Source organism: Halobacillus litoralis (assembly GCF_020171725.1).
Classification (GTDB): domain Bacteria; phylum Bacillota; class Bacilli; order Bacillales; family Halobacillaceae; genus Halobacillus; species Halobacillus litoralis_F.
On the sequence record NZ_JAIVAJ010000005.1, the window covers coordinates 57,672 to 173,014 of the forward strand.

Here is a 115,343-nt window from a genome sequence, read left to right on the forward strand (position 1 = left end):
ATATAGGTTGGACTGAACATTTTACCATCTTCGTTGATATCTAGTCTGGCAATCAGTATTTCTTTAGAATCACTGTATAGTTCAATCGTCGCTCTGAACGGCCTTGAGGAAGGGATAACTGCCGTGATCAGAATGTCATCCCAGTACATGTCCAAGATGGTACGGGTTTTCATTTCTACGACTTCGTTTATATGGAGATCAAAGCGGATGGATCGTTTATTTTTGGTGACTTGCTTCATTTTTCTAATGGAGTGGAAATCTATGAATTGCTGGTACTCGGAAAGGTAGGGAAAGAATGTTTTTTCAAGGTTTTTTAGTGTGGTTGAGTAGAGGTCTTCCATGGTTCTTCAGCCCCTTTATGGTATTTCACTAATACTTTTGTTCAATATATTATATGTTTCTAGAATACCATATACGTAGTTGTGAAGCGAAGGAGAGAGGATTCTAGTGTAATTTGATCCAACAGACGCGGTTTTACAAATTTTAAAATTATTCATCAGTGTTGTAAGAATACCATAAATTCAAAAAAACTACTTAAAAAGGAGATTACTAAAACAATTTTTCTGAGAATGGCACACCATCACCTTTGTACTTATGTCCGCATTATATAACCATCAATAATCCTCTCTCCAAACATTCTTTAGGGGTAGAAATCAATTAAAATTACTTTTAAAAAAAGTCAAACTCCAAAGAGAATGACTTCTAATGCCTACGATTAATTATAAATTAGCGGAAGTTTTTCTAGATGCCTCATCTTTTTTATTAGTGTATTTCCCTTCAGCTTTAGTTTTATCTAATACTACCGCAATAGTTTTTAAGATAATGCTGATATCTAATAAAAGCGAATAACTCCGAATGTACAAGAGGTCAAATCTCAACTTGTCTTCTACATCTGTTGTGTACTTTCCCATAACTTGTGCATAGCCTGTAATTCCAGGTTTAACAGTGCTTCTGTAATTGTAATCCTTGTGATTTTTAATGAATTCCTGCATAAAAGCTAATCGTTCTGGCCTTGGACCAACTATTGACATATCGCCTTTTAATACATTAACCAATTGAGGCAATTCATCAATCCTAGTTCTTCTTATCAATTTTCCAATTTTAGTGATTCTTTCATCCTCTGAAGATGAGAGTACCGGTCCCGTATCCTTCTCGGCATTACAAACCATGGAACGAAACTTATATATCGTAAATTCACAGTTATTCTTTCCTAGTCTTTTTTGTGAATAAAAGACGGGAGCCTTAGGTTCTTGTAACTTAATTAATGTCCCTGTAATGAAGAAAATTGGTGACAATATAATAAGGGAAATAAAAGAAAATCCGATATCAATCACCCTCTTGATAATCAATTGGTCCGAAGACAAACCAAAAGAACTAACTCCTAACAGCATAGTATCATGACTATGGGTAACGATAGACTTAGACAATAATAATTCATATAAGGCTGGAACTATAAATACATTTTTATTTAGTTTCATAGCATGATACATGATTTGACTTTTCTTTTGATCATCAAGGTTCGATCCAAGTACAACAAGGTCAAACTTTCCCAGTTTCTCTTTTATTAAATTTAATTCTGTCGAAGAACGGAGAAACCTAACTTGGTTGTAACTATCACTTTGTTTTTGAAGCACATTCATTAATTTAGTAGATTCATTCTCATCACCAACCAAAAGCACATGCTGCACTTTTTTGGAGTTATACAGATTTTTAAATGATACTTTCCAAAATATCAATGATGATGTACGAATAATAAGTGCTAAAAGTATTATTGAACGTGGTAGGGCAAATTCCCTGAGAAGAAAAGATGCCCCCATAGTAATCACTACAAGTGTAAGTTCTGTAACAATAATACTACTTATTACTTTAGAAGAGGTTTTCTTCATAAAATTATAATAATCATAGATGAAATACATCATTAAACTCGCTAATAAAATCCACGGAAGCAATGACAAAAAAGCCTCCCAATTACGTGGATCGATTTGAACATAACGAAATCTAAAAGCAAAGTAGTATGATAAAAAAACAATAGCTAAATCAATCGAAAGAATTAAATATGCATTTAGCTTATTACTCGTCATTAAAATACTCCTATCTTGTGGTTCACTAGCGATAGTATAACACAGTATTATATACAAGGGTATAACCTACTAAGCTAAGAGTTGAATTCTACTATCGTTTTATTGATCTCATTAAGATAGTTACTAGAGACCCTCTTATCTGACATATTCTGTGCTGTTTTTACTCCGTTCGCTACAATCCTCTTTTTCAGATTATTGTCTAGAGTGAATATTTCACTTAATTTAGTTCTAATTCCTTGAATATCACCTGGTTTACAAAGAAATCCATTTATTTCATCTTCAATAACGCCATCAATTCCTTCTCCTTTGGAACCGATTGTTAAACAACCTTTAGCCATAGCTTCTAGATATACTACACCAAAAGTTTCTGGGGAGCTTATCATGATAAATATATGGGATACTTCCATTAATTTCAGAACTTCTGAACGGGGGATAAAGCCTTTGAAGTCCACCTCTTCTTCTAAACCACACTTTCTTACAAGCTTTTTCAGCCTATTTAGTTCAGGCCCATCCCCTGCAATAGTTAGCTGAAAGTTTTGTAAGTTTTTTAAAGAAGATAGAGCTTCAATGACATTATCCACTTTCTTTTGGCGAATTAACTTACATGCAATTAAAATTTTCACTCTACTCGCATTCTGGTTTTTTGTAACAAGAGTAGTGGGTTCAATGATATCCTCGTCATTTATTCCTGACGGTATTACTACCATGTCCTGTTCACTTCTAAATTTTAGAGGTAATTTTGAATATTGATGTTCTAATTTTTCTGACCTGAAAGCCAATTTTTCAACATATTTTTCAACTCGCTTATACAGTGAAAATCTGAGTTTACTTCTTGTTAACTCTAGAAGATCTGAATAATGGAAACCATGGATATGTGGCGCCTCAACACATTGCGATACATGGTGAGCAATATAGATTGAAGGCGATATCATATGTGAAATAACCACATCAGGCTTTTTATTATTAATAATTTCAAGAACCTTTTTACTGAAACTACGAATTTCATAGCTTGAATAATAAAATTTCGGAACCTTACCGATTGGAAGCCTTACAACTTTAACCCCATCAAGCTCAAATTCGCCGCTTTTGACCTTTGTAAATTTGTTCTTGATTTGCTTGGTTAGTAAATTGATGGGGAAATAATAATATGGCCAGACTCTTACTACTGTAACTTCTACCCCCGATTCAACCCAGTTTTTTGTGAATTGATGCAAGGCATAAGATACTTCCTGGTTTGTTTCTGTCTCATAGCCGGGATATAAAGTCGTAATTAATAAAATTCTTATATCAGATCCCACACTTTCTTATAACAACACATAACATTGATGTCAACGACTTAACAAAGCATTAATTTTTCTCTTCAAAATGCCTGAATACGAATTGTTTTTTTGTTTTAATTGCAAATTAAGATCATCGAGTTTATTGCTAATAACATTTAACTGGTTAGAAATCTCTTTTTGATTCTGATTTAAATTTGATAATTCTTTTACAATCATTTTCGTATCATTACTAGAAGAATTTTTTAAAGGTTGACTTATCTTATGCTTACTGCTTGCTTGATGATCGGATAACATATCACCTAGCTCTTTAGTAAGTTTAATTGTATTAGAATCATTAACATGAGATTTCATATCCCAATTTTTCACTTGGTTCAATTCGCTCTCGGTCATTACCTGCAAATGTCCTTTTATGCTTTCCAAAATTTCATCTCGATACCTTGAAAATATCAAGGAATTCGAAGGAGAGTACCATTTCTCTAACCATTCCATACTCTCTTTGTCCCCTCTTGCTTTTTTCTTTAAAGTAGTCATCATTTTATTTTCCCCTGTATAATGCGAGGTTATATAAGTAATGACATTCTCATGTTTGATCGGGTTCTTTATCAGATGATTCCTCGCCTCTTTGATTGAGAAAAGCTTATGAAAATCTAGGGAGTTATCAGTCAATTTACCATTTTCGAGAACATTCTCTAGTAGTAATTTCCTGAAACATTTCCAGCAATTATAGCACGGTTTCCCAACCTCACCTCTTATACAGGATTGAGCAATCTCACTATACTTGGACTGTAAGACTACCTTTGAAGTTCCGACCTCACTGATCCCCGCTACCACTAAATTAAATGGCATTCCTACTTTAGAAAATAAGGATCCCCATCTTTTATAGTGAGTTCTTTCAGGGTAATTTTCAAAGTTATTATGTCCAACCTTATAACTGGACTCTAGTACTGTACCAAATGCAATGCTATCTAAATTATAAAAATCAGATAGCAAAAGAGCTGGAATTGAATTCGACACATCGACAGGAAAGCCGACTGGTTTCCTTATATATTCAAAATCACTTACAGTTTTTGTTATGAACTTACCTCTTTTTTCAATATAATTGCATGCGTAATGAGCTGCTTCACTTTTATATAATGATTTTGTTCCCTCGCTCATGTACCGATCCAAGAAAAAAGACTTAGTTTGGTTTGGCATTAACTCTAAAGCTGCAGTAGAATCTACTCCACCACTGAAAGCGAGAGCTGGCACACCTTGATTGGGAATGCTTCTAGTACTTAAATTTTTATCGACACTATGAATTACTTTTTTGGTAGTTTCATAAACTTTATCAGCAAAAGGTTGACTTACCTCAAAATTAAACTTGATGGTATTTCCTAAGAAAGGATACGTCATTAAAAGTGAGGCTAAACCCAAGATGTCCGGATGGACATCTTCCAATGACCAAGAATCAGGCATTTCAAAAAAACAGGTTGGTTGATTAAACTCAACCTTACCATAATTTCTACTATCTCCTTCTTCTAATTCAAAGCTAAAGATTACTCTACTGCCCTCAGATGAAACCGATATTATCATTCAAACACCTTACCTTCTTTTAATTTGTTCTATTAAATATGATGCGATTTCGTCTGCCCCGTTTTCTACAACAAGTTTTTTAGCGTTTCTTCTCATTTTCTCATTCAATGTTGGATCCATGACTGACAAAACACGTTCTCGCAGAACAGACTCTTCAATAGGTTCTCGAACCACAATACCCGCTTCAGCTGCTTCCGCTTTTTTAGCTCTAGATAATTGATCATCAGTCTTGGTATCCTCATTTGGTATAAAAATTGAAGGAACGCCAAAATACATTAATTCATGATAGGTGTTATAACCTGCGGCAGTAATCGCTAGGTCAAAAGCTTCATAAAATCTTGAATTAGGATAGTCCCTTATGACAAATAACCTATCACGGAAAATGTTTTTACGTTTACCAATTACTGACTCACCCAAAACGATATAAATATCATCTCGTAGGCTAAGTAAGTTTAAAACTTTATTCAGAGTAGAGTTAATATCATTAATATTACCCGCACCTAATTGGACATAAATTATAAAGCCATCATCCGGGATACCCCACATTTTGCGAACATCTTTTTTAGACAATGTTTCATTTTTATCTAAATATATAACTGGGTTGCAGTGTAGTTTATTACTATCTAGTTCTTCACTTAGTTCTCCTGCTTCCCCAGGAACTATTACTTTATGGAAGTTTCTTTCTTTATCCCCTGAAACTTCTTTTTTACCTTTTTTATGTTGACCTCTTCGAACCCAAACTCTCTCTAAATCATCAGCTTGTTTCATCGATGAGATTAATCCAGCATAAGGAAACGCACCGTCGAACACTAGCGTATTTGGGCGATGCAACTCCAAAGCGGTCCCAAGTTGATCTTTAAGAAGGTTGTTCCACTGTGTGGATGAAACATCTTTTGGGAACAACATCTTTGAAGGTAAGTGATATCCCAGAAAACCTTCTTGCAATATTAAATGCATTGCAGAGCTAGTAGCAAAAAATATAATCTCCCTCTCCGGATCAATTTGTCTCACCCGGCGTGCAATTGCCAAAAGTCTTGTCAAATGGCCAAGCCCTGCTCCATTAGTAGGAACAAAAATTATCCCTTCTCCACTAGAAGGTATCGGTTGTATATTAGAAGAGTCACTAGATGTGTTTGATGTCTTCGGTTTGGTTATCAAATCTCCACTTTTAGCTTTATTGTATAATTTAAACAATCTGAACGGAAGTTTAATTACATCTTTCAATGACCTTCTCGATCTAATTATCGCATCCCCTATATGAAAACGTACATTGTTGTTTGAAGACAAGTTATGTACAGTCTGACGTGCATTTTTCAAGCTCTTATCTTTTTTACGTATTAAATCTTTTTGTTTCTTAATTTCATTTTTGTACTTTTTAATATCGTCTGAACTAACGCTTTGATTTTCACTTCTTCGATTCAATAATATATTTTGGATATTGTCCATCTTTTTCTTCTGTTCTACTGCTACCTCAACTAACGGTTGTAAGGAATCAGTATTAGAAAGATTTGTTTGTTCATCTTCTAACTCTTTAAAATAGTCCTCATATTTCTTTAACATTTTCTCAAGTTCGTTCATGTGTTTTACAGAGGGACTCTCTATAAGCTCCTTTTTCAACTTACGGATTTCCTCTTTTCTTTTATCCAACAATTCTTTTCTATTTTTTTGTTTTTGGAAACTATCTTTCTCAATTTGAAGGAAATACGTCTCTTCTAACTCTAACCACGAAGATAAGGTCTCTACGGAAGCGACTTCACTAATATTAAATTCAACTTTTTGTTCTCTCTTATTGCCTACAAAATAAATATATTTATCTTGGATTGACAATTCTATTTCCGCAAAATATGGAAGGACCGTCTGCATAAAATTATAAACATAGAAAGTTTGTTTATGATCATGAAACCTCAAATAGCCAAAAGGAACTGTTATTACAATCACTCCATCTTGGTTAAGCATTTCATAAAGTGGTGTTAGAAGTTTTTCAGGGTTTGAAAAATGTTCTAATACTTCTCCTAATATTATAGTGTCGTACTTCTTATTCAAACTATTGTGTTCAAGAACACTTTGCAGAGAAAAGTTCACATTCTTTTTTACTGTTTCCGATTCTTTGCTTAGCTCTTGAAGTGCATAGTCAATACTTTCTTGCTCTATATCAATTCCTGTAACTTCAAATCCTTCTCGTCCTAATAAAATGGAGGTAATACCTTGACTACAACCTACGTCAAGAATTTTATTTCCCTTAGCTTGTTTACACATCCAATGAACTCGATTCTGTGCCGCTATGTGCGAAGCTTCTGCATTGATATTACCGTAATATCTTTCGTTAATTTTGTCATTATTCGGTGCCATACTTAGCTCCCCTTACTATAAAGTGTTCAAAACGTATAAATACTTTTTAATCAATCGATCCCACGAATATTCTTCCTCGAATTCATGGCTGCTACATTCTATATCATTCCTATTTTTCATAATTAAATCTATCATTTTATTGATATCTCTTGAGTTAGCATTTGCAGATACCCCTAAGTTGTACTTCTCGATTAAAGATTTAATTTCACCATCACCAATTAATAGAATAGGGATCTTAAAGCCTGCATATTCAAACAGTTTGCTTGGTATTACATATTTAAATAGTTCCGAACCTTTCAAACTAATAACTCCGATATCAGCTTTGGCATACCAAGATGCCAATTTATTTTTATCAGAAATACCATTAATAAAGTGAACATTAGACAAATTTTTCTCTTCAGAATACTTGACTAATTTCTCTTTCTCAGATCCCTCACCTACAAAATATAAATTGTAATTTTGATCATCCTTAGAGGAAGCTGCATCTATCAAATGACTCAAACCTTGTGCATAACCAAGATTTCCAATATACATAATATTCACATGGTTTTCATCTGTTGTTCTTGTCTTAACATGATTGTTGATCCAATCTGGAATTCCATTCGTTATAATTGTGAGCTTATCCGGCTCAATTCCTCTACTAACTAGTAACTTTTTAGTTCTAGGGGTAACTACTATTATCTGATTACATCTCTCATAGCAATAGTGCTCAAACCACTTCAAATATTTAAATAGCATACTTTTCTCATCTAATGCATTTACAGCAACGGCTGAGTCTGGCCATAAGTCCCTTATTTCCATTATCCATTTTTTCCTAAACGTAGTTAAGTAAACCCCAACTAAATTCACAATGAAAGGTGGGGATGTTGTAATGAATTTAGCTATTTTATGACGAGTCATAACAAATGGAGCCATGAAGATACAGAAGAATATAAATATAATTTGATTTAACAAGCGAACTATTGTTGAAGTTGATTTAAAGGTTATTGAAGGGCTCCTGTGTACTTTTTTGCAGTATTTCTCATACTTCACATAGTCATTTATTTCTTTATATAAATCACTTGAAGGGTAATTGGGATGGCTTGTTATTACGTGTATATCTTTGTGCAAAGATAATTTCCTAGTTAGATGTTCGGCTCTATTGCTAGCTGCTCCAATTTCCGGTGGGAAATGATGAGAAATCAATAAGATCGACTCTTTTTCCATTAGAAATCACTCTCTATTTTATTATACAGTTTTACTAACTTCTTAGATTCGCTTAACCAAGTAACTTCATCTGATGCAGTAATACAATTCTGCTTGTAGTATTCATAGTCATTTTCTATAGTAATTATAGATTTAGCAATGTCTTTCGGTGTCTCTTCACTGCATACTCCCGTCTGATAATTTTTTACTACAGAACATTTTCCAGGATGGTTTGAAGAAACTGTTGGTAGGTATGCCTGCATATACTCATATACCTTATTAGGTGTAGACAAATAATTATTCTTACATGTATTCTCATACATCACTAACCCTATGTGAGCCAATTTTGTATAAGCAGATAAATCTTGTGATGAAACCTGTGGATGGAAAAATACCCTCTTTTTATATATTCCATCTCTTTGAACTTTCGTTTCAAGTTCTCGCTTCAACCTACCATCTCCAAGTAAAATCAATATATAATTTGAGGGAAGATATTCTAAAGCTTTTATACAGTCATCTAATCCTCTCTCAGGATTTATCCCACCTTGGTAATATAGAATTCGATCAGAATTGTTTAATTTGAATAAATTATGGAAATAATCGTCACTCAGTGTTTTGCCATTCGCTTTTTCAGGGATATTTTGAATGATAGTAAATGATCTGTTTACTAGAGAATAGCTTTTTTGTAAGAAATCCTTCAATAAACTGTTTACAGTAATAATGTGGTCTACTTTTTTTAACAACTGCTTTTCTATCGCTCGTCCTATTATTTTCTCTAATACATGTTTACTAGCCATCTCGTTAAATATTTCATGAGCATCATACACCAAAATAGACTTAAATTTCTTTTTTAATTTTGTTCCAAACTGAAGGGTATTTAGATCATGACAATGAATTACATGTATATCAAGATCCCTGGTAAGTAAGTCCTTTTGAAGATAATTATAAAACTGTTTAGTAGCTAACAGATCCTTGTATAACTTCACTCCACTATTTAAGTACCGAATAACAGGTTTTTTTCTGCCATTCAATCTTCGCATCCTCTTTATTTGTAGAGGAATTCTTATTATATTTATATTGTCATGTAATCTAGGAGTAGGAATGTTAAAGTCTACAAATAAGCAGTAGATATACACTTTGTGTCCTGCTTCAGCAATTGCTCTCGCTTCCCTTTTTACCCTTGCATCATAAGTAATATCTTTAAATAAAACCATTACTACATCCATTATTTACTCCTCATATATTCTGCATATCTTGGCATGATTTCCGATACTTTACCAAATGCCTCTTGCTTTCCGTTATTTATCCACAACACTCTATCGCATATGGACTTTATAAGTGATGCAGAGTGAGACACTATTATGACCGTTGAGTTACCCTCGATTTTTTCCAGAATCACTTTCTTACTCTTTTCTTTAAAGTTCTGATCCCCCACACCTAGTACCTCATCTATAAGAATGACATCTGAATTTAACGTAACAGCTATAGAAAAAGCCAACCTAGACTTCATTCCTGATGAATAAGTTCGAATTGGCTCATTAATAAAGTCCCCGAGTTCTGAAAATTCAACGATATCTTCATAATTTCTGTCAACTTCTACTTTCTTGTGACCTAACATTAACCCATTCAAATAAATATTTTCTTTTCCACTTAATTCAGGGTTAAAACCTGTCCCCAAGGAAAGCAATGTTGGCAACCCACTATGGTACTCAATTTCTCCTATATCTGGCTCGAGTACGCCACCTAACATTTTTAATAGAGTACTCTTGCCAGATCCGTTCCTACCTAATACACCTAAAACCTCACCTTTTTTTACGGTAAAATTAATCTCCTTTAATGCCCAATATACATTATCTCTTTTTCTTCGGAAGGAATATTTTCTCTTTTTTGATAATGGATAGGATATTCCAATATCTTTCACTTCAATTACTGTATCCATTAAATCACCTTCACGTATTTTTTATCGTATTTATAGATTAAATGTAGACCAACCAACGTAAATATAATTGATGCAATCAGTAAAATTCCAAGTTCTAAAGTTAGAGGGGAATCTTGATACATCAATATGTTCCGATATGACACTATTAATAGCGTCAAAGGATTTATATATAAGTATTTAACTATCTCTTCGGGTACAGTAGATAATGAATATAAGACAGGAGATACATATAATAGAACTCTCGTAACATATTGCATTAGATTCTTAATATCTTTGAAATACACACCGATGTGTGCGAGTATCAGCATCATAGGAAATAACCAACATAGATGCAAAAGTAATATGAAGGGTAATAATAAAGAGAAGATTGATAATGAATCTCCATATACTACTAAAAAGATCAATAAAACCGTCAAACTTATAAGAAACTTAATAGTGTTTATTGATAACTTAACTAGAACAAAAACAACCTTAGGAACGTATATTTGCTTTATAATATTCCCTTTTGATTGTATAGAGTTAGTAGCATCCACCAAGCAAGAAGTAGTCCATTTTAATGGGATTAAAGCAATGAATAAGAACACGGGATAGTCCGGACCTCCACGATCTAAAATAACATGGACAAGAAAATAAAAGATACACATATACAAAAGCGGATCTAATATCCACCAGAAGAATCCCATATAAGTCCTTGCTACGTTTGACTTTAGTTCCGATTTAGTCAAATGCCATATTAAATCTTTATATCGACTTATTGTTTTGAATAAATTACCTATTATCACTTTTACACCTTCAAACCCTAGTATTATACACAATTAATGGTTAACCTATAGTTAAGGTTAACCATTAAATTTTAATTAACTTTTACTATTAAGAAAATACTATTTCAGAGTTATTATTTAAAGTATCACCGATCTTATATATTTTCTCATCTGAAAAGTCTTTAAATGCATTCCTTGTATCGATGATTATCTTGGATTCATTAAAAACTTCTGTAAGGTTATAGAAACTGTGATTTGTCACCATAATTACTGCATCAAAACTCAACAAAGATTCACTATCGTAATCAATAGAGTTTACTTTCTCATTATTATTATCAAGAAAACTTTGTGCATGCGGATCATGATAGAATACCTTAGCACCTTTCTTTTTCAAAAGCTCATATATCTCTAAACCTGGAGATTCACGCAAATCGTTTATGTTTGGTTTATATGCCATTCCTAAGATCAAAACTTTTGAACCATTTATGGGTTTCGTGTGAGCATTTAGTGCCTCAGCTACTTTACCAATAACATAATTAGGCATGCTTTTATTTATTTCTTGAGCTAAGTCAATATATCGACTATAGAAGTTTTCTCCTTTTGCTTTCCAAGCCAAATACATAGGATCGAGCGGGATACAGTGGCCACCTATACCTGGTCCAGGTGTGAAAGGCATATACCCAAACGGCTTAGTACTAGCTGCTTCTATAGTCTCCCATACATCAATTCCAAGTTTATCGCATAACATAGCCATTTCATTAATGAAAGCGATGTTTACACTTCTAAAAGTGTTTTCTAGTAGCTTAGACATTTCTGCTACTTTCGGAGAAGATACGGGTACCATCCTGTCTATGATTTGCTCATAGAGCATAGTTCCAATATTGGTACATTGCTTTGTAACTCCACCGATTACTTTAGGTGTATTTTTAGTATTGAACTTTTTGTTTCCTGGATCGACTCGCTCAGGTGAAAAACACAAGAAGTAATTCTCGCCTGCATAATACCCTTCATTTTCTAACTCTGCTTGAATAATCTCTTCTGTAGTGCCAGGATAAGTAGTACTTTCCAGTGTAATTAAAATACCAGGATGTACATATTTTTTGATTTGTTCTAAAGCTGAGAGTATAAAGGACATGTCGGGTTCCTGTGATTTTGTCAATGGTGTGGGCACACAAATACTGATACAATCTAGTTCTTGAATGTATGAATATTCAGTGGTTGGGTAAAAGTTTTTACCTACAAATCTTACTAGTTCCTCTTTATGAACATCTGAAATGTAAGAGTTAAACTGTTTCAATTGGCTGATTTTATCCTCATTTAGATCTATCCCATAAACATCATAACCTGATTTTGCAAACTCTAGTGCTAATGGAAGACCTACGTAACCAAGTCCTATCACACCAACACGAGCACTTCTGTCATTTATTTTTCTACTCAAATTCTGAAATTGATTTTCATGCATTGTATCAACCCTTCCATTGTTTTCTTCTAATTTTTCTATACAATTGTGAAAATGTAATAAGGTGTTTATTTTACTTCATCCACCAATTTGTTGAAGAAACTAATATAAGTATTCACAAGCTCATTCTCATTTTGTTCAGAGTCCTCAGCATACAGAATGTTTTTCAATGCAAAGTATCTTGCCTTTATTTGTTCGTCTTGCGCTTCTTCATATCTGCTCAACGCTTTTTTGGATTCTTCAATTTCTCCTAGTAACAAATATGATTCAGCTGCGAAAACATGTGCTTTTGATGGTAACATAACATTCACCTTATCTGGGATATTCTCCGAAGAATATTCCATCTGATGCTCCATTTGTTCTTCATACTCTTGCACTGCCATTTCTAAGTTAGACTGTCTATTTGAGGGGTTTTCCTCAGCATAAACAATATTTTGTGCTATATATGGATATGCATACTGCACACTAAATTCATTTAGGCTTGTTGCCCTCTTGAGGTACATTATAGAGCTTTGCTTTTCCCCCAAATCGTTATACAAGTTAGCGGTATCATAGAGGGTCTTGTGATATTGTGGGTTCATACTTACAGCTTTCTCCAGGTTTCTTATTGCAGCTTTCTTAACCTCTTCACTTTGTTCTTTTTCATATGAAGTGACATAAACTTCAGCTAGCTTCAACCGATATTCGGGGTTCCATGGGTTGTATCTTATTGCGTTTATATAAAGCTCTTCAGCTGCCCCAAGTGAAATATCCTTACTCGAGGCATCTGACTCAATAGTTGTGGCAGCATAGAACCTTATATTGAAAAACAGAGAAATAGCTACAAATGTGACAACAGGAATTAACAATAATACCCATTTTTTATTAATATAAAATTCGGCCAGACTATTCGGATTAATCGATAAAAGAATCATTATTAACAACACCATTACAAAGGAACCATATCTCATATTGAAATCCAGCATTGAATGCATAAGCAAAACCGATGATGCCAATAACGCTGCCAAATGTGTAACATGTGGGAATGCAAATTGATTCTTAGAAACCTTAAAAAGCCAACAGCCTAATAAAATCATAATAATCGTGAAACCACTCCACCCAATTTTCAGTAACTGGTCTAAAAAGAAACTATGTGTTTCTGTAGCCCAAAAAGGAAGATTTTGATGTGACGGAAACAATATACTCCATGCATCTCCGCCATTTCCTATTAAGGGGGAAATCAAGCTCATTTCTAGAGCTAAAGAGTAAATATTAAGTCGGCCCGCGACACTATTACTTTCTAAACTAATAGATTTAACCTTCTCGATTAATTGCTCGGGTACAAGTCCAGAAACATACATAATCGCTCCCATAGTTGTGATAGCCAAGAAAGCAATTAATATAAAAGCTATAGAATTCTTCTTTTTTAAGAATACCAGGCGATTGCATTTTTCAAAAATGTTATTCTTATCCTCAACAAAAAGTACCAGGACAGTAACCGCCATCACTATTAAGAAAGCAATCAAATTTGTAGAAAAGGAATAAATGAACATCCCCGATACAATACTCAATAGAGAAAGACCAAAATAATTTACTAACTTATTGTTAGACACCAATAAAATACCTGTTAGCCATATGAATAGTAATACAATGGTGGCTGCACGTGATTCAGACATTAAGAATGCGCCGGCTAGTAAAGGCAGACATATATTCAATAGTTGATTAGTTTTATTACTTAAGTCTGTGGATGTCTTTAAAACAATGGTGTAGATTAATCCTGCAGCAACTATAGCACCATACGTATTGGGATATTGAAAAAATCCGGAAAACCGTCCTGTATAGATTGCATCTTCATACTGAATAATCCCCCATTGCACTAAAAAAGGGAAGATAGCAATAAACAGAAAATAACAGGTCATGAGAGTAGGTGATATTTTCCTTATATTGTTATTTAGTAAGAGTAAATAACACGTTCCAAAAAATGAAGCATAGGTGCTCCACCTTATGTATTCCTGTATGGTTGCAAAAAATGATAAGGAATCGATCATAGACAAAAGATATAGTACTGGGAAACAAAACAGAATCATTGCTCTAATATCTAGAGTTTTACGGGCTATTGTCCTTGCTATTAAATAAATCAGAAAAACGAGCTGAATGAGCAATTCCCAAATATATAATTGCTCATCAAAAAATAAGCCCTTTGAAAAAGGACTTATAATTAATATCATGGTCATGATGCCTAAAGTCATGTAGTCAAGTATATTCTTGATTCCCATATGGTTTATTTCTCCTCAACAACGAATTCTCCACTGGCAATTTTTTCATCATTTTCGCTAGCCACCAATTGATACGCTCCCGCTCCTGTTTGTTCGAAAATGGATGCTGAAAGACCATTTGTAATTTCAACCGATCCTGAATCAACTGGTAGTTCTGACTCAGATAAGGTATTCCAATCCTCATCATTAAGCTTGTTTAGTGAGATTGTGATTTGGTCAGATTGAACTGGCTCGGTTAGCAATATAACAAACTGTGGATCGGACCCTAGTGAGAATGTATTCTTTAAGCTCACCTTACCATCTTCTACTCTGTCGCCGAATACAATCTGGCTTTGTTTTAAATCTATTTCTTCATCATTAAGCAAAGTTTCTGAAGTATTACTTTGGGAGCAACCTGTAATTACGGCTAATAGCATTCCCAAGATTAAAATTGATATCAAATTCTTCATTATGTATTTCCCTCCATAACTACATTATATTTAAGGGATGAAGTTTCATCAACCATATTCCTACAAATTCCTACGATTCTCTCAATAAAATAGCAGTAATAAATTTATAAGAAGAGAATCCATCACATTTCGTTCCATAGATTCTAGTACATGAAGGATATCACCGTTAGCACTTGGGTTTACAGTATGTACATATACCTTTAATACTTTTTGAGTATAAAAAAGAAGCTCCTAGAAAGGAGCTTCTTTAAATCGAAGATATTACTCTTCTTCCTCAGGTACTGTGATTGTATCTGGGAATACTGCATCGTTTCCTTGCTCGTCTTCAAGGAAGCGGCTAGGATCAAGGTCGATTGTGAAGTCGTTGTTTTCTGCATCATATACATAAACAGTAACTGTTGCACTGTCACCTGAAATTGATGCAATTGTGAATTCGTCTTCATCAAGTTCACTTAGATCATCTACAGTCACGAAAGTATAGCCTTCAACATCTAGGTAGTTACCTAGAGCATCAGCATTTCCTTCTACATCTTCAGTGAAAGTAAGCTCTACAGACTGAACGTTAGTAACGTCTGTATCTTCACGACTGATTTCATCGTCGTCGTTAGCATTACCAAGCTCAGGGCTAACTCCGTCAGCGATTGTTACTTCACCAGAAGCAATCTGAAGGTCGTATGAGTTAGTTGTATCTGGGTCTGCTACGATGGATAGAGTTACGTTATCTACTTCGTGATTGAATTCGTCTTCAAGAACGAAAGTAGCTACTGTATCACCATCATCAAGCTCAGTAGATACTTCTTCAATATCTACATCAACGCCACCGATTTCGAAGTCGAAATCATCAGCTTCAAGATCAACGCGATCGTTGATAGTAACTTCTACAGTATCTGTAGATGTAGCTTCAGCGTCTAGAGAAATATCAGTTGCGTCTGCGATATCTACATCAAACGAGAATTCGTTAGTTGGGTTACCTGCAGCGTCAGCAACACGTGCTACTTCTAGTGTGTCCTCTGAATCAACAGTTAGTCCTTCCTCGTTGTCTGTAGGAATTGTAATTTCAACAGCCTGACGGTTGTCAATTACTTCGATAGATGCTTCAACATCAGACTCATCTAGGTTCACATCATTGATTTGGTACTTATCAAGATCTGCAACACTATATTGTCCTTCTGTAGCCATTTCTTCTGGGAAGTTAACTACAAGTGTGTAAACATCTTCATCATCTGTGTAAAGAGTAGATGTTACATCATCTACATCGATTGCAGTACTATCATCAACGAAGAACTCTTTTGTAGTCTCTTCGATTTCATTACCTGCAAGGTCTTCGATGTCGCTTACTACTACAGCTTTATCTCCAGATAGTTCTTCAGAGAATGTAAGTGTGATTTCGTCACCATCTACAGTTACGTCGTCAACGATATCCTCTTCCTCTTCACCGTCAGCGTCAAGGATTTGGAAATCATCTTCGTCAACGGAATCTGCATCGATATCTTCAGAGAAAGTAAGAGTAGCTTCTGTTTCAGAGTCAGACTCTACTTCTAGAAGTTCAGGAGCAGTTTCATCCACTGTAACTTGTACTTCTTGACGAATAGTAGATTCGTTTAGGTTATCCCATTTGTCAAGGATTGCTTCACCATCAACATACACGTAAGCAGTACCTTCTGGAAGTTCGTTGTCACCAAAGTCAAGAGTAAGCTCGTTACCGTCGACAGTAGCACCGATTTGGTTTCCAGCTTTATCTTCGTCAGTGTCTTCTACAACAGTGTTGCTAGTGTTAGTGTGGTAGAAAGATTCGAAAGTTGCATCATCAGCAATTTCGATATCTTCGTTGAATACTAGAGTTACACTGTTACGTGTAGCATCTTTGTACTCTACTACTTCTGGAGCTTCGTTGTCTTCTTCAACTTCTAGCTCGTAGTCACCGCCGATTAGGCTGAATCCAGCGTAATCTTCAAGTTCGTTATCGATGCTGAAATCAACTGTACCTTCTTCAAAAGTAGAGTAAACTTCAACGTTTGCTTCAGTGTTGTTCTTGACGAATTCTACGTTACGTACGAATAGCGTGTCGTTACCTTGAGAAAGTTCGAAGGAATCTTCAACACTGTCTCCGCCTTCTACAGTAACCCACTCATCGTCTTCATTTTTCTCTACAGCAAGTGGCTCAGAGAATGAAACTTTAACTGTATCGTTACCAATTACAGCAGCTTCATTTACTTCTGGAACTGTTGTATCGAAGAATGAAAGATCTTCTGTTACTGTTTCGCCAAGTACTACATCATCCATTTCAAATGTAGCATCAGTTTGGTTAGGAACATGCTCTTCAAGAGTTAATGTAACTGTGTCACCATCAACAGTAACATCTTCGAAAGAGTAATCTTCGTCATCTTCGTCTTCAAGAGAGTAGTTGTCTGTGTTTGTTAGCTCATCAGTTTCTTCAACTTCAGAAGACAATGTTACTTGAATCTGTTTAAGGTTAAGTACCTCTACAGAATCAACCATAACTTCGCCTGTAGAATCGCTTGGAGCTTCGTACTCGTCCCAAGAATCAACAGTGTCTTCGTCTACTAGGTTATCTTCGTCAGCTGCAAGATCTTCTAGTAGTTCAAGAGTGCTAGTTTCAGGGTTATCTAGTTTAGCAGTAGCTAGAGCGTTGTATGTTACATACACGCCATCACCGATACCTACTGCAGCTACAGAGAAGCTGTCAGAAGTGATTTTGTCGTAAAGATCGCCTTCGCCGTCAAGTAGAGCGCTAGCGTAGTCAGCGTAGCTTACTGTGTAACCTTCGCCGTCGTATGAAAATGCAATTGTTTCAATGTTTTCTGCTGCATCAACAGTTTGTGGTGCAACACCTGCTACTGCTGGTACCGCTAGAGCAGATGCTAGAGCTGCTGATGAAAGAACTTTAAGATTCTTTTTCATTAGTAAATTTCCTCCCTATTTTCAGGTAAATAAGTACTTAATTTATGCCTAAACCATCTCTACTTAATAGAGATAACTTCAGGAACAATTTCGTTACCGGTTTCCCCACCGATAATTGGTTCTCCGCCACCTGTGAATCCTTCTAGAGCCTGGTAGTCCTCTACCGTGCTGTCATCGATAGGATCTTCAGAAAGGTCTGCAAGGATTTCAGTTACTTCATCTCCATCTAAGACGGCTGAAGCGTAATCCATGTAGGTGATGTACTCACCGTTTGAAAGACCTAAAGCGGAAATTTGATTACTTGTAACAAAGTCGTACATATCTCCGTCACCATCCAACATTGCGCTGGAAAGATCAGAGAAACCGACAGCAGCTTGTGTGCCATCGTAGTCGTAAACGACTTCGGTAAATGTGAGTGTCTCCGCTGCATCTACTTGCGTAACTGCAACGGAACCCACAGATGCCAAGGCGGCCATTGGAGCTAGAGTCAAAGCCAATGCTGCACGTTTGTTCATCTGTAAACCACCTTACTATTTATTACTGAACGACTACAGTCGCAGCTTCAAGTTCAGACTGATCGTAGCCAGAAACTTGTAGGTTACGGTAAGAACCTTCGCCTTCTTCGTCTGTTAGTTCGAACATTTCGCCTTGAACGTCAAGCATTACAGAAGCGTCAGAATCCAAGTCTTCACCTGAAAGATCAACTTCTACTGCGAATACGCCAGGTACGATTGTTTGTACTTGGTACTCATCGAAATCAGATAGAGTTCCTAGTTCCATTGTGTCAGCAGGAGGCTCAACAGTACCGCCTACTTGATCACCATCAACCCAAACACCAGCATTGTTAAGCTCTTCTAGTGTATAGCCTGATACTTGAAGGTTAACGAATGCTTCGCGCTCTTCGTCATACTCAAGATCGATTGTATCTTCGCCTACAGAAAGTTGCACTTCAGAATCAGCGTCTGCGCCGATTGCTTCTGGAGAAATTTCTACAGCGTTAATTCCTGGAAGGATTTCTTGTGCAACACCACCAAGAGATTCGAATGTTTCGCCTTCTTGGCCATCTTGCCAGATCATCCATGCTTCATAAAGCATTTTAGAGAAGTCGCCACGCTTGATTTCGTCGCCTACACCGAATGAACCGTCTTCGTAACCGCTAGCGATACCTAGGTCAGCTACTACGTCGATGTATGGGTAAAGAGAAGTTTCACTACGGTCAGTGAAGTCAGACTCTTCAACGCCTTCAGTTTCGAAATCGAAAGCTTCAACGATGATCTTCGCCATTTGCTCACGAGTTAGGTTAAGGTTTGGACCGAATTGTGTCTCAGAATAACCGCTGATTACACCTTCTTCTACAAGTGCGTCAACGAATTGCTCAGCACGTGCAGGTACGTCTGTGAAGTCAAAGTCAACGTCGCCGTCGAATGAGAATTCAGCAGCACCGTAGATCATCTTAGCAGCGTCAACACGCTTAAGAGAATCGCCCGGGCGGAATGTGTCATCCGGGAAGCCACCAATTACGCCCATATCATAAAGAGCGTTGATCGCTTCGTAGTGACGTGTGTCTTCAGAAACGTCTGTGAAGTCGTCTGCAGCTGCAGCGCTTACGGCAGCAGGAGCTAGAGCACCAGCTACTACAGCAGCACCAGCAGATGTTGCAAGAATCTTGTTTAAAGATTTAGGTTGTTTTGCCATTAACCTATTTCCTCCCTTTTTATGTACTTACTTGAAGCACATGATTATATTTAAAGAATCCCCATTATTATCCACAGAAGTGCATGTGCAGAAATATTCTGAGAATAAAGTCTGGGAATCTTCTTTACGTGGGTTAGAAGATTCATAGATTATGAAGTTGTCGTAGTTGTATGTAGTCATGGATGTCCAACGTAATCTATGTCTTAATCTTACAAATTACATTCTACCAAAGTTGAGAACATTTTCAACAAATTTCTCAGTTAAATGACACTACTTTGCACCGTTTTTACGAATTGTAACGAGAATGTAACATGGAAATGCGAAATGCAACAATCTTTTCAGTGTATTCCGCATTTCCGTAATTATTAAACTAACATTGTTACTTTTTTTTTACAACAGATATGGTGCTGAATGAATATTTTGGCATGAGTGCCATCTATGACTTTGGTTCCCTCGTTGTGGCATAACTGAGAATTAATGCTGATATCAGCCAGAACATGATGTTCAACTGAGGAATGAAGATCAGGTTGTTCGCCATATTCTGTCCCAGGTACGTACCGCTTCCGATGAACAATCCGATCAAAAGCACCTGCTTCAGCTGATTGCCACGGTTACGGAAGAACTGTTTACCAAGGTAGATGTAAAAATATAGGTAGATTGCCAAAAAACTCACAATCCCTAGTGTACCTGTTTCGGACGCGACTTTCAAATAGGAATTGTGTACCGAATATAAATCGTGCCCGACATTCAGTTCGGGATACTTTGTTACAAACTCTTTATAATTCTCGTTGTAGTTCCCGATTCCGAGACCGAGGACTGGGTTGTCTCTATACATGTACCACCCTGTTTGCCAAAGAACGGTTCTTGAGACGACCGCTCGGTTTGTTCTGTCCTGGTTCTCTTTTAACGATTGACCTTCTTCAGGTTCTTCTTCAGAAGGTTCTTCCCCTGCTTTAGGAGCATCTGTACTTATAATTTCAAATGGAAGGAACGACTGGATGACGAATACAGCAGATACGGAACGGTTCTGTACGTCCGGCATGCTGAATACGGCTGCGATCAGGATGGCACTTGCAATCAGCATGTGCGGCTTGAATAATTTCTTATAGAACGTTTTCGGAATCATGAAGCTTGCCATGATGATGGCCATTGCCATGATGACCCATGCAGATCGTGTGAACGTCAGGATCTGGTTGAGGACGAAGATTCCGAAAAGCGTAAAGAATAAGATTTGCGTCCAGCGGTTCTTAAAGTAGACGACGGCCAGTAATAATAGTCCTGGTATTAGCATGTTGACGAATCCGCCGTAATAGTTCGGGTTGATCATCGTGGATGGGACGCGTCCCCACGCTTCCGTCAGGGCGTATAGTCCGGCTTTGTTCAAGTTGTAGTCCATGGCGAACTGGAACAGGCCGTAGACTCCCATGATGGTGATGACGGTGGCGAAGGTGAAGCCGAACGCTTTATATTCGCCTTTTGTGAACTTCACTTTAAAGATGATCAGGAACAGGATGGCGTAGGATAGGTACCTGGCCATTTCCATTAAGCCCGGCATAATCGCGACGGCCTGTGTCAGGGAAATGATCATTGCTAAGAAGTGGACGGCGAACAGGATGGCGAACCACCTCGACTTCGCTTCGTTCAGTTCTATTTTTCGTGTAATGAATTCGTACGCGGCAACGACCGTAATGAGCGGGATCAGGAAGATTTCCGCTGATAAGGGGATGGGGCCTATGTACGTTTTAAACGGGACTAACGGGATGATGATCAAATGTAGCAGGACAAGGTAAAAGGTCCAGCTATGGTTTCGTGTCATATTACATACGCTCCTCTTACGTGATTCTATCTGTTGTTCTTCATTAGCTGTTCGTACGTTTCACGGTAAGACGCAGCCAGCTGGGTGAGGGAGAATTTCTCGCTTGCGTGTTTATACAGGCGTTCTCCTTTTTCCTTCAATTCCTGTGGAGACTGTCTCTTCATCTCGACGGCTTCGGTGAAGGCTTCTGCCAACTCGTTTGAATCTTTCGGTCTTACGATCCAGCCGTACATCGGATTCGGGACGAGCTGATCGACTCCCCCGACTTCGGTCGAGATGATTGAACGGTGTTCCTTCGCCGCTTCAAGAAGAGCGAGTGGAAAGCTTTCGCTGAGTGATGCTAAGAGACCGAGGTCTGAGATCTGATAAATTTCATTGATATCGCTGCGGAACCCGAGGAAATGAACGGATGAGTCCAGATCGAGTTTGTTGACTTGATCCATCAATTCCTGTTTGTAAGGACCGTCTCCGACTAACAACACCTTCACATTCGGATGATCGATCTGCTTCAATGCATCGAATACATATTGATGTCCTTTAACCGGATGAAGACGAGCGACCATGGAAATGACGAGCTCATCTTCCGTCAGCCCGAGGTCTGCGCGTGTCAGGGTCTTAGTTTTTGAAGATGGCGTGAAGTCGATGCCGTTGTAAATCGTCGTAATATCGATGGAATGAACACCAAGCTGAACGAGGTGACTTTTGAACCGTTCGGATACGGCAAAGAAATGATCCATTCGTTTATATGTCCATAGGTTGAGCTTTGTGAAAAGTTTGCCCTTGATTCCGCCTTTCATGAAATCAAGTGTCGGGTCAGAGTGCATCGTCGTCACCAGTGGACGTTTAAACGAACGTTTGATTAGGGATGTGAAAAGGTTCGCGCGCGGCCCGTGACTGTGCACGATATCAGCTTTTTCTTCTTTTATAATCTGGGTGAGCTTCTTCGATGCCTGGATATCATAACGACTCTTCTGTTCAAGGAGTCGGACGTCGAGGTTCTGTTTGGCGGCTTCTTCGTACAACTCGCCCTTCTGCATGCAGATCAGAACCATTTCTTCTTTCGGAAACTGAGACAGTAGAGTGATCACATGGTTTTTCGACCCTCCGGTTTCGCCGCCGGAGATGACGTGAATGACTTTCATAGTTTCTCTCTCCCTATTGGTTATTCGTATACCTACCGCTCCCCACCATAAAAAGCACAAAAGACTTGACTTGTGGTCAAGTCTTGAAAGTGTTGAGGTCAGCCATAAGCTTTGAACTCCAGACTATGCGGCCTGTCTTATAAACCTGCGCACAAGTGTGAATCTAGAGCTCTTAGGAGTATGGTTCTGTAACACCGATTGTCGTAAAGTGGGGTGGGAAATGGCGAGACTCCTGTGGGATCAATAGGTCAGGTGAGACCCCGGAATGACCGAAGGGAATGAGGAGGCTCAGCGCCGCCCACGGAAAGCGAGTTATTTCCCACCCCACTTTCCACTCCATATCATACAGAACCTTTACAACACCAAGTCTTACTTGGATTTCATGATGGCGTATAAGAATTTCGGCAGAGCCAGCTGGCGTTTGAAGCGTTTCGGCTCTTTTGCCAGGCGGTAGAGCCACTCTAAACCATTGTTGCGGAAAAACTCTGGTGCGCGCTCGACGTTGCCTGCCCATACGTCGAAGCTTCCGCCGACGCCTTGGAACACTTTTACAGGTAGCTCGTCTTTATGCTCGCGGATCCACAGCTCCTGCTTCGGGCTGCCGAGGGCGACGAAGAGCATGTCCGCTTCCGTGTCCTGGATGTGTTTCACGATTTTTTCGTTGTCCTGTTCGTAGCCGTTTTCGTAGCCGGCGACAATCAGGTTCGGGTGTTCGATTTTCATATTGTCAATCGCTTTTGAAACGACTTCTTCTTTTGCTCCGTAGAAAAAGACGCGAAGTCCTTTCTGTTCGGCAAGGTGAAGCAGGTAGCCCATCATCTCGACGCCAGTGACGCGGGATGTGATGTGACCGCCTTTCAGCTTGGAGGCGAGAAGGACGCCGACGCCGTCCGGGATTTGGAAGGTGGAGCCGTTGATGAGGCCTCTCAGGGTCTCATCGCTTTGGCTCTTCATGATCTTCTCAGGGTTGACGGCGATGACGGTCGACTGCTCGCCTTCTTCTATGCGCTGAGTGATTTCTTTGACGACTTGTTTATACGTTAAAGGCGCCACGTCGACGCCTAGATAGGTTTCTTTCCTCATCGTTCGATCGCCTTCAGTCCGCTCAAGTTGCCGATCGGATAGATGGTTGTGCCGCCTTTCGCTTCAGGCAGGCAGTTGCGTGTATCGAAGACGATTGGTGTTTTCATATATTCTTCGAAAAGCGCCGTGTCCATTTCCTTGTAATGGTTGTGGTCAGCAAGCACAAGCGCAACGTCTGCGTTGTCCAAGGCCTCTTCAAGGCTGTTCAGCTTAAGAGGAACCTGTTTTTCTTTTACATAAGGATCCTGACAGAACACTTGATAGTCCTTGTTACTGTTGATCAGTTGGAAGACGATGTCGATCGCCGGGCTTTCGCGCACGTCGTCTACGTTTCCTTTGTAAGTCAGTCCGAGAACAGCGACTTTCGGGTTGGAGATGTTTTCGGTCAGCTTGTCCACCTGTTCGACCACGAAGTCGGGCATGGAATCGTTGATTTCACGTGCGGCCTGCATAAGTGGCGTGACGTCCTTCGCTTTTTCAATGATGAAGTAAGGATCGACTGCGATGCAGTGACCGCCGACGCCTGGTCCCGGGTGGTGAAGGTTCACACGCGGGTGCATGTTCGCCAGATGAATGACGTCGTGTGCATTGACATCAAGCTTCTCTGCGATTTTAGCCAGTTCGTTGGCAAGCGCGATGTTAACGTCGCGGAACGTGTTCTCCATCAGTTTCGCCATTTCTGCTGTCAGGGCCGTCGTTTCGTGGATGTCACCTTTGACGACGAGACGGTAGACGTCTGCCGCTTTCGCTGCTGCCGTTTCTGTGTATCCACCGACGATTCTCGTGTTTTCGATCAGCTCTGTCATGATCTTTCCTGGGATTACACGCTCCGGGCAGTGGGAAAGATAAAGATCATCGTTCTCAAGGTCCCATCCTGCTTTGGTTAGAATGGGCGCCACGTTGTCATAGATCGTACGTGGTGGGATGGTCGATTCGACGATGATGGTATCGCCTTTTTTCACATACGGAAGAATGCTTTCTGTCGCTTGTTCAACGTAGGTTACGTTCGCTGAGTGGTCTTCATAGACGGGCGTCGGCACCGCAATGATGAACACATCCGCTTCTACAGGCTTCGTGTCCGCTTTGATCTTGCCGGCCTGCACCGCCTGCTTCACGACTTCCGGTAAGCCAGGCTCTTCAATATGAATCTCACCTTTGTTCAATGTTTCGACGACATCAGGGTTCACGTCGACGCCGTGAACGTCGTATCCGGCTTGAGCGAAAATACCGGATGTCGGGAGTCCGATGTATCCGAGTCCGATCACACAAATTTTGGTCATATTTATCCTACTTTCTCTACTGTAGTTAATCTATTCTCTTTGTCAGAGTAAGGGAATCTGCTTTGTTAGTAAGTATTACAATCTTTCCTTGAAAGTCAGCTGTTTAAGCTATGACGTTGATACGATCGTGGGAATTTCATTATAGTAAAATGAAATAAGATGCACGACGTTTTTCATTATAATATAAGTCATTTGGTAAATCCATGTATTCTATCGGTCGTTTTTTGAATGGTTCTGTCGTTCAAATACTTGTTCTGACGAATGGTCAGGTTTATGGGGGTCTTTGGTAACGGGAAAATTCACCAGGTGTCTCTTTTCCTTAGTATTCTACATTGGCTCCTGGGCATTCGGGAATAGTAGGCTTGTTTTATTACAAGAATGAGACAACTCTAGGGGATGGATTCCTTTTTAAAGTGTGTAATGCTATGATGAATTTTGAATGATTTTTTACAGATAAGGAAGATGTATATGAAGATTGTCGTTTCCGGCTTCTATGGACTTGGGAATACTGGTGATGAGGCCATTTTAGATTCGATTATTGATAATTTACGATCAGAGCTTGATGACCCTGAGATTACGGTCTTCTCCCTTTCGCCGGAGGAAACGGCGAAGCAGCACGGGGTGAAGAGCGTGTACCGGGGCTGGCGTCAGCAGTTCAAAGAGAAGGTGCGTGCCTTGAAAGAAGCGGACCTGCTTGTCAGTGGCGGAGGCGGATTGTTGCAGGATACATATCCGACGCGCATTATATTCGGTCCGCTTCCCTACTATTTATTGATTGTGTTCCTGGCGAAGCTTGTCGGGACAAAAGTCATGTTTTTTTCACAAGGAATCGGTCCGGTCAATACGAAGTACGGGAAGTTCCTGATGAAGGTGTTTGCGAATATGGCGGATTATGTGACGGTCCGTGATCAGTATTCGCTAGATCTGTTAAGAAAATTGGGTGTAAAGCGTCCGGGCGGCGAGGTGACGGCGGATATTGTGTTCGGTTACCAGCCGAAGGACGATGATACGGCGATCCAATCACTTGATCTGACGGGTGAGGAGAAGCTTGTCGGGGTCAGTGTCCGTCCTTGGTTCGGATCTCAACAGTACAAACAGGAAATGGCCAAGCTGTTGGATGAACTGATCGAAGCGCGCGGCGTAACGCCTGTGTTTGTTCCGATGGAAGGCCATCATGACGAAACGGTTTCCATCGAAGTGCGCGACTTGATGAAGCACGGCGATAAGACGAAGCTACTCGCGAAGGACCTGACGCCGAACCAGTATCTTCAATTCATGAAGCACTGCGACATGGTCATCGGCATGCGCCTCCACTCGCTCATCTTCTCCTCCATCATGGGCACGCCATTCTGCGCGATCAGCTATGATAAAAAGGTCGAGAACTTAGCCAAAATGACCGGCATGTGGAACTACTCCACCGTCCTCGAAAACTTCACAGCCGAAACCCTGAAAGACTCCGCCCTCGAAGTCCTTGACCAACGCGATGAATTAACAGTCGGTCTCGTGAAAGCCCAAGGCGAATTAAGAAAAGAAGCGATTCGTAATGTGGAGATTTTGAAGGAGAAGTTTGTGAAGTGATTTTGAGTGGTTCGTTTTTAGTAGAAAAGATTGATGATTCCCCTTTAAAGCAGTGGGGGTCAGGCAAAATAAAACACATAGATTGATCGTTTCCTAAAGGTGAAGCCTGGACGGCATTCTATTTGAAATTGGGTGGTTCCGTTCCTCCACCTATAGATAAGGTGGGAAGGGGAACGGTGAGACTCCTGCGGGATGCACGGACCTCGGTGAGATCCCCGAAGACGAAGTCTGAGGTAGCTCACCGTCCGCCGCGGAAAGCGATCCGTTCCCCTTCCCGCCTTTCTCTCATTTGAGTGAACGGAATCTCCCTATTTAATGTTAAGGAGTGACGATTATGCGAATTATGATAACAACCATTTTCGACTACCCACACACTGGTGGGCTGTCGACGCACGTAGCAACATTAAAAGCAGGTCTTGAGGAGCGCGGCCATGAAGTCGACGTCGTTTCCTTCAGCGACCTGCCGAAAGTAAAACGCGACATGTCACGCGCACCAAGTTTCCTCATTAATAAACTGTCTCAAGGAAAAGGCATCCTCGTTGGACACAAGCTCCGCCAGGAATTCATGGCCGACTTGATCCAGCAGAAGGCACGCGAGAAAGCGTATGACATCATCAACGCGCAAGACGTCTACGCCTCCCTCGCTTCCTTCCCTTGCAAGCTGCCGGTCGTTTCAACGGTTCATGGCTACCTTGCTTACGAGGCGATCAGCCGCGGAGCTGTGAAGCCTGAGAGCAGTGAAGCGAAGAAGATGCAGGCGCTTGAGAAGCAAGTCTATAAGACGACGCGACGCGCGATTACGGTCGATCAGCGCATCAAGGATTACATCCGCGACCTTGCAGGTGTCGAGGGCGAGCGCATTTACAACTTCATCAACGTTGACCAGTTCCAGCCTCAAGTGGACCGCCGTGCCGAGCTTCGTGCTCAGTACGCATTCAACGAAGACGATGTGCTGTTGTTCATCCCACGCCGCATGACGCGTAAGAACGGGGTTATTTTCCCAGCGAAGGCCCTTCCGTTGATTCGGGAAAAATATCCGAACACCCGCCTTGTGTATGCGGGCTCCGGTGAGGAGGAGCAGCATATCAAGGATATTGCGAGGGAGCACGGTGTCGAGGATCATGTTCACCTGCTCGGTAACATCCCGCACGATGTGATGAAGGATTACTACGCCATGAGTAATATGACGTTGATTCCGTCGATCCACTCTGAGGGGGTTGAGGAAGCGACTTCGATTTCTGCGCTTGAGGGCATGGGCGCCGGGGTTCCGGTTGTGGCGAGTGCTGTCGGTGGCTTGAAGGAGATCATCATTCCGGAGAAGACGGGTATGCTTGTTGAGGAGCAGAGTCCCGAGGCGATCCGTGATGCGGTCGTTCATATTATCGAGAATCCGGAGCGCGGTGAAGCCATGGCGCACCAAGCTCGTGAATTGATCGAGGAGAACTACTCCCACCATGCGGCTGCGGAGAAGTTCGAGGCGATTTATAAGGATGCATTGACGAACTTTTAATTAGGAAGCCTGACTCTTCGTGGGTCAGGCTTTGTGCATGGGGTGTTTTGAATGGGACGTTTGAAACAGGCGGCGATATGGATTACGTTGTTGTCGCTATTGTTAAAGATCATGGGGTTTCTGCGTGAGAGTGCTGTTGCGTGGAAATTCGGGGCAAGTGAGATTACGGACGGCTTCTTCCTGGCGTTTGCGTTTGTAACGCTGACGGTCACGATGGTGGCGAACGGCTTTAATGCGGTCTTCCTTCCGGAGTACTTGAAGCACAGGCGCGCAAATGAAGAAAATACGGACAAGGCCGAGCGCGATGCATCGGGTGTCTTGAACTATACGTTCCTGCTGTTCGTGACGCTGTCGATTGTGCTTTATGTGACGGCGGACTGGTTTGTGCCGCTCATTTACCCAGGTATGTCAGCGGCGACGGCGGATGTCGCGGTTGAAATTACGAAAGTGTTCTTCTTATTTATGTCGGTGATTGCATTAAGCGGCATGCTGGAGTCTTATTTGCAGGCGCTCCGGATTTTTGTGCCGACGCAGGTGTCGAAGCTGAGTGGAACATTGTTTGCTGTTATTTTTATTTTCTTATTCGGAGATGCGTGGGGCATTTACAGTGTCGCTTACGGATTTGTGTTCGGGACGTTCCTCGGGGCATGTATCCAGTTCTACTACTTAGTGCGAGGCGGATTCCGCTGGCGTCCGACGTTGAATATGGACAAGCGGTTCTTGAAGACGTTCCTGCTGCTTCTGGCACCGGCACTGCTTCACTCGTCGGTCGGGCACGTGAATGTGTTCGTCGACAAGGCGTTTGCGGCCGGGTTATCCGGAGCTGCGGTCACGTATTTGAATAACGCCTCCCTCTTGATGAGTATTCCGAGTACGATTTTTGCGACGACGTTTGTGGCGATCATCTTCACGCTGTTATCGGAGCGCGCGGATGATCAAAAGCAGTTCCAAAATACGTTGTTCCTCGGCTATCAAATGGGCGTCATGGTGCTTCTGCCGATTGCGGTCGGCGTGTTCTTAGTCGGAGAATCGATTCTTTCATTTATATATGAGCGCGGCGAATTCACCGCGGCCGACACATCCGCCGTCTATGATGCGCTGAAGTTCTACGTCCCGATCATCGTGACGCAGGGACTTTTAACGATTTCGGTAAAAGCGATGTACGCAAACGGCAATGCGAAGAAGATTCTGATGGTCAGCTCGACGACGATCATCGTGAACGTCGTCCTGAACTGGCTGCTGATCGACCCGCTCGGTTACCCGGGTCTCGCGCTTTCCAGTGCGCTCGTGTCGGTCTACTACTTCACAGGCATTACGCTCGTTCTGTACCGCGGCTATGAAAAATCAGAGTTCATCAAGCTTGTGGCGATGTTCGGCCGCGTCCTGCTTCCGACCGCCTTGATGGGTATCGTCGTCTGGCTTCTCCAGCAGTGGAACGTGATCGACTCGCTCTACTCGCTTTGGAAGCTCGCGATTATCGTACCGATTGCAGGAATCGTCTACGCAGGCGCCACGTTTGTGTTCTACCGTGAAGGATTCAGACGTATGGTTGATCTGCTGATGAAAAAAGGATCGGCGAATTCTTGATTTTTGGTGGTTAGTGATTAGTCATCGTATGGGGTAAGGGAGGGCGTAGTCAGTTTTATGAATTCTCACTACATCTATAAGGTAGACCTGCCCCCTTTCGATTACTTCTTTATCGTAAAATAAGGTGGCAATGAACAGTTGAATTTGTGAGATAGGAAACTCTTTTACTTCTTACATGATAAGAGGTTCAGCCTTGTGCTCGTAGAGGTGTTGGAGAAACGGGGAGACTCCTGCGGGATTAAACGGACAATGGTGAGATCCCCGAAGACGAAGTCGAGATAGCTCGCCGTCCGCCGTGGAAAGCGAGTCGTTTCTCCAACACCTCTTCTCTCAACTTGAAGAACCGATTAGTTTTTTGTACACCTAAAAAGGCGACAGGAGAACCTGCCGCCTTTTTTATATAAGTTAAGTCTGAAGATGTTGAATCATCCGATCGATGACATCTTGAGATGATAATAATTCTGATCGTTCAGTCTGCGAAATAATCGACTCCATTAACTCCTTCAACTGTTCTTGTTTATCCATGTACCCACCTTTTCTTTTTTATAGATTATTTACTATCAATTTTCGATAAAATACGAAATTTTGCGACGGTGTTATATGTAATGTTGGTCGTGTCATGTGCAGAGATCGAGAATTGTGTACTAAATTGAATCTATTCTACCATATAATTTCAAATATTGTTAAGGTTTTTTCATATTTTATGTCAATTCATGGCATGTCCGTGCATGATTGTGACTAACGAGAAGCGCACATTTTGTGGTAAACTGGAAAAAGATGATGTTGTGAGGAGGAAAGGCTTTGAAACAGCGATTGATTGCGCTCGGCATTGTAATCACCATTATAGGTATCGGGGTCTTCAGTTTCTGGTCATTCCTCGATGCACAGCAGTTTGAAGAGAATACGGAACGAACCATCGAATCCGAAGCCTACACCCTTTCCGGGGATGGTCTCCGATTTGCGAAGATCGATGAAAAAGAGAAGGGTTGGACGGCAGCGACGGACATCGTCCGCTCGTATGATGTGTACATAACGAACGACAAGGCGGGCGTGTTGACGGTGACGGAACGGACGCTGGCCAACGAGGCGGAGCTGATTTTCGCCGAATGGAACAATCCGACGCAGGGGGCTGCGAAGGTCCAAATCGAACTCGCCACCCGTCCTCATTCCAGGACGAGCGTTCAATCGTTCGATACGCTCGATATTGAGCGCGAGCACGACGGTACATATGGTGTGGATCCTACCACACAGCCAGAGGGCATCGTTCGACTTTTTCAAGAAAAAGAGTTGGTGCAGTCGTATTATGTCGGGAAGTCGTATCGTTCGGAGGTGCTGACGTCGGGCGATAGTGTGCTTCGTCGGTTCCTGGATGAGTACGAGCAGGCGGGACTGACGCTCGGGCTTGTGAGTCGCGGCGAGGATGTCGCGGAGTCGTGGGCGCTGACGGATGATGTGCTGATGCGGAATCCGGCTGAGCTTGAGAGCTGGTCTGAGTACGTGCAGCAGAATTATTTGATGTCGCAAAAGTGGCTGACGCCGGCGGGAGCTTATGTGAAGCTGCCGTGGTCGATTGAGCCCGGGACGAAGATGGGCTACGGACGGAATGTCGGCTTGATCCGCAATGAGGAAGCGCTCGAGCGTTACCGCAGGACGGAGGAGCCTTTGTTTGAGGCGCTTGTGCTGAATTCGGTGACAATGGCGGAGGCGTATCAAGATGAAAAAGGAACGGAGCTTTGGCCGACGGAATATACGAGTACGTGGCTGAAGAAGCCTTACGGGGTGACGGCTCCTTACGTGGATACGCGTCACAATGAGAAGCTCGGATTGTTCTTGCGTGAAGCGGCCGAGGTATTCGACCTGCCTGAGGTGAAGGAACTGAATGTCGGCTATGCCGAGTATTTGGTCAAGCAGATGGCTGAGGGGAATACAATCGAGGTCGGCGAGCATCAGCTCATATCGGATTACCCTGGTATCGAAGGGAAAAAGAAGCCGCACACGTCGTTGAATCATGCCCTTGGCGAAGCGTATTATCTGCTGTCGGTGTATGAGCAGACGGGTCGTGAGGAGTTTTTGGAGACGGCCTATGAAATTCGACAGGCGATTGAGGCGATCGGGACGGACTGGATCCGCGACAACGGAGACTTGTGGTATCAGGTAAACGAGGATCTGACGTTCAGCGGGAATGATTATCCGCGTCTTACGTATGTGGACTTGGTTATGAACCAGAATGCCTGGTCACGGACGGAATATGGTCGGAGCGATGTGTTTGCTGAGTTGTTGGATAGTAAGAAAGAGTATATGGAGCGTTGATCACTGTCTTATGGGCAGTGGTCTTTTTTTGTTGAGTTAGGGGTTGAGCGGGGATTCTGTGGTTTGGGCGCGATTTCTCTGTCTCGGGCGCGATTTTACCGGTTCGAGCGCGACTTTCTCAATTCGGGCGCGACTTTCTCGGTTCGAGCGCGGTTTTCCCAGTACGGGCGCGATTTTCTCGGTTCGGGCGCGACTTTCCCGCTTCGAGCGCGACTTTCTCGATTCGAGCGCGATTTTACCGGTTCGAGCGCGACTGGGCTCTAGCTGATCGCGCATAGACCCCCTCAATCAGTAAAGGCGAAGCCCATGTGCTGGACTCCGCCTCTAAAGACATTCTACTCTTTCCCCTGTCTCCATTTTTCAAATTGTATATAATCACGCAGCCAGTCTTTCGAAATCCCTGCTTCTTTCGCGGACCTTGCGAGTTCGATCCATTCTTCGTCGGTTTCTCCGTACAGGAGAGTGAGGATGGAGACGTCGAGTTCGCTTGCGATCTTTTCGAGGAACTGGATCGATGGGTTGGTTTTGACGTTTCGTTCGATCGAGCTGAGGTAGGATTTGGCGACTTCCGCTCTTGATGCAAGTTCTGATAGCGATAATTGTCGTTCTTGTCTATATTGTTTGATGCGTGTTCCGAGCATGCGATCACCTTCTTTCCTTACAAGTGTAGCATATTGATGTGTAGCACGGCACAAGTCAGATATAATAAGAAGAAAAGGAGTGAAGCTTATGGCTGATGTTGTAGAACGGTTCGAGGTGGCGTTCAACCAAATTCACCAGCACTTGAAAGAATTGAATGGATTTCCGAAGAACGATAACTTCGTCGAGCTGTTGCAGCATTCGAAGAACAAGCACAGCGTCATTCGGGTCTATTTTGACAAGTTGAAGCAGTATGCGAAGCTCAGGAATGCGATTGTTCATGAGCGGATTGATGAGGAGTACTACATTGCGACGCCTCACCTCGATGTCGTGGAGGATTTGGAGCGTATTAAACGAACGCTTGACCAACCGCCGAAAGCGCTCGATTTCGCGACGAGGCCTGTTTTATTTTTCAAAAGTGACACGGATCTTGCCCACATTATCGAGGCGTTCGACAAGCATCCAGTTTCCCAGTTTCCGATTTACGGGGATCAGTTCGAGTTCAAAGGGCTCCTGACCAACGACGTCATCGTCAGCTGGATGTCGCGGACGCATCAGGATGGAGCGGTTCAGATCGACGGGATGAAAAGTATGGACGTGCTTCAGGAGGACCGGAATCCGAACATCCAGTTTCTGAAGGCGGACCGGACGGTATATGATCTCGAGGAGCGTTTCGAGCATAGTCTTGAAAAAAATGAGAAGCTGAAAGCCGTCATTTTGACTGAGTCCGGGGATGCGAATGAAGCGCCCGTCGGCATCGTAACGACATGGGATTTGATCAAAGTGGACAGGAGGGATCCGGATGAGTGATGAAAAGCGTAATGTGCGGCAGTTCCTCTCCTTCATCAAAGGAGGCATGCCTGCCAAGTGGCTGATTGCCGTCGCGCTCGTTTTAAGCCTGATCGAGACGGCGACTGCCCTCGTCATCCCCCTTTTCACACGGGACCTTGTCGATCAGCTGTCGAGCGGCGGCTTGAGTGGAGGAGTCATCGTCTTCCTCGCCGCGACCTTCATTGTCCAGACGGTGTCGAGCGGCTTCTCCTACTACATCCTCGCCTACATCGGCGAATCAATTGTCGCGTTCATCCGCCGGCAGCTGTGGGAGAACATTCTCCGCCTGCCTGTTCATTACTTCGATGAGCACGAATCCGGCGAAACGATGAGCCGCATTACGCAGGACACTAATACGGTAAAAGCACTGCTGTCGAATCACCTCGTCTCTTTTTTAACCGGAATCATATCCATCGTCGGGGCGATCGTCATCCTGCTTACGATCGACTGGCAGATGACCGTGATCATGCTTGTCGCCGTGCCGGTTTCGTTCCTGATCGCGATTCCGCTCGGACGCATCATGTACCGCATCTCGAAGAAAATGCAGGATGAAATGGCTGGATTCAGCGCCAACTTAGGGCGCGTCCTATCCGAGATCCGCCTCGTCAAAGCATCAAACGCCGAGGCCGCAGAAGAACGGAAAGGATCGCACGGCATACGCGAACTCTTTACATACGGACTGAAGGAAGCCAGAATCCAAGCCATCATCTCGCCACTCATGACGACCCTGATCATGCTCGTACTCGTCGTCCTGATCGGCTACGGCGGCGTCCGCGTCGCATCCGGCGCCCTATCAGCCGGATCGCTCGTCGCCATCATCATCTACATGTTCCAAATCGTCGTCCCGTTCAGCCAGATGGCCACCTTCATGACCGCCTTCCAGAAAGCTATGGGCGCAACCGAACGCATCCAGTACCTGCTCGACCGCGACACCGAAGCCAATGACCAACCCCATTCTTTTGAAAAAGGAGGACTCCGCTTCGACGACGTGTCCTTCGGTTATCAGGCAGACGCACCGATTCTGCACAGTGTGTCGTTTGACGTGAACCCGGGCGAGACCGTTGCCTTCGTCGGACCAAGCGGCGCCGGCAAGACGACGATCTTCTCCCTGATTGAACGGTTCTACTCGCCCTCTGGCGGAAGCATCACAGCAGCGGGTAAGCCGCTTGAGGAGATCAGCCTGAGAGAATGGCGGCAGTCAATCGGCTATGTGTCGCAGGAAAGCCCCGTCATGGCCGGCAGCATCCGCGAGAACATCGTCTACGGCCTCGATCAGGACATTTCCGAACTCCAGATGGAAGCCGCCTTGAAGCAAGCGAACGCCCATGAATTCGTCATGGCCCTGTCGGACGGACTCGATACGACCGTCGGAGAGCGCGGAGTGAAATTATCCGGCGGACAGCGCCAGCGCATTGCCATCGCCCGCGCGTTGCTTCGAGACCCGGCCATCCTTTTATTAGATGAAGCGACGTCGAACTTGGATTCCGAATCCGAAGCCGCCGTCCAGGACGCACTACGGACGCTGATGCAAGGCCGCACCACCTTCATCATCGCCCACCGTCTATCGACGGTCGTCGAAGCCGACAAAATGATCGTCATCGAAAAAGGCCGCGTCACAGGCCAAGGCCCCCACGCCGAACTCTATCAAACGAATCCGACGTATCAACAACTCGTGAACCAGCAGATGATTTCCTAAAACGGTCGAGAGCACAGTGCTCTCGACTACTTTTTTGCTTTTCAAGAATCGAAAGTGTTGTGAGAACCTTATCTCAACCTTTTTGATGTCATTTCATTCTCAAAAAGGTTGAGAGAGAGCGTATCAAGTCTGTTTTGCTGCTTCCTCATGTTATATACGACGGGTTCTGTCTCCTCTTTCGGGCGTGCATCGGGGTGGAAAACTGCGAGACTCCCGCGGGATTAAACGGACCACGGCGAGATCCACTCAGGCATAGCCTGAGTTAGCTCGGCGTCCGCCGCCGGAAAGCGAGTTGTTTTCCACCCCGATGCTCTCTAACTATATGACAGAACCTTTCACTTTCCACTGCATGAAAAAAGCAGCCATAGCGGCTGCTTTTTTCATCTATTTCAACCCACCAGAAATGGGGGATGGCGTGGATTCTTGACCGTCTTTATTGACCGTCGTCACATAATACTGATACTCACTCGCCTTAGGGTCCGAGTAGGCTTTTCGCTCGTGCTGGGAGACGCTGGCGACTTTTTCAAACGTTTCGCCACCATCCCGGCTTTCATAGACACGATAGCCTGCAATGTTTTCCTCCCTGACGGCATACCATGTGACAAAGGCGCCGCTCACTTTCACATTCGTCGGAACAGGTACTTCTTCGACCGGTTCCTTCAACGTCGAGTAGACGACGAGACGGTCCTGGTGTCCTCCTTGATTGCGGATGAATTCACCGGTACAGGTGATGAGGTTCAGGCGCTTTTCGTTGGTTGATCCGAAAATGCGTTCAATCGGAGAGTTGTCCTGAGGATAGCTCTCCAGCTTCTGAACGACGTACGTCTTCTCTTCCCCATCTGCTGCCGTTACGGTGATTTCATCGCCTTTTTTCAACTGATCGAGGTTGTAAAAGACGGCAGGGCCTGTGCGACTGTCGACGTGACCCGCGATGACGGAGTTCCCTCGATTGCCAGGCTGGGTTCCGGGTTCGAACCATCCTGCCTTCAATGGATCTTCAGGGACGCCCATCTCCCCATTCTCAAGGACGCCGACTTCCTCGACAGATGCGTCGACGTCGATGGCTGGGATGCGGATTTGTGTCGGGATGATGCCCTCTTCCGCTTGGCGTTCATTTTTTACGACTTTCTCGTCATTCATGTTTTGGTCTTTGTTGATGACGGTGAACTCCCCGTCCAGGATCTCCTTCTTCTTTTCTTCAGGAGCGGCCTGGGACGATGGATTCTCGACCCGCACGACGTCTGTATCTTCCTTGGATAGAAGCGCGAAGGCGTCACTTTCATAGATGATGAGGAAAAGGGCAATGAAGCCCATGACGATAAAGTATGCTCTCCAATTCAGGTTCATTGTCCTTTCCCTCCTTTTCACTCTTTATGAATTAGACTGTTTGCGGTAAACAAACCCAGCGGCTGCTAGAGCAAATACACCAAATGCTGCCCACATCCAAGTGGAAGAGCTGTCACTCATGCCGCCCATTCCAGTGTCCGGCATTTGTTCTGGCATCATGTCATGACCGAACTGTTCAGGCATCTGCTTCACAATCGCATCGCCTAATGTTTCACCGATTCCAAACATGAAGCCGTAACCTTCACGGAATGAATCGTAAGAAGCGGTGTAATCTTCTGCTACATACTCATCGAACGTTTTCAACACTTGTTCTTCGTGCATCCAGACCGCTTCTGTTGCAGCTTCTGCTGGAAGGTTACCTTCTGTCGCTGCTCCAAGGAACGCTCCGAAATCTTCTGCGAACATCATCAGGCTGTCTTCTGCCATTTGACGAGCTTCATCATCTTCTTCAAGTGCTGCGGTTACGATATCAGATTGTGCATTAATGTGATCCTGCTGCCACACTTTTTCAAACTGAGCGGCACCTTCTTCACCATATAGGGAAGCGATAGCTGCTTTGAAATCAGCTGTGTGCTGATTTTCTGCCCATGTTACATAATCATAATCGGCTGCTTGGTCGTAGCCTTTCTGCATTTCAAGTACGGCAAGAGCAAAGTGTTCAGAAGCAAGGGCATTCAAGTTCGAACGAAGGTCTGCAGCTGGTGTATCTGCCATTGTTCCTTCAAATTGATCCGGCATTTGCGTTACGATCGCAGAAGATAATGCTTTACTGATGTCGAACATGCGGTTGAATCCTTCGCGGAAGGCTTGGTACGCTTGTTCGTATTCTTCATTCACATAGTGGTCGAAAACTTTCACAACATCTTCTTCATGAGCAGCAAGGACTTGCTTCGCTGCATCTTCCGGAAGGTTGCCTTCTGTTGCGGTCGCTAGGAAACTGCCAAATTCATTGACGAATTCATCGACTTCCTGCTCAGCCATTTGACGGGCTTCCTCGTCTCCGCTTTTCGCTGCTTCTACGAAAGCATCGGAGTAATCGTTATGTCCTCTGAAAATCTCTTCAAACTGCTGGGCCGCTTCCTCTCCGTAAATCGAAGCGATCGCCGGCGTCATGTCTGCCGCGTTCTGATCGAGCTTTTCCCAAACCGCGTCACGGTCAGCGGCTTCATCGTAGGATTTCATCATGTATGTTGTCGCTAACACAAAGTGTTCCGATAAAAGCTGGTCGAGCGTCGCTCTCAAATCAGCGGCCGGTGTTTTCACTGTTGCGTTCGTGTTCGCCATCGCAATCGATGGAACGAGCATCATAAAAGCCATCAAGGTAATAAAAATACGTCTGATGTTTTTCATTTCTCTCTCTCCTTTGTTTGTTGTCTCTTGGTTAGCTATCGAAACAAAAGAGAGATTGGATCACTTTTTTTGAAAGTTTTTTGTGGGATGGGATATTTTTTTCTGGAGTTGGCGAGGAAATGGCTTTGAGAAAAAGGCTCAAAACGGTTGCGACCAACTATATCTAAACAACTTTCATCTATAAAAGCCTAGAAAAGACAGAGGCACCACGCCCCCGGAATCCGAGGGCGTAGTGCCTGCCTTTTATGTTTCTTGTTTATTTTTTCTTCTGAAAAAGCCTGTAATCTTGTTCGATAAGTCGTCAAAGTATGTGTAGACGACCGGAATCAGGACGAGCGTGAAGAAGCTCGAGACCGTCAGGCCAAAGATGATTGTGACGGCGAGTGGCTGCTGGGCTTCGGCTCCCCGGCCGATTCCGATGGCGAGCGGCACCATGCCGAGCACGGTCGTGAGCGTCGTCATCAAGATCGGACGCAGTCGGTTCGGACCGGCTTCTAAGATCGCTTCATAGCGGTCGTACGATTTGCGCCTGAGAATGTTGATGTAGTCGACGAGCACAATCGCGTTGTTTACGACGATTCCGGCGAGCATGATGATCCCGACAAACGCCGGCAGGCTGAATGGCAGTCCTGTCACGAACAGCCCCGCGGTGATGCCGATGATCGTCGCAGGCAGACTGAACATGATGATGAACGGAAACAGGAAATTCTCGAACTGAATCGCCATCACAGCATAGACCAGAAATATGGAAAACGCAAGAGCCAGCGTCAAATCACCGAACGCTTCCTGCATATCCTGAGCCTGTCCGCCAATGTCATAGGTATATCCGTCGGGAAAATTTAAGCGCTCAAGCTCAGAGCGTACAAGTTCCGTTGCGGTACCTAAATCCTGTCCGACGATTTCTGCTTCGACATTTACCTGAGGCTGCTGGTCTTCACGGAGTAACGTGACGGGCCCCTGGACCTGCTCCAAGTTGGCGATGGTGGCGAGTGGAATGAGGCTTCCCGTCGCGGTTTGGACGCTCATCCCCTCTACATCCGCAATCGTGCGGCGCTGGTCTTCTGGAAGAATCAGACGGACATCGATTTCATCTCCGCCTTCCCGATAGCGCGTTGCAATCTGGCCGTTGAAGGCGAGCCGGGTCTGCCCGATGACCTCCTGATAGCTGAGGCCGTACTGCGCTGCTTTCTCTCTGTTGACGTCAATCTTCAGCTCAGGACGCCCTTCGTCTGTCGAAGATGTCGCGTTGTTTACACCATCCACTTCATTCATGACGTAGGCGACCTGTTGGGCGAGCTGGTCGAGGACTTCGTATTCGGTTCCATTCAGCTGCACCTGCAGCGGAGCACCTGTCCCGAGTCCTGCGTCCATCTCACTTACCTGAATGTCCGCTCCTGGAATATCGGAAACGGCTTCCTGGAGCTGTTCGACCATCTGCTGGGTCGTCCGCTCCCGCTCTCCCGGGTCGACGAGCTCGATTGTATAGGAAGCGAAGTCTGACGAACTGGTTCCGACACCTGTCATACCTCCACCGCCGATGGTGGCGTAGCTGACGTCGATCACGTCCCCGAACTGCGCGATTTCTTCATCGACGCGGGTCGTGAGCGCTTCGGTTTCGTCCATCGACGTTCCTTCCGGCATGTTGACTCTCATCGTGATTTGGCCCTGATCAGAAGGTGGAATAAACTCGGTCCCGATCGTCGGAATCAGTGCGGCGCTTCCGGCGATTAATAGTCCGGTCACCAGCACCGTCGACTTCCTCCACTTCAACACAAAACGCAGTAGCGAACGGTAACGCTCGTTTACTTTTTCCATAAAACGATCGAACCAATACCGCCTGCCGCTTGTCTGGAGTGGCTTCGTCAACAGCTTGGATGACAGCATCGGAATCAGCGTGACGGACACGGCGAGGGATGCGATCAGGGCGAACATGATGACGAGGGCGAGCGGCGTGAACAGTTCGGATGCGATACCTTCTACGAAAATGATCGGCAGGAAGACGACGAGCGTGGTCGTGGCGGATGCGATGACGGCGGGGGCGAGTTCGGTGGCCCCTTTCTTCGCGGCTTCGACCATGGAATAGCCTTGCTGCCTGTAGCTGACGATGTTCTCGAGTATGACGATCGAGCTGTCGACCATCATGCCGATGCCGAGCGCGAGTCCACCCATCGTGAGGACGTTGAGCGTCTCTCCTGTGAAGTACATGAGGGTGAAGGTCGAGATGATGGCGATCGGGATTGACAGGCCGATGACGAGGGTCGCGCGGACGCTCTTCAGGAAGAGCAATAGGACGAGTACCGAGAAGACGCCTCCGAGCAGGATGTTCCAGACGACACTGTTGATCGAGATCTTGATGAACTCAGACGTGTCGAGGATGATGCTCGTGCCGACTTCCTCAGGCAAATCTCCGCGCAGTTCTTCGATGGCGGCGCGTACTTCATCGGCCGTCTCGACGGTGTTGGCATCGGTCTTTTTCAATATGGATAACACGACGGAAGGTTCGCCGTTCACTTTCGATATGGTATTCGAGTCTACAAGGGTATCCTTTACTTCTGCAATCTGGCCGAGCTTGACGCGGGCTCCGGTCTGCAATTGCAGAATCGTGTTCTCAACGTCTTCAATTGATTCGAACTCGCCTTCCAATCGCAGCTGCAGATCCTTTTTCCCCTTCTCAACCGCTCCGGCCGACGCTGACTGGTTCGCCGCCGTAATCGTCTGCGCAATCGTCTGGGAGTTGAGGCCGTATTGAGACAGCTGCGCCCTGTCGATCAGCACTTGGACTTCACGAATCTTCCCGCCTTCGATGCCGACAGAAGCGACGCCTCCCTGTCGTTCAAGAAAAGGAACGATGCGGGTTTCAGCAACCTGCTGCAGCTCTTCCGGCGTGTCACCAGAGAGCCCGATGTTCATGATCGGAAGCTGGCCCGGATCGAAGCGAAGCACGCTCGGCTCCCCTGCCCCGTCAGGCAGAAGGCCACGTACCTGGTCGACGTTTTCCCGGACTTCAAGCAGCGTGCTGTCCAAGTTCACGCCCGTATTGAATTGCAAAAGAACAAGAGATGCTCCGGCCTGGGACTGCGATTGCAGCACCTCAAGGCCTTCGATCGAGCTGACCGATGCTTCCACCGGTCGGCTGACGAGCTCCTCGACTTCCTGCGGGGCCGCTCCCTCATAGCTTGTAGATACAACGGCAATCGGCAGTTCGATTTCTGGATAGAGGTCGATCGTCAAGCTTCTCAGTGACACGAATCCGAGCCCTAAGAGCGCCACGACAATCATGATGACGCCGACCGGACGTTTGACCGAAAGATGGACTAAGTTCACGTTACGCGTCCTCCTTCATCAACGTCACGGCGCTGCCATCGGTCAACGTCAACTGACCGGACTTAATCACCTCGGCCGTTTCCGGAAGGTCCGCTTCGATCGCCATTTGATCGGTCTGCGCTTCAAGAACGGTCACATCGACACGCACCGCTTTTCCATCGACAACATGATAGACATACGCCTCATTCCCATTTTCCACAACCGCATCCGTAGGCACGATCAACGCATTCTCCACCACGATTTCAGGCAGCAGGAACGTCGCCATCATCCCAGGCTTCACCGCTTCATTCTCATTCGCAATCCGCGCTTCCACAGGGTAAAGCCCCGTATCATCCGGCACCGAACTCACATACCCGATCGTGGAAGGAATCGTCTGACTGATTGCATCCACCTCGACGTCCAGTTCTTCTCCTTTTGTAAAAAGGCCGAGCTGTTCCGGGGTCAGTGCGGCCGTTATCGTCATCGGATTCAAACTGACAATCGATGCGAACGGCTGCTGATTGGTGACGAGATCCCCCGTGCCGGCGTTCAGTGTCGAGACTTCACCTGATGCCGGCGCGGTAATCGTCCGGTTGGCGGACTGCTCCTCCGCCTGCTGAAGCTGGACCTGTGCCTGCTCCACCTGAAGCTCGGCCTGTTCGACCGCGACCTGCGCCTGTTCACTCTGCTGTCTCGCCTGATCAAGCTGCGCCTCGGCCTGCGAAATCGCAGAAGATGACTGTGGTGCCTGACCTTGAAGCTGCTGAACCTGCGCATGCGCCTGGTCCGCCCTGTTCTGGGCCTGGACGGCGAGCGGTTCCGGAATCACGCCGTCGTCTGCGAGCTGACGAGTCTGGTTCGCCAGCTGCTGCGCCTGCTCATACTGCTGCCTTGCTGCCTGTACAGACTGGCTCGTCTGACTTTGCTCCGCATTCGCCGCCTGCTTGGCCAGCTGCACCTGCTCCGCTGCATTGTCCACGCCTTGAGCCGCCTGCTGCTTCGAGATCTGCGCATTCTCGAGCTGCTTCTCCGCCTGTCTGACCGCAATTTGCTGGAGCTCAATCTGATTCTGACCCGTTCCCGGATCGACGACCGCAAGCGCATCCCCTTTCGCTACACGGTCCCCTTTTTCCACTTCGATCGACACGATCTCACCCGGGACCTCAGAGATGACCGGCGACGTATTTGCGCTGGTCGCCCGTCCGACAATCTCACGATCCACGACGAAATCCCCTTTCGTCACGGGAGCTGTCTCCACCGGCGTCACACGCGGCTCCGCCTCCTCTTCTGTATCAGGATTGGAACAACCTGCGATTCCTATCAACAACACCATCAGTACGACTAAACGTTTCATGATCAGACTTCCTCTCCTTATTGCTCATCCAGCCCCTGAATCACGTACATTTCGCTCTCTCTATCTTCCCCCTTAAGAAGGAAGGCCATTCTTTTTTTAACGAATTGACCAAGTAGTCACAATTTAGAATAATATTACTAAACCGTGAAATCGATTGCAACTTGTAGAACGGTGACAAATTTGTGTCGGAACGAAGGTGAAAAAGGTTCTGGATATAATTGAGTGAGTCGTGGGGTGGAAAATAACTCGCTTTCCGGCGGCGGACGCCGAGCCTCCTCAGACTTCGTCTTCCGGGGTCTCGCCGTTGTCCGTTCATCCCGCTGGAGTCTCGCCATTTTCCACCCCACTTTGCGATAACAGTGGGTCCAGAACTTAACAACAACCAGAGTCTGAAACGATGACCTGTGTGAACACTCAGCATTTGAATATTTTATTTAGCGTGTATAGGAAATTTTCTTCCTGAAAAGATCAATGAATCAAAAAACGCTTGGACGTGGTTGTCCAAGCGTTTTTCTGGATTGTGTATGCTGTTTTCCTTTGGTAAATCAGTGATCTGGATTTTATCGACGTTTTATTGGCTTCTGCTTCTCGAAACGTCGATTATATTCTTTTTATCGACGTTTCATCGGCTTTAGCTTGGCAAATCGTCGATTATTTCTCTTTTACCGACGTTTCTATGGCTCCAGCTTATCAAAACGTCGATTATTTCCTTTTTATCGACGTTTCTCTGACTCCAGCTTGGCAAAACGTCGATTATTTCCTTTTTATCGACGTTTCTCTGACTCCAGCTTGGCAAAACGTCGATTATTTCCTTTTTATCGACGTTGTATCTGCTTAAGCTTCGCAAAACGTCGATTAGAGCTCGGGCTGACCCAAAACAGGCACATCCAAGACTATTGCAGGTTGTTCCCTAGCTGGGCGACGATTAAGTCGAGCTTCTTCGCCTTCGGAAGGTCGTATCCTCGGAATCGTTCATCGAAGTGGTTGAACAAGGGTTCCAGTGACTCTTCCTGCAGCAGTTCGTTGTAGGTGCGGAAGGTGTGCTGATACTGGTCCATGTACCGCTTCATTTTTTTATCGAATCCGGATAGGTGGTACGTGGAGGAGAAGTCGAATGCTTTCACGATATCGCCGTCGTAGGTCGGGAATTCCGGGTTCATGGTGTGAAGCATGGCAGCGGCGAGTGGAAACTGCATCGTCGGGTTGCCTTTGTGGTTCTTGATGTCGTAAAGTCGTTTTGTAATTTGTACGATGTTCGGGCGCTCTTTGCCTCTCTGATCCTCCATCACTTTGAAATATTCGTCTTCAAATTCGCTTGTCAGACTCGGGTTATCCAACCGGAAAAAGTAGCGGAACACGAACCGGAATAGGTGGTCGTCTGGAATATAAGTATCTTGGAACAGTTGGTTCAAATACAAATAGACATCCAGTTTTTCCTGTGGAATCTTATTGACGACAGATTCATGTTCTTCCAATAAGAGATCCCGTAAATCTTCAGCCGTTCGGTATTTCATTTGTCATCACCTCTACTCGCTTATTTTTCCTCTCTATCACGTGCTGAAACTAAAAATGGTTGTTATCTTTCATTTTACAGAACGCGGACTCATATTCCAACAAAAAACAAAATCACGAACTGAGTCTGATCGAGCTTGATAGCTGAGTAAGGGAACCGATACTACTAGTAAGGAGGGGATACGATGGATATCGCAGCGATGTCTATGGCCATGAGTGCCATCGATGTGAAACAGCAGTCCAGCCTTAAAGTAATGGATAAGGCGATGAACGATGCCGAGTCAAACGGCAGTCAAGTGGTCAAAATGATCGAGGAGTCGATTCCTCACCCGAATCTCGGAAATCAGATTGACCTGAAGGGCTGAGTACTTACCGGGGCGGCACTAAGCTGCCCCACCAAAATCTCTTAAGAGAGTAGGAACGCGCGTGAGCCAACCCCTTTCTGTGATCGGACTGGTCATGTTTTTCATTGGAATCGGTCTGTACGTCTTGGAAGCCCTCTGGTTTCTGCACTTCCTCGTGCCGTTTTTTTCGATCGGGGGGATTGTGTTGATTGTGGTCGCCATGTTTCTATCTTTTCGAGAGGAAAAATAAAAAGCCGCTGAAGTCAGCGGCTCGAGAGATTATTGGTTGTTTTCTTCGTCATCCATTTTATCTTCATTTGTCATATCGCCTTCACCGTTCTCATTCATGTCCCCGTTATCACCGTCTGTCATATCTCCCTGGTCCTCACCATTTTCAGCTGCGTCGTCTTCTTCGCCGCCATCCATACCGTCATCCATGTGGTCTTCTCCATCATTCTCGGCATTTTCTTCACCATTTTCCATCGTGTCATTGTCCTCGGCCCCATTGTTGTCGTCCATCGGCTCCTCTTCAGAAGCACAAGCACCAAGAAGAGAGATGGCGAAAAGGGCAGTCAACAGTTTTAAAGATAAGTTTTTCATTCGTAGTTCCTCCTTAAATGTAATTTCTCAAACTAGTCTGCCCTCAAGTTCTTATGTTTATAAGAAATAAAGTTAAAAGGTGGAATGAAAGTTCTAAATAAAGAATGATATTCAGTTTGGCCACATACCCATAAAAAAAGAGCTGAGCAAAAGCGCTCAACTCATTTTAGTGCAAACATGATTTCTGCTTCACATGCCAGTTCGCCGTCCACCGTAGCTTTCGCTTTTCCTTTACCCATCGGGCCTTTGGAACGTACGATCTCGACTTCTAGTCTCAGGCGGTCACCCGGCTTGACTTGGCGCTTGAAGCGGCACTTGTCAATGCCCGTGAAGAAGGCCAGTTTTCCTTGGTTCTCTTCTTTCTTCAGCATCGCCACGGCTCCCATTTGAGCCAGCGCTTCTGTGATCAGCACGCCAGGCATAACCGGGTAGTCAGGAAAGTGTCCTTGGAAAAAAGGTTCGTTCATCGTGACGTTTTTGTAACCGACAGCCTTTTCTCCCTCTACGACTTCCTCGACTTGATCGATCAATAGGAATGGGTAACGGTGTGGGATGATTTCTTTAATTTGTTGAATATCTAACATAACCAGAGCTCCTTTCTTACCTGCTAGTCCTATTATATAGGTCCTGAGGCTTTTGGACAAAATTTCTTTTGTCTGGTTTCAATGTGGTGGTTTTAGGATATTGAAAAACAAGCGTACTTAGGAAGGAGGATGCCGGTCATGTTATATACTATTTTAATTGTGCTGCTCGTTCTTTGGCTGCTTGGTCTCATCGGCGGCGTGGGAGGCAACTTGGTCCACCTGCTGCTCGTGATTGCTCTTATCGTACTTATTGTAAGACTTGTGCAAGGTCGACGGTTATAAATGTACTCCGCCCGGAACACTCTTTGTTCCGGGCGGAGTTTTTTGTTTGATTGAACATACATCAGTTGAAAGGTCGGTTCTGTTACAAATTTAGAGTTAAGAGGGCTGGAAAAAACCTCGCTTTCCGCGGCGGACGGCGAGCTAACCTCAGGCTGCGCCTTCGGGGATCTCGCCGTTGTCCGTGCATCCCGCAGGAGTCTCGGATTTTTCCAGCCCTCTTTTCGGTAGATAGTGGGAACAGAACCTAGACCAAAGACGCAGATTTAACTCTTATGACTGCAAACATAGGAAATCCAGAAAGAGAGTAATTCCCGCGAAGAATGACAAGATCTTTTCCACAAAATAAAAAGCGCCCGAGATGGACGCTTTGTTCTAGGACGTTCTCGTTAGTTCTGCCTGCTCTCTCTTGATCTGCTGTTCCGTTCCCCCAGCCATCGTCGATTGACGCATTTCTTTGATTGGAGAATTCGGGGACAGCCAGAACGTGTACCAAGAGCCTTCTTTAATGATCGGGTCAAGGTCGAACATTTCGAAGTGGCAGTGGTCCGAAATCTTCTGAAGCTCCTGCTTATCCGGCAGCGCAAATAGATTGTCATGCGCGATGAAGAAGCTGTTGAATGCAGACGAGAAGGCGTGTCCGTATTCTTTTTCGCTGATTGGTGTAATAACGGAAATAAGGCCTTTATGTGTCACATAGCTTCTCAGGTGATCCAGCAGGTTATCGCGTTCGTCCGGGTGGATGTAGTGGAAAATGTTGTGCAGTAAGACGACATCGACCTGCTCCTCCGGCTCCCACGTGTTAATATCTCCGACTTCGAAGGAAATGTTCGGATAGCCCTCTGATAGAGACCGTGCGTGATCCACCACCTTCTGGTTGATATCAACGCCGACCAGCTTCAGATCCGGAAACTCTTCTGACAGTTTACGAAGGTAACCTCCGTGCCCGCATCCGAGGTCCACGACCGTCTTCGCTCTTTGATCACGCAGCATTTTAATGATTTTTTTGATGGCAAAATGTTCGAGCAACGCTGAGGTCTCTGCCACGACCTCTCCATGACGCTCATGGTCAAACTGGGCTCTCTCATGGGAACGCATGATATCCGGATATTTCAGCATCGTTGGAATGTGGAGCTCGAGCATCTCCTTCAAGATGGCTTTGATACCTGGAGATACGTTGTCTCCCATCAGGGTCGAGCATCGCTGTTTGGAGGAACGGAATCGCTCATTCGGACGTTTTTTCAAGTGCTTGACCGCTACGCCGACCCTTACCCAGGAAGCGAGCAAGTCCCGTGGGTAGCCTGTTTTCTCACTAACTGTATCAATGTCGGTCGCTCGTTCGAATTGATTGAACAAATCAAGCTCCACCCCGACATATGCGTGCCAAATCGGCAGGAAGGACTCATTCTTCTTCATCCACTTCCGAGCCTGCATCGCCGTAATCCATTCGTTCATTGATCTCATCCCTTCTCTTCGTATCTCCAAGGGTAGTCATCCCGCTCGGAGAACAAATATTTTTGCTGCTTTCTGTCACTCACTTTTTTCCTGCGTGCCGGCAGCATACTTCCCTGGATCGCCCTGTCGATGAGACTGAAATCCCAGCGCCCGAGTCCAGCAATATTGAGCATTTGTTTCACGTGGAGTTGATCATCATCATAGATGCGCTGCACCGCTTTCGTACGAAACTTCCTCCAAAGCTCGAATCGGAAAGAATAAACAAGTGCGGACAAATGGCTTAAGTTAAGGAGGAAAGATACGCGTGGTTTGCGGACATCTTCATAATAATGGAGGTATTGTTCATACGGCTTCCCCTCTTCCTTGCACCAGGCCAGCAGTTCGCCTAGAACGTCTGCATCCTGGACAGCGAGATTCATCCCTTCCCCGGCCATCGGGTGCACGGTGTGCGCGGCATCACCAATGATGGCTAGGTTGCCTGCATAATAGTGGTCGACGTGATAGGTGAACGGAATCATCAGCTGTACCGTCTTCCAATCCGTAATCGCCTTCACACCGTCAGCAAGCTCAGGCTCCAGCTCTCCGTATGCCTGATACAAATATTCAAGCCCCTTTTCCTTAATCGTCTTGTACTCCCCCGCTTTAATGAGAAAAACCGTGCGAACTTCATTGTCCGGCAGCGGAAACAGTCCGAGAAAGCAGGTAGACGTCGTAATGATTTTCCCTTTTGTAAAATCTTCAGGTCTTGGAATGGTGACGGTTAAGAAATGGTGATTGTAATCGGTACGCTCCACCTTTACATTCATCGCATCCCTAGTAGGGGAACTTCGTCCTTCCGCTCCGACATAGACCTGCGCTTCGACGTAGATGATTTCCTTGCCCTGTTTCACTTTGGCGACACCATTTTCGAAGCCTAAGAAGCGTGCTCCTTTCAAATAATGAAAGTACTCCTCATAGGACTTTCCTTTGTTACGTAAAATGGCTTTCGTCTTTTCATGCGGCACCATGAGAGAATGATCATATCTGCTTGCCACCCGTCCGTAATCAAGCTCTGTGAGATTGATTTCAACCGGCGTCTGATGGGGCCTGCGATGGATCTCTTGGAACCTGAGCTGGTCGAGCACGTGTCCACATGCCTCGATTTCATCAATCACACCAAGGTCCTCTAATATGGCAAGTGTCTTAGGCTGCAATAGTTCTCCTTTATAGACCGGTGATTCTTTCGTCAGCTGCTCTGCGATCGTCACGTGAACGCCACGGCTCGCGAGCTTGGCAGCAAGCATCAGGCCTCCGACTCCACCCCCGGCGACAAAGACTTCCGTTTTCACCTCGTATTCCCTCCCCCTCTTACGACATCGATTACTATCTTTACATAATTCCCTGATTTCACAGTTGGAAACATACTGAAGGGGGTTTCAGACATATAAAAAAACACGAGCCGGCGATCGACTCGTGTCATGAAGGACTTCTTTCTCACATAGAGTAGAAGTACAAGCTATTCGGTTTTGGTGACAATGTCAATTATGTGCTGCCACGTTTCCCACTGAAGGGCATCGGTTGGATTGCCATCCCCGATGATGCCATATCCGACCATTGCTCCCAAGATCAAAGCAAGCGCGCTGAGAAGAACAATGATAATGATACGGAGCCAAATCGGAAGAATACGACGACGGCCTTTTCTTGTTTTCTTTTCTTTCTTACCTTTGGCCGGCTTCTTCTCCTTTTTCGCTGCTACCTTCTCTTGCTGCTTACGCTCTTTCTCTTCTCGACGTGTCTTGTTTTTCTCGGATTTAGGATCTGTTGCCATGGTCGTCAAACTCCTTATATTATGATCTCAATTGATTGACAAGCCCCATCATCTGATCACTTGTCGAAATGGATTTCGCGTTGAATTGATAAGCACGCTGGGCCATAAGCAAGTCGGTCAATTCTTTTTGAATCTCTACATTGGAAGCTTCCAGTGTCTGGCTCTGCATTTGCTGGTCATCAAACGCCACATCTGCAAAAATGCCATCGTCCGGAATGTTGTCAGGGATGCGGAACCGGTTCTGCCCCGCTGCCTCAAGAATACGCGGACGGACCGCCTCTACAACATCCAGTTGAGCTTCAATCTCCTGCTGCTCTCCACGCGTAATGGATAGTCCACCATTTTCCGTAATCGAAATGCCATCGAACCCTTCTTCAATCGCAATCGGATCGCCGTCTTCCCCGATGACAGGGTAACCATCCGCATTGGTCAAGAGAAGCTGTCCGTTATCAAGCGGATTCAAATAAAAATTCCCCGCACGCGTGTACTGCGTTTCTGTTCCCTCTTCTGTCGGCACTTGCACTTGGAATAGCTGATTATCCCCAAGAAGCGCGACATCAAGCTCACGCCCGGTGTTTTGAAGGCTTCCCTGGCTGAGGTTCAGGTTCGTATGCCCGAGCTGTGCGCCCGTTCCAATACGGATGCCGTCCGGTGTAATACGATTTCGCTCTGCGCTTTCATCGTCCAGGTTATCAATCTGCTGCACCAGCAGGGAAGAGAAGTTCGAATTCCGGCTCTTGTAACCGGTCGTATTCGTGTTGGCGAGGTTGTTCCCAATCAAATCGAGTTTCTGCTGCAGTTGTCCCATTGTGACAGATGCTTGGATCATAGAAAGATTCATGGTAGGGCCTCCTTATCGAAGTCTTCCGATTTCTGTTACGGTTTTTTGAAGACTTTGGTCATACGCTTTTAACACACGTTGATTCAATTCGAACGTTCTGTATGTATTCATCATTTCGGTCATCGTTCTCGCTGGGTCGACGTTAGAGCCCTCCAACACATTCTGACGGATCGCGAACGCTGTGTCAGGGTTTGCCCGTGCATCGACAAGCGGCGCTGCCTCTTCTCCAGGCTGATACACATCATTTCCCTGCTTCACCATGTCCGGTGCATTCGGTGAATAGGATAGACCAAGTGGAATCTCTTGTCCGTCGATATTCAGCACACCGTCATCTGAAACGTCAAATTCCATGCCCCCAGTATTGACCGGGTTGCCTGCGTCATCCAGCACGTAATACCCCTGGTTTGTCGTCAAGAAGCCTTCGTTATCCACTGTGAAGTTGCCGTTACGCGTATAACGGGCTTCGCCGGCTTCATTTTGAACATCGAAAAAGACAGCACCGGCTTCATCGGGTACTTCGCCTTGAAGAATCGCCATATCGGTGGAAACGCCCGTTTCACGCAGGTCTCCCTGCGTGAAGGACGGTACCGTTTCCTGAAGGTACACACCAGTGTTAAGGGATCCAATTCCGTGTCTGACAGGCAGGTTAAGCCCTTCCTTCGTCGGAATGCGCTTCGACCCCATCTGTTCGATCAACAGCTCGGGAAAAGCACGCATCGTTCCTTGATCCGCTTTGTACCCTGGCGTATAAGCATTCGCCATGTTATTCGACAATGTTTCCTGCATTCGCTGGTTCGCTTTCATCCCTGAAGCTGCGGTATAGAATCCTCGTAACAACGGTGATCGCTCCTTTAGTTATGTATGAAAGGCTGTCCGTTCAAGAACGGCCGCCTTTTTTCCTGTTTATAATGATCTGGAAGAAACTCGCTTATCCAAGTTCTCAAGCATGATGCCTGTTCCTGTCGCGACACAGTCCATCGGAGACTCTGCTACGAGAACAGGGACCTTCAACTCTTCTGCAAGCAGCTGATCGATGCCGTGAAGCAATGCTCCACCGCCGGTCATAATGACACCACGGTCGATGATATCGGCAGAAAGTTCAGGTGGTGTGCGCTCCAGCACCTGCTTCGCTGCTTGAACGATCACCTGTACGGATTCTCTCAATGAACGCTCGACTTCTTCAGAATTCACCGTAATCGTGCGCGGCAATCCTGATACCATGTCACGGCCGCGAATCTCGATCTCTTCCTGACGAGAACCAGGGAAGACCGTCGCCACCTTGATCTTGATGTCTTCTGCCGTACGCTCACCAATGAGGAGCTTATACTCTTTCTTGATGTATTGAAGAATTTCGTGGTCGAACTTATCTCCGGCCATTTTGATCGAAGAAGCGGTTACGATATCACCCATGGAAAGGACCGCAACATCCGTCGTTCCACCACCGATGTCTACGACCATATTCCCGCTCGGCTGGAATATGTCCATGCCCGCGCCGATCGCAGCCACTTTCGGCTCTTCTTCTAAAATGACGTTCTTACCACCTGATTTTTCAGCCGCTTCTTTGATCGCCTTCTGCTCGACCTTCGTAATGTTCGTCGGACAGCAGATCAACATGCGTGGCTTCGACAAAAATCCGCGTACGTTCGTTTTTTGGATGAAGTGCTTCAGCATCGCTTCTGTCACGTCGAAATCGGCAATGACGCCATCTTTCAATGGGCGCATCGCTTCGATGTTTCCAGGCGTACGTCCAACCATACGACGGGCTTCTTCACCTACTTCAAGCACTTTGCCCGTATTACGGTCCATCGCAACGACAGAAGGTTCGTTCAGCACGATCCCTTTTCCTTTTACATGTATCAGTACGTTAGCCGTACCTAAGTCAATTCCGATATCTCTTGCGAACATGTCCTGTAGATCCTCCCTATTGTGAAAACAGTCCTATTGCTATTTATCATTCATCAAATCTTCGTTTTTTAGTCGACTTGCAGCTCAATTCCTCACCTGAGCATACAAACATATCTAATTCTATATTCTATCACAAGATTACGACATTCGTCTTACTTGAAAAGAAAAAAGTTCCTATATATCGAGGATTTGTGACAAAGGAAGGATCGTACAATCAGGCAGTGGGTTCAGCAGCCGGCTCATCTGTCCTGTATTTCTTTCGTGTCGCTTCTCCACCGCGGAGGTGTCGAATTTCTTTGTGGTAATCAAGGATCTTCTTAACTTCCTTCGCAAGCTCAGGATTCACCTCTGGAAGCCGCTCCGTCAAATCCTTGTGTACCGTACTCTTAGATACTCCGAATTCCTTTGCAATCACCCGTACCGTCTTCTTTGTTTCAATCACGTGCTCTCCAATCTTGATGGTCCTCTCTTTGATGTAATCATGCACTCCACTCGCCTCCTGTGATTGACTATCCAAGGGGGTGGGTTCATAAGGGAAAGCGTTTCTGTCATTAAATCTGTGTGGGTTTCTCTTGATGTTTGTCATGGTGAAAGACCCTGGATGCTACCGAGTGCTCGGTTATCTTCATTGTATTAATAAAGATTTGGAGTTATGCCATTTATGTAGAACAGGGGTTTATGCGGGGTCGAGGGACAGGCTTCTCTTTTCAGAAGAGGTGGTCTGTTCGAATTGGGCTTGGGGCTGCTATTGGGACTGATGATCAGAGGCAAAAGGCTTCGCTGTCCCATTAATCTTTTATTGGGACAGCCCCGGCCTTCATGCGGCGGCTCCTTGTCCCATTTATCCTTTTTCGGGACAGCCCCAGACCTCATGCGGCGGCTCCCTGTCTCATTTAGCTTTTATCAGGACAACCCCGACCTTCATCCGGCTGCTCCTTGTCCCATTTATCCTTTATTGGGACAGCCCCAGGTCTCATACCGCGCCCCCTTGTCCCATTTAGCTTTTATCAGGACAACCTCCCCTCCGAGCATCTTCTCCCTGTCCCAATCATCCAGAACCATCAAAAAAAACAAAAAAAATGAGGGTAAAGATACCCTCATTTTAAGCTTGGAATGTTGAGATTGATGATGCGCTGTCTTCTTCTGGAGTTGGCTGCTCTTCTGATTCAGATGGCTCTTCAGATGGTGTGCCTTCTTCGTCTTCATCGACAGCAGGCGTGTTATCCTGAGCATCTTCATCTTCTGCGCCGTCTTCATTCATTGGCGTGTTGTCTTGAGCTCCTTCTTCCTCTTCTCCTTGTTCAGCACCGTCTTTGATTTTGCTGACTGGCTGTCCGAAGAAGTTTTCAGGGTTGACAGGCTCGCCGGCAGCGCGTACTTCAAAGTGTACGTGAACGCCGCTTGCTTGTCCGAAAGAGTTGCTTCCTGCAGTTCCAAGAACATCACCTTGAGTGACTTCTGCTCCTGTTTCTACTTGGACTTGGTCAAGACTTGCATAGACTGTTGAAACTTCACCATCGTGGGAAAGTTCGATTACGTTTCCGTAAAGTGGATCTTCTTTGATCTCCGTAACAGTACCGGACATAGCGGCTGTTACTTCGAAAGCTTCTCCGTCTTCACGTGTGATATCTACGCCTTCACTTTGGTAATACTTATTGTTGTATAGAACCAGTGCACTTTCTTGGTCTGCTTCTGAAGCGTCGTAGTCATAGAATTTCGTTACGATGGAAGCTGCTGCTTCATCTACAACTGGCATTTGCAGGTTCTCTTCCTGCTCCATGACCGGTACCGACTCTTCTTGCGTATTGTTTGTCAGGATTTCGTCTTCAACTTGTGTGTCAGGTTCATCCGCGACTTGGTCTAAGTTATCAGCACCCTGTTGATACCAAAACACTCCGACTAACACCAATGCAGCTACGGACAGATACAAAGCTGGATACAACCACTTCTTGCGCATCAAGCGTTTAAACTTTAATTTAGTCACGCTCTTTTTTTCTTCCTCTCTCATGTTCATCACCTCAAAAATCATTCTGAACACTTTAGAGGGAATCTATACATGAAGTGGAAAATTTTTATAAAAAATGCCGGGTGACTGCTTCTGCACCCGGCATTTCCGTTATTTCAAAGATGCTGTCTGCGTACTGACTGGGGAGATTTCGATCCCTTTGTAATAGTGCTTCACGATATCTTTGTAGCTTTTTCCTGACAGCGCCATTCCGTTCGCCCCATACTGACTCATCCCTACACCATGGCCATAGCCCTTCGTTGTAAAAATGATGTGATCGCCTTTTTGTTGAATGGAGAAATCGCTGGATTTCAGGTCGAATGCTTCACGGATTTCTCGTCCTGTGAACGTCTTGTCTCCGAAGTGCACTTCATCCACCCGGTTCCCCTCTGTTTTCGTAAGGGTCGTATTCGAAATGGAGGAGATGCCGAGAGCCGCCTCTAGCTCGACAGACGTAATGATCTTCTGGTCGTTAAACTTCGGTGAGGTTTCATCCCACGGACTTTCGACGCTTTTCAAATACGGAATTTCACTCTCCCAATAATCTTCTGCGTTTTCAGTGAATCCGTTACTTGTTGAAAAAAAGGCAGCGGTAATCGGCTCAGAGTTGTACGTCATGATCTCTCCTGACGTTTCCTGGACAGCCTGGTTGATTCTTTTCATATTGGATGCGTATTGCTCCTGCCACAATTGTCTGAGTTCTTCATCGTTCTTATAGACCTGATGTTGAACGGTGTCGGTCACGTCTGCTGATTCTGAAATCGATTCGCCGTTGACCAAGTGGCGAATGATGTAGGTTCTGGCAGCCAAGGACTGGGCTTTCAACGCTTCTAACTCGAAGTTCGCCGGCATTTCGGACGCAACGACTCTTGAGACGTACTTCTCGAGCGGTACTTCCTCTACCTTTCCACTCTCTCGTAATACCTTAACGGAAAAAGGAGATAGGTTCGATGGGATGTCTTCCACTTGGAACTCTTGAGGCGTTTCGCGAACTTGAGCCGTATCGCCTGACTCGGTGAATGGTACGACAATTAATGTAGGAATGATGAGTATGGCCATAAACAGGCCACCGACCGCGATGATTCCTATCCAATTTTCTCTTTTCATTCGCATCCTCCCTGGCTAAGAATCGAGGGAACAACCCTCTAGTAAATATATATCCACGAGAGTCGGATGATAGAACCTTCTGAGAGAAAAATGCTTCACGCTTTTCAAGGTCCCTGAGAAAAAATAAAAAAGCCTGCCTATTTCACAATTGCGTGAAATAGACAGGCTCGGATTGAATACATTATAAAGTCGATAGTGATTCGCTAGGCTCAAGTTCTTCTTGATACGATTCGACTTCGCTGACGCGCTCGATGTCGGCACCAAGCTGACGAAGCTTCTCTGTGAAGTTTACATACCCACGATCCAGATGCTTAAGCTCTGTTACGCGCGTATAGCCTTCAGAGACCAGCCCGGCTAAAACGAGGGCGGCTCCTGCACGAAGGTCCGTTGCGGCAACTTCTGCTCCTTGAAGGTCAGAAGGTCCTTCAACGATGACGCTGCGTCCTTCGATCTTCAAGTGTGCATTCATGCGGCGGAATTCCTCCACGTGCATGAAGCGGTTCTCGAATACCGTTTCTGTGATGACGCTCGTGCCTTGTGCACTCAACATAAGAGCCATCATCTGCGACTGCATATCCGTTGGGAATCCAGGGTGCGGCATGGTCTTGATGTCTGTTGCCTTCAACTTCTTCGGTCCGATGACACGAATACCATCGTTCTCTTCAGTGATTTTGACACCCATCTCTTCCATCTTAGAAATGACAGAACGGATGTGTTCAGGCATAGCACCTTCCACGAATACGTTCCCGCCTGTGATCGCTGCAGCAACCATGAAGGTTCCGATCTCAATACGGTCAGGAATAATCGTGTGTTCAGCACCCGTAAGCTTTTCCACACCTTCGATCCGGATCGTTTCCGTTCCAGCTCCAACGATGCGTGCGCCCATCTTGTTCAAGTAGTTGGCAAGATCGACAATCTCAGGCTCTTTGGCACAGTTCTCAAGAATCGTTTTCCCTTCAGCTAGAGCTGCGGCCATCATGACGTTCTCAGTAGCACCTACACTTGGTACGTCAAAATAAACCTTTGCTCCCTGTAAACGACCTTTTACATGCGCTTCGACATATCCATTTCCAACAGTGACTTCTGCGCCCATTGCTTCAAACCCTTTCAGGTGTTGGTCAATCGGGCGGGATCCAATGGCACAACCTCCAGGCATAGCGACCTTTGCATGACCATAGCGGGCCAAAAGCGGTCCCAGTACAAGAACAGAGGCACGCATCTTGCGGACATATTCAATTGGGGCTTCTGTTTCCAACTGGTTAGAAGCATCTACTACAACTGTATTTCCTTCAACATGTACATCTGCATTCATATGTTTAATCACTTGATTAATTGTCGTAACATCTGCTAGTGCAGGTACATCATGCAAAACGCTTTTTCCTTCACTTGCGATTATACTTGCTGCGATGACAGGCAGTACGGCATTTTTGGCACCTTCTGCTTTCACAGAGCCATTCAGCTGCCTCCCACCACGGACGATGATTTTTTCCAAGGTTCATTCTCCTCCGCGTCCTTATTCATTACTATTAATATTCAGCAGTAATTATGGGTGTTCCAATCGTAACGTTTGTCCTCCCGCCCAATATTCTAGATGCAAACTGAACATTCATCTCATCATTAAGTATGGGTAGGGATTGACCCCATTTCTTACTATGTCCGGACCAGCTGGTCCAACCATTGTCAGTGACTTCATTTATCGTTTCAACATTAAACACATCTCTAAACTTTTCATACATTAAAACATCATCAATAATACCATTCTTTTCGGACTTGAGACAAGAGAAAATAGTGACATTTTTTGAGAACAGTCGACTTTTTGCGAGATTTTTCCGTTCTTCTACTTTTTGGCTTAGAGAAGCAGTTCCCTTCCCATTCAGCGCATAAACCCTTTCAACGGAATTGTTGGAATCCACTGGGATAATTAGGCTTAAAGTCTCCGTTACCTGTCCCGATTTATTCTGCCATGTCAGCTTATCGGCATTCGCCATTTTTTCTAATATCGGCTCGGATTTATAAAAAGATGAGGCTTTTGTTACCCATTCTTCACTTTTGGTCTGCTGGATCGATTCTTTCATCGTCACAGTCCATGACGTCACTTCCAGCTGCTCATCCTCAGCAAAGGCTGCGAATTGTTCGAGTTGGCTCTGATCAGCCCTCTCCTGTGGATAAACACCTGTCCCGAAAATCACCAACGCACCAACGACAGCCAATAAAGTTTTCATTTATATATGCCTCCCCAAGCATCAACTTACTATCAGTTTGACCTGAGAAGACACCGTTCATACGATACAATTCCTAACAACTTTAGACAAGCCCATCAGAACAAATAAATCAGGTTATTCGACCACGAAATAAAGTCTAAAAAGAAGTTACTGACCGTTGTACCAAGGGCAATGGTGATGAATACAATAAAGATTCTTGCTTCGAACACTCGATTCTTTCTGAAAAAAGCGTCGAAGTTAACGGCCTGCACGAGCCTCCACGTAATAATGATGAAAATCAAGTGGGAGGTCATACTGAGAAGGGCTTCTTCTGCGAAGTACTGTTCCACCGCTTGAACACCTCGTTTCTCTCTTCTATACCATATTGTGACATCGCTCAAACAGAATCGGACATAATTATTTCATTTCCCGGGTAATAGTAACTGAATACGACATCAATTGAAGTCGAAAGTCAGTTAGTTCGCACCCTTCACATCCTGGATCTGCCAAAGATTATCAAAAAGAACAAAAAACTGCTCTCAAAGATGAAAGCAGTTTAGAAGTTGTTATCATAAACGTCCAAACGATTGACGGCTCGTTTGAGTGCCATTTCAGCCCGTTTGAAATCTATGTCGGATTGCTTATCTTGCAGACGGCGCTCGGCACGCTCTTTCGCCTTTTGGGCACGGTCGATGTCGATATCAGTTGGTTTCTCAGCTGATTGAGCTAAAATCGTCACTTTGTCAGGACGCACTTCCAAGAAGCCACCGCTGACAGCGATACGATCTGATTTTCCTTCGCCTTTAAGACGAACCGCGCTGATTGTCAGAGGAGCGACCATTGGGATGTGTCCTGGCAGAATTCCAAGTTCCCCGCTCTCCGCCTTACAACTAACCATTTCAAATGCATCTTCCAATACCGGGCCATCAGGAGTGACAACACTCACCGTTAGTGTGCTCATAGTAATTCCTCCTTGGGCTTTAGCAAACGGCAAGGCGTTCATGTAGAAGAACGCCTTCCCTTTACATCACCTATGGTTTATTGCATTTGTTCTGCTTTTTCAACGACTTCCTCAATACGTCCGACTAGACGGAACGCATCCTCTGGAATGTCATCGTATTTGCCTTCAAGGATTTCTTTGAAGCCTTTGACAGTTTCAGCAACCGGTACATAAGAACCTGGCTGTCCTGTGAACTGCTCAGCTACGTGGAAGTTCTGAGATAGGAAGAACTGTACGCGACGAGCACGTGATACAGTCAGCTTATCTTCATCAGAAAGTTCATCCATACCTAAGATGGCAATGATGTCCTGAAGCTCTTTGTAACGCTGAAGCGTACGTTGAACTTCACGGGCAATCTCGTAGTGCTCGTCCCCAACGATTTCAGGGTCAAGCGCACGGGAAGTCGAAGCAAGTGGATCCACGGCTGGGTAGATACCTTGCTCAGATAGTTTACGCTCAAGGTTCGTTGTCGCATCCAAGTGGGCGAACGTTGTCGCTGGAGCCGGGTCCGTGTAGTCATCGGCAGGTACATAAATCGCCTGGATCGATGTAACGGAACCTTTGTCCGTAGATGTGATACGTTCCTGAAGCTGACCCATTTCCGTTGCAAGAGTAGGCTGGTAACCTACGGCTGATGGCATACGTCCAAGAAGGGCGGATACCTCAAGACCACCTTGCGTGAAACGGAAGATGTTATCGATGAAGAACAGTACGTCCTGTCCTTCTTCATCACGGAAATACTCGGCCATTGTAAGACCAGACAGGGCAACACGCATACGTGCACCAGGCGGCTCGTTCATCTGACCGAAGACCATGGCTGTTTTCTTGATAACGCCAGAGTCCGTCATTTCATAGTAAAGGTCGTTCCCTTCACGAGTACGCTCACCAACACCAGCGAATACGGAAATACCACCGTGCTCTTGTGCGATGTTGTTGATCAATTCCTGGATCAGTACGGTTTTACCTACTCCGGCACCACCGAACAAACCGATTTTACCACCTTTTACATAAGGGGCAAGCAAGTCTACAACTTTGATTCCTGTTTCAAGAATCTCCGTCTCTGTTGCCAGGTTATCGAATTTCGGAGCTTCGCGGTGAATCGGGTCACGACGGGCATCCGCAGGAAGTGGCTCGTCAAGGTCGATGTTCTTACCTTCTACGTTAAATACTCGACCAAGTGTTACTTCACCTACAGGTACAGAGATCGGCTCACCTGTATCTGTAACAGAAGTACCACGCATTACACCATCAGTTGATGACATAGCTACCGTACGAACGGTGTTGTCACCAAGGTGAAGGGCAACTTCTAATGTAAGGTCGACGCTTTTTTCGTCTTCATTTTTCGCTTCGTAACTTACGTGTAGGGCGTTGTTAATATCAGGGAGATGTCCATCATCGAACGTGACATCGACAACGGGTCCCATGATTTGGGTCACGCGTCCATTACTCATCGATTTCCCTCCTAACTTTACTGTAAAAAAATCAGAGACTTTCTACTCGAGGGCAGCGGCTCCGCCGACAATCTCGGTAATCTCCTGGGTAATAGCAGCTTGACGTGCACGGTTGTAAGATAGAGTCAGGTCGCCGATCAATTCATCAGCGTTATCCGTAGCACTCTTCATCGCAGTCATTCGGGCTGCGTGCTCACTAGCTTTACTGTCGAGTAAAGCTCCGTAGATTAAGCTCTCAGCGTATTGTGGAAGAAGGACTTCTAAGATTCCTTCCTGGTCCGGCTCATACTCATAAGAACTTGAAGCTGCTGCTTTCTTTTCTCCACCGAAGTCAGTGAGTGGAAGAACTTTCTTCTCCGTCACTTCTTGAGTGATGGCACTGACGTAGTGATTGTAATAAATGTAAAGCTGATCAATTTCACCGTCTGAGAAAAGTTGAACCGTATCAGAGGCGATGTCCTTGATATCAGCAAAATCCGGTTGATCGGAAATGCCTGTTATGTCCATGTCGACTGGCATATTACGTTTACGGAAGAAATCGCGTCCGATCCGACCGAGTGTAATCAGCGTATATTCGTCTGCAGACGTGTGGTGCTGACGAATCTGCTGGTAGACTTTTCTCAGGACACTGCTGTTATAAGCTCCTGCAAGTCCACGGTCGGAAGTGATGACAAGGTACCCTGTCCGTTTCACTTCACGGGATTCAAGCATCGGGTGACTCGCATCACCGCCGCCTTGTGCAATACTTGCCACGACCTCTTGGATTTTCTCACTATAAGGAACAAATGATTTCGCATTTTGTTCAGCACGATTCAATTTGGATGCAGATACCATCTCCATCGCTTTTGTAATCTGCTTCGTCTTTTTAGTGGACGTAATCCGGCCTTTAATATCTCTAAGGGATGCCACGCTGTTTCACCACCCTTTCTAGCTGGTTCAGTCGATTTCAATCAAACGTTTGTTTAAGAAGTCCAGGGAGCGATGAAAAGCTCGTACGCCGCTGTTCACCCACCCCTTACCTTCTCTTATTCACTCGCTACGAACGTCTTCTTGAATGCTTCGACAGCTTCTTTCATATCTTCGTCTTCTGCTAGTTTTCCTGTTTCACGGATTGTCTTCAGAAGATCTGAACGGTTATTGTCTAACCAGTTGTGGAACTCAGACTCGAAACGAGTGATGTCCGCCACTGGGATTTCATCAAGATGTCCTTTTGTCAGTGCGTAAATGATCATAACCTGTTTTTCAACAGAAAGCGGTTCGTGAAGACCTTGCTTCAGAACTTCTACGGTACGCGCACCGCGGTTAAGCTTCGCTTGTGTTGATTTATCAAGGTCGGATCCGAACTGTGCAAAGGCTTCTAGTTCACGGTAAGACGCCAAATCAAGACGCAGTGTACCGGCAACCTTCTTCATCGCTTTAATCTGTGCGGAACCACCAACACGGGATACGGATAGACCGGCGTTGATCGCTGGACGTACACCCGAGAAGAAGAGATCCGACTGAAGGAAGATCTGACCGTCTGTAATCGAGATAACGTTCGTAGGGATATAAGCGGAAATGTCTCCTGCTTGTGTTTCTACGAATGGAAGAGCTGTAAGAGATCCTCCACCTTTCGCGTCACTCAATTTCGCCGCACGCTCAAGTAGACGAGAGTGCAAGTAGAATACGTCCCCTGGGAAGGCTTCACGACCTGGTGGACGACGAAGAAGCAAGGAAAGCTCACGGTATGCAGCAGCCTGCTTGGAAAGGTCATCGTACACAACAAGTACGTGCTTGCCGTTATACATGAAGTCCTCACCCATTGATACTCCGGCATATGGAGCAAGGTAAAGAAGTGGTGCTGGTTGAGAGGCACTTGCGGTTACAACGATTGTGTAATCAAGCGCTCCGTGACGACGAAGCGTCTCTACCGTACCACGGACTGTCGATTCTTTCTGACCGATTGCGACGTAGATACAAATCATATCTTGGTCGGCTTGGTTCAGAATGGCGTCAATCGCAACAGATGTTTTACCTGTTTGACGGTCTCCGATGATCAATTCACGTTGTCCACGACCGATCGGTACAAGGGCGTCAATCGCCTTGATTCCTGTTTGAAGTGGCTCATCAACGGATTTACGATCCATTACACCAGGAGCTGGTGATTCGATCGGGCGTGTTTTTGTCGTTTCAATTGGTCCGCGGCCATCAACTGGCTGTCCAAGAGAGTTTACGACACGGCCAAGTAGTTCTTCACCGACAGGAACCTGCATGATGCGGCCTGTACGACGAACTTCATCGCCTTCTTTAATATCTGTATATGGTCCAAGAATGACAAGACCAACGTTACTTTCTTCCAAGTTCTGGGCTAGACCCATAACTCCGTTAGAGAATTCAACGAGCTCTCCGGCCATGACGTTGTCAAGACCATGAGCACGTGCGATACCATCACCGACTTCGATAACTGTACCCACATCATTGACTTCTATATCTGTTTCATAGTTTTCAATTTGCTGCTTAATCAGCGCACTGATTTCTTCAGCTTTGATGCTCATGCCATTTCACCCCTATCATCAATTGTTCGCGGATGTCAGCTCGCGCTTCATGCGACGAAGTTTTCCGCTGATTGAACCATCAAAAATGCGGTTACCGATTCTCAGGCGGATTCCACCTAGAATCTCAGGGTCCACAATGTTCGTCAGATTCAATGATTTTTTGCCGACTTTCGGTGCAAACGTCTCTGAAATGCGTTGTTTCTCTGCATCCGACAGCTCGCGAACCGAATAAACCTCGGCATCGGCAATACCTTTAGCATCATTCATTTTCGTAATAAACTGGGCAACCATATCCATCATGATATCTTCACGGTGGCGATCGACAAGAAGCTGAAGCGTGTGAAGCACTTCATTCGAGAACGATTGAAATGACTTCGTAACCAACTGTTTCTTCTGATCCATCGTCACACGGGGATGCTTAAGGAAATGAACCAGCTTCGGGCTGCTCGTGTAAACATCACGAAATGTACGAAGCTCTGATTCTACCTGTTCCAGTTTGTTCTTTTCTTGTGCGAGTTGGAAAAGAGCGTCTGCATAACGTTTCGCAATGATTGTGTTACTCATCGCTCTTCTCCTGCCTCGTTAATGTATTCGTTGATCAATTTCTCTTGATCCTGTTCAGACAATTCTTTTTCAATCACCTTGGAGGCAATCATAACGGACATAGAAGCGACTTGGTCTTTAAGAGTTTGAACCGCTTTATCGCGCTCCTGCTCGATTTCCTGACGGGCAGATTCTTTGATTCGGTCTGCTTCCGCACGAGCGGATTCAATGATATCGCGCTCTTGTTGACCAGCTGTCTTACGTGCGTCTTCTATAATGCTCTGTGCATCTTGACGTGTCTTTTTCAACTCTTCAGAAGCTTCGCGCTGCATTTTCTGAGCTTCTTCACGACTCTTCTCAGCCGTGTTGATCTCGTTTGCAACGTAATCTTCACGCTCTTTCATCATGTTCATCAGTGGTCCCCAGGCGAACTTGGCTAGTAACGCTAGAAGGATGATGAAGAATGCCAGCTGAGTAAGCATGTCTCCTACTAGAAATCCAGCTTCAGCTCCGAGAACAAGACTATTTGTGAATACTTGCACAGTTTTCACTCCTTCCCACACCATCTCGTATCAGGTATAACGATTTTCTAATCCCATGCTAGTCTGAAACAGAGGCTTTACATGAGAAAAACCCGGCTTCAGCTGCTGTTCAGCTGTCGTCGAAGTTTTCTTTCTCTCCCTACCGGGTATAAAGTTGTTCATAAGGTAAAGCAAAGGCGAAGATCGATAGAGTTGAACTTCGCCAAAAGATTGTCGTGCTCGTCCTGCATTACTGACCTAATACGATAAACGCGATTACAACGCCGATGATTGGAACGGCCTCTACAAGGGCAACACCAATGAACATTGTTGTTTGAAGTGCAGAGCGCAATTCTGGTTGACGCGCAATCCCTTCAACTGTACGACTTACGATAAGACCGTTACCAATACCAGCACCTAGTGCCGCTAAACCTACTGCAATTGCAGCTGCTAATAGACCCATAATGAAAATCCTCCTCAAATATTTTAAAAATTAGATTTTTACTTTTATATTAATGGTCATCGCTCACCTTGTGAGACATATAAACCATCGTTAACATAACGAATATAAATGCTTGGATGAAACCGATAAAGGTACTGAAGCCCATCCATGCAATCATTGGGACGGCTGCCCCTAAAGCACCTAAGGCACTTGACGTCGCTAGTCCGACAAGCAAGCTTAGTAGAATTTCACCTGCATAAATGTTCCCGTATAGACGCAGTCCAAGCGTCAGGGTGTTTGAAAATTCCTCGATCAGTTTAAACGGCAGTAAGAATGGTAAAGGACGTACAAATCCTTTCGTGTATTCTTTTCCACCCTTCAACTTCACTCCGTAATAGTGTGTCAATACGACAACCATCACAGCAAGCGTCAAGGTAATTCCCGGGTCCGCTGTTGGCGATTTCCACCAAAGCGTGTGTCCCACAACTCCATTGGTTACGACTCCGAGCATGTTGGAAACGAACACATAGGCGAATAATGTCAATCCTAAAGGCAAGAATAGCTTACCTGTCCGCCAGTCCATATTCGAACCGATGATACCTTTTATAAAGTCGATCAACCATTCCATGAAGTTCTGGTATCCTCTTGGATAGCGCTTCATGTTTCTAGTCGCGGCTACACCGAGGATGAAAACGATCAATGATGCGACAAACATCATTAATACATTGGATAAGTTGAAATCCAACCATGGAATATTCAGAACGTCTTCCACTATTGGTGATTCGTGATTCAATCTGTTCACCTACCTTCCATCATGCTAAGCTGTAGATTTGTTGAAAAGGTAATCTATAAAAATGACAATGTAGGCTGCCATTAAGCCCAATACTACTGAAATTAAATGGAAATATTCTTCAAACTGAAGGGCGATGACAACGGCTAAAGCGCCTGAGGCCAGTCGCGTAAATGTACCGATTCCCCGTACTGAATGACTTTCTGATGCGGCTTCTCCGAGCTTGCGGATTTTACGTTGCATAAGCCAGAGGTTGTAAAAGCTTAATAGTGCTCCAAGTAGAAGCCCGAGGAATATGGGTTGCCAAGGTGTGACTCCCCAACCTAGTACTAGTAATGCCAGAAGGTAGAACATCCATTTTCGTTGACGGGCAATTACTTGCTGGTAATCTTCCATATTAATCGTCTCCCGTGTACTTTCGTACTAAATGAATGGTTCCGTATGTACCTGCTCCCAACCCAAGAAAAATCCCTATGATTAGAAACGTGGGTGATGTGGATAGATGGCTGTCGATCCATTTCCCGAAATAGACCCCGACGAGTGGTCCGCCGGCTAGTTGAGAAACGATCGCACTGGTGAGTGCCATGGCTTGAAAAGGCGGCTTCGAATTCAAGGCGATCAAACCTTTCTCTTCTACGTATGAAAACCTTATCATTCCACACTATGTAAGAATACATGAGGGTTCATTTCATGTCAATGCAATAACGAGTAAAAATACAAATGTCTGACAAGAAACGATCACAAATTCGTCACATTTCAAAGGCGCAGGGTGAGCGAACAGTCACACACCCTGCACCAACCACAGGATTTAATGGGATTTACTAGAAAATAACCGGGAAGTTGTACGTGTAAACCTTTCCTTCCGCCTCAACCTTCACAACCGCTTGATATGGACCTACAAGTTCATCCTTCACAGGAAGCGTCCCCTGCGCCATTCCAGATCGCATATCCTTCCACTCGACTAACTCTCCAGCATGGAGCATCGTCCCTGCCCGGTAAAGATCGACCGTCACGACCTCCGCCTCTTCAGACAGGTAGAAACGATAGTTCAGTTTGTCACCGAGTGATTTCGACAATTCGAAGCCCGATACTCGCGCATAGTCAGCGGATTCCTTCATATATAAATACGGGATATGGTACGGCCGATCCGCTTCGACCTCGACGTACCCTTGATAGAGACCATCCTCAAGGAAACCACCAGACACCCTCAAGGCTATCAGCACTTCTTTCGTCTCCCCTGGTGACAAGAAGGTTGTCCGCGGCAGCGTCCACGACTCTCCTGTCTTTTTATCAGGCGTTCGGAACGTGACTTTCAGTTCGTCTTCTGTTGGATTCGTCATGCGGATCGTCTTCGTATCCTGGAACAGTTCGTCCTGAATGCGTCCGTACTCAAGCTTTCCATCAATCAAGAGCTTCGGTTCAATCGACTGGTCAATGTTCACATATCCGGCTCCTTGATCGATCGGGACGACTCCTTCCATCCTGTCCGCCCCACTCAAGATCGCCTGCTTCACTTGCCCCGGAGACCAGTCTGGATGCGCCTCTTTGATGAGGGCCGCTACACCCGCAATGTGAGGTGCCGCCATACTCGTTCCCTGCAGTGGCGCGTAGCCACCGGGTACAGTACTCATAATGTTGACGCCGGGCGCAACGACGTCCGGCTTGATCGACCAACTTGTTGTGACGGGCCCTCTTGATGAAAAAGGAGCCATCCTCTGATCAAGGTTTTCCCATTCCGTCGCTGCCCACTGATCCTTTTGCTGCTCGAGCCACGCGCCACTTTCCTGCGTAACCGCCGCAACAGGAATCGGAAGGTTGAGCCCATTTAACGATCCTTGAAACATTCCTTCTTCATTATTATAGATGAGCACCGCCTCTGCCCCTGCTTTGTAGGCTTTGAGTGCTTTTTCATAAAACGGTACAATGCCTCTTTCAAACACGACAATCTTGCCTCTTGCGTTCTCAATTTCCTCTTCGCCTTTCCCGGCAAAATGAAGTGGATATTTTCTGTCGAGCGTCCAAACCGTTGAGCCTACAAGCGGCTGAAGCGGGATCTTCTTCCTGGCCACCTCGAGGACCGGCATTTCTGAAGGTAATGCGACGGCTCCTACTGTAATCGCATGAGAAGAAGTCGCCGGCGAGCCGACGGTCCAATCATTCGGCCCCGAGTTCCCTGCAGCCACCACCACCGTCGTTCCAAGCTCGATCGCTTTTTCCACGGCGTTCGCTGTCGGCCAATCCGGTCCGTTCACATCGTTCCCGAGCGAGAGGTTGATGACGTCCATCCCGTCTTCCACCGCTTCTTCAATAGCCGCGATGACTTGGACAGATGAACCCATCCCACCCGGACCGAGAGCACGATAAGCATAAAGCTCAGCGTTCGGTGCGATCCCCTTCATTTTTCCATTCGCTCCAATCACACCGGCGACATGAGTCCCGTGCATCGTCGCTCCCTCCGCCTTCGTTTCCATCGGGTCATTGTCGAAATCAACCGTATCAAAGCCGCCTCTATAGTTCATAAAAAGATCCGGGTGTGCATAGTCGACACCTGTATCAATGACGCCCACCTTGACGCCCTCACCGGTATAGGTTGAAGAGATGGAATCAAGCATCATTTCCGTAGAAAAACTCAGCTCGTCTTCCTGAAGCGCACTGTATTCCCGGACGGGGTACTGATTCGTCACAGCATCCATCCTCGCCAGCTTCTCCAACTCCTGCACCTCTCCTCGGATGGCTACTCCATTGAAAATCGTGTCATACTCCGCCACGACCTCAACCCTGGGAAGTCTCAATTCGACCTCCGACACAAACTGTTCAGGAGACTCATCCAGTTCAACAATAATAGTGACAGGTTCATTCGACTGCGGGGTGGAAAAACCAACTGTAAAGAGCAGGGTGATGGCTAGAAGAATCCGTCGCATATGAGAGGCTCCTTTTTTTCTTCTTAGTGTGCGATGAGATGAAGGAGCTATGCGCGGCATTTCGAAATTCATTATTGAGAAGAGGATAATTCATCCCATAAAAAAAGAGACCTGCTCAGGTCTCTTTTTTCAATACACTCTTATTCAAGTCCAGCTTCAAACCTTTGCTAAACGTCATTGGCAGACGTGAAGTAAGGTTCTGTATGCACTCTTATGGTACAGTGTGGTGGAAAATGACGAGACTCCTGCAGGATTAAACGGACAACGGCGAGATCCCCGTAGGCGCAGCCGGAGGTAGCTCGCCGTCCGCCGCGGAAAGCGAGTTATTTTCCACCACACTGACACTCTATTTCGTACAGAACCTAGCTCATTCAATTTCGAATGGCTGCGGTTTGTCGTCGCGATGTTTGAAGAAATAGCGGATCGCTTCCGCAATGCGAGCGGAGGCTTTTCCGTCTCCATAAGGATTGGATGCTTTCGACATCGCCTTATGCTTCCCATCGTCGGACAGAAGTTCATTCGCAAGGTTGAAGATATGATCTTCGTCCGTTCCAGCAAGCTTCAGTGTACCTGCTTCGATTCCTTCCGGACGCTCTGTCGTATCACGCAGAACGAGGACCGGAACACCAAGGGACGGTGCTTCTTCCTGAACTCCGCCTGAATCGGTCAGAATCAAATGAGCACGGGAAGCGAAATTGTGGAAGTCGATGACGTCAAGTGGATCAATCAGCTTGATGCGATCGTCGTTTCCTAGAATTTCATCCGCCGTCTCTTTGACAACCGGGTTCAAGTGGACAGGATAAACGACTTGAACATCATCATGCTCTTCCACAAGACGTTTAATCGCACGGAACATCTGCTTCATGTTGTTCCCGAGGTTCTCACGACGGTGCGCGGTCATGAGGACGAGACGCTTGTCTCCAACTTCATCCAGAATGTCGGAAGCGTAGTCGCTTGCCACTGTCGTCTGCAGAGCGTCGATTGCTGTGTTTCCTGTTACAAAAATGTGGTCCTCTGCTTTATTTTCTGAAAGCAGATTGTCACGGGATTTGTTGGTCGGAGCAAAGTGCAGATCGGCCATAACTCCTGTGAGCTGACGGTTCATCTCTTCAGGGAACGGGGAATACTTGTCCCACGTACGAAGGCCGGCTTCCACGTGTCCGACTGGAATTTGGTTGTAGTAAGCAGCTAAGGAAGCGGCGAATGTCGTCGTTGTATCACCGTGAACAAGAACAACATCCGGTTCGGTTTCCTTCATCACTTGGTCAAGTCCTTCCAGTGCTCGCGTTGTCACTTGGGCAAGGGTTTGGCGAGACTTCATAATATCAAGATCATAGTCCGGTTCAATGTCAAAAATGTTCAGCACTTGATCAAGCATTTCGCGGTGCTGAGCGGTTACCGTTACAATCGGTTCAAACTGCTCGGATCGTTTTTTCAGTTCAAGGACAAGCGGCGCCATTTTAATCGCCTCTGGTCTTGTTCCGAAAATCGTCATCACTTTAATGCGGTCTGCCATCGTCTCTCTCCTTTACTTCGTACCGTACAGGCGGTCTCCGGCGTCGCCGAGGCCTGGAACGATATAGCCTTTTTCGTTCAGTTTCTCATCAAGGGCTGCCAGGTAGATGTCGACATCAGGGTGTTCTTTTTGAACGGCTTCGACTCCTTCAGGCGCAGCCACAAGACACATCAGTCGGATCTGACGGGCTCCACGTTTCTTCAGGGAGTGGATCGCTTCGTTCGCAGAACCACCCGTTGCGAGCATCGGGTCAATGACAATCAATTCACGTTCTTCAATATCACTTGGAAGTTTTACATAGTATTCGACGGGTTGTAACGTCTCTGGATCACGGTAAAGGCCGACGTGACCGATTTTTGCAGCCGGGATCAATTGAATGATGCCGTCTACCATTCCTAAACCAGCACGTAGAATCGGAACGAGCCCGATCTTTTTACCAGTCAGAACTTTCGCTTTCGCATCGGACACGACTGGCGTGTCGATGGATACTTCCTCAAGCGGAAGGTCGCGTGTAATTTCGAACGCCATCAGCGCTGCTACTTCATCTACAAGTTCGCGGAAGTCCTTCGTCCCTGTCTCCGCTTTACGTATGTAGGTTAGTTTGTGTTGAATCAATGGATGGTCCAGTACATATACATTTCCCATTGCCGATCACTCCTCCTCAAAGTTTACATCCTTTAAATTGTACTGAAAATACCAGTCGACTGCAAGGTTAAACAAACGTTTGATTAACACGATTTTTCCCTAAACCGACAAATCTAATCCTTTTTTGCTGAGTCCTTGGTTAGACGATCTGCCTTATTCTTTTTCTAAAAAGGTCTTGAAGAAGCTTCTCCTTACACTTTCAGGGGTCTTTCGAAGTGAAAACGGCCGAGACAGAACTCCTCTCTCCCCTTTCACTCCCCCTTTAGCCACAAAACCGACGTGACAACCTCTCCCAAAGAACATTACGGTTCTGTTACAAATGTGGAGGTCAGTGGGGTGGAAAATAGCTCGCTTTCCGCGGCGGACGCCGAGCTAACTCAGGCTAAAGCCTGAGTGGATCTCGCCGTGGTCCGTAAATTCCGCAGGAGTCTCGCCATTTTCCACCCCACTTTATGAAAGTAGTGGGAACAGAACCTAGCGAGGATGAGGAAAGACGAACGTAATGCTGTGCAATCATAGTTTTTTTACAGATGATAGCATAAGAGGTTCCATCTCATTTTCATAAAGGTGTTGGCGAAACGACGAGACTCCTATGGGAGCAGAGTACAGATGAGACCCCACAGCGACCCGAAGGGAGCGAGAAGACTCAACGGACGCCCATGGAAAGCGAGTTGTTTCGCCAACACCGCTTCGCAAGCTGAGATGAACCGATAAGACTTTCTCAAAAAATATAAAAAGCCACCAGCAAATAGGCTGGTGGCTTTCGTATTTACACCGAATGAACGAGAGATTGGTAAAGTGGGAAGCGGGATGTCAGCTGCTGCACACGATTGTGCGCTTCTTTCATTTTCGCTTCGTCCTCGTGATGCTCAAGAACAAACGCGATCAAGTCAGCAATTTCATCCATTTCATCCTCTTTAAACCCACGGCTTGTCACCGCTGCTGTACCGATACGGATTCCGCTTGTAACAAACGGGCTTTCCGGATCGAACGGGATGCCGTTCTTGTTCGTTGTAATGCCGATTTCATCAAGGGCTTTTTCAACGACTTTTCCTGTCAGTTCGTTTTGACGAAGGTCAAGAAGAAGCAGGTGGTTGTCTGTTCCACCGGAAACGAGGTTCACGCCTCGTTCGACAAGCGCTTCCCCAAGGCGTTTCGCGTTCGCGATCACTTGACGGGAGTACTGCTTGAATTCAGGCTGCAAAGCTTCTTTGAAAGCTACAGCTTTTGCGGCGATGACGTGCATCAACGGACCACCCTGCATACCAGGGAAGACGGATTTATCAATTTTCTTCGCAAACTCTTCCTGACAGAAAATCATTCCGCCACGTGGCCCGCGAAGGGTTTTGTGTGTTGTTGTGGTTACAAAGTGAGCGTGTGGAACCGGGTTCGGGTGAAGGCCGGTTGCTACAAGTCCTGCAATGTGCGCCATATCGACCATCAGGTACGCTCCGACTTCATCTGCGATTTCGCGGAACTTCGCAAAGTCGATTTCGCGTGGGTAGGCACTTGCTCCAGCGACGATCAACTTCGGCTTCACTTCTTTGGCTTTTTCAAGCACAGCATCGTAATCGATACGCTGGTCTTTTTCAGTCACACCATACTCTTCAAAGTTGTAAAGTTGTCCACTGAAGTTAACAGGGCTTCCGTGTGTCAGGTGACCACCGTGGTTCAGGTTCATACCAAGCACGGTATCGCCGTGTTCAAGAACCGTGAAGTAAACAGCCATGTTCGCCTGCGCTCCGGAGTGTGGCTGGACGTTTACGTGGTCCGCTCCGAAAAGCTCTTTCGCACGATCGCGCGCCAAGTTCTCGACAACATCTACGTGTTCACAACCACCATAATAACGACGGCCCGGGTAACCTTCCGCATATTTGTTCGTCAGTACAGACCCCATCGCTTCCATAACTGCTTCTGATACGAAGTTCTCAGAGGCAATCAGTTCGATATTGTCCTGCTGGCGCTTCTGTTCACTTTGAATCGCTTCAAAAATTTCTGCATCCGTTGATTTTACATGGTTCATCGTTTCCCATTCCCCTTTCAGAAATCCTAGTCGCAAGAACCTTCGACTTGTTGTGTTTCATAAACAGCACGAGCTCCACCAATAAGAGGAGGCCTTGTCTTCGCTGCTGTGATGTGCGCTTCCCCGATCGCCTTCTGCTCCAATCGCAGTGGTACGGCGACACGCTTCAAGTGCATGCCGATCAGTGTGTCCCCGATGTCGAGGCCACCGTCCGCTTCGATGCTCTCGACTAATACAGGATCCTGCATCTGTTTATAAGCATAGGATGCCATCGATCCACCGGCTTTCGGCACAGGTATGGCGGATACAACCGGCCACTTTTGTGCTTCAGCGCTGGACCTCTCTACAACTAAAGCGCGGTTCAAGTGCTCACAGCATTGAAAAGCAAGCTGCGCTCCTGTTTCTACCTTTAGTCTATGCAACTCCTTGTACACGGCCTCGGCGATTGCCTCACTTCCGGACGTGCCAATTCGTTCTCCGGCAATTTCACTCGTAGAACAGCCGACGACGAACACGCCGCTTTTGACCGTTCCACTATCCAAAAGCCCGTCCACTACGTTTTTCACATCGGACTGAACAGCAGCTACATCCTTCACAGCTCTTCCTCCTCATTCTTTGCAAAAAGGAGAAGCAATTCTGCTCCCCCTTTTATCCACAGCGCATACATTCGGTGCATCCGCTTTTTCTCTATCTCATTGTATTACTTATTTTCGTATTCGGCAATCTTCCCTACGCGATTTTCGTGTCGACCGCCCTCATAATCTGTCGAAACCCATGTCTTCGCAATTTCACGAGCGAGACCAGGGCCGATAACGCGTTCTCCCATGCAGAGGACGTTGGAGTTGTTGTGCTCACGTGTCGCCTTTGCTGTGAAAAGATCGTGAACTAATGCGGCACGGATGCCTTTGACTTTGTTGGCTGAAATGGACATGCCGATGCCTGTCCCGCAAATCAGAATGGCTTTGTCGAATTCGCCGTTTGCTACGCGTTCTGCTGCCGGGATGGCGTAGTCTGGATAATCGACGGAGCCTTCGCAGTTGCAGCCGATGTCTTCGACTTGGATGTTCAGGTTGTTTAGTTCTTCTGCGACTTCTTGACGCAGGTTCACGCCGCCGTGATCGGAAGCTAAAATGACTTTCATCTTGTTTCCTCCTGTGAATGAGGAAACGCTGTCGGTTCTTCAATAAGTGGTGGTGTCGGCGGGGGAAAAACGAATCGCTTTCCGCGGGCGTCCGGTGAGCCTCCTCGTTCGCTCCGCTCTCTGCGGGGTCTCACGCTGAACTTCTATCCCGCAGGAGTCTCATCGTTTTTCCTCCACCTCTATGTCAATCTGCTTGAACCTCTCCTAAAGGGTCAGAAGCGGGATATCCTCTAGCTTCAAACCGACCTCTTCCAGAAGGCGCTCAACCTACCTGATCCACTATGACCGACAACGATTCCTACACTAATTTTCCTTTATCGTGACAGGTTCGTTTTGGTCTGTCAATTGGAATTTATGGATTTGGTTTTTCAAGGATGCGGCTTGTTTTTCCAAGGCGCATGCCAGTTCGTCGATGTTTTCCATGACGTATGTCTGTTCCTGGACGGAGGCGCTGACTTCTTCGGCGCCTGCTGATGTCTGCTCGGTTGCGGCGGCGACTTCCTGGGACTGGATGGAAGACTGTTGGATGGATAGAAGCTGGCGTTCGACCATGCCGGAAATATCCTGCACGGCTTCGACGACTTCGCCCACGGAGCTTCCCATCTGCTGAATGGCTTCTGTCGTTTCTTTCCCTTTTTGTGCTTCTTTCGTTGAATTGTTCATCTGCTGTGTCATTTGGGAAACGACTTGTTTCACGTCTGATTGAATGGTTGCGATCAAGTCGGTGATCTTCTGCACGGATGTGGCACTTTCATCTGCCAGCTTCCGTACTTCGTCCGCTACGACGGCAAAGCCTTTGCCGTGTTCACCCGCTCTTGCTGCTTCAATCGATGCATTGAGTGCAAGCAGGTTCGTCTGCTCGGAAATGTCACCGACGAGGCTGATGATGTTTTCGACTTCCTGGGCATTTTTGTCCAGGCGCTCGACGTCTTTCAGTGAAGCACGCTGGTCATCGGCTACGTTCCTGATCCCTGTTACCAGCTGCTCGACGACTTTTTCGGAATTTTTCAGGACGGACAGCATCTGTTCGGACTTTTCACGCGAAGAGGCTGCTTTCTGTTGGACTTGTTCTGCCAGATGTGTGGCATCCTCGACGGACTCTGCGTTCTGCTGAACAGCGGCGGCTGATGTCTCGGCACCTTTTGAAATTTCCTGTGTCGTCTGGCTGATCATGCGGGATTGTTCGGCCGCCTGGTCAGCAGACGATTTCATCTGGATGACGGTACGGTTCGTTTCTTCGAAGTGCTGATCGATGTTCCGCACCACACCACTTAAGTTATCAATCATTTTATTGAAGGCTAAGGATAACGAGCGGATCTCGTCATCGGACTTCTGCACTTCCACTTTCTCCGTTAGATGACCTTCTGCTGCTGCGGTAGCGGCTTTCTCCAATCGATTCAGCGGTCTTGTGATGAATCCGGATATGAAATAAGCGAGCACGCCGGACCAAAATACACCTAAAAGAAGCGTGATGATGGTGAAGGTTTGAGCTGAAACCTCCAAGAATGACTGGACGTACCCGTGAAGACCGTAAATGAATAAAGCTGTAAATGAGTATGTAACGATCGCTAGTCCTGTTATGAACAAGACTAACTTGAGACGAAGACTTGACCTATACTTTCTTGACACAGAAAAGACCTCCCAATGAACTAGTTATTTATCTCTATTTTCTAACTTTTTCACGAGGAGTTCAATATACTTTTCTAATTCGTCTCTCGTTTCCCGGTAAACGTTCACATTTCCGCCAAATGGATCGAGCACGTTTACATCTGGGAATTGCTGTTCAAGCGCTCGAATCTGGCTGATTTCATCGAAGAGCTCTTTCTGCAGTACCTCTTCCAGTTCACTCTCTGTAAGGTGAGCACTGTTCTCTTTCAGAATCGCTGATCTTTTTTCCTCAAGAGTTGAATAAAGGTTCTTCAGTTCAGACCACTGCCCTTGATCGACGAGCACGTATTCCTTCAGCGTGAAGTATTTGTCTTCGTGCTTCGGAAACTGTAGGGTGAGCGTCTGTTTGTGGCGATCGGTCATCGTCAGGACAAGGTCGGCCCATTCCAATAGGTCCTCTTTAATCTGTGACGTTTTATGGTTGAGGCTGAACCCTTTCTCCTCGAGGACCATTTCTGAATGGGTGGCCATCAGCTGGTTTTCTCCGGCAAAAACACCGGCAGAACGCACCTGATCCTCCGGCCACTTCGATTTGAGAATCGCTTCCGCCATTGGGCTTCGGCATGTATTTCCTGTACATACAAATAGAATGTTCATGACTATCGCACTCCTTGCCTTTTCTTCCATCATATCACAGGTGAATCGGCGTCGTCATAAGCGTGAAGTCTAAAAGATCGTGTATAATCCGAGCGCACAGAGGATGCTACCACCGAGAATTTCGCTGGAGGTGCCGAGAAGGTTACCGGCTCTGCGTCCGATGATGAAGCCTGTCCACGTCAAGACCATACTGAATACACCAAATGATAGAACAGAGAACCAAAACTGGGAATCTTTCAGACCGAGTGTGAAGCCGACTGGAAAACTGTCGATACTGACGCTTAAGGCAAAAAGCCAGACCCCAGCCCCGGCAAGTGTGTAGGAAGAAGACTGTTTCTCAGATAAGGAGGCGAAAACCGTGTAACTTCCTAAACCGAATAACAGGATCCCACCACCGAGGGATGTCCACTGACTGGCACTCGATGACAGCCATTGACCGAGCATCATCCCGAGCCCCGGCATCAGGACGTGCGCCGCCCCGACGACAACCCCCGCTATACAAGCATGCTTCAAACGAATCGCCTGCATCCCCATCCCGAGTGAAACAGAGAAAGCATCCAACCCCAAAGCCATCGATAATAGAAAAATGGAAGTCCATTGATCCAACAATAAATCCCCCTTCCTCGCAGAACCTCTATCAAGGTATGCGAAGAAGGGGGACGATATGCTAGGAAGAGGACAAGACGCGGACAGAAGCTTTACGCAGACGGTTCATCACCGCAGCCCCTACGCCTGTCTCTTCAAAGGATTCGGTTAAAATGAGATCCACTTCCGAACGTTTGAATTCCCGAAGCGCATCGTAAAGTTGAACAGCCACTTCGGCGAGGTTCTCTCTCGAGCCGCAGCGGATGACGGGTTGATGGTCCAACTTCTCTGCCAGTTCACCACTTGCGATGACACCGACTCGTTTTCCGTCAGCCTTCAACTGTTCCAACTGTTCCATGAAAAATTCGTCGTCGCCTTCCACTAACCATAGTGGAGATTCCGGAGCATAGTGGGTGTACTTCATGCCAGGAGACTTCGGCTTGTGATCGTCTTCTGCCGCCAATGCAGGATCGACCGCCACTTCGGGAAGGACCTCCTCCAGCTGCTCTTTCGTAATACCACCAGGTCTCAGGATGACAGGGACTTCTGTTGTACAATCCAGAACCGTCGATTCCAAGCCGACCCCTGTCGTACCGCCATCCAGGATACCGGCAACGCGGCCATCGAGGTCCTGCCTCACATGCTCAGCCTTTGTCGGGCTCGGACGGCCGGAGCGGTTCGCACTTGGAGCGGCAAGAGGCGTTTCGGCCGCTTCCAATAAAGCCAGAGCAAGAGGATGATCAGGCATTCGAATTCCAATCGTGGATAAACCTGCCGTTACGTTCGAAGCGGCTGAACCATTGCTCTCCATGATCAGCGTCAAAGGCCCCGGCCAGAAAGCGTCCATCAACGTGCGGGCGACATCCGGAATGCGCTCGACCAAGCGATCGACCTGGTCGCGGTTTGATACGTGCACGATCAACGGATTGTCTGAAGGGCGCCCTTTCGCTTCAAAGATTCCAGCTACCGCCGCTTCGCTCGTAGCATCCGCCCCCAACCCGTAGACGGTTTCCGTCGGGAAAGCGACCACTTGGTGTTGTTTTAATAAATCGGAGGCTTCCTGTATAGATTGGTCTTTTGGATTGGATGGATCTTCCGGTATCCACAATTTCGTCTGCATGCTCATACTGATACTCCTTCACTGACAAGTTTCGATATTTCTACTATACGAGAATTCTACAATTAAGCGCAAATTTCGACGTTGTACACAGGATGTCCTCAAGGTGTCCTCAAGTTATCCACAGAAATACCCACATATCCAAAGAATCCGTTAGTAATTTCCATGTCCCAATTTTCAGTATCCACAAGATATCCACATAAATGGTTGAAAATGTTAATAAATCAACCATTTATTCACAATTAAGTGTGAACAACTCGATATATCCACACGCGATTTTCGACATCGTGGCATTCGAAACGCTGGTGTTGTAGTAAAAAGTCGAGAGAATCGGAATGACTTTCGACATACAAAGCAGAAATCCCTTGCTCCTCCGCGTATTTCTGAATCAGCTCAAATACCGCCAGCACCTGCGCTGCGACAATGCCTTCACTCACTTCGAGCTTCTCAATTCTCCTTGCCGAATCGTCCACCGGCACAAGATGGAACCCACCGATCGTCTCTTCATCCCGCTTCAATTGATAGAGCTGGTCATCCACTTTTTCGATAAACATACTAAATCCACACCCTTTCTTCTATACTCTATGAAAAGGGGTGTGGATCATATGATAGAAACGCTGTATTTTTCTAACCGAATTCGTTAGGAAAAAATTTTCTCCCACAACGTAATGACGAAGAATTTCACTTCCTTCTCTTCTTCCGATTCGTCCTGCTCTTTCTCTTCTTCCGCATCTTCCGCTACACTCGTTCCGTTTGAGAAGTCCAGGAAGCATAGAGGCGGGAACAGTACGCACCACCAATTGTCCCCTTCACCTTCACCCAATGTAATGAGAATCGCTTCATACTCTCCCGCTGGATAGATGAAAGATCCGTACAGCTTCGTTGGAAAAGAAACACTGCTGTCGTAGTCAGCCGAATAATCATAGTCGACGCCCGCTTCTTCAAGTGTAGCCGCCACAATCATACGGATCTCAGGCATGCGCTTTCGAATCAGCTCTCTTGCCGCTTCAATCGACGTCAACTCCTCCACCCAGACCGTAATTTCTTCGTTCACACGGTCACGAACAAGGCGCTTGATCTGCTGATCCTGATCGTCATTGCTGTCCGCTAAAATGCGGAGTCTGATCGCTTCATCCGGAATCACCTGATAATCACGGGCAGCATTCGTCTGTTGTCCCCAAGGCAGTACAGTCAGAATAATAAGAAGAGATAATAATAAGAGCAAACTGTTTTTCATTGTTTTTTTCCTCCCCCGATGTTGCTTCTAGTCGTCAGTATGGGCAGAAAAAAACAATGCTAAACCTATCAATCTGTCATTCTTGCAAAAACCATCCGGTCCTTCCCATTCAGGTCCCGGCGCACCTCCACCTCATAAGCAGGCAGACGCCGCTCGATGATCGCTTTCACGTCACTCCCCTGCTCATGGCCAATCTCAAAAGCCAGAATAGACGGAAGATTCTCAAGCGATGCAACCTGCGCCACAATCGCCTGATACGCAGCAAGCCCCTCATCCTCCGCAAACAAAGCAAGCTCAGGATCGAAATCCACCACCGTATCATCCATCGACTCCTTCTCCCTGTACGCAATATAAGGAGGGTTCGAGACGATGACATCCAACGCCTCATGCATGACCGGCTCCAGGAAATCTCCTTGGAAAAAGGTCACCGGAGCCCCGTGTTGCTCTGCATTCTTTTTCGCAATCTGCAAGGCTTCTATGGACAAGTCGGTGGCGAGCATGTTCAAAGAAGGGGACTCACAAGCGAGGGTCACAGCGATCACGCCACTCCCCGTCCCGATATCGACGACGGTCGGTTGAGAGAGGTTCTGCTCGCGGATGAGGTCGATGACGCCCACTACAAGCTCCTCTGTCTCCGGCCTCGGAATGAGCACGTTCGAATCGACCGCAAACTCCCTTCCGTAGAAAGGTGCTGTTCCGATCAAGTGTTGGACCGGTACCCCCGTTTCGGCGTGTTCCTCGATATCTTGTACAAACGCCGCTTTCTTTTCATCCGGGAACCGCTCTGGTCCATTGACAAGCAATTGAGTGTACGAACAGTCCAGGTAGTGTTCGAGTAGCCAGTCGGCTACTTGAGCTTCACGACCCTTTTCCCGCAAAAAAACGGAAGCCCAGCGACGGGCTTCCTCGATTGTCGTAAATGTATTATTCACCGATGGACTCCAGCTTCTTCGTCTGTTCTTCAATCAGAAGCGCATCGATGATTTCAGACATGTTTCCTTGAAGAATCTGATCCAGCTTCTGAAGCGTCAGACCGATACGGTGGTCTGTCACACGCGTTTGCGGGAAATTGTACGTGCGGATTCGTTCAGAACGATCACCCGTTCCGACTGCAGACTTACGGCTTTCATCTAGCTCTTCCTGCGCTTCACGCTGAAACTTATCGTAAATACGCGCACGAAGTACCTTCATCGCTTTTTCTTTGTTCTTGATCTGGGATTTTTCATCCTGACAGGAAACAACGATTCCCGTCGGCTCGTGCGTCAAACGAACAGCAGACATCGTCGTGTTGACACTCTGTCCACCTGGTCCACTGGATGCGAACGTATCGACGCGGATGTCCTTATCATGGACCTCCACTTCGACTTCTTCCGCTTCCGGCATAACGACAACCGTTGCAGTGGATGTGTGGATACGGCCTCCCGACTCTGTCTCAGGCACACGCTGTACGCGGTGTGCTCCGTTCTCGAACTTCAACTTGGAATAGGCACGCTCACCGCTGACCATGAAGATGATTTCCTTAAAGCCACCCACGTCGTTCGAGTTCGCTTCAATCACTTCCGTCTTCCACCCCTGCTGTTCTGCATAGCGGGAGTACATACGGTACAAGTCACCAGCAAATAGAGACGCCTCGTCTCCGCCGGCTGCGCCGCGCACTTCCATGATGACGTTCTTATCATCGTTTGGATCTTTCGGCAGCATCAGAATCTTCAGGCGTTCTTCTAGATCCACTTTCTGCTCCGAAAGCTCGTTGATTTCTTCTTTCACCATTTCAGCCATCTCGTTATCCAGCTTATCTTCAAGCATCGCTTTGGCATCGTCAAGCTGACTTGTTACATCCTTATACTCACGATAAGCGGCAACCGTCTCCTGCAAGCCCGATTGCTCTTTAGAATATTCACGTAGTTTATTTGTATCCGAAATGACCTCTGGATCGCTCAATAATTCATTAAGCTTCTCATAACGATCTTCTAATGTTTGTAACCGTTCGATCATTGGTAAGCACCTCTTTCTCCATAACATTCTAATTATATTATAGAGCAGGCACGGTTACAACCAAAGCTTCCATCAGCTGATTTTCACGTGAACGTTGTAGCGGGGAACGGCACGATACACGGCCTGCTTAACCTCTGTTTTCCAGTCTTCGATCTCTTCTTTGGACAAATCTCCGGAGCCATCCACATTAACAGAAATCCACGCCTGACTCGCTTCCAAAATGATTCGCTTCACTTCCACTCCAGGCATTTCATTAACCGCTTCTTTCATCAGATGACGGTCCTGCTTAATCCCCCACGTATCACCAGGCTCACTCATCAAGCGCGGGTTCTGTGTTTCTCTCGTCACCGGATCGTTGGCACCCATGTTCTCAATGTCATCGCGACTGGTTTCTCCTTGATACTTATCCATCTGCAAACCGCATGCTGATAGCAACGTCACGCCGACAAGTCCTGCTAAGATCCATCGTTTCATCTCATTTCACCTCTTCTTCTTTTTCGTTATTGTTTCCTGAAGAAGGGTGAATATGTATATCGTTTATCCCAAACAAAAAACCCCTGCTGGAAACAGGAGTTAACTACTTTCTTTAAGCGCTGCATCTTTACGTTCAATCGCCGGCACTGACGTCATTCTTTCGCAGAGAGACGCATATTGAAGGCACATGTTGTACAATTCTTCATCAAATAACCCCGGCTCAGAGCTGGTGCATTCTTTTGCACATTCATAACAAACTTCCGCACAGGACATGGCGATATCTTCAGCCATCACACTGTTCTTCGTCACGACCTCAACAGCATAGGCATATGCGTCGGAACATTCTTTCAGTAGTTGAGAGCGCTTAAGTAACGTCTGCGAGCTGCTATCCGGCATTGCTGATTCCACCTTTCTCACGGCTGGTACACAGGAAAACGAATTATATATAGACAGGCTTCCTTTTCTACCTTTATCTTAAACAGAAACCAGCACATTGGACAGATACCCCAGCACATTCGAGCACATCGGCAGGGTAGATCCAGCCACTCAGGGACGGTTCGCCAAGTTGAAGAAAGCCGGTGCTGGAGAACCGACTCGCTTTCCACCGGCGGTCGGTGAGCTTCCTCCTTCGCTTCGCTCACTGCGGGATCTCACGCTGCCCTCCAATCCGGTAGGAGATTCCCCGGTTCTCCAACACCTCTTCCATAAGGAACCGGAACCTCCATAACCACCATACTAGATGGCTATTTATCATGCAGCATACGGTACCTCAGTCCGCTTGAGTATATATGGACCAAATTAGAAAACAAGACCCGTGCCACACATCCATTTCAAGATGCATCGCACGGGTCTTGATAAAACCGTTCATGCCGTTTATTTTTCAGCGTAGGCTGCTTTCACTTCTTGTTGCCTGGGTTTGTTTGGAACTCGGTGATGGTGTCGGCATCTCGGCTCGTACGACTCGGATGCGCCCACTAAGATGATCGGATCATCATAAGAAGCGGGTTCGCCGTCGATGAGACGCTGCGTACGACTGGCAGGCGAGCCACAGACCGGGCAGATGGCGTTCAATTTCGTCACGCTCTCACTTAATGCCATCAAGGCAGGCATTTCACCGAACGGTTCGCCGCGGAAGTCGGTATCAAGGCCGGCCACGACTACACGGATGCCGCGGTCAGCCAGGCATTCCACTACTTCTACGATGTGTTCATCAAAGAATTGCACTTCATCAATTCCGACAATGTCTACTTGATCGTCTACTTCTTTCAGGATATCCAAGGAGGCTTTTACTGGCTTTGCCCATACCGAAGTTCCATTATGCGAAACGACGGCATCCTCCTGGTAACGGTCATCAATCGCAGGCTTGTAAACGCGAACCGTCAGATTTCCGAACGTTGCACGACGGACTCTGCGAATCAATTCCTCCGATTTACCGCTGAACATACTTCCACAGATGACTTCAACCCAACCACTTTGCTTCATTACATACACGTGCACTGTCGCTCCCTTCTCGCTTCTCACCGCATTACACATCAAAGGTACAAGCGCCGTACCCTTCGTTCTTTTTTCCAGAATCAAGGGGGTTATTCCCTTTCATTCAGCAAAAAAGAGCCCTCCCGATGATTTCGACTTACCCCTCTGAAGATCACCATGGGACAGCTCTCGATTTATTTCATTTCTACCACATAACCAAAACTATAAAGTCGCTCACACGAGCCACATCATAGCTTCAATGATGTGGATATTCGTATTCAATCACGTTATTTATCTTAGTTTACCCCGTTTTTTTGACAAAAAAACAGGCAAACGGTCGAGACAATTTGCCTGTTTTTGTTCAAAATGATGCAGTTTTCATCGAACGATGACCACTGATTATTATGAAAGGTTATATTTTTTCTTGAATCGATCAACACGGCCGCCAGCTTTATCAGCTTTCTGCTTACCAGTGTAGAACGGGTGTGACTCAGAACTAATCTCAACGCGGATCAATGGATACGTGTTTCCATCTTCCCACTCAATTGTTTCCTCAGAATATTTAGTAGATCCTGTTAGAAACTTGAAATCAGAACTTGTGTCAAGGAATACAACTTTACGGTATTCTGGATGAATTCCTGTTTTCATGTTCTTCCACTCCTTTTTGCCCTGAATCCTTAAGAAACAGAGTTATTGTAAGAGCCGTCGAAGGTTGAATAGCACCTTTTACTGAAACTCACATAGAAAGATTATAACAGTCTCACAGAACCATTGCAACACAATAGAAAGAAATTCAATCATTGAAAAAATGGTTCTTTTTTGACAAATGAGTCCGTTCCAATCAACGCGAATCCAGGCGACCGCTGCATTTATGATGATCAAGAGCTGAATGATGATAGACGCTCTCGATCATTTGGAAAATATTTTATTTAGACTTCTGTACGCGTGCGTCTCTGAGGCGTCTTCTTCCCTTGCATTTCTTTATCCATCAAATCGAAGAATTCTTCGTTGTTCTTAGATGACTTCAGCCTGCGCATGAACTGGTTGGCAAAGTCAGGCTTATCCGACATCGTCTTTCTGATGGCCCATACTTTGTCGAGGTACGACTTCTGCATTAAGAGCTCTTCCTTACGCGTACCTGAACGAAGGACGTCGATGGCCGGGAAGATTCGGCGTTCAGCCAGACTGCGGTCCAGATGAAGCTCCATGTTACCGGTTCCTTTGAACTCCTCATAGATGACATCATCCATACGTGATCCTGTATCGACAAGAGCCGTCGCCAGAATCGTCAAGCTGCCACCCTCTTCAATGTTACGGGCTGCACCGAAGAATCGCTTCGGACGGTGGAAGGCTGCCGGGTCGATACCACCTGATAGTGTACGTCCGCTCGGTGGAATGACTAAGTTATACGCACGTGCCAGACGTGTAATACTGTCCATCAAGACGATGACATCGCGCTTATGTTCAACAAGGCGCATTGCACGTTCTAGTACGAGCTCGGACACTTTAATGTGGTTTTCCGGTACTTCATCGAATGTAGAGCTGACAACGTCTACATCAGGATCGACTGAACGCTCAATATCAGTTACCTCTTCCGGACGCTCATCAACAAGTAGGATGATCAGCTTCGCATCAGGGTGGTTGGTCGAGATGCTGTTGGCAATCTGCTTAAGCAGCATCGTTTTACCCGCTTTAGGAGGGGCAACAATCAAACCACGCTGTCCGTACCCGACCGGAGACATCACGTCCATCATACGGGTGGAAAGCAGCTTCGGTGCTGTTTCAAGCTTCATTTGTCTATCTGGATACAACGGCGTAAGCGCTGGGAAGTGGACACGCTCTTTGGCTGAATCCGGGTCCTCACCATTGACGGCATCTACGTGAAGTAAGCCGTAGTAACGTTCGTTCTCTTTCGGAGGACGGACTTTACCGGACACTTTGTCCCCGTTTCTCAAGTCGAAACGACGGATTTGGGAAGCGGAGATGTAAATGTCTTCCGCACTCGGAGAATAGTTGATCGGGCGCAGGAATCCGAACCCTTCTGATGGAATGATTTCCAAAATTCCATCCATGAATAAAAAGCCGTCTTTCTCAGCCTGTGCCTTTAAGATTGCGAAAATCAATTCTCTTTTTGTCAGTTTTGCATAATACGAGACTTTGAATTGTCTGGCTTTCTCATAGAGGCCTTTCAAAGTCATCGTCTCCAAATTGGAGATGGTTAGTTCTGCCACAAAATCACCACTTTTATGTTTTTTTCTATATTTGCCTGGTTTGGCATGTGTCATGTAAGCTTGCTTGTTGTGAAATAAAATGACTTCTATTCTGTACTGGAAGAAAGAAGGAGAAGCGAGTAGAAGTTATGTGTTTGAAGCTTACGGAGATTTTCATGAATACTTTCCTACTATCTCTATCAAACAACCTTTATTGTACTCCTCGGAACGATAGGTTTCAATGCTCATGTGAAAAATATTCAGTAGACTGGAAGAAAAAAGAAGTGCATAGAAGAAAGCTGAATGTTCAGCTTCTTCTATGGTTTGGACAAGAATCTATTTTTTTATAACAAAGCTTCGTATTCTGCGGCTGGGAGCGGACTAGCTGTTCTGGAACTGCTCGACTTCTTCTTCTGTCATCTGCTCGTACCAGACGTTCGCCCCAAGCTCGATCAATTTGTTCGTAATGTTCTCATACCCACGTTCGATATGATCTACACCTGTAATTTCGGTGACTCCGTCTGCCATGAGTCCGGCAATGACGAGAGCGGCTCCAGCACGGAGATCCGTCGCCTTCACTTTCGCACCCTGCAGGTTGGACTGTCCGGACACGATGGCCGAACCACCTTCCACCTTGATCGACGCATTCATTCTTCGAAGTTCATCGACGTGTTTGAAACGGGCCTGATAAATGGTATCCGTGACGACACCGGTCCCTTCTGCCTTTGTAAGCAGGGAGGTGAACGGCTGCTGTAGGTCCGTCGGAAAACCAGGATAGACGAGCGTCTTAATATCGACACTGCTCAACGTTTTCCCGGGCCGGATGTAAAGCTGCTCATCATTTTCGTCAATGGTGACTCCCATTTCACGGAGTTTGGCAATCAAGGACTCCAAGTGCTGTGGGATGACATTATCGATGATCATCTCGTCCCCCTGGGCAGCCGCCATAATCGTGTAGGTTCCTGCTTCAATACGATCCGGAATAATCGTATGTAGACAACCCTGAAGCTGATCGACACCTTCAATACGAATGACGTCTGTTCCCGCACCTTTGATCTTCGCCCCCATACTTGTTAGGAGGGTCGCTACATCAATGATTTCCGGTTCCTTTGCGGCATTCTCGATGACCGTTTTCCCTTTGGCACGGACAGCAGCAAGCATAATGTTGATCGTTGCTCCTACGCTGACCACATCAAGATAAATACGCGCTCCACGAAGCTCCTCTGCACGCAGGTAAATGGCGCCCTGTTCGTTCGTCACTTCTGCACCCAGGGCTTCAAAGCCTTTAATGTGCTGATCGATCGGGCGTGGTCCTAAGTGACATCCACCAGGCAGACCGATGACGGCTTTATTGAAACGACCGAGCATGGCGCCCATGAAGTAATAGGAAGCACGCAGTTTCTTCACCTTTCCATTCGGAAGAGGCATGGAAACCATGTGAGTGGGATCGATATGAATGGTACGTCCATCCTTCTCGACCTTACCACCGATTTGTTCGAGTAAATCCGATAAAATTCCAACATCCGATATATTCGGAAGACCTTCAATCGTGACTGGAGATTCAGCTAGAATAGCTGCTGGCAACAAAGCAACGGCACTGTTTTTGGCTCCACTGACGCGGACTTGGCCGCGCAGCTTCGTTCCGCCTTCCACTAAAAGTTTATGCATGAAATACTCCTCGCTTTATTGGTAAAGATGTTAGTACTAGTATGTGCAATAATTTCCATCACACTCTACTTATTTTTGATTATTCCAGTCCTTGAGGAATTTTTCAATCCCTTGGTCCGTCAAAGGGTGTTTGACGATCTGTTGGAACACCTTGAAAGGGACGGTCGCAATGTGAGCGCCGTTAATGGCCGCTTCCGTTACGTGGACTGGATGTCTGATCGATGCTGCAATGATTTCCGTATCAATCGCGTGACGATCGAAGATTTCAGCAATTTGAGCAATCAACTCTACACCATTGTGGCCGATATCGTCCAGACGGCCGAGGAACGGCGATACATACGTCGCGCCGGCTCTCGCGGCCAACAAAGCCTGATTAGCGGAGAAAACGAGCGTGACGTTCGTCTTCACGTTCAAGTCGCTGAATACTTTGACAGCCTTCAGCCCTTCAAGCGTCATCGGCACTTTGACTGTGATGTTCGGAGCAATTGCGGCAAGCTCTTTACCCTCTTTGATCATTTCCTCCGCTGTTTCAGAAACGACCTCGGCACTGACGGATCCGTCTACTTCTGCTGTAATCTCTCTTAAGCGGTCGTGAAAGGAGACGCCTTCTTTCGCAACGAGACTCGGATTGGTCGTCACTCCGTCCAAGATCCCTAACGCATTCGCTTCCCGAATATCTTCAATATTAGCCGTATCGATGAAAAATTTCATCCTGTCCACCCCTGTTCATTAGTGTTAGATTTTGTTGAAAAAACTCAAATGATGGCGTTTTCATGACTGATATAAAGGAAACCGTTACGAGTCGTAACGGTTCCTTAGTTAGAGAAAGTACCTCTCAGGCTCTTTCTTTATGCTTGTTGTGAAGAACCGAATTCGCGCATTTTGCCGATAACGGTTTGTTTGATTGCTTCACGGCCAGGTCCAAGATATTTACGAGGATCGTATTGTTCAGGCTGTTCAGCTAGAACTTCACGAACCGCTTTACCTTGAGCGATCTGGTTTTCCGTGTTTACGTTGATTTTAGCTGTACCGAAAGAAATAGCTTTCTTGATGTCAGCTGTAGGGATTCCTGTACCACCGTGAAGAACAAGTGGCTTGTCTACAAGACCCATGATTTCTTCCATACGGTCGAATCCTAGGTTCGGTTCACCTTTGTAAGGACCGTGTACAGATCCAAGTGCTGGAGCAAATACGTCAACGTTTGTTTCGTCAACTAGTTGCTTACACTCAGAAGGAATCGCGTAGGCTGCTTCAGCGTCGTCTACGATGATGTCGTCTTCTTGTCCACCAACACGGCCAAGTTCTGCTTCAACAGAAACACCGTGGATGTGAGCAAGCTCAACAACTTTTTTCGTAACCGCGATGTTTTGTTCAAGTGGATCGTGGGAAGCGTCAATCATAACAGATGTGAAACCTGCATGGATGGCTTCTGCACACTTCTCGAAGCTTGAACCGTGGTCAAGGTGAATCGCAACAGGTACAGTTGTACCGTATGACTTCATAAGCGCTTTAACCATATCTACAACAACGTTAAATCCGCCCATGTAACGTGCAGCACCTTCAGATACTCCAAGGATTACTGGAGACTGCTCTTCCTCTGCAGCCTGAAGAATCGCTTGAGCATACTCAAGGTTGTTTAGGTTGAACTGCCCGACACCGTAACGGTTCTCCTTAGCAGTTTCTAGCATTTCTTTCATTGATACTAATGGCATGAAAGATCCTCCTTAAAAAATTCGTTCTGATATTTACAAGTGAATTCTGGAAAATCCACTGGTAACTTAAACTACAGTTAATAGAATACCAATACCCACACCTCGGTGCAACAACTGCAAGCGGATACAGCGCTTTCATCTAAAAAAAAGATTACGTTTCGCTTTTCACAAGTACACTCTTCACCAATTCTTGAAAATTATGGATGTCGAATGGCTTACTCACAATTTTCTGTACAAAAAGATGATCCACTTCCTGGGCCACCGACTCCTCAGAATCGCCCGTAATGATGATGACCGGAAACTTACAGTCTTTTTCCTTCATCTGATTCAGCACGTCACGTCCGTGCATCACCGGCAGGTTATAATCCATGACCATCAAGTCGATGTCATGCTCGTCAGCCAGCTCACAAGCTTGTTTTCCGGTTTTTGCTGATAAGGTCTTGTACCCTGAGGCCTTTAAGATTTCTTGTAATAATAACCGAATGCCACGTTGGTCGTCCACTATAAGGATTGTATCAGCCATATGATTCCACCTTTCGAATAGAAGTAGTCTCCCTGTCCTTTTCTCTCTACTAAGAATAACTTTCGAGGAGAATCGGATTTGTTCCTGCGCATGTATGTTCGGTTTCGCTAATTTCTTCTAATTTTGGAATTTCACTATGTAATTGGAGCTTTTTTTCAGGACGAATATGACTCTTCATGAGCGGTATGATCCATTCCATTGAAAAAATAGCCCTATGCGTTCTTTCCCGCGAATAATGTCATACCTCTATCTTACCATTAATAGAAGAAAGTCGTATCTTCTGTCCAAATATTCAGAGCGATTCTGTTACACGCGTGGTAGACAGCGGGGTGGAAAATAGCTCACTTCCCGCGACAGACGCCCATGAAAAAGCGAGTTGTTTCGCCAACACCGCTTCTCAAGCGTTAAAAGAACCGATAGGACTTTTTCTAAAAACTATAAACAAAGCCGGGGCAGATGCCCCGGCTTTCTTCCATGTTATGAACGGTTCATGGCTGCGCCGATGAAGCCGTGGAAAAGTTCTTGAGAACGTGTTGGACGAGACTTGAATTCCGGGTGGAACTGACTCGCAACGAACCATGGGTGGTCATCCACCTCGATGATTTCGACAAGACGTCCGTCCGGGCTTGTACCAGAGAACGTGAAGCCTGCTGCTTCCATTTGCTCACGGTAGTGGTTGTTGAATTCGAAACGGTGACGGTGACGCTCATACACGACTTCTGCACCGTAGGCTTCCATTGCTTTCGTACCAGCCTTCAGACGAGACGGGTAGGTACCAAGACGAAGCGTTCCGCCAAGGTCTTCTACTTCTTTTTGTTCAGGTAGAAGGTCGATGATCGGATGTGGTGTAGCCGGATTGATTTCGGCAGAGTGCGCACCATCAAGTCCAAGCACATTACGTGCGAATTCTACAGTGGCAAGCTGCATACCAAGGCAGATTCCAAGGAATGGAACCTTGTTTTCACGTGCATAACGGATAGCGTCGATTTTACCTTCAATGCCTCGGTCACCGAATCCTCCAGGAACGAGAATTCCGTCGACGTCTTGCAGCTGATCCGCAACATTTGCGCCTTCCAGTTCCTCTGAATTCACCCATTTCACGTTGATATCTGCATTGTAGCCGTAACCTGCGTGCTTCAAGGCTTCCACAACAGAGATATACGCATCTGGAAGTTCGACATATTTACCAACAAGGGCAATCGTCGCTTTTTCCTTCAAGTTCTTCACTTGATCAATCAGCTGATTCCACTCAGTCATTTCTGCCGGCGGGCAAGTCAGACCGAAGTGATCACACGTCAACTGATCCAGGTTCTGCTCTTGAAGCGTGATCGGTACATTGTACAATGTGTCCGCATCTCCTGCTTCAATTACTGCGTCTTTATTGATGTCACAGAAAAGAGCGATTTTCTCTTTCATATCTTCTGAAATCTTGTTCTCCGTACGAAGCACGATCACGTCTGGCTGGATTCCAAGAGAACGCAGCTCTTTGACGCTATGCTGTGTCGGTTTTGTTTTCATTTCGCCTGCTGCTTTCAAGTAAGGCACGAGTGTACAGTGAAGGTACATGACGTTCTCACGGCCGATATCACTCTTGATTTGGCGAATCGCTTCAAGGAATGGTAGAGACTCGATGTCCCCTACCGTACCACCGATTTCAGTAATGACGACATCGGCATTCGTTTCGTGACCTGCACGGAAAACGCGTTCCTTGATTTCATTCGTGATGTGAGGGATTACTTGGACAGTTCCTCCCAAGTAATCACCGCGACGTTCTTTCTTGATGACGCTTGAGTACACTTTACCTGTCGTCACGTTGCTGAATTTGTTCAAGTTGATGTCGATGAAGCGCTCATAGTGACCTAGGTCAAGGTCGGTTTCCGCTCCGTCTTCTGTCACAAACACCTCTCCGTGCTGATACGGACTCATCGTGCCCGGGTCCACGTTGATGTACGGGTCGAATTTCTGGATGGTTACTTTCAACCCTCTATTTTTTAGTAGTCGTCCCAAAGAAGCTGCTGTGATTCCTTTTCCTAGAGATGACACAACTCCGCCTGTCACAAAAATATACTTAGTTGCTGCCACGTATATCCCTCTTTCCATATATATTGTCAAAACTAACGATTGCGTTCAGGGAACCTTACCTTTTATCATAACCTGATTGTATATAAAAAATAAAAAACGCTCCCCTATCAAAGGGGAGCGTTATATTTCGTTCGGAAATTAAAGAGCCCAAATAAGATTCTACTGATTTGGCTTTTGAAAGTCAACCGCGATTTCGGATTACTTGTCGTCCTCTTCATCATCATCGCCGATGAAGCTGATGTCATCCTCAACGATTTCTTCTTCCTCTTCGTCCAGATCATCATCTTCATAGTCGCCGTCGAAGTCATCGTCGTCATCATCTAAGTCGAGATCTTCGTCGGTAAGATCGACGTCATCTTCGAGATCCTCATCATCTGCAGCATCGTATTCGGAAATACCCAGCTCATCTTCAAGCAGCTTGGATGGTTTCTTCTTCTTTTTCTTCTTCTTACGCTTCTGTGGAAGGTTGGCGATTTCCTCTTCCATCTGTTCGACTGGATACCAGCTGCGAAGTCCCCAGCGGTTGGTTCCGATCGTCATGAAGCGTCCGTCGATGTTCATATCTGTATAAAACTGTGCGATGTTCTCTTCTTTTTGTTTTTCAGTGAAATTCTTCAAAGAAGCAATGCGATTGAAAATCTCATTAAAATCGATAGCTTCTCTTTCTTCTTCCATAATGATCGTTGCAAGTTCAATCATTGAAGATTCTTCAATTTGTTCTTTGCTTAGTTCTTTTAAACTCACGATCTCAGCACTCCTTTATCTACACATAATAGAAAATATGACGTCATAGACATACGAATCACATTTAATCATACCATCCATTATATGAGTTGGACTTATAAAAATCAAATTTACAGGTACAACCATTAGTAGCCAATCTGAATAGAATTTAAACCTTTCTCTCACGCTATAAGGAGAACAGCAATTGCTTGGTGTTCTTCTATCATTTCATATAAAATAAATGTAGGACTACATCATAAGGAGAGAAGCGGACCTATGTTAAAAACACACCCGTTCAATTGGATTGCCACCTTGATCTTCGCGGTGGTTGTCGTTGTTTATCTATTCAGTAACTATGGACTCGTTCGTTCCGAGCATTTGTCCGAGGCTACGATTACGGAAAAGACTCATGATGAAGATGGGTACTATGTCATGGCTGATGGGCAGAAGCTTCATGTGAAAGATACGAGCACGTGGATGCTCTTAAAGTCGGATGAAACGTACAATCTGACGTATGAATGGTATGGTATGAAAAAGCCTTATATCACCGAGGTCAACCAAGCGCACGATGACGATCAAGTTGGTGGCCACTAAACCCCAAAGGCGGAAGCGCCCTGGGAGCTCCGACTCGCATAAGCAAAACGCCCGCAGGAAGGCGATTTTCCCTTCCAGAGGGTGGGTTGCTTATGTCGCGAGGAGCTGGGCGCTGGAGCCGGACGTGGCTTATCAGGTATATTAGAGTCACTGAGTTTTTTTAAGTAACAAGTAATCTTTGCCGCGTCCTGCTTCTCAAGTGAGAGCAGGACGCATTTTTTAGAGTAAAGGTTCTGTACTTTAGTCAGTGGGCAGTGGGGTGGAAAACTACTCGCTTTCCGCGGCCCAACAGGACGTTGGGTCGTTCGACGTTGCCACAGGACGTGGCGGTTTTAGTTCGAACATCCTTGTGAATTTTTGGAACTCAGGCTCCGCCTGAGTGGATCTCGCCGTGGTCCTTGCATCCCGCAGGAGTCTCCTAGTTTTCCACCCCACTGCGCGAGAATTAGTGAATACAGAACCCCACTGCAATCTCCCTCTCCCTTCCCGATAGGTGTAGGAACCTCAGTTTTTACTTATATCTCAATTAAATCTTCGTGACATCAATGTGATATTTCAGCATTATGAAAAATATCACTGACTGCCGATAGACAGGGAGTGTTCTCCAACACCGCTTCACTCCATTTCAGCAAACCGATATCGGTGTCTTTTCAAGGAATCAAGGGAAAGTTTACGCGCCCTGCTCATCGTATGAGCAGGGCGCGTTCTATTTTTTAAGGGAGAAAATAGATTAATGAGTGTTACATATTTCTTCTATACTGTCCTCCGACTTGATAGAGGGCGTTGGTGATTTGGCCGAGGCTTGCGACTTTGACGGTTTCCATCAATTCGGCAAAAATGTTTCCACCGCCTGCTGCGACCTGCTTCAACCTGTTGAGTGCTTGATCGGCTTCTGTTTCATGCTGCTTCTGGAAGCTTCTCAGTTCTGTAATTTGGTGCTCTTTCTCTTCTTTGGATGCACGGGCGAGTTCCATGGAGTCGATCTCTTCTTCTGAAGGCGGGTTCGGATTCAGGTAGGTATTCACTCCGATGATCGGCAGTTCTCCTGAATGCTTTTTGCCTTCGTAATAGAGCGATTCCTCTTGGATTTTCCCACGTTGATACTGTCTCTCCATCGCTCCGAGAACGCCTCCACGGTCATTGATGCGCTCGAATTCCTGAAGCACCGCTTCTTCGACAAGGTCGGTCAATTCGCGGATGATGTAGGAACCTTGCAGAGAGTTTTCATTTTTCGTCAAGCCGAACTCTTTGCTGATGATCATCTGAATCGCCATCGCACGGCGCACGGATTCCTCAGTCGGTGTAGTGATCGCCTCGTCATACGAATTGGTATGCAGGGAGTTACAGTTGTCCTGAATGGCAATCAACGCCTGCAGTGTCGTCCGAATGTCGTTGAAGTCGATCTCCTGTGCGTGCAGGGAACGCCCTGACGTTTGGATGTGATACTTCAGCTTTTGGCTTCGCTCATTCGCTCCGTACTTATCCTTCATCACAATCGACCAGATTCTGCGCGCAACGCGGCCCATGACCGTGTATTCAGGGTCGAGACCGTTGGAGAAGAAGAATGATAAGTTGGGTGCGAACTTGTTGATGTCCATGCCTCGACTCAAGTAATACTCGACATAGGTGAAGCCGTTCGCGAGCGTGAAGGCGAGCTGGGTGATCGGATTCGCTCCCGCTTCTGCGATGTGATAACCGGAAATGGAAACCGAATAATAGTTCCGCACTTCGTGATCGATGAAGTACTGTTGAATATCCCCCATCATACGCAGTGCGAATTCTGTTGAGAAAATACAGGTGTTCTGCCCCTGGTCTTCTTTTAAAATATCCGCCTGCACGGTACCACGGACGACGTGGATGGTCTCGGCTTTGATTTTCGCTGCTTCTTCTTCATTCGGTTCGCGACCGTTTTCTTCACGGAATTTGGCCAGTTGCTGGTCGACAGCCGTGTTGAAGAACATCGCCAGGATAATCGGCGCCGGTCCGTTTATGGTCATCGATACAGACGTTGTAGGGTCGACGAGGTCAAAGCCGTCATAGAGCTTCTTCATATCCTCGAGCGTACAGATGTTCACACCGCTTTCTCCGACTTTCCCGTAAATGTCAGGACGCTCATCCGGGTCTTCACCATAGAGCGTGACGGAGTCGAAGGCTGTACTCAGGCGTTTCGCATCGTCGCCTTCTGATAGGTAGTGGAAGCGGCGGTTCGTGCGCTCAGGCGTTCCTTCCCCAGCGAATTGACGCTTCGGATCCTCTCCTTTTCGTTTGAACGGGAATACGCCCGCTGTGAAGGGAAAGGCGCCGGGTACATTTTCCTTCAGCAGCCACGTCAGACGGTCGCCCCAGTCAGAATAATTCGGAAGCGCGACTTTCGGGATTTTAAGACCAGCAAGGCTCTCTGTTGTCAGGTCCATCGTGATTTCCTTATCCCGTACTTTGAAGCTGTACGTATCTCCGCTGTAGCGCTCGTGCAGGTCATCCCAATCATCGAGCTTCTCCTTGGCGGTCCGGTCGATCGACTTCTCGTAATCCTCGACGAGTCGTTCAAGGCTTTGCTTCGTATCCCCGTCCTCCACCGCTTCGATCGTTCCTTTCAGCTGGTAGAGTTTACGTGCCTTCTGCGCCTCATCTTCTGTCTGTTTATGATAGTCACGTACAGCAAGCGCAATGTCACGCAAATACTGCTTGCGATCGTTCGGGATGATGACGTTTTGCTTTTCGACTTTATCGACGCGCTCTAAGGACGTGGTGTCCTGCCATTCGTATCGTTCATTCAACACATCGACAATCGAGGCAAACAGCGTGTTCGTTCCCGGATCATTGAACTGGCTCGCAATGGTTCCGAACACCGGAAACTTCGAATCGTCCTCATGGAACAGCATGTGACTTCTCTGATACTGCTTCTTCACTTGGTTGAAAGCATCCTCTGAACCTTTTTGTTCGAACTTGTTGATCACGATGAAGTCGGCAAAATCGATCATGTCGATTTTCTCAAGCTGGGAAGGGGCGCCGAATTCCGCTGTCATGACATACATCGACAGGTCGGTGATGTCGGTAATGGCTGCATCTCCCTGCCCGATGCCACTCGTCTCGACAATGATGAAATCGTAGCCGGCCGCCTTCACAACTTGAATCGCTTCTTCGACCGCAGTGGAGAGCTCCGATCGTGCATCCCTTGTGGCAAGGGAGCGCATATAGACGCGAGGATTGAAAATCGCATTCATCCGGATGCGGTCTCCAAGCAAGGCCCCTCCTGTTTTCCGTTTTGTCGGGTCAACGGATAAGATGGCGATTTTCTTTTCCGGGATTTCATTCAGGAAACGACGGATGAGTTCATCGGTGAGTGAACTCTTACCCGCTCCACCCGTCCCCGTAATTCCGAGTACGGGAATCGTTTTTTCCTGCGTACGGTCCACCGCTGTATCAAATGCAGCAACGGCTTCCCGTTCCTGCTTCGGTGTATTTTCAACATACGTAATAAAACGGGCGATCGCCTGGTGGTTTCCTTCAGTTAACTGACTGACTCCCTCCTCTACTTGTAAAGGTGGAAGGAAATCGCATTCTTCGATCATAAGGTTAATCATGCCTTGAAGGCCGAGCGTGCGACCGTCTTCCGGAGAAAATACGCGTGCGACCCCGTATTCATGAAGCTCCTTGATTTCGCGTGGGATGATGACGCCGCCACCACCTCCGTAAACGCGGATATGGCCGGCTCCTTTTTCATTCAATAAATCGACCATGTATTTGAAATATTCAACGTGTCCGCCTTGATAAGAAGAGATCGCAATTCCTTGAGCATCTTCCTGAATGGCGGCATTGACGACTTCTTCTACGGAGCGGTTATGTCCGAGGTGAATGACTTCTGCTCCTGTCGACTGTAAGATCCGCCGCATGATGTTGATGGAGGCATCGTGCCCATCAAACAGACTGGAAGCGGTTACAAAACGGACCGGATGTTTCGGTTGATAGACCGTCGGTTGTTCCATCTTCAAGCTCCTCCTTCTTGTTTTTGAAATTCTCCTACTCCGTTAAGCAGCAGTTGGATTTGGACGTCTGTATAGGTCTCGATCGTGAACTGCCTCTGCAGAATCCACCTCCGGAATCCCCACATTTGTCCCTGGACGAAAATGTTATTCGCAAGAAGCTTGATTTCTTCTTCCGATTCACGCCCGGGCAGGCTGTTCCGGATGACGTCCTCGAGCATCGCGACCATTTCACGTTCCTTTTGCAACACATAATCTTGTGCGTCTCGCGTGAGGGATTTGACCTCCTGATACATGACAAGAACCTCATCCTGCATGTCGTCCATCAATTGGAAATAAGACCTGACCGCATGAATCAGGCTTTGAACCGTCGTTTCACGTGGATCAATCGAAGCTTCCATCCGCTCCTTGACTCGTTGATAGATCGAATCACAGACTAAGAACAGAACGTCTTCTTTGGTCCGGATGTATTCATAGAGCGTTCCGATGCTGAACCCGGACGCCTTGGCGATTTCACGGGTTGTCGTTTTATGGAAGCCTTTTTCAATAAAAAGGGTGACGGCTCCTTTAATCATCTGGTTTCGTCTCTTCGTCACCAGTGCTTCATCTTTAATGGAGGAAGGGACTTCTTTTTTCGACATAATCATTCCCCTTTGTTCATCCAATTTTGAACCCACGTACGCGCAAGCTGATAAGGATCGGCCTCTGTATTACGGAAAGCAGTCTGCTTCTCTTGATCGTCATCGATTTCCCTTCTCACTTCCCGCCACAATTCCTCGCGGATCAGATCATAGACTTCAAGCTTCAACTGCTCCTGCCGCTGCGCCTCTCCTGCATCTGTTTCATATAAGTACGATTGATGCTGTGCTACGTTGTCCCACAGCTCCTCCATGCCCTTGTTCTCTGTTGAAATCGTGCGGACAATCGGAGGCTGCCACCTTTTCTTATTGACGATCATCTTGTATTCTTCAAGGGTCGCCTTCAACTTTCCGACACCTGGAAGGTCCGCTTTATTGATGATAAAAAGGTCAGCAATTTCCATAATGCCTGCTTTGAAGATTTGAAGCACATCGCCACTGTTCGGTGTCAGAACAAGACCTGTCGTGTCGACGACTTTCATAATATCGAGTTCAGACTGTCCGACTCCAACCGTCTCGACTAAGATGACATCAAATCCGTAGGCATCACAGGCGCGGATCGCATCCTTTGTCGAGCGGGCGAGGCCACCCAGACTGCCCCGGGTCGCCATACTGCGGATGAATATGCCAGGATCCATAAAGTGCTGGTTCATCCTCGTACGATCTCCGAGTAATGACCCACCGCTGAACGGGCTTGTCGGGTCAACAGCGATGACCGCAACCGTCAGGTCGAGACTCCGTATATAAGTAAGCAGCTGATTGATCAAAGAACTTTTGCCTGCGCCAGGTGAACCGGTGATGCCGACATAATGGGCTCGCTTTTTCATCGAAAAGATATCGCTCATCAGACGGAGTTTGTCTTCTGAATCGTTTTCGATCAGTGTAATGGCGCGGGCAAGGGCGCGCATATCCCGTTGTTGAATTCGTTCGGCGAGTGGATGCATTCGGTTCACCTTCTTTGGTATTTGATCGTAATTGGGCTTAATCCTCTAATCCTTTGTAACCATTCTTCCAATAACGAGACGCTGAATTTCCTGTGTGCCTTCGTAGATTTGAGTGATTTTGGCGTCGCGCATGTAGCGTTCGACTGGATAATCTTTCGTGTAGCCGTATCCACCGTGCACCTGGACGGCTTCTGTCGTGACGCGCATCGCTGTATCACCAGCAAAAAGTTTCGCCATCGCGGATGCTTTCGAATACGGAAGGCCTTCTGACTCCAAGTACGCCGCCTGATAGGTTAGAAGTCTCGATGCTTCGATTTCCGTTGCCATATCGGCAAGCTTGAAGGATATTCCTTGAAGCTTGGCAATCGGTTTGCCGAACTGTTCACGCTCTTTCGCATAGGCGACGGACTCATCGAGGGCTCCCTGTGCAATTCCAACAGCCTGGGCAGCGATACCGTTCCGGCCTCCGTCCAGCGTCATCATCGCGATTTTGAAGCCTTCTCCTTCTTTTCCAAGCAGGTTTTCTTTCGGAATCTTACAGTCTTCGAAGATCAATTCGGTCGTTGGAGAGGAACGAATTCCGAGCTTCTTCTCTTTTTTACCGAACGTAAACCCTGGTGTACCTTTTTCTACGATAAACGCACTGATTCCACGGCTGCCCGCATCTGGGTCCGTCTTGGCAAACACAACGTATAGGTCTCCTACACCGCCGTTCGTAATCCACACCTTGCTTCCATTCAGGACGTAATGGTCACCGTCAAGCAGAGCCTGCGTGCGCATGGAAGAGACGTCACTTCCGGCACCGGGCTCTGATAAAGCATAAGCGCCGAGCTTCTCACCTGAAGCGAGTTGAGCAAGGAACGTTTTCTTCTGCTCTTCTGTTCCGAACTTATAAATCGGCCAGCTGGCGAGGGAAATATGGGCAGACAGTGTTACGCCTGTCGAGGCACAAACGCGGGACAGTTCTTCAACGGCAATGACGTAGCTGACGAAATCAGATCCGATGCCGCTGTATTCTTCCGGCCACGGGATGCCTGTCAGTCCAAGTTCAGCCATTTTGTCAAAAATCTCTCGATCGAAGCGTTCTTCTTCATCACGCTCGGCAGCGGTCGGCTCCACTTCATTCTTAGCGAAGTCGCGCACCATTTTTCTCAGCATTTCCTGCTCTTCAGATAATGTAAAATTCACGGTAGGTCCTCCCTTAGTCTCTAATCAATTGGTTACTGATGACGATTCGCTGGATTTCACTCGTTCCTTCGTAGATTTCGCACACCTTCGCATCGCGGAAGAAACGCTCGACAGCATAATCCTCTGTATATCCGTATCCTCCGTGGACCTGTACTGCTTCGATAGACGCTTCGACAGCTGCCTTGGAAGCGAACAGTTTCGCCATGGAGGCTTCCTTCGCACAAGGTCTGCCCTCCTGTTGAAGGTAGGCAGCATGATAGGTTAACAGCTTGGAAGATTCGACAGCTGTAGCCATATCGGCAAGCTTGAATGAGATCCCCTGAAGGCTCGCAATCGGCTTACCGAACTGGACGCGTTCTTTCGAATAAGCAACCGCATGTTCAAGAGCTGCCTCGGCGATCCCAAGCGACTGTGCGGCAATCCCGATCCGTCCGATATTCAAGTTCGCAAGCGCGATTTTATAGCCTTCTCCTTCTTCACCGAGAAGCTGTTCAGCGGGCACTTTACACTGGTCAAAATTAAGCGAGACGGTACTTGATCCGTGCATCCCCATCTTTTTCTCCGCTTTTCCAATCGAGAATCCCGGCGTATCACGTTCTACGATGAATGCACTCAATCCCTTCCCGTTGGACTCCTCCCGATTCGTCCGCGCAAAAACAATGAAGGTATCAGCGTTCCCACCGTTTGTAATGAACACCTTCGATCCATCGAGGATATAATGATCTCCATCCTTGACCGCCCGCGTCTTCAGGCTTCCAGCATCTGAACCCGCGCTCGGTTCCGTAAGGGCGAAGGCACCTAAGTACTCCCCCGATGCCAGCTTCGGTAAGTATTTCTGCTTCTGCTCTTCCGTCCCGAAATAAAGAATCGGGTTTGTTCCGACAGAGGTGTGAACAGATAAAATGACACCAAGTGTCGCACTGACCTTCGACAGTTCATGAATGGCGATGATGTAGGAGGTGTAGTCCATTTCCGCTCCGCCGTATTTTTCCGGAATGGGCACGCCCATCAGTCCGAGCTCTCCCATCTTCGGAATCAACTCTTCCGGGAACCGGTCTTCCTTCTCCATCCGCTCAACCGCTGGAGCGACTTCCTTTTCTGCAAAATCACGCACCATCTTTCGCATCATTTCCTGTTCATCCGTAAACTGTAAATGCATCGCCGTTCTCCCCTTCACAAGTTATTCGTAGCTGTAAAATCCTCTGCCCGATTTCTTGCCGAGCCACCCTGCTTTTACGTACTTCCGAAGCAGTGGACAAGGTCGGTATTTGCTGTCTCCGAAGCCTTCGTGGAGAACTTCCATGATATAGAGACACGTGTCGAGTCCAATAAAGTCCGCAAGCGTGAGTGGCCCCATCGGATGATTCATACCAAGCTTCATCACCGTGTCCACGTCCTCCGGAGAGGCGACGCCTTCGTGAACGGTATAGATCGCTTCGTTGATCATCGGCATCAGAATACGGTTCGACACAAACCCAGGGAAATCTTCCACTTCAACAGGTTCTTTGCTCAAGCGCCTCGTCATATCTTCAATCGCTTGATACGTTTCATCACTCGTTTGAATGGCACGGATGATTTCGACAAGCTTCATAACCGGAACCGGGTTCATGAAGTGCATGCCGATCACTTGGTGGGGACGATTGGTCGCTGCCGCAATTTCTGTTATTGGAAGCGATGACGTATTCGTCGCTAAAATGGCATGCTCCGGTGTCACTTCATCCAATCGTTTGAAAACCTTCTCTTTCACGTCCATATTTTCAACGACGGCTTCGACGACCAAATCACAGTCTGAAGCATCGTCCATATTCGTCGTACCGGAAAGAAGATTGAAAGCCTCTCTCTCCTCTTCCTCCGTCATTCTTCCTTTTTCGACTGCACGGGCAAGACGCTTCTCAATGCCGGAGAGCCCTTTATCCAACGCCTCCTGATTCATGTCATTCAGCTTCACCTTCAGTCCAGCTTGAGCAAAAACTTGAGCAATCCCAGCTCCCATCTGCCCTGCACCAATGACCATCACTTGATTGATTTCCATCCTCTACACTCCTTCCGTTTATGATTTCGGTACTTCGATCAGTACGGCATCCCCTTGACCGCCGCCTGAACAGATCGACGCAATGCCAAGTCCGCCGCCACGGCGCTTCAACTCATAAGCAAGCGTCAGTAAAATCCGCGCTCCACTTGCCCCGATCGGGTGTCCGAGTGCGACAGCCCCGCCATTCACATTCACTTTTTCCGGATCAAGCCCTGCAATTTTCCCACTGGCAAGCGAGACAGCCGCAAACGCTTCGTTCACTTCGAAAAGATCGATTTCTTCTATGGATTTTCCTGATTTTTCTAAAAGTTTATTGATGACAAGCCCCGGTGTCTGCGGAAAGTCCTGAGCTTCAACTGCAATTTCATCGTGAGCTAAAATCGTCGCTAATGGCTTCGCCCCTACTTCTTGAGCTTTTTCATCAGACATCAGCAGCATGGCACAGGCACCATCATTCACTCCAGGGGCATTACCTGCCGTGATCGTCCCTTGAGGATCGAACACAGGACGGAGTTTCGCCAAAGCTTCAACCGTTGTGCTCTTACGCGGTGCTTCATCCTGATCGACGACAACAGGATCACCTTTACGCTGCGGCACCTCGACTGCGGCAATCTCTTCTGAAAGCGTCCCTTCATCCATCGCTTTCACAGCACGCTGGTGACTTTGATACGCCCACTCATCCTGAGCTTCCCTGGAAATCTCCAGCTGGTCTGCTGTTCGGTTTCCGTAGTTGCCCATATGGACATTTTCAAAGGAGCACGTCAGTCCGTCGTGCACCATCATATCTTTGACCGGAGCATCACCCATGCGCAGTCCCCATCGTGCTTTCGGCATGAAGTACGGTGCATTGCTCATGCTTTCCATTCCCCCAGCGACGATGATGTCTTCTTCACCGAGGCGGATGAACTGATCGGCCATCGTGACACTTCGCATTCCTGAGGCACAGACTTTGTTGATGGTCTCGGTTTTTACATCCCACGGAATGCCCGCTTCCCTTGATGCCTGTCTGGACGGAAGCTGCCCCTGACCACCTTGAAGCACTGTTCCCATAATCACTTCTCCAACGTCTTCCGGATTTACATGACTTCGCTTCAACGCTTCCTTGATGGCAATTCCACCAAGCTGTACCGCTGTCAGCGGAGCAAGGGCTCCACCGAATTTACCAAAAGGTGTACGGGCTCCATCTACAATGACTGTTTTACGCATATTGGTTCCTCCTCTTATTGATAACGCTTACAAAATTGACGATTGAACGCTCGCTCAATTTCTTCTCATATGGAAAGTGTACCGAAAATCAGGTACACTTTCCATAATTTTTAGATTATTATTATTATTTTTACAGTTAAAAATGGACAGACAATGTTCGAAACCTAACATTATTTCCGCCTATTTCCCTTTAGCAATGGTTTTCCAGTCCCCCCACTTCGTTCAGCCGAACCATGAAAAAAAGCTTCCTAATTTGGCCAGAAAGGGCTGGGGGACCGGGAGACTCCTGTGGGACAAGGTGGACAGGTGAGACCCCGCAGAGAGCGAAAGCGAGCGAGGAGGCTCAGCGCCGCCCCACGGAAAGCGGACGGTCCCCCAGCCCTTTCGCTTCCTCAGGCTGTCTTTTCACCCGTATTTTCGAACATGGATTTCGCCAAGATTTCGGCGATGTCCATTGTGCTGACTTCTTCTTCGACTTCCTTCGCTTTCGTTCCATCTGAGAGCATCGTCAGGCAGAATGGGCATCCGCTTGAGATCATCGTAGGTTCGACTTCGAGTGCCTGTTCGGTACGGGCGACGTTGACGCGGTTACCGGATTTCTCTTCCATCCACATCATTCCACCACCAGCTCCACAGCACATGCCGTTTGAACGGTTACGTTTCATCTCGACGACTTCAACACCTGGAATCATTTCGAGCACTTCACGAGGCGGCTGGTACACTTCGTTGTAACGTCCTAAATAACAGCTGTCGTGATAGGTGATTTTCTCGTTTACGACACCTTCCGGCTTCAGACGTCCTTCCTTCAACCATTCCGCAAGCATTTCCGTATGGTGATACACTTCAGCTTCTAAACCGAAGTCTGGATACTCATTTTTAAAAATGTTGTAGGCGTGCGGATCGATGGTAATGATTTTTTTGACGTCGTGCTTCGTGAATTCCTTCATGTTCTTCTCCGCGAGTTCCTGGAACAAGAACTCGTTACCCATTCGGCGTGCGGTGTCGCCGGAGTTCTGCTCTTTGTTACCTAAGATGGCAAATTTCACGCCAGCCGCATTCATCAGCTTCGCGAACGCCATCGCGATCTTCTGACTGCGGTTGTCGTAGGATCCCATGGAGCTGACCCAGAATAGATATTCGAATTCTTCTCCAGATTTCTTCAACTCTTTCACGGTTGGAATGTGAACATCCTCTTCCATCGTACGCCAGTCTTCACGTTCTTTCTTCGATAGTCCCCAAGGATTCCCCTGGCGTTCAATGTTCATCATTGCACGCTGACCATCGGCGTCCATTTTTCCTTCTGTCAGGACGAGGTAGCGGCGCAGGTCGATGATTTTATCGACGTGTTCGTTCATAACCGGGCAGGCGTCTTCACAGTTACGGCATGTCGTACAAGCCCACAATTCCTCTTCTGTAATGACGTCGCCGATCAAGCTCTTATTGTTGACTGCCTCAATGGATGCAGCGGCTTCGTCCGTTCCAGGAGTACGTGCCATTTGCGCAAGCGTATTGCCTTCCGTTCCAGAGAACGCATAAGCTGGAACCCACGGAGATTGACCGGTCACGGCCGCTCCTTTTTCCGTCAAATGATCACGAAGTTTCACGATGAGGTCCATCGGAGACAGCATTTTCCCTGATCCGGCTGCTGGACATACATTCGTACAACGGCCACATTCCACACAGGCGTAGAAGTCGATCATCTGAAGCTGGTTGAAGTCTTCAATTTTTCCGACTCCGAACGAAACCTCTTCTTCATCTGCCTCTTCATCAATCTCAAAATCGATCTTCTGCAGCTTGCCCGGCGGATCTTCACGGTTCAAGAACACGTTGACCGGAGCAGCGATTAAGTGCGCGTGCTTCGATTGAGGCACGTAGACTAAGAAAGTAAGTAAAATCAACAGGTGGACCCACCACATGACGTAGAAGATGGTGGCGGCTACAGTCGGTGGCACCCAATAGAAAGCGCTTGCAATAATAGTCGCAACAGGCTCTGTCCAAGCACCCTCATAGCCGAACCAAATCAAACTCATACCATTTCCGATCAGGACAGAAAGCATCAACGTACCGATAAATATAAGAACAAGTCCTGCTTTGAAACCTCTCTTCAGACGAACCAGTTTTTCAATGTAACGGCGGTAGAAAGCCCAGATGACCGCAACTAAAATCATCAAGGTAACAAGTTCCTGGAAAAAGACGAATCCTTCATAAAAAGGTCCCAGTGGCAAGTGAGACTGCGGGGCTAGTCCTTTCCAGATAAAATCAATGGCACCGAATTGAACAAGAATGAAGCCATAAAACATCATGACGTGAATGGCGCCTGACTTCTTGTCTTTCAATAATTTCTTCTGACCGAATACATTGACTGCTACTTTACGCATCCGATTTTTAATTTCTCCATCAAACTCGAATTTCCGTCCCATCTTGATATAAGCGATACGAGTCCGAACGACGCGAACGAATAAGTATCCTCCATAAATCATGACACCAAGGAACAGAATCCAGTTTGCGAGTAACAAAGGATTCATGAGTTCTCCCCCTCTTTGATGTGACCGCAAGTGCGATTCCTAATTTTCTGAATCTTATAGCTCTATCATAAATTATGAATGAGCATTCAGTCAACATGTTTTCCTGTTTTTCCTTTTGAATCATTTGGGATTAGGGAAAGCATACTAGGAAAGGAGGTGAACCTATGCTGACTATCCTGATCATCGCTGTAATTTTCCTACTTTTATTCTTGGATTTTCACTTCGGGCGGAAAGCACACCATCAAAATGCCCGCAAGCTGTCATTCAAGCAAACAACAGCGGACTATAAGCTCTACAAAAATGGTTCACCAATGTATGAGGACTTATTTAACGATATTCATCAAGCGTCTGTTCAAGTCGATATTTACTTTTACTTAATTGACAATGATTATATCAGCCGCAACTTTCTCCAAGTGTTGATGGACAAGGCGAAAGAAGGCGTACCTGTCCGTTTACTCGGGGACAGGCTCGGCTGCTTCAAGCTGGACCGCCGCTTGCGTCAGGAATTGGAGGAAGCTGGTGTCATATTCCGCTTTGCGGAGGTGCCGGGCTTCCCCTACTTCTTCTATCGTCTGCAGCGGCGGAACCACCGAAAGATTGCCATTATTGATGGTGAGATTGGATATGTCGGGGGCTACAATATCGGAATGAATTACATTGGGGAGTCATCCAAATTCCGTGATTGGCGGGATTATCACTTGAGAAGCACCGGTCAGCTGGTCCGTCAGCTTCATGAAGTACTGTTGGACGATTGGTATCTTGCGACAGGTGAAAAAAGAGAAGCTCTCGTGCCAGAAGCTGAAGGAAGTCAAGAGGTACGGATTGTCGCAACAGACGGAGTCGATTTGGAGGATGAGATGTATGCGATGATTGAGCGTGCAGAACGTGAGCTGTTGATCGGCACTCCATATTTTATTCCGACTGAACGGCTAATGGCGGCTCTTCACCGTGCGCTGGATCGTGATGTGGATATGAAAATTATGATTCCGATGAAGGCGGATCACCCCTTTGTCAAAGAAGCGGCAATCCCCTACCTCAAAAGGATGCGGAACGACGGGGCGAAGGTCGGCTTTTTCGATGCAGGGTTTTATCATGCCAAAGTCGTGATCGTGGACGGTGTGCTGGCCGATCTCGGGACAGCGAACTTCGACCGGCGCAGTCTTTTTCTAAACAAAGAAGTGAACACGTTCATTTACGAGAGGAACTTCGTCCAAAACTTACGCAATATGTATTTGGAAGACTTCGGCGATGCCATTGCCTTCGATGACCAATGGTTGAACAATCGCTCTATCAAAACGAGAATAAACGAAAAGATCGCAGTTCTCCTGCGACCTTTCTTGTGAATGACTTTAGTTTGGGCTGATTATTTAATGATATCCGTCAGCACCGGGCTGATCCAGGAAACGAGCTTGAATCCTAAATAAATGCCGACGATCCCCACCACTCCAGCAGCCGCCGGCGGTGCGGGAATCGGAAGCTTCAGCAAGGCGAAGACGATGCCTACGACTAAACCTGTTAATAAAGCAAAGATGATTTCTTTCATGTTGAATCTCTCCTATCGAATAAATTAAAACGTTTTCATAATATTGGTTAAAAAACGCAAGGTACCGAACCTTGCGTTTTTTAAAGTTGCCTAAAGAAGGTTCTGGAAAAAATAGAGTGCTGCGTGGGGTGGAAAATAACTCGCTTTCCGCGGCCCAACAGGACGTTGGGTCGTTCGACGTTGCCACAGGACGTGGCGGTTTTAGTTCGAACATCCTTGATCACTTTTGAACTCAGGCTAAAGCCTGAGTGGATCTCGCCGTGGTCCGTGCATCCCGCAGGAGTCTCGTCATTTTCCACCCCACTTCATTACAACAGTGGATCCAGAACCTCACTTCAATCCGTTTAAAGATCACCAGTTGTGCGAACATCCGCTATTTTACACAACAATGAATGACGATCTTACAGTTAAAACTAGCTTTTCGATGCTCAGAATAATTACATTTGATCAGGTGCTGAGACGCCGATGAGCTTCAGGGCATTACGAAGCGTTGTGCGGACGGCTGTCATTAACGCAAGACGTGCAGCTGTACGCCCTTTGTGATCTTCATCCAATACTTTCTCAGCATTATAGAAGCTGTGAAGATTGGAGGCTAGATCAAACGCATATTGCGTAATGCGGTGAGGCGTGCGCTTCTCGGCTGCGTCGGCGACCACTTGTGGGAACTCGCCAAGACGCTTCAGAAGATCTTCTTCTTTTTCAGACGTCAGGTGGCTGCCATCAAATCCGTCTTGAGAAAAGCCTTTTTCTTCTGCCTGCTTCAGCATTGTGCAGATGCGGGCGTGTGCATATTGCACGTAGTACACAGGGTTTTCGTTGGACTCTGAACGAGCAAGGTCCATGTCGAAGTCGAGGTGAGAATCACTGGAACGCATGGAGAAGAAGTAACGCATGGCATCGATTCCGACTTCCTCCATCAGCTCACGAAGCGTAACGGCTTTACCTGTACGCTTACTCATCTTCACTTTTTCCCCGTCCTGGAACAGGTTGACCATTTGGATGATTTCCACTTCAAGCGTCTTCTCATCGTATCCAAGCGCTTGGATCGCCGCTTTCATACGAGGAATGTAGCCGTGGTGATCGGCTCCCCAAATGTTGATCAACGTATTGAATCCACGATCGAGCTTATTCTTATGATACGCGATATCCGGCGTCAAATACGTGTACGTTCCATCATTCTTGATCAGAACACGGTCCTTGTCGTCTCCGAATTTCGTCGTTTCGAACCATGTCGCATCGTCTTTCTCATACACATAGTTTTTCTCATTCAACACGTTCAAGGCGTCTTTAATCTGACTATCTTGATACAAGGAGGTTTCAGAGAACCAGTGATCGAATGGAACACGGAATTCTTCAAGGTCTGTCTTGATTTTATCAAGTAGGAACTTCAAACCGTATTCACGGAAGTATTCAAGGCGCTCTTCTTCAGATGCTTCCGCCCATTTGCTACCTTCTGCTTCCGCAAGATTCTTACCTAGACCGATAATGTCCGCTCCGTGATACCCATCTTCCGGCATGTCCCACTCTTTGCCAAGCGCCTGCATGTAACGCGCTTCAAGGGAACGGGCAAGGTTCGCCATCTGGTTACCGGCATCGTTGATGTAGTATTCACGTGCCACATCATATCCAGCTGCATCAAGAACGTTGCATAACGCATCGCCGACAGCCGCTCCTCGTGCGTGGCCAAGGTGTAGCGTTCCTGTCGGGTTGGCGGATACGAACTCGACTTGTACTTTGTGGCCGTCTCCGTGGTTCGTACGTCCGTACTCTTCCCCAGCATCGAGAATCGTCGGCACAAGCTTCGTCAAGTACTGATTATTCATATAAAAATTGATGAATCCTGGACCGGCAATGTCTATTTTTTCAATAGATGCCTTGGATTTATCGAACTGCTCCACAAGCTCCGTTGCAATTTGGCGCGGGTTCTTCTTGGCGATTCTCGCAAGCTGCATGGCCATGTTGGTTGCGTAATCTCCGTGTGCTTTATCCTTTGGCTGCTCGAGCACGACATCCGGTACTTCCTCTTCTGTCGCGAGCTCGGCCGCAAGCACGGCACGTACTACTTCATCCTTCAGCGTCTGCTCCATCTGTTCCACAATGTTCATGATTCAGCTCTCCTCCTCAAACGTCAACGTCAAGCTGTGCGCCTGCGTGACTTCATGGTTTAACGTCATTTGATATCGAAGCGTCAATTTCCCTTTTGAAGCTTCCTCCAGCAACTGAAACTCCATCTTCTCTGTGACCGTTCTCATATGAAAATCACCATACGTATGGTGGTAAATATTCTCGGTTTCTACTTCTGGTTGAAACACTTGGCGCATCTCGACGCCGCCGCTCCGCTTAATACTGACGTGACTCGGCTTGACCGTCACCATTGTCTTAATGGCATCTCCCTCGTCCGGGTGTTCTGTGAACGTCAGTACTTTCGTATCTCCACGTTGGTAGAACTGCCCCGGCTCGTTAACTTCCATCTTCTCTTTTCGACCGTCGTCCTTGATTTCGGTTACGAGCTTCACCTGAACGTCTTTGGCGTTACTTGGCATGTCCATCCGCCTTTCATTGTTGATAATTTCGTACACTATAACTTGTATATTATAAGAATTCGAGAGAAAAAACGCAAGCCTCCCGGAATATGTCGAACTGTTGTGACTTGGGTGCAGGCGCGTTTCGGGGTTCGGGCGCGACTTTCGTGATTCGAGCGCGACTTCCGCCGTTCGGGCGCGACTTTCGCCGTTCGAGCGCGACTTCCGCGGTTCGGGCGCGACGTTTGCGATTCGAGCGCGACTTCCGTGGTTCGGGCGCGACTTTCGCCATTCGAGCGCGACTTCCGCCGTTCGGGCGCGACTTTCGTGATTCGAGCGCGACTTCCGCCGTTCGGGCGCGACTTTCGCCATTCGAGCGCGACTTCCGCGGTTCGGGCGCGACTTTCGCCGTTCGGGCGCGACTTTCGCCATTCGAGCGCGACTTCCGCGGTTCGGGCGCGACTTTCGCAGCCCAACTCCTATTATTATGAAAGCAGCCGCTCCACATAAGTCTGGATCAGCGAAATGTTCGTCACGTGCTGCGTGATGCTGTATGCGAGATACAGGACGGCTGCACTGATGACGACCAACCTGTACCATTTTCTCGGTACGGTCTCCTTAAGCGGCTGTTTTTCCGGAACGAACAATAGCAGGATAAACGGCAGTAACAGGCCGATCATCGTCAAGTCGATGTTCCATTGACCACGTTCTTTCGATAACGCTGTGTAAAATAACAACGCAGTCGATTGCTTATCTTGAATGTTGACTTCTTGTGTTTCAGACGCGATCATTCCGCGCTCGATCGTCAGGGTGTCCCCTTCTACTTTATAGTCATAGCCTGACGGGTTCCAGTTTAACCCGAACGTGACAAATAAAAGGGAAGCCATCACGATCGTATAGGCAACGATAATGCCAATCGTTTTTCGATTCATAGATTATGACTCCTTTTCTCAAAATCAAAGGCTCAGGGCGCCATGGCGCTGGAGCCGGATTTGGCTTATAAGGCGAGTGTAATCCCCAAAGCCAGAATTCTATATTTTTCGATCCAATAGAAAAACCACCCCTGGAGGTGGCTTTGTCTCTATCATATCACTTATTTCGTGAAGCCTAAAAGCATTTCACGTACAAATTTACTTGCAGCAATCTGTGTTCGTTCTGTTGGATCGTAAGCCGGCGCGACTTCGACTAAGTCAGCGCCGACTACGTCCACCTCACTACCCGCAATCGCGTGGATCGCTCCTAGTAATTCCTTCGATGAAATGCCGCCTGCTTCTGCCGTTCCCGTACCAGGGGCAAAGGCTGGATCGAGAACATCGATGTCGATCGTCACGTACACCGGGCGTCCCGACAGTGTCGGGAGAATCTCTTGAAGCGGTTCGAGCACTTCATACCTGGACATGTGCATGCCACTTTGCTCGGCATATGTAAATTCTTCACGCATGCCGGAGCGGATACCAAACGAATAAATGTTTTCTGGACCGATCAGTTCGCACGCCTTCCGGATCGGGGTTGAATGAGACAACGGCTCGCCTTCGTACTCTTCGCGTAGATCCGCGTGTGCGTCGATGTGAATTACGGCCATATTCGGATACTTGCGATACATCGCTTTGAGCACAGGCCACGTTACTAGGTGTTCCCCACCCAGACCGAGTGGAAACTTGTTTTTTTCTACTAATTGATCGATGTAGCCTTCGATCATATCAATGCTCCGCTGCGCATTACCGAACGGCAGCATGATATCGCCTGCATCATGATAGCGGATCTCTTCCAAGTGACGGTCGAGATAAGGGCTGTATTCTTCAAGTCCGATTGAGGCTTCACGGATTCGGGACGGGCCGAAGCGTGAGCCTGGACGGAAGCTGACCGTCCAGTCCATCGGCATCCCGTAGATGATTGTATCCGCCTCTTCTTCCGTTGCGCGGCTCATGATGAATACTTTTCCAGAGTAACTTTCGTCAAACAACACGTCGCTCACTCCTTCGTCAAATCCTTCACAAACTTCGGCAGAGCGAAGCAGGCGGTGTGAAGCTCTTCGGTGTAATAGTTCGTATCCAGCTCTTCGAAGCGCTCTTCCGGTACTTGAAGCGGATCGTACAGCTTGCTTCCCATTGTGAACGTCCACAACCCACTTGGGTAAGTCGGAATGTTCGCCGTGTACACCTTCGTAATCGGGAATGTTTCTTTCACATCTCCGTAAACCTGACGGATCAAATCAGCCTTGAACCAAGGGTTGTCTGTTTGGGCGACAAAGATGCCGTCTTCCTTCAGCGCTTTAGAGATGCCCTCATAGAATCCTTTAGAAAAAAGATTCACAGCGGGTCCGACGGGTTCAGTGGAATCGACCATGATGACGTCGTATTCACGCTCACTTTTAGCAATGTGCATGAAGCCGTCGTCCACTTTCACTTCTACACGCGCATCATCGAGGGTGCCGGCAATGCTCGGCAGGTATTTTTTTGAGTATTCGATGACCTTGCCATCGATCTCGACAAGCGTCGCTTTCTCGACACTCTTGTGCTTCAACACTTCACGGATGACGCCGCCGTCTCCTCCGCCTACGACCAGGACATGCTTCGGACTTGGGTGCGTGAACAACGGGACGTGCGCCACCATTTCGTGGTACACAAATTCATCTTTCTCTGTCGTCATAACCATATCATCCAGGACAAGCATGTTGCCCCATTCTTCTGTCTCGAGCATTTCGAGCTCTTGGAAATCTGTTTTCTCTTTATGAAGGGAACGGTTGATTTTCGCTGTGATGCCGAAATTCTCCGTTTGTTTTTCAGTAAACCATGTTGCCATGTTCGCTTCGCCTCTTTCATAGGTTTAAAAATATGCATATTCTCACATAATAATAGCAGTCTTTATACATTCTTAACAGTTAGGAGTATAAAAGAATGCTTTTTTTTATACGATTCACCTTCAAATGGTTTAAACGTGGCGTGAAATGGTCCTTGTTCGCAGGGGCTGCCGCATTCATAGGCGTGCTCTGTGTACTCGGGTATGCCATCACGCAAGGTCCCCCGTCCCTCATGACCGAACAGAACACCGTCTACTATAGTCAGGACGAAGCCATCATCGGCGAGGATCACGGAGCAGAGGAACGATACTGGACGAATATTGAAGATATGCCCAAATCGATCAAGGAAGCGACCATCGCGATTGAAGACCGCCGCTTCTACGACCACTTCGGATTTGATGTGAGGCGTATTGCATCCGCCGCATTGACCGATTTGAAACATATGGAGATGGTCGAAGGCGCAAGCACCATCACACAGCAGTATGCGCGTAACCTCTATCTTTCCCACGATAAGACGTGGAAGCGGAAGATCCAAGAGGCACTCTATGCGCTCAGGCTCGAAATTTTCTACAACAAAGATGAAATTCTCGAAGGCTACTTAAATACGATTTACTACGGACACGGAGCGTACGGTATCGAAGCCGCCAGCCGCTATTTTTTCAATAAACCGGCAGAAGAGCTGACCTTGACGGAATCAGCCATGCTCGCAGGTATTCCGAAAGGGCCGAGCTACTACTCTCCGCTCGCCAATGAAGAGCGCGCCAAATCGAGACAGAGCTTAATCTTATCTGAAATGGAGAAGAGCGGTTTCATTACGGATTCTGAGAAGACCGAAGCGGTAACGGCAAGCCTGACTTACTCAGATCCGGACAAGCAGACCGACAAAGACGTCGCCCCTTACTTCCAGGATCAAGTCCTGACGGAGGCCGCACGCATTCTCGATGTCGAACGGGAAGCCGTCCAAACCGGCGGTTACCATATTTACACCACTCTGGTCGAAGAACACCAGACCATTTTGGAAGAAAAAATTGCAGCGGCCATGCCGAGTGAGGAGGATGCCCAAGTCGCATCAGCCGTCATGGATAGTGAATCCGGAAGCATTACGGCCCTGGTCGGTGGACGGGATTACAGTGAGAGCTCCTATAACAGAGTGACGCAGGCAAGACGCCACGTGGGATCGACGATCAAGCCGTTCTTATATTATGCGGCACTTGAAGAAGGGTATTCTCCTGTCACGATGATCAAAAGTGAGGATAAAGCGTTCAAGTGGAATGGCGAAGAAAATGGGTATGACCCGAAGAACTACAACCATAAATATGCCGAAAAGCCGATTACGATGGCACAGGCTCTCGCCGTATCCGATAACATTTACGCCGTATCGACACATATGGACATCGGACCGAAGAATCTCGTCAATACGCTTGAGACGTTCGGGATTTCAACTTCCGCAGAGGCCGTTCCCTCCCTTGCGCTCGGGGCTGTGAACATCTCCCTATATGAAATGCTCGAGGCGTACGGCAAACTGGTACATGGGTCCGAATCCCTACGTGGACATACTATCCAGAAAATCACCGACCGTCACGGCAATGTTTTATATGAATACAAGCCGGTCTTCAACGAAGAAGATCCGATTGACCCCGACCGTGCCTTCACGGTCACGCACATGATGACAGGAATGTTCGATTCGGTCTTGAGTGCGGATTACGCACCTGTCACAGGCTCTTCCATTCTAGGAAAGCTAACACGCATGTACGGCGGGAAATCCGGAACCACGGATGCTGACAGCTGGATGATCGGCTTCAGCCCAGAATACTTATCCGCTGTATGGATCGGTCATGACAAAGGACAGCCGCTGACTGATTTCAACGAAAAACGGTATGCCAAGACCATCTGGGCAGATACAATGGAAGCGATACACGAACCACTTCCACAAGCTGCCTTCATCCCGACTCCAGGCGTGAAGGGTGTCTACATCGACCCGGAAACCGGATTCCGCGCCGGACCGAACTGCCCGCAGGAGCGGTTGATGTACATGCCGAAGAAAGACATTCCGAAAACGGTCTGCGGCAGTGATGAAAACCGCGACATCGAAGATTTGGAAGATGAATTCCGAGACGACCCTTGGTTCAAAGGAGTAGTCGACTGGATTTTCTAAAACATAAAAAAAGACAGAGAAAACGACCGGTGAGCATCCGGTCGTTTTCTCTGTCCTAGTAACACATGAGTGTAACCCATGTGTTACTTAATATATTACCCGCACCCATTTCAGTCAAGATTAGCCAACTCGGTTTTGTTACATTTCTGTGAACGTTTTGTGAATTTTAACAAAACGGTTACACAATCGAAATATCAGCGATCCGATCGAGCGGCACTTTGACCGGGTCTTTCGTCTTCCAATCCACCCCATACACCGTTTTCTCCAGCTTGTTCACCTGCTTCATCTTCAGTTGAAGATGTTCATAATCAAAGCCGTTGTGCACCTTCACTGAAACCGTCAAATTATCGCTCAGTGCGCGCTGCAGCAGAAAGTCGATCTCCACTGCTTTCTGTTCATCCAATATGCCCTTTTCAACACGCTCATCCTCTTTCCAAAGGTTACGGATCATCTCGACATGCTCCGGAAGCATAAGCGACGTCCACTTAATCGACCCGCGGTCACGATTTTGTTCTCCCATAGCTGCTCCTCCTCATAACACGAACATTTGTTCTTATTCTATCATAAAAAGAGCCAGCGTATACTGGAATTTAGCGGAAAATCCTAAAAAGGGTCTTTCTTCCCGTGTGCGGGATGGACTGAACACGTCATGAGTCAGGACCTCACGGCTGTTTAGGCTTTCCGCTCGATGAAAAAACGTGCTGAGATACGCTGTCACTCCCCTTTTCTCCCATCAGCGATGATAAAACAGTACAGAGACATGCGTTCACGACGATTACTGTTCATCCATAAAAAAAGGAGCCTCATCACAAGGCTCCTTTTCGTACCAGACTTACTCCACTCCGAGAGAGTCTTTCAGTTCTTGTCTTGTATTTTTCCAAAGCTCAGGCTTAAAATCACGCAGGTATTCGCCAAGCAGCTTCTTCGATGGCTCGTCCATGTGGTCGACGGCGAACTTCCCTTTCAAGGATTTGTCCATATGATTCACGTGCTCGGGCATCAGCTTATAGCCACGCTTAATGGAACGATCGACACGGAGTTCACTGGCTGCCACTCCGTAGTAGCCGGCGCCTTCACCCTCACGATGGTCGACGGTGATCCAGGCGATCCAGTACAGAAGGCCGTTCGGGACCTCTTCCTTGTTCGGAAGGAACTTGATCCGCTTCTCCACTTTACTGCGGGCATGAAGAGCGCCCATATCAATAAAGGCCTCCCCTTCATTCGGATCGACGATGACAGGCGTCATATTTTCCAAACTGATGGAACCGACACCATATCCGCCGTGACCATCCGTGGAGTCGTCCTTTAGAATAGTAAATTGATTTTTCTTTTTATCTTGTCCGTCTTTGTTGTTCAAATCGAACTCTTTCATCGTAGCGTGTCCTCCTCTGTTGAGACTCACAGTTTGTCCCCATTTTAACACATATTGAAGTCACTTTTTAGGAGAAGCCCTTATCCAATGTTTTTGTCGAAAAAGGAGGAGTGGGGAGAGTTTTGTCGAAGTATCTTACTTAAGCAGGATCTATCTGCAAAAGGGATGTACGTCTTGCCATACACATACATAGGCAGTAGAAAGGGCGCAGTTGACAACTCAACTGCGCCCTTTCTATCTTCTATAGGTCACCCCTGCTTCCGCCTCTCGATATCCGGCTCATGTGTGAACACGAAATCTTCCGGCTCTGGTTCCCACGATGGACGATAACGTTTGGCTTTTCTATTTTGAAGAAGCTTACGCCACCAGTTCGTGCGTTCAATCGGAACGCCGACGCGCACCTGCTGCACTTCTTTTATTCCAGAAATGATCAGCTGCATGGAGACGATCAGGATGACAAAACAGACGAGAGCAGGAATGATGTACCACCAGCGGCCCGTCATCAAAGAATCCTTCGAAGCTCCAATCAACCCGGACCACTCAAACGTAGTCGAGGTCGGAGGGTCATTTTGAAACGGAGCAAAGGTCTTCTTCGTCCCCCCAAAGTACAGGTTGAAAACGCCCAGGTGAATCATCAGAAGCAGCGTTTGGATGAATTGCTGTCCGAATACCACTCCCATCCGGCTGCTCAGATGAGGCAGAAGGTGCTTACGAATCAAATGCACCGAACTCCCGCCCATCACTTTCGTACTCATGACAAACTCTTCTTTCATCAACAACTTCATTTCATTTCCGAATAAAATCGTAACAAGAGGCACTACGAGAATCGTCATGATG

At 46.6% G+C, this 115,343-nt stretch carries 104 protein-coding genes (2 of these 104 cut by a window edge); 13 read left to right on the forward strand and 91 right to left on the reverse strand.

Annotated features, from left to right (window positions below; genetic code table 11):
* The 19 genes from LCM20_RS10230 to LCM20_RS10320 all read right to left on the reverse strand — a co-directional run.
* Positions 1 to 239, reverse strand: partial view of a hypothetical protein gene (locus LCM20_RS10230; protein ID WP_225195359.1) — the beginning only. It extends 502 nt beyond the left edge of the window; 239 of the gene's 741 nt are visible here — the first part of the coding sequence; its start codon is at positions 237 to 239; the stop codon falls past the left edge of the window.
* 480 nt (positions 240 to 719) lie between these two features.
* A complete protein-coding gene (locus tag LCM20_RS10235; protein WP_225195360.1) occupies positions 720 to 2,081 on the reverse strand; it encodes a sugar transferase in 1,362 nt (453 codons plus the stop codon).
* A 74-nt stretch (positions 2,082 to 2,155) separates the two neighbouring features.
* Positions 2,156 to 3,295 (reverse strand): glycosyltransferase, encoded by a 1,140-nt coding sequence (locus LCM20_RS10240; protein ID WP_263622057.1) that lies wholly within the window; start codon positions 3,293 to 3,295, stop codon positions 2,156 to 2,158.
* Positions 3,296 to 3,409: 114 nt separating this feature from the next.
* On the reverse strand, positions 3,410 to 4,933 hold the full coding sequence (locus LCM20_RS10245) for a DUF6395 domain-containing protein (RefSeq protein ID WP_225195362.1): 1,524 nt from the start codon (positions 4,931 to 4,933) through the stop codon (positions 3,410 to 3,412).
* A gap of 9 nt (positions 4,934 to 4,942) precedes the next feature.
* Positions 4,943 to 7,282, reverse strand: coding sequence for a methyltransferase domain-containing protein (locus LCM20_RS10250; protein ID WP_225195363.1), 2,340 nt, complete (start codon positions 7,280 to 7,282; stop codon positions 4,943 to 4,945).
* Between the two features lie 15 nt (positions 7,283 to 7,297).
* Positions 7,298 to 8,488, reverse strand: coding sequence for a glycosyltransferase family 4 protein (locus LCM20_RS10255; protein WP_225195364.1), 1,191 nt, complete (start codon positions 8,486 to 8,488; stop codon positions 7,298 to 7,300).
* Positions 8,488 to 9,693: a glycosyltransferase gene (locus LCM20_RS10260; RefSeq protein ID WP_225195365.1), complete on the reverse strand. Its 1,206-nt coding sequence runs from the start codon at positions 9,691 to 9,693 to the stop codon at positions 8,488 to 8,490. The genes LCM20_RS10255 and LCM20_RS10260 overlap by 1 nt, the downstream gene beginning before the upstream one ends.
* Positions 9,693 to 10,406 carry an ABC transporter ATP-binding protein gene (locus tag LCM20_RS10265; protein ID WP_225195366.1) on the reverse strand — a complete coding sequence of 238 codons (714 nt, stop codon included), beginning with the start codon at positions 10,404 to 10,406 and terminating at the stop codon, positions 9,693 to 9,695. Before LCM20_RS10265 ends, LCM20_RS10260 begins: the two co-directional genes overlap by 1 nt.
* Positions 10,406 to 11,188, reverse strand: a complete 783-nt coding sequence (locus LCM20_RS20260) for an ABC transporter permease (RefSeq protein ID WP_225195367.1) — start codon at positions 11,186 to 11,188, stop codon at positions 10,406 to 10,408. The genes LCM20_RS10265 and LCM20_RS20260 overlap by 1 nt, the downstream gene beginning before the upstream one ends.
* Positions 11,189 to 11,276: 88 nt before the next feature.
* A complete protein-coding gene (locus tag LCM20_RS10275; protein ID WP_225195368.1) occupies positions 11,277 to 12,629 on the reverse strand; it encodes a nucleotide sugar dehydrogenase in 1,353 nt (450 codons plus the stop codon).
* Between the two features lie 65 nt (positions 12,630 to 12,694).
* Positions 12,695 to 14,881, reverse strand: a complete 2,187-nt coding sequence (locus tag LCM20_RS10280) for an O-antigen ligase family protein (protein ID WP_225195369.1) — start codon at positions 14,879 to 14,881, stop codon at positions 12,695 to 12,697.
* A gap of 5 nt (positions 14,882 to 14,886) precedes the next feature.
* Positions 14,887 to 15,330 carry a hypothetical protein gene (locus tag LCM20_RS10285; RefSeq protein WP_225195370.1) on the reverse strand — a complete coding sequence of 148 codons (444 nt, stop codon included), beginning with the start codon at positions 15,328 to 15,330 and terminating at the stop codon, positions 14,887 to 14,889.
* 261 nt (positions 15,331 to 15,591) lie between these two features.
* Positions 15,592 to 18,252 (reverse strand): Ig-like domain-containing protein, encoded by a 2,661-nt coding sequence (locus LCM20_RS10290; RefSeq protein ID WP_225195371.1) that lies wholly within the window; start codon positions 18,250 to 18,252, stop codon positions 15,592 to 15,594.
* Between the two features lie 59 nt (positions 18,253 to 18,311).
* Positions 18,312 to 18,767 carry a hypothetical protein gene (locus tag LCM20_RS10295; protein WP_225195372.1) on the reverse strand — a complete coding sequence of 152 codons (456 nt, stop codon included), beginning with the start codon at positions 18,765 to 18,767 and terminating at the stop codon, positions 18,312 to 18,314.
* Between the two features lie 22 nt (positions 18,768 to 18,789).
* Positions 18,790 to 19,947: an S-layer homology domain-containing protein gene (locus tag LCM20_RS10300; RefSeq protein WP_225195373.1), complete on the reverse strand. Its 1,158-nt coding sequence runs from the start codon at positions 19,945 to 19,947 to the stop codon at positions 18,790 to 18,792.
* A 436-nt stretch (positions 19,948 to 20,383) separates the two neighbouring features.
* Positions 20,384 to 21,763, reverse strand: a complete 1,380-nt coding sequence (locus LCM20_RS10305) for an O-antigen ligase family protein (protein ID WP_225195374.1) — start codon at positions 21,761 to 21,763, stop codon at positions 20,384 to 20,386.
* A 26-nt stretch (positions 21,764 to 21,789) separates the two neighbouring features.
* The gene (locus LCM20_RS10310; protein ID WP_225195375.1) at positions 21,790 to 22,905 is read right to left on the reverse strand and encodes a glycosyltransferase family 4 protein; all 1,116 of its coding nucleotides are present in this window, start codon (positions 22,903 to 22,905) and stop codon (positions 21,790 to 21,792) included.
* 369 nt (positions 22,906 to 23,274) lie between these two features.
* Positions 23,275 to 23,988, reverse strand: a complete 714-nt coding sequence (locus LCM20_RS10315) for a WecB/TagA/CpsF family glycosyltransferase (protein WP_225195376.1) — start codon at positions 23,986 to 23,988, stop codon at positions 23,275 to 23,277.
* On the reverse strand, positions 23,985 to 25,268 hold the full coding sequence (locus LCM20_RS10320; RefSeq protein ID WP_225195377.1) for a nucleotide sugar dehydrogenase: 1,284 nt from the start codon (positions 25,266 to 25,268) through the stop codon (positions 23,985 to 23,987). The genes LCM20_RS10315 and LCM20_RS10320 overlap by 4 nt, the downstream gene beginning before the upstream one ends.
* A 468-nt stretch (positions 25,269 to 25,736) precedes the next feature.
* Between LCM20_RS10320 and csaB the strand changes: the two genes are divergently transcribed.
* The 4 genes from csaB to LCM20_RS10340 all read left to right on the forward strand — a co-directional run bounded on the left by csaB (position 25,737) and on the right by LCM20_RS10340 (position 32,253).
* The gene (gene csaB / locus LCM20_RS10325) at positions 25,737 to 26,846 is read left to right on the forward strand and encodes a polysaccharide pyruvyl transferase CsaB (RefSeq protein ID WP_225195378.1); all 1,110 of its coding nucleotides are present in this window, start codon (positions 25,737 to 25,739) and stop codon (positions 26,844 to 26,846) included.
* Positions 26,847 to 27,180: 334 nt separating this feature from the next.
* Complete coding sequence (locus LCM20_RS10330) at positions 27,181 to 28,356, forward strand: glycosyltransferase family 4 protein (protein ID WP_225195379.1); 1,176 nt, start codon at positions 27,181 to 27,183, stop codon at positions 28,354 to 28,356.
* Positions 28,357 to 28,407: 51 nt separating this feature from the next.
* Positions 28,408 to 29,943 (forward strand): murein biosynthesis integral membrane protein MurJ, encoded by a 1,536-nt coding sequence (gene murJ / locus LCM20_RS10335; protein ID WP_225195380.1) that lies wholly within the window; start codon positions 28,408 to 28,410, stop codon positions 29,941 to 29,943.
* 801 nt (positions 29,944 to 30,744) lie between these two features.
* Positions 30,745 to 32,253, forward strand: a complete 1,509-nt coding sequence (locus LCM20_RS10340) for a hypothetical protein (protein ID WP_225195381.1) — start codon at positions 30,745 to 30,747, stop codon at positions 32,251 to 32,253.
* 335 nt (positions 32,254 to 32,588) lie between these two features.
* Here LCM20_RS10340 and LCM20_RS10345 read toward each other — a convergent pair whose 3' ends face one another.
* Positions 32,589 to 32,894: an XRE family transcriptional regulator gene (locus tag LCM20_RS10345; protein ID WP_225195382.1), complete on the reverse strand. Its 306-nt coding sequence runs from the start codon at positions 32,892 to 32,894 to the stop codon at positions 32,589 to 32,591.
* Positions 32,895 to 32,982: 88 nt separating this feature from the next.
* Here LCM20_RS10345 and LCM20_RS10350 point away from each other — a divergent pair, with 88 nt between their 5' ends.
* Positions 32,983 to 33,702, forward strand: coding sequence for a CBS domain-containing protein (locus tag LCM20_RS10350; RefSeq protein ID WP_225195383.1), 720 nt, complete (start codon positions 32,983 to 32,985; stop codon positions 33,700 to 33,702).
* On the forward strand, positions 33,695 to 35,419 hold the full coding sequence (locus tag LCM20_RS10355; protein WP_225195384.1) for an ABC transporter ATP-binding protein: 1,725 nt from the start codon (positions 33,695 to 33,697) through the stop codon (positions 35,417 to 35,419). Before LCM20_RS10350 ends, LCM20_RS10355 begins: the two co-directional genes overlap by 8 nt.
* Before the next feature lie 384 nt (positions 35,420 to 35,803).
* Here the strand turns inward: LCM20_RS10355 and LCM20_RS10360 are convergent, their stop codons facing one another.
* From LCM20_RS10360 to LCM20_RS10375, 4 genes are all read right to left on the reverse strand, one after another.
* The gene (locus LCM20_RS10360) at positions 35,804 to 36,766 is read right to left on the reverse strand and encodes a class F sortase (protein WP_225195385.1); all 963 of its coding nucleotides are present in this window, start codon (positions 36,764 to 36,766) and stop codon (positions 35,804 to 35,806) included.
* A 24-nt stretch (positions 36,767 to 36,790) separates the two neighbouring features.
* Positions 36,791 to 38,116 (reverse strand): copper amine oxidase, encoded by a 1,326-nt coding sequence (locus LCM20_RS10365; RefSeq protein WP_225195386.1) that lies wholly within the window; start codon positions 38,114 to 38,116, stop codon positions 36,791 to 36,793.
* Positions 38,117 to 38,359: 243 nt separating this feature from the next.
* Positions 38,360 to 41,440: an efflux RND transporter permease subunit gene (locus LCM20_RS10370; protein ID WP_225195387.1), complete on the reverse strand. Its 3,081-nt coding sequence runs from the start codon at positions 41,438 to 41,440 to the stop codon at positions 38,360 to 38,362.
* 1 nt (position 41,441) lies between these two features.
* The gene (locus tag LCM20_RS10375; protein ID WP_225195388.1) at positions 41,442 to 42,773 is read right to left on the reverse strand and encodes an efflux RND transporter periplasmic adaptor subunit; all 1,332 of its coding nucleotides are present in this window, start codon (positions 42,771 to 42,773) and stop codon (positions 41,442 to 41,444) included.
* A gap of 574 nt (positions 42,774 to 43,347) precedes the next feature.
* Between LCM20_RS10375 and LCM20_RS10380 the strand changes: the two genes are divergently transcribed.
* Positions 43,348 to 43,611: a hypothetical protein gene (locus LCM20_RS10380; protein ID WP_225195389.1), complete on the forward strand. Its 264-nt coding sequence runs from the start codon at positions 43,348 to 43,350 to the stop codon at positions 43,609 to 43,611.
* 55 nt (positions 43,612 to 43,666) lie between these two features.
* Here the strand turns inward: LCM20_RS10380 and LCM20_RS10385 are convergent, their stop codons facing one another.
* Complete coding sequence (locus tag LCM20_RS10385) at positions 43,667 to 44,287, reverse strand: hypothetical protein (RefSeq protein ID WP_225195390.1); 621 nt, start codon at positions 44,285 to 44,287, stop codon at positions 43,667 to 43,669.
* 183 nt (positions 44,288 to 44,470) lie between these two features.
* Here LCM20_RS10385 and LCM20_RS10390 point away from each other — a divergent pair, with 183 nt between their 5' ends.
* Positions 44,471 to 44,650, forward strand: coding sequence for a YjfB family protein (locus LCM20_RS10390; RefSeq protein ID WP_225195391.1), 180 nt, complete (start codon positions 44,471 to 44,473; stop codon positions 44,648 to 44,650).
* Positions 44,651 to 44,711: 61 nt separating this feature from the next.
* On the forward strand, positions 44,712 to 44,879 hold the full coding sequence (locus tag LCM20_RS10395; protein WP_225195392.1) for a hypothetical protein: 168 nt from the start codon (positions 44,712 to 44,714) through the stop codon (positions 44,877 to 44,879).
* Between the two features lie 29 nt (positions 44,880 to 44,908).
* Here LCM20_RS10395 and LCM20_RS10400 read toward each other — a convergent pair whose 3' ends face one another.
* The gene (locus LCM20_RS10400) at positions 44,909 to 45,229 is read right to left on the reverse strand and encodes a hypothetical protein (RefSeq protein ID WP_225195393.1); all 321 of its coding nucleotides are present in this window, start codon (positions 45,227 to 45,229) and stop codon (positions 44,909 to 44,911) included.
* Between the two features lie 161 nt (positions 45,230 to 45,390).
* Entirely contained in the window at positions 45,391 to 45,813 is a 423-nt protein-coding gene (gene fabZ / locus LCM20_RS10405; RefSeq protein WP_225195394.1) for a 3-hydroxyacyl-ACP dehydratase FabZ, read from the reverse strand.
* Positions 45,814 to 45,951: 138 nt separating this feature from the next.
* On the opposite strand from fabZ, the gene LCM20_RS10410 reads away from it, so the two are divergent.
* Positions 45,952 to 46,095 (forward strand): lmo0937 family membrane protein, encoded by a 144-nt coding sequence (locus LCM20_RS10410; RefSeq protein ID WP_225195395.1) that lies wholly within the window; start codon positions 45,952 to 45,954, stop codon positions 46,093 to 46,095.
* A 372-nt stretch (positions 46,096 to 46,467) separates the two neighbouring features.
* Here LCM20_RS10410 and LCM20_RS10415 read toward each other — a convergent pair whose 3' ends face one another.
* From LCM20_RS10415 to rpoE, 47 genes are all read right to left on the reverse strand, one after another.
* On the reverse strand, positions 46,468 to 47,547 hold the full coding sequence (locus LCM20_RS10415) for a class I SAM-dependent methyltransferase (RefSeq protein ID WP_225195396.1): 1,080 nt from the start codon (positions 47,545 to 47,547) through the stop codon (positions 46,468 to 46,470).
* Positions 47,548 to 47,552: 5 nt separating this feature from the next.
* A complete protein-coding gene (locus LCM20_RS10420; RefSeq protein ID WP_225195397.1) occupies positions 47,553 to 48,875 on the reverse strand; it encodes an FAD-dependent oxidoreductase in 1,323 nt (440 codons plus the stop codon).
* A 167-nt stretch (positions 48,876 to 49,042) separates the two neighbouring features.
* The gene (locus LCM20_RS10425; protein ID WP_225195398.1) at positions 49,043 to 49,354 is read right to left on the reverse strand and encodes a DNA-directed RNA polymerase subunit beta; all 312 of its coding nucleotides are present in this window, start codon (positions 49,352 to 49,354) and stop codon (positions 49,043 to 49,045) included.
* A 19-nt stretch (positions 49,355 to 49,373) separates the two neighbouring features.
* Complete coding sequence (locus LCM20_RS10430; protein WP_225195399.1) at positions 49,374 to 50,195, reverse strand: flagellar hook-basal body protein; 822 nt, start codon at positions 50,193 to 50,195, stop codon at positions 49,374 to 49,376.
* Positions 50,196 to 50,207: 12 nt separating this feature from the next.
* Complete coding sequence (locus tag LCM20_RS10435; RefSeq protein WP_225195400.1) at positions 50,208 to 51,032, reverse strand: flagellar hook-basal body protein; 825 nt, start codon at positions 51,030 to 51,032, stop codon at positions 50,208 to 50,210.
* 66 nt (positions 51,033 to 51,098) lie between these two features.
* A complete protein-coding gene (locus tag LCM20_RS10440; RefSeq protein WP_225195401.1) occupies positions 51,099 to 52,100 on the reverse strand; it encodes a rod shape-determining protein in 1,002 nt (333 codons plus the stop codon).
* Between the two features lie 214 nt (positions 52,101 to 52,314).
* On the reverse strand, positions 52,315 to 52,587 hold the full coding sequence (gene spoIIID, locus LCM20_RS10445) for a sporulation transcriptional regulator SpoIIID (RefSeq protein ID WP_318247308.1): 273 nt from the start codon (positions 52,585 to 52,587) through the stop codon (positions 52,315 to 52,317).
* A 615-nt stretch (positions 52,588 to 53,202) separates the two neighbouring features.
* Positions 53,203 to 54,084 carry a peptidoglycan DD-metalloendopeptidase family protein gene (locus tag LCM20_RS10450; RefSeq protein ID WP_225195402.1) on the reverse strand — a complete coding sequence of 294 codons (882 nt, stop codon included), beginning with the start codon at positions 54,082 to 54,084 and terminating at the stop codon, positions 53,203 to 53,205.
* Between the two features lie 132 nt (positions 54,085 to 54,216).
* A complete protein-coding gene (gene spoIID / locus LCM20_RS10455; protein ID WP_225195403.1) occupies positions 54,217 to 55,212 on the reverse strand; it encodes a stage II sporulation protein D in 996 nt (331 codons plus the stop codon).
* A gap of 181 nt (positions 55,213 to 55,393) precedes the next feature.
* Entirely contained in the window at positions 55,394 to 56,704 is a 1,311-nt protein-coding gene (murA, locus tag LCM20_RS10460; protein WP_225195404.1) for a UDP-N-acetylglucosamine 1-carboxyvinyltransferase, read from the reverse strand.
* A gap of 34 nt (positions 56,705 to 56,738) precedes the next feature.
* Complete coding sequence (locus LCM20_RS10465; protein ID WP_225195405.1) at positions 56,739 to 57,434, reverse strand: YwmB family TATA-box binding protein; 696 nt, start codon at positions 57,432 to 57,434, stop codon at positions 56,739 to 56,741.
* A 95-nt stretch (positions 57,435 to 57,529) separates the two neighbouring features.
* Positions 57,530 to 57,763, reverse strand: coding sequence for a DUF1146 family protein (locus LCM20_RS10470; protein WP_225195406.1), 234 nt, complete (start codon positions 57,761 to 57,763; stop codon positions 57,530 to 57,532).
* 206 nt (positions 57,764 to 57,969) lie between these two features.
* On the reverse strand, positions 57,970 to 58,374 hold the full coding sequence (locus LCM20_RS10475; RefSeq protein ID WP_225195407.1) for a F0F1 ATP synthase subunit epsilon: 405 nt from the start codon (positions 58,372 to 58,374) through the stop codon (positions 57,970 to 57,972).
* A 77-nt stretch (positions 58,375 to 58,451) separates the two neighbouring features.
* Entirely contained in the window at positions 58,452 to 59,864 is a 1,413-nt protein-coding gene (atpD, locus tag LCM20_RS10480; protein WP_225195408.1) for a F0F1 ATP synthase subunit beta, read from the reverse strand.
* Between the two features lie 42 nt (positions 59,865 to 59,906).
* Entirely contained in the window at positions 59,907 to 60,773 is an 867-nt protein-coding gene (locus LCM20_RS10485) for a F0F1 ATP synthase subunit gamma (protein WP_225195409.1), read from the reverse strand.
* Between the two features lie 116 nt (positions 60,774 to 60,889).
* Positions 60,890 to 62,398 (reverse strand): F0F1 ATP synthase subunit alpha, encoded by a 1,509-nt coding sequence (gene atpA / locus LCM20_RS10490; RefSeq protein WP_225195410.1) that lies wholly within the window; start codon positions 62,396 to 62,398, stop codon positions 60,890 to 60,892.
* A gap of 18 nt (positions 62,399 to 62,416) precedes the next feature.
* Entirely contained in the window at positions 62,417 to 62,962 is a 546-nt protein-coding gene (locus tag LCM20_RS10495; protein WP_225195411.1) for a F0F1 ATP synthase subunit delta, read from the reverse strand.
* The gene (gene atpF, locus LCM20_RS10500; protein ID WP_225195412.1) at positions 62,959 to 63,483 is read right to left on the reverse strand and encodes a F0F1 ATP synthase subunit B; all 525 of its coding nucleotides are present in this window, start codon (positions 63,481 to 63,483) and stop codon (positions 62,959 to 62,961) included. Before atpF ends, LCM20_RS10495 begins: the two co-directional genes overlap by 4 nt.
* Positions 63,484 to 63,712: 229 nt before the next feature.
* Complete coding sequence (atpE, locus tag LCM20_RS10505) at positions 63,713 to 63,925, reverse strand: F0F1 ATP synthase subunit C (protein WP_181472298.1); 213 nt, start codon at positions 63,923 to 63,925, stop codon at positions 63,713 to 63,715.
* A gap of 49 nt (positions 63,926 to 63,974) precedes the next feature.
* Positions 63,975 to 64,697 (reverse strand): F0F1 ATP synthase subunit A, encoded by a 723-nt coding sequence (atpB, locus tag LCM20_RS10510; protein ID WP_225195729.1) that lies wholly within the window; start codon positions 64,695 to 64,697, stop codon positions 63,975 to 63,977.
* Positions 64,698 to 64,721: 24 nt separating this feature from the next.
* Positions 64,722 to 65,090, reverse strand: coding sequence for an ATP synthase subunit I (locus LCM20_RS10515; RefSeq protein ID WP_225195413.1), 369 nt, complete (start codon positions 65,088 to 65,090; stop codon positions 64,722 to 64,724).
* A 1-nt stretch (position 65,091) separates the two neighbouring features.
* Positions 65,092 to 65,349 carry an AtpZ/AtpI family protein gene (locus LCM20_RS10520; RefSeq protein ID WP_225195414.1) on the reverse strand — a complete coding sequence of 86 codons (258 nt, stop codon included), beginning with the start codon at positions 65,347 to 65,349 and terminating at the stop codon, positions 65,092 to 65,094.
* Positions 65,350 to 65,515: 166 nt separating this feature from the next.
* Complete coding sequence (locus LCM20_RS20080; RefSeq protein ID WP_318247309.1) at positions 65,516 to 67,615, reverse strand: S8 family serine peptidase; 2,100 nt, start codon at positions 67,613 to 67,615, stop codon at positions 65,516 to 65,518.
* Positions 67,616 to 67,982: 367 nt separating this feature from the next.
* Positions 67,983 to 69,131, reverse strand: coding sequence for a non-hydrolyzing UDP-N-acetylglucosamine 2-epimerase (wecB, locus tag LCM20_RS10530; RefSeq protein WP_225195415.1), 1,149 nt, complete (start codon positions 69,129 to 69,131; stop codon positions 67,983 to 67,985).
* 12 nt (positions 69,132 to 69,143) lie between these two features.
* The gene (gene upp, locus LCM20_RS10535) at positions 69,144 to 69,776 is read right to left on the reverse strand and encodes a uracil phosphoribosyltransferase (protein WP_079477948.1); all 633 of its coding nucleotides are present in this window, start codon (positions 69,774 to 69,776) and stop codon (positions 69,144 to 69,146) included.
* A 769-nt stretch (positions 69,777 to 70,545) separates the two neighbouring features.
* Positions 70,546 to 71,799, reverse strand: a complete 1,254-nt coding sequence (glyA, locus tag LCM20_RS10540; RefSeq protein ID WP_225195416.1) for a serine hydroxymethyltransferase — start codon at positions 71,797 to 71,799, stop codon at positions 70,546 to 70,548.
* A gap of 26 nt (positions 71,800 to 71,825) precedes the next feature.
* Entirely contained in the window at positions 71,826 to 72,365 is a 540-nt protein-coding gene (locus tag LCM20_RS10545) for a TIGR01440 family protein (protein ID WP_225195730.1), read from the reverse strand.
* 134 nt (positions 72,366 to 72,499) lie between these two features.
* Complete coding sequence (gene rpiB, locus LCM20_RS10550) at positions 72,500 to 72,940, reverse strand: ribose 5-phosphate isomerase B (RefSeq protein WP_225195417.1); 441 nt, start codon at positions 72,938 to 72,940, stop codon at positions 72,500 to 72,502.
* Between the two features lie 303 nt (positions 72,941 to 73,243).
* Positions 73,244 to 74,569: a methyl-accepting chemotaxis protein gene (locus tag LCM20_RS10555; protein WP_225195418.1), complete on the reverse strand. Its 1,326-nt coding sequence runs from the start codon at positions 74,567 to 74,569 to the stop codon at positions 73,244 to 73,246.
* A gap of 24 nt (positions 74,570 to 74,593) precedes the next feature.
* Positions 74,594 to 75,205: a low molecular weight protein arginine phosphatase gene (locus LCM20_RS10560; protein ID WP_225195419.1), complete on the reverse strand. Its 612-nt coding sequence runs from the start codon at positions 75,203 to 75,205 to the stop codon at positions 74,594 to 74,596.
* Positions 75,206 to 75,274: 69 nt separating this feature from the next.
* Positions 75,275 to 75,811, reverse strand: coding sequence for a manganese efflux pump MntP family protein (locus LCM20_RS10565; RefSeq protein WP_225195420.1), 537 nt, complete (start codon positions 75,809 to 75,811; stop codon positions 75,275 to 75,277).
* A 61-nt stretch (positions 75,812 to 75,872) separates the two neighbouring features.
* Complete coding sequence (locus tag LCM20_RS10570) at positions 75,873 to 76,910, reverse strand: L-threonylcarbamoyladenylate synthase (RefSeq protein ID WP_225195731.1); 1,038 nt, start codon at positions 76,908 to 76,910, stop codon at positions 75,873 to 75,875.
* 239 nt (positions 76,911 to 77,149) lie between these two features.
* Positions 77,150 to 77,461, reverse strand: a complete 312-nt coding sequence (locus LCM20_RS10575; protein ID WP_225195421.1) for a hypothetical protein — start codon at positions 77,459 to 77,461, stop codon at positions 77,150 to 77,152.
* Positions 77,462 to 77,547: 86 nt separating this feature from the next.
* Positions 77,548 to 78,144 carry a stage II sporulation protein R gene (gene spoIIR / locus LCM20_RS10580; protein WP_225195422.1) on the reverse strand — a complete coding sequence of 199 codons (597 nt, stop codon included), beginning with the start codon at positions 78,142 to 78,144 and terminating at the stop codon, positions 77,548 to 77,550.
* 68 nt (positions 78,145 to 78,212) lie between these two features.
* Positions 78,213 to 79,076: a peptide chain release factor N(5)-glutamine methyltransferase gene (gene prmC, locus LCM20_RS10585; protein ID WP_225195423.1), complete on the reverse strand. Its 864-nt coding sequence runs from the start codon at positions 79,074 to 79,076 to the stop codon at positions 78,213 to 78,215.
* Complete coding sequence (gene prfA, locus LCM20_RS10590; protein WP_225195424.1) at positions 79,069 to 80,139, reverse strand: peptide chain release factor 1; 1,071 nt, start codon at positions 80,137 to 80,139, stop codon at positions 79,069 to 79,071. Before prfA ends, prmC begins: the two co-directional genes overlap by 8 nt.
* Positions 80,140 to 80,211: 72 nt before the next feature.
* Complete coding sequence (locus LCM20_RS10595; protein WP_225195425.1) at positions 80,212 to 80,613, reverse strand: hypothetical protein; 402 nt, start codon at positions 80,611 to 80,613, stop codon at positions 80,212 to 80,214.
* Between the two features lie 99 nt (positions 80,614 to 80,712).
* Entirely contained in the window at positions 80,713 to 81,009 is a 297-nt protein-coding gene (locus LCM20_RS10600; protein ID WP_225195426.1) for a hypothetical protein, read from the reverse strand.
* Between the two features lie 477 nt (positions 81,010 to 81,486).
* Positions 81,487 to 82,104: a thymidine kinase gene (locus LCM20_RS10605; RefSeq protein ID WP_225195732.1), complete on the reverse strand. Its 618-nt coding sequence runs from the start codon at positions 82,102 to 82,104 to the stop codon at positions 81,487 to 81,489.
* A 384-nt stretch (positions 82,105 to 82,488) separates the two neighbouring features.
* Complete coding sequence (locus LCM20_RS10610; protein ID WP_225195427.1) at positions 82,489 to 82,734, reverse strand: type B 50S ribosomal protein L31; 246 nt, start codon at positions 82,732 to 82,734, stop codon at positions 82,489 to 82,491.
* A 281-nt stretch (positions 82,735 to 83,015) separates the two neighbouring features.
* Complete coding sequence (gene rho, locus LCM20_RS10615) at positions 83,016 to 84,317, reverse strand: transcription termination factor Rho (protein WP_225195428.1); 1,302 nt, start codon at positions 84,315 to 84,317, stop codon at positions 83,016 to 83,018.
* Positions 84,318 to 84,677: 360 nt separating this feature from the next.
* Positions 84,678 to 85,964 (reverse strand): UDP-N-acetylglucosamine 1-carboxyvinyltransferase, encoded by a 1,287-nt coding sequence (locus tag LCM20_RS10620; RefSeq protein ID WP_225195429.1) that lies wholly within the window; start codon positions 85,962 to 85,964, stop codon positions 84,678 to 84,680.
* A gap of 69 nt (positions 85,965 to 86,033) precedes the next feature.
* A complete protein-coding gene (gene fsa, locus LCM20_RS10625; RefSeq protein ID WP_225195430.1) occupies positions 86,034 to 86,675 on the reverse strand; it encodes a fructose-6-phosphate aldolase in 642 nt (213 codons plus the stop codon).
* A 137-nt stretch (positions 86,676 to 86,812) separates the two neighbouring features.
* Positions 86,813 to 87,676: a class II fructose-1,6-bisphosphate aldolase gene (gene fba, locus LCM20_RS10630; protein ID WP_225195431.1), complete on the reverse strand. Its 864-nt coding sequence runs from the start codon at positions 87,674 to 87,676 to the stop codon at positions 86,813 to 86,815.
* Positions 87,677 to 87,827: 151 nt separating this feature from the next.
* Complete coding sequence (locus tag LCM20_RS10635; protein WP_225195432.1) at positions 87,828 to 88,199, reverse strand: response regulator; 372 nt, start codon at positions 88,197 to 88,199, stop codon at positions 87,828 to 87,830.
* Between the two features lie 477 nt (positions 88,200 to 88,676).
* On the reverse strand, positions 88,677 to 90,281 hold the full coding sequence (locus LCM20_RS10640) for a CTP synthase (RefSeq protein WP_225195433.1): 1,605 nt from the start codon (positions 90,279 to 90,281) through the stop codon (positions 88,677 to 88,679).
* 198 nt (positions 90,282 to 90,479) lie between these two features.
* The gene (rpoE, locus tag LCM20_RS10645) at positions 90,480 to 91,025 is read right to left on the reverse strand and encodes a DNA-directed RNA polymerase subunit delta (RefSeq protein ID WP_225195434.1); all 546 of its coding nucleotides are present in this window, start codon (positions 91,023 to 91,025) and stop codon (positions 90,480 to 90,482) included.
* A 255-nt stretch (positions 91,026 to 91,280) separates the two neighbouring features.
* Between rpoE and LCM20_RS10650 the strand changes: the two genes are divergently transcribed.
* Complete coding sequence (locus LCM20_RS10650; RefSeq protein ID WP_225195435.1) at positions 91,281 to 91,598, forward strand: hypothetical protein; 318 nt, start codon at positions 91,281 to 91,283, stop codon at positions 91,596 to 91,598.
* 740 nt (positions 91,599 to 92,338) lie between these two features.
* Here LCM20_RS10650 and icmF read toward each other — a convergent pair.
* From icmF to LCM20_RS10690, 8 genes are all read right to left on the reverse strand, one after another.
* On the reverse strand, positions 92,339 to 95,584 hold the full coding sequence (gene icmF / locus LCM20_RS10655; RefSeq protein ID WP_225195436.1) for a fused isobutyryl-CoA mutase/GTPase IcmF: 3,246 nt from the start codon (positions 95,582 to 95,584) through the stop codon (positions 92,339 to 92,341).
* Between the two features lie 2 nt (positions 95,585 to 95,586).
* Positions 95,587 to 96,222, reverse strand: coding sequence for a TetR/AcrR family transcriptional regulator (locus LCM20_RS10660; RefSeq protein WP_225195437.1), 636 nt, complete (start codon positions 96,220 to 96,222; stop codon positions 95,587 to 95,589).
* 2 nt (positions 96,223 to 96,224) lie between these two features.
* Entirely contained in the window at positions 96,225 to 97,163 is a 939-nt protein-coding gene (meaB, locus tag LCM20_RS10665) for a methylmalonyl Co-A mutase-associated GTPase MeaB (protein WP_225195733.1), read from the reverse strand.
* A 45-nt stretch (positions 97,164 to 97,208) separates the two neighbouring features.
* A complete protein-coding gene (locus LCM20_RS10670; RefSeq protein ID WP_225195438.1) occupies positions 97,209 to 98,351 on the reverse strand; it encodes an acyl-CoA dehydrogenase in 1,143 nt (380 codons plus the stop codon).
* A 13-nt stretch (positions 98,352 to 98,364) separates the two neighbouring features.
* On the reverse strand, positions 98,365 to 99,510 hold the full coding sequence (locus LCM20_RS10675) for an acyl-CoA dehydrogenase (RefSeq protein WP_225195439.1): 1,146 nt from the start codon (positions 99,508 to 99,510) through the stop codon (positions 98,365 to 98,367).
* 21 nt (positions 99,511 to 99,531) lie between these two features.
* On the reverse strand, positions 99,532 to 100,383 hold the full coding sequence (locus LCM20_RS10680) for a 3-hydroxybutyryl-CoA dehydrogenase (RefSeq protein WP_225195440.1): 852 nt from the start codon (positions 100,381 to 100,383) through the stop codon (positions 99,532 to 99,534).
* Positions 100,384 to 100,401: 18 nt separating this feature from the next.
* Positions 100,402 to 101,589, reverse strand: coding sequence for an acetyl-CoA C-acetyltransferase (locus tag LCM20_RS10685; protein WP_225195441.1), 1,188 nt, complete (start codon positions 101,587 to 101,589; stop codon positions 100,402 to 100,404).
* Between the two features lie 392 nt (positions 101,590 to 101,981).
* The gene (locus LCM20_RS10690; protein ID WP_225195442.1) at positions 101,982 to 104,114 is read right to left on the reverse strand and encodes a heterodisulfide reductase-related iron-sulfur binding cluster; all 2,133 of its coding nucleotides are present in this window, start codon (positions 104,112 to 104,114) and stop codon (positions 101,982 to 101,984) included.
* A 164-nt stretch (positions 104,115 to 104,278) separates the two neighbouring features.
* Here LCM20_RS10690 and LCM20_RS10695 point away from each other — a divergent pair, with 164 nt between their 5' ends.
* Complete coding sequence (locus tag LCM20_RS10695; RefSeq protein ID WP_225195443.1) at positions 104,279 to 105,457, forward strand: phospholipase D-like domain-containing protein; 1,179 nt, start codon at positions 104,279 to 104,281, stop codon at positions 105,455 to 105,457.
* 20 nt (positions 105,458 to 105,477) lie between these two features.
* Here LCM20_RS10695 and LCM20_RS10700 read toward each other — a convergent pair whose 3' ends face one another.
* The 6 genes from LCM20_RS10700 to speE all read right to left on the reverse strand — a co-directional run bounded on the left by LCM20_RS10700 (position 105,478) and on the right by speE (position 110,981).
* Positions 105,478 to 105,657 carry a XapX domain-containing protein gene (locus LCM20_RS10700; RefSeq protein ID WP_225195444.1) on the reverse strand — a complete coding sequence of 60 codons (180 nt, stop codon included), beginning with the start codon at positions 105,655 to 105,657 and terminating at the stop codon, positions 105,478 to 105,480.
* A 437-nt stretch (positions 105,658 to 106,094) separates the two neighbouring features.
* Positions 106,095 to 107,762 carry an arginine--tRNA ligase gene (gene argS, locus LCM20_RS10705; protein WP_225195445.1) on the reverse strand — a complete coding sequence of 556 codons (1,668 nt, stop codon included), beginning with the start codon at positions 107,760 to 107,762 and terminating at the stop codon, positions 106,095 to 106,097.
* A gap of 3 nt (positions 107,763 to 107,765) precedes the next feature.
* Positions 107,766 to 108,611: a DUF1934 domain-containing protein gene (locus tag LCM20_RS10710; RefSeq protein WP_225195446.1), complete on the reverse strand. Its 846-nt coding sequence runs from the start codon at positions 108,609 to 108,611 to the stop codon at positions 107,766 to 107,768.
* Positions 108,612 to 108,664: 53 nt separating this feature from the next.
* Positions 108,665 to 109,111, reverse strand: a complete 447-nt coding sequence (locus LCM20_RS10715; RefSeq protein WP_225195447.1) for a hypothetical protein — start codon at positions 109,109 to 109,111, stop codon at positions 108,665 to 108,667.
* A 161-nt stretch (positions 109,112 to 109,272) separates the two neighbouring features.
* Complete coding sequence (gene speB / locus LCM20_RS10720) at positions 109,273 to 110,145, reverse strand: agmatinase (RefSeq protein WP_225195448.1); 873 nt, start codon at positions 110,143 to 110,145, stop codon at positions 109,273 to 109,275.
* Positions 110,146 to 110,150: 5 nt separating this feature from the next.
* A complete protein-coding gene (speE, locus tag LCM20_RS10725) occupies positions 110,151 to 110,981 on the reverse strand; it encodes a polyamine aminopropyltransferase (RefSeq protein WP_225195449.1) in 831 nt (276 codons plus the stop codon).
* A gap of 95 nt (positions 110,982 to 111,076) precedes the next feature.
* On the opposite strand from speE, the gene LCM20_RS10730 reads away from it, so the two are divergent.
* Positions 111,077 to 113,134 (forward strand): transglycosylase domain-containing protein, encoded by a 2,058-nt coding sequence (locus tag LCM20_RS10730; protein ID WP_225195450.1) that lies wholly within the window; start codon positions 111,077 to 111,079, stop codon positions 113,132 to 113,134.
* 178 nt (positions 113,135 to 113,312) lie between these two features.
* On the opposite strand, the gene LCM20_RS10735 is transcribed toward LCM20_RS10730, so the two are convergent.
* The 3 genes from LCM20_RS10735 to LCM20_RS10745 all read right to left on the reverse strand — a co-directional run.
* Positions 113,313 to 113,654, reverse strand: a complete 342-nt coding sequence (locus tag LCM20_RS10735) for a YolD-like family protein (protein WP_225195451.1) — start codon at positions 113,652 to 113,654, stop codon at positions 113,313 to 113,315.
* 312 nt (positions 113,655 to 113,966) lie between these two features.
* Entirely contained in the window at positions 113,967 to 114,506 is a 540-nt protein-coding gene (locus tag LCM20_RS10740) for a YwhD family protein (RefSeq protein ID WP_225195452.1), read from the reverse strand.
* A gap of 248 nt (positions 114,507 to 114,754) precedes the next feature.
* Positions 114,755 to 115,343 carry the end of an ABC transporter permease subunit gene (locus LCM20_RS10745; RefSeq protein ID WP_225195453.1) on the reverse strand. It continues 1,412 nt past the right edge of the window, so the window shows 589 of its 2,001 coding nt (coding positions 1,413–2,001); its start codon lies beyond the right edge, outside the window; its stop codon occupies positions 114,755 to 114,757.

Coding starts and splice junctions, on each gene's coding strand:
- LCM20_RS10650 (WP_225195435.1), top strand. CDS start 91,281: ATGTTAAAAACACACCCGTTCAATTGGATTGCCACCTTGATCTTCGCG.
- glyA (WP_225195416.1), bottom strand. CDS start 71,799: ATGAACCATGTAAAATCAACGGATGCAGAAATTTTTGAAGCGATTCAA.
- LCM20_RS10635 (WP_225195432.1), bottom strand. CDS start 88,199: ATGGCTGATACAATCCTTATAGTGGACGACCAACGTGGCATTCGGTTA.
- LCM20_RS10715 (WP_225195447.1), bottom strand. CDS start 109,111: ATGAATCGAAAAACGATTGGCATTATCGTTGCCTATACGATCGTGATG.
- icmF (WP_225195436.1), bottom strand. CDS start 95,584: ATGGAACAACCGACGGTCTATCAACCGAAACATCCGGTCCGTTTTGTA.
- atpE (WP_181472298.1), bottom strand. CDS start 63,925: ATGGGTCTATTAGCAGCTGCAATTGCAGTAGGTTTAGCGGCACTAGGT.
- LCM20_RS10430 (WP_225195399.1), bottom strand. CDS start 50,195: ATGAATCTTTCTATGATCCAAGCATCTGTCACAATGGGACAACTGCAG.
- LCM20_RS10680 (WP_225195440.1), bottom strand. CDS start 100,383: ATGGAAATCAATCAAGTGATGGTCATTGGTGCAGGGCAGATGGGAGCT.
- LCM20_RS10280 (WP_225195369.1), bottom strand. CDS start 14,881: ATGGGAATCAAGAATATACTTGACTACATGACTTTAGGCATCATGACC.
- LCM20_RS10700 (WP_225195444.1), bottom strand. CDS start 105,657: ATGAAAGAAATCATCTTTGCTTTATTAACAGGTTTAGTCGTAGGCATC.
- LCM20_RS10295 (WP_225195372.1), bottom strand. CDS start 18,767: ATGAACAAACGTGCAGCATTGGCTTTGACTCTAGCTCCAATGGCCGCC.
- csaB (WP_225195378.1), top strand. CDS start 25,737: ATGAAGATTGTCGTTTCCGGCTTCTATGGACTTGGGAATACTGGTGAT.
- atpD (WP_225195408.1), bottom strand. CDS start 59,864: ATGAGTAATGGACGCGTGACCCAAATCATGGGACCCGTTGTCGATGTC.
- LCM20_RS10495 (WP_225195411.1), bottom strand. CDS start 62,962: ATGAGTAACACAATCATTGCGAAACGTTATGCAGACGCTCTTTTCCAA.
- LCM20_RS10285 (WP_225195370.1), bottom strand. CDS start 15,330: ATGAAGAATTTGATATCAATTTTAATCTTGGGAATGCTATTAGCCGTA.
- fsa (WP_225195430.1), bottom strand. CDS start 86,675: ATGAAATTTTTCATCGATACGGCTAATATTGAAGATATTCGGGAAGCG.
- LCM20_RS10690 (WP_225195442.1), bottom strand. CDS start 104,114: ATGAATCCTTTGTTACTCGCAAACTGGATTCTGTTCCTTGGTGTCATG.
- LCM20_RS10265 (WP_225195366.1), bottom strand. CDS start 10,406: ATGGATACAGTAATTGAAGTGAAAGATATTGGAATATCCTATCCATTA.
- LCM20_RS10515 (WP_225195413.1), bottom strand. CDS start 65,090: ATGGAAGATTACCAGCAAGTAATTGCCCGTCAACGAAAATGGATGTTC.
- LCM20_RS10250 (WP_225195363.1), bottom strand. CDS start 7,282: ATGGCACCGAATAATGACAAAATTAACGAAAGATATTACGGTAATATC.
- LCM20_RS10675 (WP_225195439.1), bottom strand. CDS start 99,510: ATGCATTTACAGTTTACGGATGAACAGGAAATGATGCGAAAGATGGTG.
- spoIID (WP_225195403.1), bottom strand. CDS start 55,212: ATGAAAAGAGAAAATTGGATAGGAATCATCGCGGTCGGTGGCCTGTTT.
- LCM20_RS10390 (WP_225195391.1), top strand. CDS start 44,471: ATGGATATCGCAGCGATGTCTATGGCCATGAGTGCCATCGATGTGAAA.
- LCM20_RS10595 (WP_225195425.1), bottom strand. CDS start 80,613: ATGAAACGATGGATCTTAGCAGGACTTGTCGGCGTGACGTTGCTATCA.
- upp (WP_079477948.1), bottom strand. CDS start 69,776: ATGGGAAATGTATATGTACTGGACCATCCATTGATTCAACACAAACTA.
- LCM20_RS10575 (WP_225195421.1), bottom strand. CDS start 77,461: ATGTTTATCGAAAAAGTGGATGACCAGCTCTATCAATTGAAGCGGGAT.
- LCM20_RS10375 (WP_225195388.1), bottom strand. CDS start 42,773: ATGAAACGTTTAGTCGTACTGATGGTGTTGTTGATAGGAATCGCAGGT.
- prfA (WP_225195424.1), bottom strand. CDS start 80,139: ATGATCGAACGGTTACAAACATTAGAAGATCGTTATGAGAAGCTTAAT.
- LCM20_RS10570 (WP_225195731.1), bottom strand. CDS start 76,910: ATGCAGACGAAATTGTGGATACCGGAAGATCCATCCAATCCAAAAGAC.
- meaB (WP_225195733.1), bottom strand. CDS start 97,163: ATGCATCCACTCGCCGAACGAATTCAACAACGGGATATGCGCGCCCTT.
- LCM20_RS10610 (WP_225195427.1), bottom strand. CDS start 82,734: ATGAAAACAGGAATTCATCCAGAATACCGTAAAGTTGTATTCCTTGAC.
- LCM20_RS10695 (WP_225195443.1), top strand. CDS start 104,279: ATGCTGACTATCCTGATCATCGCTGTAATTTTCCTACTTTTATTCTTG.
- LCM20_RS10440 (WP_225195401.1), bottom strand. CDS start 52,100: ATGTTCGCAAGAGATATCGGAATTGACTTAGGTACGGCTAACGTACTG.
- rpiB (WP_225195417.1), bottom strand. CDS start 72,940: ATGAAAGTCATTTTAGCTTCCGATCACGGCGGCGTGAACCTGCGTCAA.
- LCM20_RS10235 (WP_225195360.1), bottom strand. CDS start 2,081: ATGACGAGTAATAAGCTAAATGCATATTTAATTCTTTCGATTGATTTA.
- atpA (WP_225195410.1), bottom strand. CDS start 62,398: ATGAGCATCAAAGCTGAAGAAATCAGTGCGCTGATTAAGCAGCAAATT.
- LCM20_RS10365 (WP_225195386.1), bottom strand. CDS start 38,116: ATGAAAAACATCAGACGTATTTTTATTACCTTGATGGCTTTTATGATG.
- LCM20_RS10520 (WP_225195414.1), bottom strand. CDS start 65,349: ATGATAAGGTTTTCATACGTAGAAGAGAAAGGTTTGATCGCCTTGAAT.
- argS (WP_225195445.1), bottom strand. CDS start 107,762: ATGAACATTGTGGAACAGATGGAGCAGACGCTGAAGGATGAAGTAGTA.
- murJ (WP_225195380.1), top strand. CDS start 28,408: ATGGGACGTTTGAAACAGGCGGCGATATGGATTACGTTGTTGTCGCTA.
- spoIIR (WP_225195422.1), bottom strand. CDS start 78,144: ATGAAAAACAGTTTGCTCTTATTATTATCTCTTCTTATTATTCTGACT.
- LCM20_RS10400 (WP_225195393.1), bottom strand. CDS start 45,229: ATGAAAAACTTATCTTTAAAACTGTTGACTGCCCTTTTCGCCATCTCT.
- LCM20_RS10245 (WP_225195362.1), bottom strand. CDS start 4,933: ATGATAATATCGGTTTCATCTGAGGGCAGTAGAGTAATCTTTAGCTTT.
- LCM20_RS10310 (WP_225195375.1), bottom strand. CDS start 22,905: ATGAAAGTCATTCACGTCATCTCCGGCGGCGAAACCGGAGGGTCGAAA.
- LCM20_RS10315 (WP_225195376.1), bottom strand. CDS start 23,988: ATGAGGAAAGAAACCTATCTAGGCGTCGACGTGGCGCCTTTAACGTAT.
- LCM20_RS10255 (WP_225195364.1), bottom strand. CDS start 8,488: ATGGAAAAAGAGTCGATCTTATTGATTTCTCATCATTTCCCACCGGAA.
- LCM20_RS10600 (WP_225195426.1), bottom strand. CDS start 81,009: ATGCCGGATAGCAGCTCGCAGACGTTACTTAAGCGCTCTCAACTACTG.
- LCM20_RS10355 (WP_225195384.1), top strand. CDS start 33,695: ATGAGTGATGAAAAGCGTAATGTGCGGCAGTTCCTCTCCTTCATCAAA.
- LCM20_RS10385 (WP_225195390.1), bottom strand. CDS start 44,287: ATGAAATACCGAACGGCTGAAGATTTACGGGATCTCTTATTGGAAGAA.
- LCM20_RS10740 (WP_225195452.1), bottom strand. CDS start 114,506: ATGAAAGAGTTCGATTTGAACAACAAAGACGGACAAGATAAAAAGAAA.
- LCM20_RS10560 (WP_225195419.1), bottom strand. CDS start 75,205: ATGAACATTCTATTTGTATGTACAGGAAATACATGCCGAAGCCCAATG.
- LCM20_RS10300 (WP_225195373.1), bottom strand. CDS start 19,947: ATGGCAAAACAACCTAAATCTTTAAACAAGATTCTTGCAACATCTGCT.
- LCM20_RS20080 (WP_318247309.1), bottom strand. CDS start 67,615: ATGCGACGGATTCTTCTAGCCATCACCCTGCTCTTTACAGTTGGTTTT.
- LCM20_RS10305 (WP_225195374.1), bottom strand. CDS start 21,763: ATGACACGAAACCATAGCTGGACCTTTTACCTTGTCCTGCTACATTTG.
- LCM20_RS10350 (WP_225195383.1), top strand. CDS start 32,983: ATGGCTGATGTTGTAGAACGGTTCGAGGTGGCGTTCAACCAAATTCAC.
- speE (WP_225195449.1), bottom strand. CDS start 110,981: ATGGCAACATGGTTTACTGAAAAACAAACGGAGAATTTCGGCATCACA.
- LCM20_RS10260 (WP_225195365.1), bottom strand. CDS start 9,693: ATGGATGTAGTAATGGTTTTATTTAAAGATATTACTTATGATGCAAGG.
- LCM20_RS10410 (WP_225195395.1), top strand. CDS start 45,952: ATGTTATATACTATTTTAATTGTGCTGCTCGTTCTTTGGCTGCTTGGT.
- fba (WP_225195431.1), bottom strand. CDS start 87,676: ATGCCATTAGTATCAATGAAAGAAATGCTAGAAACTGCTAAGGAGAAC.
- LCM20_RS10475 (WP_225195407.1), bottom strand. CDS start 58,374: ATGAGCACACTAACGGTGAGTGTTGTCACTCCTGATGGCCCGGTATTG.
- LCM20_RS10465 (WP_225195405.1), bottom strand. CDS start 57,434: ATGAAAACTTTATTGGCTGTCGTTGGTGCGTTGGTGATTTTCGGGACA.
- fabZ (WP_225195394.1), bottom strand. CDS start 45,813: ATGTTAGATATTCAACAAATTAAAGAAATCATCCCACACCGTTACCCA.
- LCM20_RS10735 (WP_225195451.1), bottom strand. CDS start 113,654: ATGGGAGAACAAAATCGTGACCGCGGGTCGATTAAGTGGACGTCGCTT.
- LCM20_RS10345 (WP_225195382.1), bottom strand. CDS start 32,894: ATGCTCGGAACACGCATCAAACAATATAGACAAGAACGACAATTATCG.
- LCM20_RS10730 (WP_225195450.1), top strand. CDS start 111,077: ATGCTTTTTTTTATACGATTCACCTTCAAATGGTTTAAACGTGGCGTG.
- LCM20_RS10425 (WP_225195398.1), bottom strand. CDS start 49,354: ATGGCAACAGATCCTAAATCCGAGAAAAACAAGACACGTCGAGAAGAG.
- LCM20_RS10620 (WP_225195429.1), bottom strand. CDS start 85,964: ATGCATAAACTTTTAGTGGAAGGCGGAACGAAGCTGCGCGGCCAAGTC.
- LCM20_RS10415 (WP_225195396.1), bottom strand. CDS start 47,547: ATGAACGAATGGATTACGGCGATGCAGGCTCGGAAGTGGATGAAGAAG.
- LCM20_RS10290 (WP_225195371.1), bottom strand. CDS start 18,252: ATGAAAAAGAATCTTAAAGTTCTTTCATCAGCAGCTCTAGCATCTGCT.
- LCM20_RS10685 (WP_225195441.1), bottom strand. CDS start 101,589: ATGCGTAAAACAGTCATTGTAGATGGAGCCCGTACACCTTTTGGTAAA.
- LCM20_RS10330 (WP_225195379.1), top strand. CDS start 27,181: ATGCGAATTATGATAACAACCATTTTCGACTACCCACACACTGGTGGG.
- wecB (WP_225195415.1), bottom strand. CDS start 69,131: ATGGCAGACCGCATTAAAGTGATGACGATTTTCGGAACAAGACCAGAG.
- LCM20_RS10275 (WP_225195368.1), bottom strand. CDS start 12,629: ATGCATGAAAATCAATTTCAGAATTTGAGTAGAAAAATAAATGACAGA.
- LCM20_RS10710 (WP_225195446.1), bottom strand. CDS start 108,611: ATGGCGAAAGTCGCGCCCGAACGGCGAAAGTCGCGCCCGAACCGCGGA.
- LCM20_RS10360 (WP_225195385.1), bottom strand. CDS start 36,766: ATGAACCTGAATTGGAGAGCATACTTTATCGTCATGGGCTTCATTGCC.
- LCM20_RS10320 (WP_225195377.1), bottom strand. CDS start 25,268: ATGACCAAAATTTGTGTGATCGGACTCGGATACATCGGACTCCCGACA.
- LCM20_RS10660 (WP_225195437.1), bottom strand. CDS start 96,222: ATGTCGAAAAAAGAAGTCCCTTCCTCCATTAAAGATGAAGCACTGGTG.